96 protein-coding genes, 2 riboswitches and 1 other annotated feature (1 of these 99 running past the window's edge) are annotated in these 115,343 nt (G+C 39.9%); of the genes, 86 read left to right on the forward strand and 10 right to left on the reverse strand.

Going from position 1 to position 115,343, the window contains the following annotated elements; genetic code table 11:
• From BHF69_RS01735 to BHF69_RS01785, 11 genes are all read left to right on the forward strand, one after another.
• A partial coding sequence (locus tag BHF69_RS01735; RefSeq protein ID WP_143249453.1) for an RNA-guided endonuclease TnpB family protein occupies positions 1–665 on the forward strand: 665 nt, incomplete at its 5' end.
• Positions 666–851: 186 nt separating this feature from the next.
• Complete coding sequence (locus BHF69_RS01740; RefSeq protein ID WP_075669367.1) at positions 852–2,633, forward strand: ABC transporter ATP-binding protein; 1,782 nt, start codon at positions 852–854, stop codon at positions 2,631–2,633.
• 14 nt (positions 2,634–2,647) lie between these two features.
• Complete coding sequence (locus tag BHF69_RS01745; protein WP_075669368.1) at positions 2,648–3,085, forward strand: S24/S26 family peptidase; 438 nt, start codon at positions 2,648–2,650, stop codon at positions 3,083–3,085.
• A 112-nt stretch (positions 3,086–3,197) separates the two neighbouring features.
• Complete coding sequence (locus BHF69_RS01750) at positions 3,198–3,821, forward strand: stage V sporulation protein AA (protein WP_075669369.1); 624 nt, start codon at positions 3,198–3,200, stop codon at positions 3,819–3,821.
• 9 nt (positions 3,822–3,830) lie between these two features.
• A complete protein-coding gene (locus tag BHF69_RS01755; RefSeq protein WP_075669370.1) occupies positions 3,831–4,247 on the forward strand; it encodes a stage V sporulation protein AB in 417 nt (138 codons plus the stop codon).
• Between the two features lie 53 nt (positions 4,248–4,300).
• A complete protein-coding gene (spoVAC, locus tag BHF69_RS01760) occupies positions 4,301–4,765 on the forward strand; it encodes a stage V sporulation protein AC (protein ID WP_075669371.1) in 465 nt (154 codons plus the stop codon).
• A 153-nt stretch (positions 4,766–4,918) separates the two neighbouring features.
• Positions 4,919–5,818: an ROK family protein gene (locus BHF69_RS01765; RefSeq protein ID WP_075669372.1), complete on the forward strand. Its 900-nt coding sequence runs from the start codon at positions 4,919–4,921 to the stop codon at positions 5,816–5,818.
• A gap of 734 nt (positions 5,819–6,552) precedes the next feature.
• Positions 6,553–7,278, forward strand: a complete 726-nt coding sequence (locus BHF69_RS01770) for a DUF554 domain-containing protein (RefSeq protein ID WP_075669373.1) — start codon at positions 6,553–6,555, stop codon at positions 7,276–7,278.
• A 108-nt stretch (positions 7,279–7,386) separates the two neighbouring features.
• Positions 7,387–8,133, forward strand: a complete 747-nt coding sequence (locus BHF69_RS01775; protein ID WP_075669374.1) for a peptidylprolyl isomerase — start codon at positions 7,387–7,389, stop codon at positions 8,131–8,133.
• A gap of 133 nt (positions 8,134–8,266) precedes the next feature.
• Positions 8,267–8,908: a thiamine phosphate synthase gene (thiE, locus tag BHF69_RS01780; RefSeq protein ID WP_075669375.1), complete on the forward strand. Its 642-nt coding sequence runs from the start codon at positions 8,267–8,269 to the stop codon at positions 8,906–8,908.
• Positions 8,901–9,536 (forward strand): HAD family hydrolase, encoded by a 636-nt coding sequence (locus tag BHF69_RS01785; protein ID WP_075669376.1) that lies wholly within the window; start codon positions 8,901–8,903, stop codon positions 9,534–9,536. Before thiE ends, BHF69_RS01785 begins: the two co-directional genes overlap by 8 nt.
• Here the strand turns inward: BHF69_RS01785 and thiC are convergent.
• The gene (thiC, locus tag BHF69_RS01790; protein ID WP_075669377.1) at positions 9,517–10,824 is read right to left on the reverse strand and encodes a phosphomethylpyrimidine synthase ThiC; all 1,308 of its coding nucleotides are present in this window, start codon (positions 10,822–10,824) and stop codon (positions 9,517–9,519) included. The genes BHF69_RS01785 and thiC overlap by 20 nt on opposite strands.
• Positions 10,825–10,893: 69 nt before the next feature.
• Positions 10,894–10,996: riboswitch (TPP riboswitch) on the reverse strand.
• 102 nt (positions 10,997–11,098) lie between these two features.
• On the opposite strand from thiC, the gene spoVAD reads away from it, so the two are divergent.
• The gene (spoVAD, locus tag BHF69_RS01795; protein WP_075669830.1) at positions 11,099–12,112 is read left to right on the forward strand and encodes a stage V sporulation protein AD; all 1,014 of its coding nucleotides are present in this window, start codon (positions 11,099–11,101) and stop codon (positions 12,110–12,112) included.
• Entirely contained in the window at positions 12,112–12,468 is a 357-nt protein-coding gene (gene spoVAE, locus BHF69_RS01800) for a stage V sporulation protein AE (RefSeq protein WP_075669378.1), read from the forward strand. The genes spoVAD and spoVAE overlap by 1 nt, the downstream gene beginning before the upstream one ends.
• A gap of 94 nt (positions 12,469–12,562) precedes the next feature.
• Here spoVAE and BHF69_RS01805 read toward each other — a convergent pair whose 3' ends face one another.
• A complete protein-coding gene (locus BHF69_RS01805; protein WP_075669379.1) occupies positions 12,563–14,863 on the reverse strand; it encodes a transglycosylase domain-containing protein in 2,301 nt (766 codons plus the stop codon).
• A 163-nt stretch (positions 14,864–15,026) separates the two neighbouring features.
• Here BHF69_RS01805 and BHF69_RS01810 point away from each other — a divergent pair, with 163 nt between their 5' ends.
• From BHF69_RS01810 to BHF69_RS01825, 4 genes are all read left to right on the forward strand, one after another.
• Positions 15,027–15,314 carry a DUF6514 family protein gene (locus tag BHF69_RS01810; RefSeq protein WP_075669380.1) on the forward strand — a complete coding sequence of 96 codons (288 nt, stop codon included), beginning with the start codon at positions 15,027–15,029 and terminating at the stop codon, positions 15,312–15,314.
• A gap of 10 nt (positions 15,315–15,324) precedes the next feature.
• Entirely contained in the window at positions 15,325–15,975 is a 651-nt protein-coding gene (locus tag BHF69_RS01815) for a YigZ family protein (protein WP_075669381.1), read from the forward strand.
• A gap of 99 nt (positions 15,976–16,074) precedes the next feature.
• Complete coding sequence (locus tag BHF69_RS01820) at positions 16,075–17,013, forward strand: 1-phosphofructokinase family hexose kinase (protein ID WP_075669382.1); 939 nt, start codon at positions 16,075–16,077, stop codon at positions 17,011–17,013.
• 150 nt (positions 17,014–17,163) lie between these two features.
• Positions 17,164–18,084 carry an N-acetylmuramoyl-L-alanine amidase family protein gene (locus BHF69_RS01825; RefSeq protein ID WP_075669383.1) on the forward strand — a complete coding sequence of 307 codons (921 nt, stop codon included), beginning with the start codon at positions 17,164–17,166 and terminating at the stop codon, positions 18,082–18,084.
• A gap of 68 nt (positions 18,085–18,152) precedes the next feature.
• On the opposite strand, the gene BHF69_RS01830 is transcribed toward BHF69_RS01825, so the two are convergent.
• Positions 18,153–19,814, reverse strand: a complete 1,662-nt coding sequence (locus BHF69_RS01830; RefSeq protein WP_075669384.1) for a 2-isopropylmalate synthase — start codon at positions 19,812–19,814, stop codon at positions 18,153–18,155.
• Positions 19,815–19,916: 102 nt separating this feature from the next.
• Positions 19,917–20,172 (reverse strand) — a binding site (T-box leader).
• Positions 20,173–20,333: 161 nt separating this feature from the next.
• Between BHF69_RS01830 and BHF69_RS01835 the strand changes: the two genes are divergently transcribed.
• The 3 genes from BHF69_RS01835 to BHF69_RS01845 are packed head-to-tail and all read left to right on the forward strand — an operon-like array spanning position 20,334 to position 22,881.
• A complete protein-coding gene (locus tag BHF69_RS01835) occupies positions 20,334–21,917 on the forward strand; it encodes a ClC family H(+)/Cl(-) exchange transporter (RefSeq protein ID WP_075669385.1) in 1,584 nt (527 codons plus the stop codon).
• A gap of 34 nt (positions 21,918–21,951) precedes the next feature.
• On the forward strand, positions 21,952–22,323 hold the full coding sequence (locus BHF69_RS01840; RefSeq protein WP_143249454.1) for a hypothetical protein: 372 nt from the start codon (positions 21,952–21,954) through the stop codon (positions 22,321–22,323).
• Positions 22,324–22,377: 54 nt separating this feature from the next.
• On the forward strand, positions 22,378–22,881 hold the full coding sequence (locus BHF69_RS01845) for a hypothetical protein (protein WP_075669387.1): 504 nt from the start codon (positions 22,378–22,380) through the stop codon (positions 22,879–22,881).
• Between the two features lie 73 nt (positions 22,882–22,954).
• On the opposite strand, the gene BHF69_RS01850 is transcribed toward BHF69_RS01845, so the two are convergent.
• Positions 22,955–23,392, reverse strand: a complete 438-nt coding sequence (locus BHF69_RS01850; RefSeq protein WP_075669388.1) for a hypothetical protein — start codon at positions 23,390–23,392, stop codon at positions 22,955–22,957.
• A gap of 121 nt (positions 23,393–23,513) precedes the next feature.
• Here BHF69_RS01850 and addB point away from each other — a divergent pair, with 121 nt between their 5' ends.
• The 8 genes from addB to BHF69_RS01890 all read left to right on the forward strand — a co-directional run bounded on the left by addB (position 23,514) and on the right by BHF69_RS01890 (position 37,623).
• Positions 23,514–26,888 carry a helicase-exonuclease AddAB subunit AddB gene (addB, locus tag BHF69_RS01855; RefSeq protein ID WP_075669389.1) on the forward strand — a complete coding sequence of 1,125 codons (3,375 nt, stop codon included), beginning with the start codon at positions 23,514–23,516 and terminating at the stop codon, positions 26,886–26,888.
• A complete protein-coding gene (gene addA / locus BHF69_RS01860; RefSeq protein ID WP_075669390.1) occupies positions 26,872–30,549 on the forward strand; it encodes a helicase-exonuclease AddAB subunit AddA in 3,678 nt (1,225 codons plus the stop codon). The genes addB and addA overlap by 17 nt, the downstream gene beginning before the upstream one ends.
• Before the next feature lie 54 nt (positions 30,550–30,603).
• Complete coding sequence (locus BHF69_RS01865) at positions 30,604–30,783, forward strand: small, acid-soluble spore protein, alpha/beta type (protein WP_330393039.1); 180 nt, start codon at positions 30,604–30,606, stop codon at positions 30,781–30,783.
• A gap of 103 nt (positions 30,784–30,886) precedes the next feature.
• Positions 30,887–32,419, forward strand: a complete 1,533-nt coding sequence (cls, locus tag BHF69_RS01870; RefSeq protein WP_075669392.1) for a cardiolipin synthase — start codon at positions 30,887–30,889, stop codon at positions 32,417–32,419.
• Positions 32,420–32,484: 65 nt separating this feature from the next.
• Complete coding sequence (locus tag BHF69_RS01875; protein ID WP_075669393.1) at positions 32,485–33,270, forward strand: class I SAM-dependent DNA methyltransferase; 786 nt, start codon at positions 32,485–32,487, stop codon at positions 33,268–33,270.
• Complete coding sequence (gene hslO / locus BHF69_RS01880; RefSeq protein WP_075669394.1) at positions 33,251–34,129, forward strand: Hsp33 family molecular chaperone HslO; 879 nt, start codon at positions 33,251–33,253, stop codon at positions 34,127–34,129. Before BHF69_RS01875 ends, hslO begins: the two co-directional genes overlap by 20 nt.
• 564 nt (positions 34,130–34,693) lie before the next feature.
• Positions 34,694–35,974, forward strand: coding sequence for a group II intron reverse transcriptase/maturase (ltrA, locus tag BHF69_RS01885; RefSeq protein ID WP_158022538.1), 1,281 nt, complete (start codon positions 34,694–34,696; stop codon positions 35,972–35,974).
• A 248-nt stretch (positions 35,975–36,222) separates the two neighbouring features.
• On the forward strand, positions 36,223–37,623 hold the full coding sequence (locus BHF69_RS01890; RefSeq protein ID WP_075669396.1) for an alanine/glycine:cation symporter family protein: 1,401 nt from the start codon (positions 36,223–36,225) through the stop codon (positions 37,621–37,623).
• 139 nt (positions 37,624–37,762) lie between these two features.
• Here the strand turns inward: BHF69_RS01890 and BHF69_RS01895 are convergent, their stop codons facing one another.
• A complete protein-coding gene (locus tag BHF69_RS01895) occupies positions 37,763–38,365 on the reverse strand; it encodes a TetR/AcrR family transcriptional regulator (RefSeq protein ID WP_075669397.1) in 603 nt (200 codons plus the stop codon).
• A 126-nt stretch (positions 38,366–38,491) separates the two neighbouring features.
• On the opposite strand from BHF69_RS01895, the gene BHF69_RS01900 reads away from it, so the two are divergent.
• A complete protein-coding gene (locus BHF69_RS01900; protein ID WP_075669398.1) occupies positions 38,492–40,576 on the forward strand; it encodes an efflux RND transporter permease subunit in 2,085 nt (694 codons plus the stop codon).
• Entirely contained in the window at positions 40,566–42,335 is a 1,770-nt protein-coding gene (locus BHF69_RS01905; RefSeq protein WP_075669399.1) for a hypothetical protein, read from the forward strand. Before BHF69_RS01900 ends, BHF69_RS01905 begins: the two co-directional genes overlap by 11 nt.
• A gap of 181 nt (positions 42,336–42,516) precedes the next feature.
• Here the strand turns inward: BHF69_RS01905 and BHF69_RS13885 are convergent, their stop codons facing one another.
• The gene (locus tag BHF69_RS13885; protein ID WP_143249456.1) at positions 42,517–42,933 is read right to left on the reverse strand and encodes a hypothetical protein; all 417 of its coding nucleotides are present in this window, start codon (positions 42,931–42,933) and stop codon (positions 42,517–42,519) included.
• Between the two features lie 183 nt (positions 42,934–43,116).
• On the opposite strand from BHF69_RS13885, the gene BHF69_RS01915 reads away from it, so the two are divergent.
• A complete protein-coding gene (locus BHF69_RS01915; RefSeq protein ID WP_075669401.1) occupies positions 43,117–43,767 on the forward strand; it encodes a chloramphenicol acetyltransferase in 651 nt (216 codons plus the stop codon).
• Between the two features lie 148 nt (positions 43,768–43,915).
• On the opposite strand, the gene BHF69_RS01920 is transcribed toward BHF69_RS01915, so the two are convergent.
• Positions 43,916–44,236 carry a hypothetical protein gene (locus BHF69_RS01920; RefSeq protein ID WP_075669402.1) on the reverse strand — a complete coding sequence of 107 codons (321 nt, stop codon included), beginning with the start codon at positions 44,234–44,236 and terminating at the stop codon, positions 43,916–43,918.
• Positions 44,237–44,423: 187 nt separating this feature from the next.
• Between BHF69_RS01920 and BHF69_RS14095 the strand changes: the two genes are divergently transcribed.
• From BHF69_RS14095 to tnpA, 16 genes are all read left to right on the forward strand, one after another.
• Positions 44,424–44,759 (forward strand): helix-turn-helix domain-containing protein, encoded by a 336-nt coding sequence (locus BHF69_RS14095; RefSeq protein WP_075669403.1) that lies wholly within the window; start codon positions 44,424–44,426, stop codon positions 44,757–44,759.
• Between the two features lie 105 nt (positions 44,760–44,864).
• On the forward strand, positions 44,865–45,812 hold the full coding sequence (locus tag BHF69_RS01930) for a magnesium transporter CorA family protein (protein WP_075669404.1): 948 nt from the start codon (positions 44,865–44,867) through the stop codon (positions 45,810–45,812).
• 165 nt (positions 45,813–45,977) lie between these two features.
• A complete protein-coding gene (locus BHF69_RS01935; RefSeq protein ID WP_075669405.1) occupies positions 45,978–46,847 on the forward strand; it encodes a phosphate ABC transporter substrate-binding protein in 870 nt (289 codons plus the stop codon).
• A 31-nt stretch (positions 46,848–46,878) separates the two neighbouring features.
• Positions 46,879–47,763 (forward strand): phosphate ABC transporter permease subunit PstC, encoded by an 885-nt coding sequence (gene pstC, locus BHF69_RS01940; protein ID WP_075669406.1) that lies wholly within the window; start codon positions 46,879–46,881, stop codon positions 47,761–47,763.
• Positions 47,764–48,858, forward strand: a complete 1,095-nt coding sequence (gene pstA, locus BHF69_RS01945; RefSeq protein WP_075669407.1) for a phosphate ABC transporter permease PstA — start codon at positions 47,764–47,766, stop codon at positions 48,856–48,858.
• Between the two features lie 56 nt (positions 48,859–48,914).
• On the forward strand, positions 48,915–49,673 hold the full coding sequence (gene pstB, locus BHF69_RS01950; RefSeq protein WP_075669408.1) for a phosphate ABC transporter ATP-binding protein PstB: 759 nt from the start codon (positions 48,915–48,917) through the stop codon (positions 49,671–49,673).
• A gap of 19 nt (positions 49,674–49,692) precedes the next feature.
• Positions 49,693–50,343, forward strand: a complete 651-nt coding sequence (gene phoU / locus BHF69_RS01955; protein WP_075669409.1) for a phosphate signaling complex protein PhoU — start codon at positions 49,693–49,695, stop codon at positions 50,341–50,343.
• 30 nt (positions 50,344–50,373) lie between these two features.
• Complete coding sequence (locus BHF69_RS01960; RefSeq protein ID WP_075669410.1) at positions 50,374–51,075, forward strand: winged helix-turn-helix domain-containing protein; 702 nt, start codon at positions 50,374–50,376, stop codon at positions 51,073–51,075.
• 62 nt (positions 51,076–51,137) lie between these two features.
• Entirely contained in the window at positions 51,138–52,613 is a 1,476-nt protein-coding gene (locus tag BHF69_RS01965; protein ID WP_075669411.1) for a sensor histidine kinase, read from the forward strand.
• Positions 52,614–52,638: 25 nt separating this feature from the next.
• Positions 52,639–52,740: riboswitch (ZMP/ZTP riboswitch) on the forward strand.
• 33 nt (positions 52,741–52,773) lie between these two features.
• Positions 52,774–54,327 (forward strand): bifunctional phosphoribosylaminoimidazolecarboxamide formyltransferase/IMP cyclohydrolase, encoded by a 1,554-nt coding sequence (gene purH, locus BHF69_RS01970; RefSeq protein ID WP_075669412.1) that lies wholly within the window; start codon positions 52,774–52,776, stop codon positions 54,325–54,327.
• Between the two features lie 133 nt (positions 54,328–54,460).
• Positions 54,461–54,844: a hypothetical protein gene (locus BHF69_RS01975; RefSeq protein ID WP_075669413.1), complete on the forward strand. Its 384-nt coding sequence runs from the start codon at positions 54,461–54,463 to the stop codon at positions 54,842–54,844.
• 984 nt (positions 54,845–55,828) lie between these two features.
• Positions 55,829–58,732, forward strand: coding sequence for an insulinase family protein (locus tag BHF69_RS01980; RefSeq protein ID WP_075669414.1), 2,904 nt, complete (start codon positions 55,829–55,831; stop codon positions 58,730–58,732).
• 11 nt (positions 58,733–58,743) lie between these two features.
• Complete coding sequence (gene era, locus BHF69_RS01985; RefSeq protein ID WP_143249458.1) at positions 58,744–59,649, forward strand: GTPase Era; 906 nt, start codon at positions 58,744–58,746, stop codon at positions 59,647–59,649.
• 6 nt (positions 59,650–59,655) lie between these two features.
• Positions 59,656–60,396: a DNA repair protein RecO gene (gene recO, locus BHF69_RS01990; RefSeq protein WP_075669416.1), complete on the forward strand. Its 741-nt coding sequence runs from the start codon at positions 59,656–59,658 to the stop codon at positions 60,394–60,396.
• A gap of 67 nt (positions 60,397–60,463) precedes the next feature.
• The gene (locus tag BHF69_RS01995) at positions 60,464–61,852 is read left to right on the forward strand and encodes a glycine--tRNA ligase (protein ID WP_075669417.1); all 1,389 of its coding nucleotides are present in this window, start codon (positions 60,464–60,466) and stop codon (positions 61,850–61,852) included.
• Positions 61,853–62,088: 236 nt separating this feature from the next.
• Complete coding sequence (tnpA, locus tag BHF69_RS02000) at positions 62,089–62,559, forward strand: IS200/IS605 family transposase (protein WP_075669051.1); 471 nt, start codon at positions 62,089–62,091, stop codon at positions 62,557–62,559.
• A 296-nt stretch (positions 62,560–62,855) separates the two neighbouring features.
• On the opposite strand, the gene BHF69_RS14100 is transcribed toward tnpA, so the two are convergent.
• Positions 62,856–63,017 carry a hypothetical protein gene (locus tag BHF69_RS14100; protein WP_158022539.1) on the reverse strand — a complete coding sequence of 54 codons (162 nt, stop codon included), beginning with the start codon at positions 63,015–63,017 and terminating at the stop codon, positions 62,856–62,858.
• A 440-nt stretch (positions 63,018–63,457) separates the two neighbouring features.
• Here BHF69_RS14100 and BHF69_RS02010 point away from each other — a divergent pair, with 440 nt between their 5' ends.
• From BHF69_RS02010 to BHF69_RS02110, 22 genes are all read left to right on the forward strand, one after another.
• A complete protein-coding gene (locus tag BHF69_RS02010; protein ID WP_075669419.1) occupies positions 63,458–64,675 on the forward strand; it encodes an iron-containing alcohol dehydrogenase in 1,218 nt (405 codons plus the stop codon).
• Between the two features lie 367 nt (positions 64,676–65,042).
• Positions 65,043–65,930: a sulfide/dihydroorotate dehydrogenase-like FAD/NAD-binding protein gene (locus BHF69_RS02015; protein ID WP_075669420.1), complete on the forward strand. Its 888-nt coding sequence runs from the start codon at positions 65,043–65,045 to the stop codon at positions 65,928–65,930.
• Positions 65,930–67,318: an NADPH-dependent glutamate synthase gene (gltA, locus tag BHF69_RS02020; RefSeq protein ID WP_075669421.1), complete on the forward strand. Its 1,389-nt coding sequence runs from the start codon at positions 65,930–65,932 to the stop codon at positions 67,316–67,318. Before BHF69_RS02015 ends, gltA begins: the two co-directional genes overlap by 1 nt.
• 182 nt (positions 67,319–67,500) lie before the next feature.
• Positions 67,501–67,935 (forward strand): hypothetical protein, encoded by a 435-nt coding sequence (locus tag BHF69_RS02025; protein ID WP_075669422.1) that lies wholly within the window; start codon positions 67,501–67,503, stop codon positions 67,933–67,935.
• A 109-nt stretch (positions 67,936–68,044) separates the two neighbouring features.
• A complete protein-coding gene (locus BHF69_RS02030) occupies positions 68,045–69,307 on the forward strand; it encodes a dihydroorotase (protein WP_075669423.1) in 1,263 nt (420 codons plus the stop codon).
• A 66-nt stretch (positions 69,308–69,373) separates the two neighbouring features.
• A complete protein-coding gene (gene pyrF, locus BHF69_RS02035; protein ID WP_075669424.1) occupies positions 69,374–70,297 on the forward strand; it encodes an orotidine-5'-phosphate decarboxylase in 924 nt (307 codons plus the stop codon).
• Between the two features lie 29 nt (positions 70,298–70,326).
• Positions 70,327–71,091: a dihydroorotate dehydrogenase electron transfer subunit gene (locus tag BHF69_RS02040; protein WP_075669425.1), complete on the forward strand. Its 765-nt coding sequence runs from the start codon at positions 70,327–70,329 to the stop codon at positions 71,089–71,091.
• Entirely contained in the window at positions 71,091–71,993 is a 903-nt protein-coding gene (locus BHF69_RS02045) for a dihydroorotate dehydrogenase (RefSeq protein ID WP_075669426.1), read from the forward strand. The genes BHF69_RS02040 and BHF69_RS02045 overlap by 1 nt, the downstream gene beginning before the upstream one ends.
• Before the next feature lie 13 nt (positions 71,994–72,006).
• Positions 72,007–72,684, forward strand: a complete 678-nt coding sequence (gene pyrE, locus BHF69_RS02050; protein ID WP_075669427.1) for an orotate phosphoribosyltransferase — start codon at positions 72,007–72,009, stop codon at positions 72,682–72,684.
• Between the two features lie 28 nt (positions 72,685–72,712).
• Positions 72,713–72,865, forward strand: coding sequence for a hypothetical protein (locus BHF69_RS14235; protein ID WP_192846979.1), 153 nt, complete (start codon positions 72,713–72,715; stop codon positions 72,863–72,865).
• Positions 72,866–72,913: 48 nt separating this feature from the next.
• The gene (locus BHF69_RS02055) at positions 72,914–73,237 is read left to right on the forward strand and encodes a hypothetical protein (protein WP_075669428.1); all 324 of its coding nucleotides are present in this window, start codon (positions 72,914–72,916) and stop codon (positions 73,235–73,237) included.
• A gap of 10 nt (positions 73,238–73,247) precedes the next feature.
• Complete coding sequence (locus BHF69_RS02060; protein WP_083650954.1) at positions 73,248–75,335, forward strand: aminopeptidase; 2,088 nt, start codon at positions 73,248–73,250, stop codon at positions 75,333–75,335.
• Positions 75,336–75,399: 64 nt separating this feature from the next.
• Positions 75,400–75,903, forward strand: coding sequence for a 5-(carboxyamino)imidazole ribonucleotide mutase (gene purE / locus BHF69_RS02065; protein WP_075669429.1), 504 nt, complete (start codon positions 75,400–75,402; stop codon positions 75,901–75,903).
• Between the two features lie 58 nt (positions 75,904–75,961).
• Entirely contained in the window at positions 75,962–76,987 is a 1,026-nt protein-coding gene (purM, locus tag BHF69_RS02070; protein ID WP_075669430.1) for a phosphoribosylformylglycinamidine cyclo-ligase, read from the forward strand.
• Positions 76,981–77,604, forward strand: a complete 624-nt coding sequence (gene purN / locus BHF69_RS02075) for a phosphoribosylglycinamide formyltransferase (RefSeq protein ID WP_075669431.1) — start codon at positions 76,981–76,983, stop codon at positions 77,602–77,604. The genes purM and purN overlap by 7 nt, the downstream gene beginning before the upstream one ends.
• Positions 77,605–77,624: 20 nt before the next feature.
• Entirely contained in the window at positions 77,625–78,896 is a 1,272-nt protein-coding gene (gene purD, locus BHF69_RS02080; RefSeq protein ID WP_075669832.1) for a phosphoribosylamine--glycine ligase, read from the forward strand.
• Positions 78,897–79,138: 242 nt separating this feature from the next.
• Positions 79,139–80,392 carry a sugar-transfer associated ATP-grasp domain-containing protein gene (locus tag BHF69_RS02085; protein WP_075669432.1) on the forward strand — a complete coding sequence of 418 codons (1,254 nt, stop codon included), beginning with the start codon at positions 79,139–79,141 and terminating at the stop codon, positions 80,390–80,392.
• A 24-nt stretch (positions 80,393–80,416) separates the two neighbouring features.
• A complete protein-coding gene (locus BHF69_RS02090; protein WP_143249459.1) occupies positions 80,417–81,901 on the forward strand; it encodes a hypothetical protein in 1,485 nt (494 codons plus the stop codon).
• Between the two features lie 120 nt (positions 81,902–82,021).
• Positions 82,022–83,401, forward strand: coding sequence for a sodium/glutamate symporter (locus BHF69_RS02095; RefSeq protein ID WP_158022540.1), 1,380 nt, complete (start codon positions 82,022–82,024; stop codon positions 83,399–83,401).
• 191 nt (positions 83,402–83,592) lie between these two features.
• Positions 83,593–85,437 (forward strand): CapA family protein, encoded by a 1,845-nt coding sequence (locus tag BHF69_RS02100; RefSeq protein ID WP_075669434.1) that lies wholly within the window; start codon positions 83,593–83,595, stop codon positions 85,435–85,437.
• A gap of 23 nt (positions 85,438–85,460) precedes the next feature.
• Positions 85,461–87,092, forward strand: a complete 1,632-nt coding sequence (locus BHF69_RS02105) for a sugar-transfer associated ATP-grasp domain-containing protein (protein WP_075669435.1) — start codon at positions 85,461–85,463, stop codon at positions 87,090–87,092.
• Positions 87,093–87,309: 217 nt separating this feature from the next.
• Entirely contained in the window at positions 87,310–92,040 is a 4,731-nt protein-coding gene (locus tag BHF69_RS02110; protein WP_075669436.1) for a CapA family protein, read from the forward strand.
• Between the two features lie 97 nt (positions 92,041–92,137).
• On the opposite strand, the gene BHF69_RS02115 is transcribed toward BHF69_RS02110, so the two are convergent.
• The gene (locus tag BHF69_RS02115; RefSeq protein ID WP_083650959.1) at positions 92,138–92,899 is read right to left on the reverse strand and encodes an alpha/beta hydrolase; all 762 of its coding nucleotides are present in this window, start codon (positions 92,897–92,899) and stop codon (positions 92,138–92,140) included.
• A 201-nt stretch (positions 92,900–93,100) separates the two neighbouring features.
• Between BHF69_RS02115 and BHF69_RS02120 the strand changes: the two genes are divergently transcribed.
• From BHF69_RS02120 to BHF69_RS02140, 5 genes are all read left to right on the forward strand, one after another.
• Positions 93,101–93,487 carry a GntR family transcriptional regulator gene (locus BHF69_RS02120; RefSeq protein ID WP_075669437.1) on the forward strand — a complete coding sequence of 129 codons (387 nt, stop codon included), beginning with the start codon at positions 93,101–93,103 and terminating at the stop codon, positions 93,485–93,487.
• A 5-nt stretch (positions 93,488–93,492) separates the two neighbouring features.
• Positions 93,493–95,925 (forward strand): ATP-dependent Clp protease ATP-binding subunit, encoded by a 2,433-nt coding sequence (locus tag BHF69_RS02125; RefSeq protein WP_075669438.1) that lies wholly within the window; start codon positions 93,493–93,495, stop codon positions 95,923–95,925.
• A gap of 78 nt (positions 95,926–96,003) precedes the next feature.
• Positions 96,004–96,417 carry an endosialidase gene (locus BHF69_RS02130; protein WP_075669439.1) on the forward strand — a complete coding sequence of 138 codons (414 nt, stop codon included), beginning with the start codon at positions 96,004–96,006 and terminating at the stop codon, positions 96,415–96,417.
• Between the two features lie 9 nt (positions 96,418–96,426).
• Positions 96,427–97,782 carry a DNA repair protein RadA gene (radA, locus tag BHF69_RS02135; RefSeq protein WP_075669440.1) on the forward strand — a complete coding sequence of 452 codons (1,356 nt, stop codon included), beginning with the start codon at positions 96,427–96,429 and terminating at the stop codon, positions 97,780–97,782.
• Between the two features lie 116 nt (positions 97,783–97,898).
• Positions 97,899–99,563, forward strand: coding sequence for a glutamine--tRNA ligase/YqeY domain fusion protein (locus BHF69_RS02140; RefSeq protein ID WP_075669835.1), 1,665 nt, complete (start codon positions 97,899–97,901; stop codon positions 99,561–99,563).
• Between the two features lie 41 nt (positions 99,564–99,604).
• On the opposite strand, the gene BHF69_RS02145 is transcribed toward BHF69_RS02140, so the two are convergent.
• Complete coding sequence (locus BHF69_RS02145; protein WP_075669441.1) at positions 99,605–101,110, reverse strand: IS1182 family transposase; 1,506 nt, start codon at positions 101,108–101,110, stop codon at positions 99,605–99,607.
• Positions 101,111–101,255: 145 nt separating this feature from the next.
• On the opposite strand from BHF69_RS02145, the gene BHF69_RS02150 reads away from it, so the two are divergent.
• From BHF69_RS02150 to ligA, 12 genes are all read left to right on the forward strand, one after another.
• Positions 101,256–102,419: an aminotransferase class I/II-fold pyridoxal phosphate-dependent enzyme gene (locus BHF69_RS02150; protein ID WP_075669442.1), complete on the forward strand. Its 1,164-nt coding sequence runs from the start codon at positions 101,256–101,258 to the stop codon at positions 102,417–102,419.
• 216 nt (positions 102,420–102,635) lie between these two features.
• Positions 102,636–102,911 (forward strand): co-chaperone GroES, encoded by a 276-nt coding sequence (locus tag BHF69_RS02155; protein WP_075669443.1) that lies wholly within the window; start codon positions 102,636–102,638, stop codon positions 102,909–102,911.
• A 16-nt stretch (positions 102,912–102,927) separates the two neighbouring features.
• Positions 102,928–104,562 (forward strand): chaperonin GroEL, encoded by a 1,635-nt coding sequence (gene groL / locus BHF69_RS02160; protein WP_075669444.1) that lies wholly within the window; start codon positions 102,928–102,930, stop codon positions 104,560–104,562.
• A gap of 523 nt (positions 104,563–105,085) precedes the next feature.
• Positions 105,086–105,547: a transcriptional regulator GutM gene (locus BHF69_RS02165; protein WP_075669445.1), complete on the forward strand. Its 462-nt coding sequence runs from the start codon at positions 105,086–105,088 to the stop codon at positions 105,545–105,547.
• A gap of 15 nt (positions 105,548–105,562) precedes the next feature.
• Entirely contained in the window at positions 105,563–106,105 is a 543-nt protein-coding gene (gene srlA / locus BHF69_RS02170) for a PTS glucitol/sorbitol transporter subunit IIC (RefSeq protein WP_075669446.1), read from the forward strand.
• Between the two features lie 25 nt (positions 106,106–106,130).
• Complete coding sequence (srlE, locus tag BHF69_RS02175; protein WP_075669447.1) at positions 106,131–107,138, forward strand: PTS glucitol/sorbitol transporter subunit IIB; 1,008 nt, start codon at positions 106,131–106,133, stop codon at positions 107,136–107,138.
• Between the two features lie 131 nt (positions 107,139–107,269).
• Positions 107,270–107,632 (forward strand): PTS glucitol/sorbitol transporter subunit IIA, encoded by a 363-nt coding sequence (locus BHF69_RS02180; RefSeq protein ID WP_075669448.1) that lies wholly within the window; start codon positions 107,270–107,272, stop codon positions 107,630–107,632.
• Between the two features lie 73 nt (positions 107,633–107,705).
• Positions 107,706–108,356, forward strand: a complete 651-nt coding sequence (locus tag BHF69_RS02185; protein WP_075669449.1) for an HAD family hydrolase — start codon at positions 107,706–107,708, stop codon at positions 108,354–108,356.
• 103 nt (positions 108,357–108,459) lie between these two features.
• Positions 108,460–109,911, forward strand: coding sequence for an IMP dehydrogenase (gene guaB, locus BHF69_RS02190; RefSeq protein WP_075669450.1), 1,452 nt, complete (start codon positions 108,460–108,462; stop codon positions 109,909–109,911).
• A 191-nt stretch (positions 109,912–110,102) separates the two neighbouring features.
• Positions 110,103–113,948, forward strand: coding sequence for an efflux RND transporter permease subunit (locus BHF69_RS02195; RefSeq protein WP_075669451.1), 3,846 nt, complete (start codon positions 110,103–110,105; stop codon positions 113,946–113,948).
• A gap of 249 nt (positions 113,949–114,197) precedes the next feature.
• Positions 114,198–114,929, forward strand: a complete 732-nt coding sequence (locus BHF69_RS02200) for a pseudouridine synthase (RefSeq protein ID WP_075669452.1) — start codon at positions 114,198–114,200, stop codon at positions 114,927–114,929.
• Positions 114,913–115,343: the beginning of an NAD-dependent DNA ligase LigA gene (gene ligA, locus BHF69_RS02205; protein ID WP_075669453.1), read on the forward strand. Its footprint extends 1,522 nt past the window's final position; 431 of the gene's 1,953 nt are visible here — the first part of the coding sequence; it begins with the start codon at positions 114,913–114,915; the stop codon falls past the right edge of the window. The genes BHF69_RS02200 and ligA overlap by 17 nt, the downstream gene beginning before the upstream one ends.

Consider the following 115,343-nt stretch of genomic DNA (forward strand, 5'->3'; position numbering starts at 1 on the left):
AATCTGTGACAGTAAGTCAAACACCAAGCGGAAAATACTATGCAAGTGTTCTTTTTGAGTATGAAAATCAAGTACAGGAAAAGGAGATGCAAAGTTTTTTAGGTTTGGATTTTTCCATGCACGAATTATATCGTGACAGTAACGGTAATGAGCCTGCATATCCGAGGTATTATAGGAACGCAGAGAAAAAATTAGCGAGAGAACAACGCAGGCTTTCCAAAATGCAGAAAGCTTCTAACAATCGCAATAAGCAGAGAATTAAGGTGGCAAAACTCCACGAAAAGGTTTCCAATCAACGAAAAGACTTTCTGCATAAGCAATCAAGGCAGATAACCAATGCTTATGATTGTGTATGTGTAGAAGATTTGGATATGAAAGCAATGTCACGGTTGATGAATTTTGGAAAATCTGTTTCGGATAACGGTTGGGGAATGTTCACAACATTCTTGAAATACAAACTTGAGGAACAGGGTAAAAAGCTTGTGAAGGTGGATAGATTTTTTGCAAGCAGTCAGATTTGTTCTGCTTGTGGTTACAAGAATACTAAAACGAAAAATCTTGCTCTCAGAGAGTGGGATTGTCCGCAATGTGGAACACATCACGACAGAGATGTAAATGCTGCCATAAATATCAGAAACGAGGGAATGCGGTTGGTAATTGCATGACCTCAACTCAATATAACATAACCGTGGGACACACGGGGTTAGCTCGCTTATGCTTAGAACATTGGTGCTATCGAACGAGAACCAAACTCGCCGAGGTTAGGGAAGCCCCTACCTTTACAGGTGGGGGAGGATGTCACCTGTGTATAATAGAAATTATGTTTACAGAAAGATAGAAAGGATACCCATATGGAAGAAAATAATGATAAGAAGATTTCGTTCGAATCGTTGGAGATTTTGATTGGAAAGTGGAAGGATGGCACCTTTTCTGAGATCATCGACGATTGGAAGTGGATCTTCTCTTATAGTAAGAAATATAAAGGAGCCATTGTGTTCTATACGATCCTGGGGATTTTTAGTACCTCCATGGGACTGGTGGGAAGCGTGGCAAGTAAGTATATGATTGATATTATTACGGGCTATCAGACCAGTAAGCTGGGGATTATGATCGCGATTACTCTTGGAAGTGCAGTGTTTGGGCTGATTTTTTCCAATGTGATCAATCGTATTTCTACAAAGCTTAGTATTTATATCAATAATGACATTCAGGCGGATATTTTCGATAAGATCATCGATGCAGAATGGCTGGCCATTAATCGATACAGCAATGGAGATGTGTTAAATCGTTTTAACAGCGATGTGAATACGGTCAGCAGCAATGCCATCAGCTGGCTTCCGACCATCATCATCGCCATCTATAATTTTATTGCCACTTTTATCGTAATCTGGCATTATGATAAGATCATGTCACTGCTTGCATTTGCCAGTGCACCAGTGATGCTTCTCATGTCTAAGTTCCTCATAAAGAAGCAGAGGGAGTATGGACAGAAGGTAAAAGAGATGAGTAGTAATCTGATGACCTTTGAGGTGGAGACCTTTTATAACTTTGATACGATCAAGTCTTTTGGGATTTCTTCTCTATATAGTCGAAAGATGCGGGAGTGGCAGAGGAAGTTTAAGGATATCAGTTTGGAATATAATATGTTTACCATTAAGACGGGCATTTTCATGTCCATTCTTGGGATGATCGTTCAGTACAGTGCATTTGGCTATTGTCTGTTCCGTCTGTGGACCCATGATATCACCTATGGTACCATGACGCTATTTTTGCAGCAGAGGAGCAATCTATCTTCTGCCTTCAATAATGTGGTTTCCATCGTACCGTCCTTCTTAAATAGTTCGGTATCAGCACATCGTATTCGTGAACTGGTAGAACTTCCGAAGGAGGTACATATTCCAGAGAGCAACGAGCTGGATGATTATGCAGAGGATGGATTTACGGTACAGCTGAAAGATGTGAATTTCTCTTATGTGGAAGGCAAGCGGGTCATTACGGATTCTGCATTTTTGGCCCATCCGGGGGAAATCGTAGCTCTGGTGGGACCGTCTGGAGAAGGAAAGACGACGATGATTCGTCTGATCTTAGGTCTGATTCGCCCAGAAGAAGGCAGCTCCTGTATTTGTGCATCGAATGGTCGTGAGATTCCAATGAATGCAGATACCAGACACTTATTTGCCTATGTGCCGCAGGGAAATACGATTCTATCTGGAACCATTGCAGAGAATATGCGGATGGTGAAGGAGGATGCCACCGATGAAGAAATCATCGAGGCATTAAAGATTTCCTGTGCCTGGGATTTTGTTGGCAAGATGCCAGATACCATCAACAGTAAGATTGGAGAGCGAGGACGCGGATTTTCAGAAGGACAGGCGCAGAGAATCGCCATTGCAAGGGCAGTGCTCCGAGATGCACCGATACTGCTTCTAGATGAAGCTACTTCAGCATTGGATGTAACCACGGAACGGAAAGTGCTTCGCAATATTATTAAGCAGAAGCCGAACAAAACCTGTATTGTTACAACGCATAGGCCAAGTGTATTAAATATGTGCCAGAGAGTGTATCGAGTGATGGAAACTCATGTGACAGAATTAAGTGAAGAAGAATCTAGCCGGATGGCTATGGACTTTTAGAGTGGGGGAGTAGAATGAAGATAGTAGATACGGGAGAGTATGTGTCCATGCTTCGAGAGTTGACTGAGCAGGGGAAGGAAGTCAGTATGCTCATATCTGGAAGCAGCATGGTGCCATTTTTGATCCATAGAAGAGATTATATTTATTTTAAGAAGCCGAATCGCTCATTAAGAAGAGGAGACATGGTATTTTATCAGAGAGACAATGGGCAGTTTGTTATGCATCGCATATGGAAGAAAAAGTCAGATGGGTATTATATGATCGGGGATGCTCAGACAGAGATAGAAGGACCTTTAAGAGAGGATCAGATCTTTGCGTTGATTACTAAAGTGCAGCGAAAAGGAAAATGGATCGGTCCAGGAGATTTCTGGTGGAAATTTTTTGAGCATATCTGGCTGTGTATCATTCCTTTGCGAAGAGTCTTGATGTTTTTATATGGAAAAATCAAATAAAAAAGAGAAAATGTCATTTTGCAATCAGAAGCAAAGTGGCATTTTTTTGTTATGAAATCATAGGAAATGCACATACTAAAGCAAAGAAGAATGGAAATGGGGAGGAATGCATATGGTTGTTTATTTTAAAGGAGAGGAAAGTGCCTGCATCAATCACCGTGATCTGTTGATTGAAGACATTGGAAAGGTCTATTGCACCAGTCCAGAGATTGCTCATCAGGTGGAGAAGACGAAATTATTTCGTTTTCCAAAGGGGCAGAATGGGAAGGAAGTTTTCTCCATACTAAATCTTCTGGAGGAGATCAAGAAAATTGATAAGGAATTGGAAGTGGTCAATTTAGGTGAGATGGATTTTATCGTCTATTACAAAGAGGGTAGTCAGGAAAGCAAAGGGGTTCAGAAGTTAAAGATCGTATTTGTCTGTCTGGTGGCATTTTTTGGTGCGGCCATCTCTATCATGGCCTATAACAACGATGTAGGGTTGGAGAGGCTATTTGGCAAGGTTTATGAGTGGATGACCGGTATGGAGCAGAAGGGACCGGGAATACTGGAACTTAGTTATTCTATTGGACTTGCAGTTGGGATTATTGTATTTTTCAATCATGCTGCCAGAAAGAGGCTTTCCGATGATCCGACACCATTTGAGGTGCAGATGCGAATGTATGAGCGGGATGTCAATGACACGTTTATCATTGGAGCAGGCAGAAAGCAGCAGGAACATGACAATGAACAATAGGAGGAAAGGATGGAATATTTGAATTTGTTACTTCGCGGATTGATTGGAATCAGTGTTGGAGTGATCATTGCCGGAAGCTTTCTTGCATTTTTAAGTATGATTGGGATTATCCCAAGAATTGCAGCAGTGACAAAGACGATGGATCATGCGGTGATGTTCGAGGATGCTATTGTACTGGGGGCAGTGCTTGGTAATGTGATTTATCTCTATTCCATACAGATATCGCTTGGATGGATTGGGCTGGTCTTTTACGGATTCTTTGGAGGATTTTTTGTGGGATGTCTTGCAGCTGCTTTGGCAGAGGTGTTAAAGAGCGTTCCTATCTTCTCAAGAAGGATCAAGCTAAGGAAAGGGCAGCCCTATCTGGTGTATAGCATTGCGGCGGGCAAGCTGATGGGAAGTCTGTTTCAGTTTTTCTTATTGTAAACGAAGAAATAAGCAATGATTTGGCATTATGACGAATAGAAGGAGAATGAAAGATGAAGAAAGAACCGACCAAGCAGGAATATGCAGAATATGTAGAGCAGATTACACCCAAACACAACTGTATTTATAATTGCATCAAGGCGTTTGTGGTAGGAGGGCTTATCTGTACCCTTGGAGAACTCATCAAGCAGTTAGCTATGCAGATGTGGGGAATGTCGGAAGAAAATGCGCTGACCTGTGTGACATTACTCTTAGTTTTGTTTAGCGTCCTGCTAACTGGATGGAATGTTTTCGGAAAGATTGCGGACTTTGCAGGAGCAGGAACTCTGGTACCCATTACCGGATTTGCAAACTCTGTAGCATCACCGGCCATAGAATATCAGAAGGAAGGACAGGTTTTTGGAATTGGAGTGAAGATCTTTACCATTGCAGGACCAGTAATCTTGTATGGGGTATTTTCCAGTTGGGTACTGGGAGTAATCTATTGGATCGGTAAAGTAGTGGGAATAATTGGATAAAGATAACAAATCCCATCTGATTGCAGTCGGATGGGATTTGTGCGTCATTATGAAGGATTCTTCCGAACAGAGTGTGTAAAGAATTCAAATCGATCATATCGATGTCTGGCAAAAGAATATTCAAACTGGGTTCCGTCATCCAGATAAGCGACCATGAAGTATGCAGTAGGAATTGATGTTGGGGGAACCAATACGAGGGTTGCACTGATTAATGAGAAGTATGAATTAATGGAAAGAAAACAGTTTTCCACAGATGCAAGGAATCCAGAACAAACATTAGATCAGATCAAACAAGTCATAGATGAATTTGGATATAAGATCGAAGGAATTGGAATTTCCTGTCCAGGACCTTTGGATTTGTTAAAAGGAATTATTTTAACACCGCCCAATCTTCCAGGATGGCACTATTTTCATTTGACAGAGCAGCTGCAGGAGAAAACAGGAGTAAATGTATATTTAGAAAATGATGCGAATCTTGCGTGTCTGGCGGAGTCTGTATTAGGAGCAGGAAAAGAAAATGATTATGTGCAGTTTTTAACTATTTCCACTGGAATAGGGGCTGGATTCTGTATTCATGACCAGATTTATCGTGGATCAAAGGGATTTGCACAGGAAGTAGCCAATTCTATTTTATGGAAAAACGGTCCTTATCAAGGAGATTTGAAAAAGGGGTCTATTGAATCTATCGCAAGTGGAACTGCAATTACAAAACGTGCAAGAGAAATGGGGCTAGAGGTAGAACATGCAGGGGATGTCTTTGCAATGGCCAAGGAAGGCAATCAAGAGGCAGCTCAGATTATGGAGGATGCCTATGAATATCTATCCAGCTTTATTGGAATTTTATATGGAGTATTAGATCCGGAAATTTTTGTTCTTGGTGGAAGTGTTGCCTTAAAGATTCCAGGTTTTGTGGAAGAGATTATGAGAAGAGTGAAAGAAAAGGTCTATGAGTCTTTGAAAGAGAATATCAAGATTGTTCCGGCTGTTTTAGGGGAAGACTGCGGCTTGATCGGAGCAGCATGCCTGGTATTTCATTCTGTAAATACAATATAATCACAAAAAGAATCTTAAAACAATCAGCGAGGGTGCCCCAAAGTCATTTTATTAATGACTTTTGGGACACCCTCATTTGATGATAATGAGAGAACTACTCATTTAAAAGGTATCACGGTTCACATTTTTTGGAGAAAATCTATCACTTCCGGGTCACAGGCCCAATGGAGTAGATGGTTGATGATTCTGGGTCTCTGGGTCCCATGCCACTGTAAAGAAGTTGATATTCCCTTTTTTCATCAATGCTTGCCGAAGTTTTGTAAAACAATGTATTAGGAATGAAGATTGATGGCACCGGAGGAAACAAAAAGGAAACGTTTGAGTCAGGAGGATAAAAAGAAGTCTCATTCTTTTTTATTGTGTAGAAATTTAAGTCCGTCAGTATGAACTTACATTGTATTTTCCTAAAAGTATATCAAGACGTATAATAGGTAAAAATCCTTCTTGCTTTCAGACACGGTACAAAAAGTAGTTCCATTCATTTAGCAATTACTTGATTGGTAGGACCAATTAGGGAATTAAAAATAAAAATACCATTGGTAGGACCAATCTGAACTGTTGTATTTATTATATTTAATAATTAGGAAAAAGTCTACAGAAAAATAGCACAAAAATTGAAAATAAAGTTGTATAATTTGACTATAAAAAAAGAATTCATAGAAGTTATGAATGGATAGATGACTTATTTTATGATAAAATAAATCAAACACGAAAAGAAAGAGAGGGAGAAATATATGCCGATAGGTGTAATTGTAAATGGTTTATCTGTAGTTTTTGGAGGGATGATTGGAGGTATCCTGGGAAATAAGCTGTCAGACAGATTTAAAGCAGAGATTACGCTGGTGTTTGGTGTGTGTTCCATGGGAATGGGAATTAATTCTATTCCATTGATGGAAAATATGCCAGCTGTTATTTTTGCATTGATTATTGGGACAGCCATTGGGCTTTGGATCATGCTGGGACAGAAGATTGATCGTGCGGCCAGAGGAATGGAGCGGCTGGCATCCAAGTTCATCAAAAATAAGAGTACATTATCAGAAGAGGAGTTTATGTTGACACTGGTTACAATTATCGTATTATTTTGTGCCAGTGGAACTGGTATCTATGGGTGTCTGGATTCAGGAATGAGCGGTGATCATACGATATTGCTTTCCAAGTCCATTCTGGATTTTTTTACTGCTATGATTTTTGCATGTAATCTGGGATATGTAATTTCCTTAGTGGCAATCCCACAGATGGTACTCTTCCTGCTATTGTTCTTTGCGGCCAAGATGATCTATCCATTGACCACTCCGGAAATGATCAATGATTTTAAGGCATGTGGAGGATTTATTATGCTGGCAACCGGCTTTCGAATGATAAAGCTTAAGAATTTTCCGATTGCAGATATGTTGCCGGCAATGGTTTTGGTCATGCCATTTAGTTATATATGGAGTCATTGGATCATGGCGTGGTTATAAAAAGACTTGGCAAGAAGAAGCATACATAATATAATGGAAACATGCACGACGTTTTGGAGGAGTATTCCTGCGAAGCGGACTTGAAAGAAGAAGGAGATAATAATAACTATGAGCAAAGAGATTATGGCAGTTGTTGCCGGACATGAAATTACCAGAGATGAGTTTAATGAATTTGTACAGAGAATGCCTCAGCAACAGCAGGCATATGCGTCAAATCCACAATTTCAGGGACAGATTCTTCAGCAGCTGATCGATATGTATTTATTCCAGAAAAAAGCAGAAGAAGATAAATTAGAAGAGACAGAAGAATTTAAACAGGTATTAGAATCTGTAAAGGCGGATCTATTAAGCCGTATGGCTATGACCAAGGTGATTCAGGCAGTTACGGTATCTGAAGAAGAGAAAAAAGCTTTTTATGAAGAGAACAAAGCGCAGTTTGGTCAGCAGGCAACTGCCAGTGCAAAGCATATTCTGACGGACACAGAAGAAGAATGCTTAAAGGCAGCAGCCCAGATCGAAGCTGGCGAAAAGACCTTTGAAGAAGCTGCAAAAGAATATTCTACCTGTCCATCCAAAGCCCAGGGCGGAGATCTTGGTACATTTGGAAAGGGACAGATGGTAAAGGAATTTGAAGATGCTGTATTTAACGGTGAGTTGAATAAGGTATTGGGTCCGGTAAAGACTCAGTTTGGATATCATCTGATCAAAGTGTCTGATGTAACAGAGGCTAAGACAGCAGCCTATGAAGAGGTAAAAGATCAGGTAGAAGGAATGGCACTTCAGAAAAAGCAGCAGGAAGAATTCGAAGCAGTTGCAACTGAATTGGCGAACAAATATGGCGTAGAGAAGAAATAATCATAGGTGTTCATAACAGAGAAGAAGAGGTGAAGTCCATAGGATGCAGCTTCTTCTTTTGCTTTATTATATGAAATTATCTGAATTTCTTATATAAGAAAGACCCTCTGGGGTTCATGAATGGGAGGTAACAATGAAAGTAGAAAAAGAAAGTATGACATTATATGCAGTGACAGATCGTCATTGGCTGCGGGGAATGAAGCTAGCGGATCAGGTAGAGGATATCTGTAAAGCCGGAATTACTTTCCTGCAGCTTCGGGAAAAGGAATTTACCCATGAAGAAATGGTAGCAGAGGCAAAGGAAATAAAGAAAATCGCAGAGAAATATCAGGTTCCTTTTGTGATCAATGATGACATCTATGCGGCCAAGGAAATCGATGCGGACGGTGTCCATATCGGGCAGAGCGACATGGCATATGAGCAGGCCAGAGCAATTTTGGGAAAGGAGAAAATTATTGGTGTTTCTGCAGGCAATTTAGAAGAAGCATTGGCAGCGCAGGAAGCAGGAGCAGATTATATCGGTGTAGGAGCAGTTTTCCATACGGATACCAAATCAGATACAAGAGCGGTTACCCATGAACAGCTTAAGGAAATTTGTGATCATATGACCATTCCGGTAGTGGCCATCGGAGGCATTGGTGAGGATAACGCACTGCAGTTAAAAGGAACAGGGATTGATGGCATTGCGGTTATTTCTGCAATTTTTGCAAGTGATGATCCAGGAGCAGCAGCTTCCCGACTGAAAAAGCTGGCAGAGGGAATCACCAATGAATGAGAAGAAGTTAGTCATCTTTGATATGGATGGTACGTTATTGGATTCTATGCCATACTGGGAGCATTTGGGTAGAAATTATCTATTACAGAAGGGAATCGATGCCCCACCACAGTTGGAGGAGACGATAGAGACTATGACACTGAACGAGTCTGCAGAGTATTTTCGAGAGGTGTTTGGGCTTACCCTTTCCAGAGAAGAGATTATACGGGAAATAGGAAATCTTATGGATATGGCGTACCGTTTTGAGATTCCGGCCAAACGGGGAATGAAGAAATTGGTAAGGGAAGCAAAGGAGAAAGGCATGCAGGTGGTGGTCCTGACTACGTCCGATCAGAAGCTTGCGAAAGTTGCTTTGAAGCGGACCGGACTGCTTTCTTATTTTGATGCAGTTTATACAGCGAATCAGTTTCATATGGGAAAAAATGGACCGGAGATTTATGAAAGGGTTTGTCAGCTGCATCACTGTGCGCCGGAGAAAACAGTGGTGTATGAGGATGCACTGTATGCAATAAAGGCAGCCAGAGAAGCTGGCTGCCATGTGATTGCAGTTTATGATCCATCGATGGAATCTGTCTGGGATCAAATCCGGTCCTTGTCAGAGGAACAGATTATTCATCATAAATGCTGACGATTTCTCCATCTAAGATACGATTCATATTTTTAACGGCACAGAAGTTACCGCACATGGAGCAGGTATCCTCTTTTTCTGGTTTTGCAGATGCGCGGTAAGCACGTGCTTTTTCCGGATCGATGGCAAGATCGAACATAGCTTCCCAATCCAGCTTTTTCCGTGCGATGCTCATCTTGGTATCCCAGTCGCGGGCACCAGGAAGTCCTTTAGCGATATCTGCTGCATGGGCAGCAATTCTGGTTGCGATAATACCCTCTTTTACGTCATTTAAGTCTGGCAGGCGCAGGTGTTCTGCAGGAGTTACATAACATAAGAAGGAAGCTCCGTAGGTTGCTGCAATAGCACCGCCAATGGCAGAAGTGATATGGTCATATCCAGGAGCAATATCGGTAACCAAAGGTCCTAATACATAGAATGGGGCACCTTTGCAGATGGTTTGCTGGATTCTCATATTTGCCTCGATCTGGTCTAATGGCATATGACCAGGACCTTCGATCATAACCTGAACATCCTTTTCCCATGCTCTCTTGGTCAGTTCTCCTAATGTGATCAATTCTTCAATCTGGGAAATATCAGAAGCATCGTCCAGACATCCAGGACGGCAGGCATCCCCCAGGCTCATGGTTACGTCATATTTTCTGCAAATATCTAATACCCAGTCATAATGTTCATAGAATGGGTTTTCTTTTCCTGTCATTTCCATCCATGCGAAGATAATAGAACCACCGCGGGAGACGATATTGGTCAGTCGTTTCATGTTCTTAAAACGTTTTGCAGTGTTTTTATTGATACCACAATGGATGGTCATAAAATCGACGCCATCTTTGGCATGCATCTCTACGATAGAAAGCCATTCTTCTGTTGTGATTTCTTTTAATGGTTTATGGTAGTAAACCACAGCATCGTAAATAGGAACCGTTCCGATGATCGCAGGACATTCGGATGTCAGCTTCTGACGGAAAAGCTGTGTCTTACCGAAAGAGCTTAAATCCATGATGGATTCTGCGCCCATGGCAACAGCATTATTTACTTTTTCTAATTCCATGTCCAGATCCACACAGTCACGGGAAGTGCCTAAGTTTACATTGATCTTGGTGCGAAGAGAAAAACCAACTCCGTTTGGATCCAGACTCTTATGTAACTTATTGGCAGGGATGACAACTTGTCCTTTGGCTACCAGGTCCATTAGCTTCTGTGGATCCATGTGTTCTTTTTCAGCTACGATTTTCATTTCTTTGGTTAAGATGCCTTTTCTTGCGGCATCCATCTGAGTGGAATATTCCATAAAAAAACCTCCTTAAATCATAATATAAAGAGGGGATAGAGAGTATTGACTTGATTGTAGAATTTATAATAAAAAGGTATTATATCTCCCTACGCCGGCATTATCCGTATCAGGTCATGGGTCGGATCAAATCCCTCTCAGCCGTCCTTGGACAGCTCCCCAGATAAATAACTAAGATGATTATAAAAAATTGTAGTATTTTTGTCAAGAAATAAGAATAGTTTTCCTTCAAACTGCACAAACTATTCCCAGTACGAGGAAAGGGGAAATGCAGATGGGAGAATTTCTTGGCAGACAAAGTGTTCAGTTTGACAATCCACCCTATTTGCTGGCAGCTTCTTCTATCGTGGGAAAGAAGGAGAGCGAAGGTCCATTGGGAAGTCTGTTTGATGAGATTATCGAGGATCCAATGGCGGGACAGGATAATTGGGAGGAAGGAGAAAGTGAATTTGTAAGAAGAGCCATTCAGCTGGCAATTACAAAGGCAGGACTTAAGAATTCTGATATTCGATATCTGTTTGCAGGAGATTTGCTGGGACAGCTGATCGCTACTTCGTTTGGAGTGAAGGATTTTGAAATCCCATTGTTTGGAATCTATGGGGCCTGCTCCAGTGCGGGAGAAGGTATTTCGCTGGCCGCTATGATGGTGGCAGCAGGGTATGCCGATCATGCAGTGGCCGCCTCCTCCAGTCATTTTGGAAGCGCAGAGAAGCAGTTTCGGTTTCCTTTAGAATATGGAAATCAGCGTCCGCTCTCTTCCACCTGGACGGTAACAGGAAGTGGAGCTTTTGTGGTTTCCACGAGAAAGAGCCAGATAAAGATTGGAGGAATCACCACTGGAAAGATTGTGGATTATGGTATTAAGGATTCTATGAATATGGGTGCAGCCATGGCACCGGCAGCGGCCCAGGTGATCTATCAGCATTTGCAGGATTTTAAAAGAAATCCGGAGGATTATGACAAGATTATTACGGGAGATCTGGGAACGATCGGTCAGGAGATTCTCATCCGTCTGCTGAAAGAAAATGGCTATGATATTTCAAAACAGCATATGGACTGCGGGATTGAAATCTATTCGTCGGAGGATCAAGATACCAATGCGGGAGGATCTGGTTGTGCCTGCAGTGCTGTTACCTTATCTTCTCTGGTTGTGCCTAAAATATGCAATGGTCAGTGGAAAAGAGTACTGTTTGTTCCGACAGGGGCACTTTTATCAACGGTAAGCTTTAATGAAGGACAGAGCGTACCAGGAATTGCCCATGGCGTTTTATTGGAAAGGAGCATATGATGGAATATTGGAAGGCATTTTTCGTAGGTGGAATCATATGTGTCATTGTACAGATTTTCATGGAAAAGACCAAGCTTATGCCGGGGAGAATCATGGTATTACTTGTAATTGCAGGTGCAGTGTTAGGAGCACTTGGTATTTATGAAAGGCTGGAAAGCTTTGGTGGATGCGGTGCGACAGTGCCGTTGTCTGGTTTTGGTTATAATCTGTGGAAGGGAATCAAGGAAGCTGTGGATCAGGATGGATTTTTGGGGCTTTTTCGTGGAGGACTGAAAGCAGCTGCAGTAGGAACCTCAGCGGCACTTATTTTTTCGTATCTTGCCTCTTTGATTTTCCAGCCAAAGATGAAGGAATAATATGTCCTATATTCAAGTAATTTGGTTTTTACCGGATTGCTTTTTATATAGATACAAAAAGAAGGAGCTGCCTAATCAGCTCCTTCTTTTATATTTAATCCTGTGTCTCTTTTTGTGAATGTGAATGGAAGGTACAGCGACGGTCAGTCATATATCTTTTTGGAAGTATATATCTGGAATCGGCTGTTTCCTGATCAATATCGGGAAGAACAAGATAGATCTTTCTGATATAGTCCTCTTTTGGACAATCATTACTGATGAGCATACCAGATTTTTTACATATCGTAACTTCAACATGTGTGTTACAGGTAGTGGTAGGAACGGTATCAGTGGTAAAATATTCGGTTCTTGTACGGTCTCCACGTGGGTCCTGATCACAAATAGATGATACAGCCAGCTTTCCAGATTCCTGACATATAGTAGCAGTTACCAGATTTGATGGCTTGGAGAAGGAAGACGAAGTACTATTAGGATCCATTTCCTTCATAATCTTTGTCCAGATTTGCTTTTCTGTGTCATTGGATTCAAAGGAATGCTGATCTGCATATCCCAGCCATAAAGTCCCCGTCATATTTGGAGTATATCCAGTGCACCAATAGTCGGTTTTCTCCTGATTGCTGCCGGAAATCTGGATCAGATTGGAGAAATCCGGGTTGGTAGAGGCATCACTTAACGCATCGGTAATCAAAAATGCAGTGGATGGATGGATCGTCTTCTTGGAACAGGATTCCTGTTCGATCAAAATCTGGTTATTTTTATCGCAAACTCGGGTATACATAATCGGATCAGAGGTATAGCCGGAATTACCTAAGGTGCTGACTGCCTGGGTTACTTCTAAATTGGTTACGCCGTTGATCAGACTTCCAGAGCAGATGGATTGCTGGACATCGGTAATGGTATTGCCGTTGGAATCCAGTGTGGATTCCGTTAAATGCTGAAAACCAAGGTTCGTCAGGTACTGGTAAGAAACAGGAGCTGTGACATCTGTCTGTGCTCTGGCTGCAATAATATTCATTTCGTTGGACATCGCTTCCCGGATGGTGGTAATGCCATCATAGATGCCATCTTTGGATTCAACTTCCTTTTTATTGTCCAGATATTGGTAAGGAGAGTCATCATAGGTGGATGCCAGGGTCAAAGTACCAGTATCCAGTCCGGGAAGATAAGTAGCAAGCACATGAAAAAGTGTACCAGGCTGCCTTGTATCCTCTGTTGGCTGATTGATCAGGAAGTTCTTCTGATTGCGTCCACCGATCATGACCTGAACCTGACCAGTGGATTGTTCGATTAGAGTAAAGCTGGATTGGGCATCCTTAGCTTCACCCGAATAATAACTACTGTTGTTTAAAATAGTTTCGGCTTTAGCCTGCAGTGCTGTATTCTGGGTAGTATAGATGTGCAGATTACCAGAAATCAGCAGTGTATAAAACTTAGTAGCATTTATATTATATTTTTCTTTTAAATCGCTAAAAAGATTCTCCAAAGCTGCTTCAGAAAAAGAGGATAGGGAAGAAAGCTTTGTTTTTGAAGCGGAAAGTTCACTGTAAGAATCCTCTTTTAATGCTGCTCTCATATTTTTTTCAGTAATATAGCCTTGTTCTTCCATGCTTTCCAATATCAGAAGACGGCGGGATTTGTTCTGATCCATATGAGTCAATGGATCGTATTCATAAGGATCTGAAATCATAGCAGTCAGAATGGTACATTCGGACAAAGTAAGCTCCGAAACATCTTTGTTAAAATAGGCTTTGGAAGCAGCATTCACACCGATGATGCCGTTGGAAAAGCTTATGGTATTCAGATAGTATTCCAGTATCTGGGGCTTGGATGCATTTTTTTCCAGAGAGATGGATTTAAAATGCAGGCGCAGACCATATTCCAGGCGGCTGAAGAAGTTGTTGTTGGTCTGAAAATCCGGATCCAGATTTTCAATCAGCTGTTCGGTGATCAGACTGCTGTTTCCGTAGATGTTTTCTTTTGTGAATCCATCCAGGATACTATTGATTATGCTATAGCCATCAATTCCATCATGAGAATAGAATTCCGGATCTTCAATGGCAATGATTGCATTCTGCAGATCTTGTGGAATTCTGTTCAATGAAGTGTATTCCTGTTGGAAATACGAGTTGTCCATAGAAAGAATCTGTTCTCCTTGATTATCGTATAGGATGGAGAGAGATTCTGGTATCTTTAGGGATTCAATAGTTACAGGCGGTGTATCATGGTAAAGAGCCTGCATAAATCCAAGTGTAAGACCACAGAAGGCTAAAAAAATGGCAAGAAAGCCAATCAAAACTGTCTTAAATAGAAAAAGATAGACTTTTCCTTTTCTGCGCATCGTGTAAAACGTAAGTGCTTTTTTCTTTTTGGACACTGATTTTTCATTAAAGTTCATATGCGTCCTCCTTAAATGGTAACGAAAAATTCTGTTCGTTGATAATTATAACAAACACATGGGAATTAGTAAATAAAAAGGCTTTTAAGAAAAAAATGAATATGTTATAATATGTTTATATTTACAAAATTCGACAAAAATAGGGCGTAAGGGGGAGGTAAAGGTGAAAAAACTGTATTTGATTGGAAGTAAAGAATTCCAATCTAGAAATCAACAGGATTTTATTGTATATTATTATATGCATATGAATGAAGAAGAAGGAATCTATGGGATACGACTGGAGCAGAGGTTTATAAAGAACTTCAGAGAGATTGAATATGCAGAAGAAAAAGGAGTGACGGAGTCACGAGAAGTGGCAGAAGCACTGGCCAGATATTTGATCGACTATGAAGTGATGCCGGTGGCATTGCCAGAGACGATTGATGGATTCTTCGATGGAACAGAGGAATAAGGTGAAGAGAATGTTAGAGACATATCGTACAATTTATTGCGATGGAACGGATGAGATCGTGGAGAAGAAGTCCAGATTTATTGCGCATATTGGGTTGGCAGAGACAGAGGAGGAGGCACTTGCCTTCGTGGAACGGATAAAAAAGAGGTATTGGGATGCCAGACATAACTGTTATGCTTTTCGTATAGGGACGGATCGTGTTTTGGAACGCTGCAGCGACGATGGAGAACCAAGTGGAACTGCCGGAAAGCCAATGCTGGAGGTATTAGTAGGGCAAGGACTGTATAACACAGTGGCTGTAGTGACCAGATATTTTGGTGGAACTCTTTTGGGAACCGGGGGACTGGTAAGAGCTTATACAAAAAGCACGCAGGCAGGGATTGATGCCAGCGTGGTTGTAGAGAAAAAGCTGGGACATATGCTGGAAGTGGTCTGTGATTATTCCTTCTTGGGAAAGGTGCAGTACATTGCAGCAACACAGAAGATCCACATTGCAGATGTGCAATATACAGATTGTGTGACAGCAGTGCTCATGGTACCTTCTGATCAGCGGGAATCCTTAAAGAAGAAGCTGGTAGAAGCCTCCAATGGAGCAGCAAAGCTGACAGAAGGAGACGAGGTATATTATGGTATCGTAGATGGAGAACTGGTGACTTTTTAATCCAGAAATGTCGCTGATAGAAATTGAATAATCATTTTTGGTATGATATAATGAAGAAACAGTAAGTAAGGACAGAACAATAGCAAAGGGGTAAAGACTATGATTGTTACAGTAACACTTAATCCATCTATGGATAAAACAGGAAATTTAGCGAACTATGAACATGGAGAAACCAATCATATTACAGATGTCATCCGTGATGCAGCAGGTAATGGAATCATTGCTTCTAAGACGATCAAGGCTTTGGGAAGAAAAGATTCCGTGGCAACAGGATTTTTAGGTGGTATCAATGGAGAAAGAATCAGCCTGATCTTAGATAGTATGGCAATTCCAAATGACTTTGTAAAGATTGCCGGGGATACCAGAACCAACTTAAAGGTAGTAGAAGACAATGGATTTGTAACAGAGTTTAATGAACCAGGACCGATCGTTAATGAGTCTGAGATTCAGACATTGACAAATAAGATTTTAGGATATGCCGGTGAAGATACGATATTTGTATTCTCAGGAAGCATTCCAAGAAACTGCCCAGACACTATTTATGCGGACCTGATTACAAAAGTAAAAGAAAAGGGATCTAAAGTCGTATTGGATGTTCATGGAGACTTATTAAAGACAAGTATTTCTGCACAGCCAGATATTATCAAACCGAATAAAAAAGAGATTGAAGATTATTACGATATGGAATTTAGCGTAAGCGAAGAAGGTCTGATCGAGATGGGCAAACGTATCGTAAATGAACAGGGAGTTGGTATGGTAGCGATTTCCCGCGGTGCTATGGGAGCTATCTTTATCACAAAGGAAAAGAGTTATATATGCAGAGCTCTGAAAATCGAAGAAAGACATTCTACAGTAGGAGCTGGTGCAGCTATGGATGCAGCATTTGCACTTGGCTTACAGAATCACTGCTCTTTAGAGGACATGATTAAACTGGCTATGGCAATTTCAGCAGGATCTGTTACAACACAGGGAACCAAGCCTGCATCTAAGGATGTTGTAGATGAATTAATGAAGCAAGTAGAGTTGACTGAAATTTAAGATCGCAAGTATACTCAGTCATACTTTCTGACTGAAAAAAGGCTGGCGCGGCATAAGAGTTGCGGCAGTCTTTTTCAAATGCACGCCTGTAGTGCACCTTTCATTCTTAAATAATAATAAGAGAGTTAAATTTGCTAGAAGGAAAATGAAATGAAACAAAGAATCATATATATGCAGATGTGTTTTTTGCTCTGTCTGATGCTCATTCATCCGGTATCGGCCGGTCAGAAGCTGGTGATCGAATTAGATCCTGGGCATGGAGGCTACGATGGAGGAGCGACAGCAGAATGGTTTGGAGATACGGTTTATGAGAAAAAACTGAATCTGGCTATCGCAAAATACCTGAAAGAAGAGCTGGAAAGTTATGAAGGGGTAGAAGTAAAGATGACACGTACAGACGATACATATGTGTCTTTAGATGCTCGTACAGATAAGGTAGAAAAGGATGAAGCAGATGTGATGATCAGTCTTCATAATAATGCTTCTGGAGCAATTTCTGATTATGACAATGGATGTACAGTATTGACCTCTCATGGCCGATATAAAGAGAAACTGGCTCAAGAGGGAATGAAATTGGGAAGCCAGATTTTAGAAGAACTGTCCTCTGTAGGACCTGAGAATCAGGGGATTTTGCAGCGAACATCGGAAACAGGTACCACTTATAAGAATGGAGAACTGGCAGACTATTATCATATTATCAAAAAGGGAGTAGAAGGGGATTATACAGCCATTATTGTTGAACATGCCTTTGTGGACCATGGGGTGGATTATAAACAATATCTAAGGACAGATGGAGCTCTTAAGAGGCTTGCGGTGGCAGATGCCAAGGGAATTGCCAGATATTATGGACTCCATAAAAAAGGAGAAAGTGCCATGGAGCCTTTGGTCAATGTGAAAGAAAAGATTACATTGGTGAGTAATTCCAATAGAACAGGGAGTCAGATTAGCTATGAGACCTTCTATAAGACCGAATCCGACGCTGATACGGAAGGTGGATATTCCGGTGAGCAGGAGAAGGGAATCTTCTCTACTTTAAAATCGTTATGGAAGAGATTTCTTGGCGGAAATTAAAAAAGCTGCTGATTGAAAGAAATTTTCAATCAGTAGCTTTTTCATTACATAAGAAATTCTTTTGGGGATTATGCTAATGCACGGTTTACTGCACTGAACAATGCGAGAGCAGAAGCATCGATGATATCGGAATGAACTCCTGCACCCCAAAAGATTCTTCCATCAGGAAGCTGAAGCTGTACATAAGCACATGCCTTTGAATTGGATCCTACAGTCAGGGAGTGTTCTTTATAGTCTAAGATCTTATAATCTAAGACATTATGGCGTTTTAATGCGTTGCTGATCGCATCCAGACGACCATTTCCTTTGCCATGATATACCTTCATAATACCTTCACGACCTAAGGTCAGTTCGGTTTCAATTCCACCATTTTTCTGAGCAAAATGAACTTCCACCAATTTAATCGTTGTTGCAATATTTACATATTTCTCAGTAAAGATAGAAAGAATTTCTTTTGGAAGAAGTTCTTTATGCTGGTGATCAGAAATTCCTTTTACGGTATATCCAACGTCCTCACGCATTTTGGATGGGATGCGATAACCGAAGTTTTCTTCCAGAATATAAGCAACCCCACCTTTACCAGACTGGCTGTTGATACGGATGACATCTCCTTCGTATTCACGGCCAATATCGTGTGGGTCAATGGCAAGATATGGAACGTTCCAATGATTTGGATCTTTTGATTCTCTCCACTTCATACCTTTTGCAATAGCATCCTGATGAGAACCGGAAAATGCTGCAAATACCAGTTTTCCAGCGTAAGGAGCTCTTTCATATACATGCATTCTTGTCAGGCGTTCATAAGCTTCTGTGATTTCAGGAAGGTTTTCGAAATTTAATTTAGGATCGACTCCATGAGCGTACATATTCAAAGCCAATGTAACGATATCGACGTTACCAGTACGTTCTCCGTTTCCAAATAAAGTACCTTCTACACGGTCAGCACCAGCTAAAACAGCCAGTTCCGTATCTGCAACACCACATCCTCGGTCATTGTGAGGATGAACGGAAAGGATGACATTCTCACGATTATGCATATGCTTGCTCATGTATTCAATCTGGCAGGCGTATACATGGGACATGGAATGCTGTACAGTAACGGGAAGGTTGATGATTACTTTCCAGTCAGGACGAGGCTGCCAGATATCGATGACAGCGTTACATACTTCCAATGCATATTCCATTTCTGTTCCGGTAAAGCTTTCTGGAGAGTATTCAAATAAAAAGTTTCCATTGGTTTCTTCTGCTAATTCTTTTAATAAAATTGCTCCGTCTTTTGCAATCTGTAAGATTTCTTCTTTTGATTTTTTAAATACCTGTTCTCTTTGTGCAACAGAAGTAGAGTTGTATACATGAACAACTGCTTTTTTGCATCCTTCCAAAGCAGCAAAGGTCTTGCGGATAATGTGCTCTCTTGCCTGAGTCAATACCTGAATGGTTACATCGTCTGGTATTAAGTTTTGTTCGATCAATGCGCGTAAGAAATCATATTCTGTTTCAGAGGCAGCAGGGAATCCTACTTCGATTTCTTTAAATCCAACCTGTACTAAATATTTAAAAAATTCAATTTTTTCATCCAAGCTCATTGGAATGATCAAAGCCTGGTTACCATCTCGTAAGTCAACGCTACACCATGTTGGAGGTTGCGTAATATATTCCTTTTTCACCCAATCATAACAATCTTCTGGTGGCATAAAATAAGCTCTTTCATATTTTGCTGCATTTTTCATTTCTTCAATTCCTTTCTAAAAATCTTACACGGAGTTTTTTTATTTTATATAGAAAATTCAGGGAATTTCTTATGCAATAAAAAAACCTTCGTCTCTATATAAATAAGAGACGAAGGATAAAATATCTTCCGTGGTACCACTCTAATTCACACATAAATCATATGTATGCACTCTTCTCGATACGAACTGTAAAGTTTTATATCTCTCTGTCAGATAACGGTCAGCATCCGGCTCCACCTACTATTAGTTCAGCGAGCTACTCAAAGGCGAGTTCAAATTTCTCTCATAACTGCTTCACACCGACCAGCAGCTCTCTGGGTAATCAAAAAATTCTACTATTCCTTATCAACGTATTTGGTTTATATGTAATGTCACTTTATCACAAATTGTATTTTGTGTCAACCATTTATCTGCTGGAACAGTATTTTGGCATATTTTTTTGCACTGCCATTGTGAGAGTGGCAATTTTGTTATAAAATAAAATAGAATATTTCTACAATAGGAAAAAGAGAAGAAGAGGTGAAAAAATTGAAAAATGCATTGCAGATTGTCCAGGAGAGAAAGTGGCTTCCGATTACGATGATCTTTAATGGAATTCTGGTAGGAGTTGCATCGGCAGCAGTAACGGTATTTTATCGCTTTATGTTAAAGCATGCGGAAAATATTCTATTTAATGTGATTGGTTTTACAAAAGGAAACATCGCATATATGATACTATGGGGCGTATGTTTGATGATACTTGCTTTTTTTGTATCGAAGCTGGTAGCCTGGGAAGGTATGTGCTCTGGAAGTGGAATCCCACAGGTACAGGGAGAGCTAAAGGGATATTTTGATGTTAATTGGTGGAAGCTTTTAGTATCGAAAATAGTAGGAGGAACACTTTGTATCATTGGGGGACTTTCTCTTGGAAGAGAGGGACCATCGGTTCAGCTTGGTGCCATGGCTGGAAAGGGTCTGGCAAAGCTGACGAAACAGAATAAGACAAAGGAAAGGTATATGATTACCTGCGGAGCAGGGGCAGGCCTTGCGGCAGCGTTTAATGCACCCATTGCGGGAGTTGTCTTTGCACTGGAAGAGATTCAGAAGAATTTTAATACTTCTATGCTTGTGTGTATTCTGGCGGGTTGTGTAACGTCAGATTTTTTATCCAAGAACGCATTCGGTTTAAGTCCGGTGTTTCGCTTTCATGTTCCAGATGTGATTCCATTAAGATATTATGGATATCTGGTGATTCTCGGGGTGATTCTTGGATTGTTGGGTGTACTTTATAGCACATTGTTATTAAAGGGACAGGATTGTTATGGAGCCTTGCATAAGATCAGACCAGAGATAAGGATGATGATTCCATTTTTATGTGCAGGTGTATTGGCCTATGTGCTGCCTCAGGTGCTTGGAGGCGGTCATGCTATGATCGAACTGGTTACGGAAGAATGTCCGGCAATCAGCGTACTGCTTCTTTTATTGATCGTAAAGAGCCTGTTCTCTTCTATTAGCTTTGGATCCAGTGCACCAGGAGGGATCTTTTTTCCACTGTTGATCGCAGGTGCTTATGTAGGAGCTATATTTGGCAGCTTTGTCTGTGAGAATTTTGCGATTACGCCAGTTTATATTTCCAGCTTTATTATTTTGGGAATGGCGGGATTCTTTACCTCCATTGTACGGGCACCAATTACTGGAATTATCCTGATCGCTGAGATGACGGGTGGATTTGAGCATCTGCTGCCATTGGCAGTAGTCAGCATCACTTCTTATATGATCGCACATATTTCTGGAGTGGCACCTATTTATGAGAGTCTGCTTGGAAGGAATATTGCCAAGCAGAAAAAGGAGAATGATGAGGAAGGAGAAGGAACGGTGGTTCTGACCTTTATCGTTGGAAGTCAGTCAATGGCATGTGATGAGGTTGTGTCTGATCTGCCGTGGCCAGAACACAGCATTATTGCAGGAATTCGAAGAGGAAAGAATCAGTTTGTAGCAAAAGGAGATACGAGAATACGAAGTGGTGATATGCTTTTGGTTCTTGCAGAAAAGGAATATCTTCAGATGATCGTGGATGCATATCAGATTATCAGTGGTGAGGTAGAGGTGGAAGCACCTCTGTAAATAAACAGGAAAATGAAAAATGGGAGGGAGCCGTATGTTTTTTCGGAAAAGAGAAAAAAGCCAACAACAAAAGGAAAAGGAAGACCGGGTTATGTGGATTCATGAGCATGCTTCTTATATGTCTTATGTGGATGAAGTACATGTAGGAAACAAGGAAATCTACATAGAAGGTCCTCATGTAAAGGGCATCGAGAGACCAGAGGAGGAAGTTCTTCTTTTGGATTGTAATGGAGAAGAGATAGGGAGGCTTCTGATTAAGAGCTGGGAAACAAAAAAGCAGGGAACCTTTTTGGGAAGTGTGAATACAGGAGAATATCTGATGATGACAGGAGACTTGATCAGTGGGGAGCGATTAGAGCTCTATCGGGCTTCTATGGTCGTAAATTACGATATTTTTTCATCATAATTTTTAATTTTTCGGAAATACTAGCATTGTAATTAATAAAAAAGGAGATGCAGTATGAAAAAGTTAAAAAAATGGCTGCTTTGCTTTGGTATGATTCTGTCTATGACAATGATCGCAGCAGGCTGCGGCAATATGGACGGTAATCGTACAGCAGATGAGAGTGGCACACAGAACACCAATTCCAGCAACAATACAGGGAATAACCTGGCGGATGACGTAGAAGACGGTATTGAAGATGGGGTGAATGATGTGGGAGAAGGCGTAGATGACCTGACAGGGGATGCTGATAACAGAAGTTATGATTACGGAGACTACGACGATGCACATGATTACCTCATGAACCGTTTGAATGCTGATAATAGCAATCGAAAATACGAAGTCCGAAAGAAAGAGCGTTCTACAACAGAATATAAGGATGGTCAGAAAGGCTATCATTATGAAATCTATGACATGACTGATGGCGGAAATGGGAAAAAATATGGTGATTTCTATGTAGATCAGGATACGGGAAAGATTTATCGGAAGAATGCAAATACCAATAAGATAGAAGAATATTAGCAAAAAGAAATTGAAGGAAGCAGTGATGAGATTACTTACTTCCTTCGATTTTTTTTGAATAGGAAATTTCTTTTTATGGTTCTGCCTTTTTTAATGCATTTTTAATAGCCTGCTTTAGGATGGTGTTGGTGTATTGACTATCATCTTCAAAGGTCAGCTCATCAATGGAGGAAATAGAGGAGAGCTGTTCATTAATAGAAGCGACGGATGGTTCGATGAGAGGATACATGGTTTTGATGGAATCATCCAATTGCTCTAAACTGACAGATTTGATTTTTTTGCTGTCCACGGTGACCTGAACATCCAGCGTATTGTCACCCAGCTGGATGGTGGAGGTATAGACTCCAGGTATGTAATTCATGGTTTCCTCTGCATCCATATTTGTTTTCTTTTCTTTTGGCAAGAACATAAAAATCAGAAGAAGAATCAAAAGGATTCCCAGCAGCAGGAAAATTCCGGTATAGATCAACTCTTTTGCTTTAAAAACAACAACTTTTGTATTAGAACTCATATTATCCTCCTAATGTTTTCTAATAGAATATATGCAGGAAAAATATTTTTAGAACTGCAAAACTATGCTAGAATACTAAAATAAGAGAATGATTATTTTAAGATTAGAAAAGGAAATGAATATGTCTTTACAATTTATTATAGGAAGAAGTGGCAGTGGAAAGACCCATTATATGTATGAAAATCTGATGAAAGCGTCCACGGAGCATGAGGAACAGGAATTCTTCTTCATTGTTCCAGAGCAGTATACCCTGCAGACACAAAAGGATGTAGTAGAAAAGCATCCTTGTCATGGGACGATGAATATTGATATTGTCAGCTTTCCACGTCTTGCTTACCGTATCTTTGAGGAATTGTCATATTTTCCGGAGGCTGTGCTGGAGGATATGGGAAAGAGGATGGTTCTTAGAAAGATTTTGGAAGAACAAAAGGGAGAGCTTAAGATTTTTGGCAGCAGTATTAGGAAGCAGGGATTCATTGAAAACATGAAATCCATTGTTTCGGAGTTCTATCAATATCAGGTTCACCCAGAGGAGCTAAAGAAGGTTCAGGAGAAGGAAACAGGAAATCTAAACTATAAATTGCAGGATTTGATTTTGATCAGAGAGGAATTTCAGAAATTTTTAGAAGGAAAGGGAATTGTGGCAGAACAGCTGTTGGAAGTACTGGCATCAAAGATTTCAGAATCGGAAAAAATCAGGGACAGTATCATTTATATCGATGGATTTACTGGGTTTACACCGATTCAAAATCAGCTGATCGGGGTTCTTCTTACCTTAGCAAAGAAGGTGGTGATTTCCATTACGGCAGATAGCTGGATGGAGGATCGGCGCTTTGTCAAAGAATACGAATTATTCTCCATTTCTTCCCATGCGATTTATAAGATCAAAGAAATGGCCAGGGAAAAGGGCATTGAAATTCTGCCTACCATCCGTATGACGGAAGAAAAAAGGCATCTGGGGGAAGAGAAGGAGGATTTAAAGGCACTGGAAGCAGGGATTTTTCGTTATCCGGTCAAAGCATACGATGGAAAAGTAAAGAATGTAACGTTATTTGCAGGAAGAGACAGACTTTTGGAAGTTCGGACCATATGTGAGCAGATTGCCTGGTATGTAAGAAAGAAAGGATACCGATATCGGGATATTGGAGTGATCGTGGGAGATATGGAGGGTTATAGCTCCCATTTTGAGCAGTGTTTTTTAGAACTTAAGATTCCGTTTTTCATGGACCATAAAAAAAGCATCCTGAACAATCCATGTGTAGAGACCATTCGGGGAATCTTTCAGATTGGGGAAGAGAATTTTTCGTATGAAAGCGTCTTTCGCTATTTGAAAGCGGGGATGAGTGGTCTTAGTTTTGCACAGGTGGATCATCTGGAAAATTACGTGTTGGCACGGGGGATCAAAAACAAAAGACGATGGATGGAGCCATTTGTAACCCCGCTAAAGGGTCAGACAGAAGAAAGCCTGCGGTTTTTGAATGAAAGCAGGGAGCTTTTCTTAGAAGAAGTACAGGATTTTTATCGGGCGTGCAAGAAAAAGAACCGTACAGTGCAAGATCATATGATTGCATTATATGGATTTTTAAGAAAGCTGAAAGTGGAAGAAAAGATGGAAGTCATGGCAGATGGATTTGCGGCAGAAGAAAATTATACGATGGAGCGAACCTATCGACAGATTTATCCTTATGTCATAGAGCTTATGGATAAAATGGTAGAGATTCTTGGTGAAGAAGTCATGACGGTGAAAGAAGTCAAGAATATTTTAGAAACCGGATTGGAGGAAATGACAGTTGGGGTAATTCCTCCAAGTATGGATCAGGTAGTAGTAGGAGATCTTACCAGAACCCGATTAAATGAAGTAAAGGTGTTGTTTTTTGCAGGAATGAACGAGGGCAGTATTCCGAAGCCGGTAGATGGCAATGGAATATTAAATGATTATGAGAGGGAGAAGCTGGCCGAAGATGGAATTACTCTGGCAGAGACCATGATACAGGCAGCATATACGGAGCAGTTCTATCTGTATCTGGCTGTTTCCAAGCCGACAAAGCATCTGTATCTTTCTTATGCCACGGTTTCTGATGATGGAGCTTCGCTGCGACCATCCTATTTTATTCAGAGAATTGAGAAGGTGCTTCCCAATCTTACGCTAACGGAGTTGCATCCGCAGGGGTATTATACCAGAGATTATGAAAAGCATACTTTTATTGCAGGTCTTAGGGAAGAAATTGCAGGAAAGGATGGGGGAGCATGGAAGGAAATCGGAAATGTGTTGATGGATACAGAGGATATTCTTCCTTATCTGGATGCAGGATGCTATGACAATCAGGAGGAGAACCTGTCCAAAGAGGCAGCGAAGGCAGTATATGGGGAAATTCTGCAAAACAGCGTCAGCAGACTGGAACAGTTTGAAGCATGCGCATATGCCCATTTCTTAAGGTATGGCCTTTTGTTAGAGCCAAGACAGGAATTTAAGATCAAGCCGGTGGATCTGGGAAATGTCTTTCATCGTTCTCTGGAGCTGGTTTCGAAAAGGATTCAGGTTACGTATGAAGACTGGAAAGAGATTGATGAAAAGGAGCAGGAGATTCTGACCAATGATGCAGTAGAAAAAGCAGTGCTAGAATGGAACGAAGAGCTGTTAAACAGCAGCCATCGAAATCAGTATGTGATCGAGATCATTAGAAGAATGACCAGAAGAACTGTGTGGGCCTTGGTAAAACATCTGGAAAACAGTGATTTTAAACCATATGCATTTGAGATTTCTTTTTCATCATATGAGAATTTAAATGCTGCAAAATTGTCATTAGAGGATGGCGTAAAGATGCACCTGCGGGGAAAGATTGATCGAGTGGACCGTTTTGAGGATGAAGATGGTATTTATCTAAAGGTGATCGATTATAAATCCGGATATGCGAAATTTGACCTGACCAATCTCTATTATGGCCTTCAGATGCAGCTGGTATTGTATATGAATGCAGTCTTGGAGATTGAGGAGAAGAAGGCCAATGGAAAACCGGTAATTCCCGCTGGAATGTTTTACTATTCGTTAAAAGATCCATTGATTGACTGGGAAAAGGATCAAGATGTGGAGGAACAGATCTTGCGAAAGCTGCAAATGGATGGTTATGTCAATGGTGATCATCACATTATAGAGCATATGGAGCGAGATCTTCCGGCAAAATGCAGATCCATTCCGGTAACCAGGACGAAAAGTGGGTATAGTGCTTATTCCAAGATCATGGATACGGAAAGCTTTCAAAATATTCAAAAATTTACAATGGATAAAATCAAAGAAGCCGGAAATGAGATGATGGAAGGGAAGATTTCCATTGCACCGTATCGAAGAAAGAAGGAAACAGCGTGCGATTTTTGTGAGTTTCGGGAGATTTGTCATTTTGATGAACGAGTGGATCAGTATCGTGATCTGGAAGAAAAGCAGGCAAAGGAATTGCTGGCTATGTGGAAAGGAGAGGATCAGGATGGCATGGACAAGTGAACAGCAAAGAGTCATTGACAGTAGAAATAAAAATCTTCTCGTATCTGCAGCGGCAGGTTCAGGGAAAACAGCGGTGATGGTAGAGAGGATCATTCAGGTGATCTCGGATGAAAATCATCCGGTGGATATTGACCGACTTTTGGTTGTAACATTTACCAATGCGGCAGCGTCAGAAATGAAAGAGAGGATTATGAATGCACTGGAGAAAAGGATAGAAGAGAACCCTGGCAGTGCTCATTTAGTAAGACAGATGGCCAGAATTCAGAAGGCGCAGATTACGACGATACACAGCTTTTGTTTGAATCTGATTCGGGAACACTTTATGGAGATAGATCTAGATCCCGGATTTCGGATTGGTGAAGAAGGAGAAATCAGTCTGTTAGAACAGGAGGCACTGGCACAGGTGCTGGAAGAGGCCTATGAAGAGAAGGCAGAGGATTTTCGCCTTTTTCTGGAAAGCTACGCCACCGGAAAATCAGATAAAAAGATAGAAGAATTTATCTTAAAGGCTTATACCTTTGCAAGGAGTGGAAAGAATCCAAGACAATGGCTTTGCCAGGCTGGGGAGGCATTTGAATGTCAGGAAGGAAAGGTGTTTGAGCAGAAATGGGCCCAGTATCTTCTGGAAGAGATTTCCTATGATGTAGAAGAAATCCTGACCCGTTATGAAAGACTGATGGAGTATGCCCAGTCGCCAGGAATTCCAGATGGACACCGAAAGTCAGTCCTGGAAGAGTGGGGGAGAGTAAAGCTGTTTGGCAAAGAGAAAAGTTTTGCCAACTATATAGAGGCAGCGAACAATTGGAAGAAGACAGCCATACGGGGGCGCGGGAAGAAAGAGCATAGCAAGGATGAAATAAAGCGCTTGATGGATCTTCGAAAGGAAACCCATGAGATTATTGAGAAGGTCATTGCTAAGAAGCTTCCGCCAGATGAAAAAACAATAATCAGGGAAATGGAATGGTGCAGGAAGCCTATGCGTGCATTTGTAAATCTGGTACTTCGATTTATGGATGTAATGGAGGAGAAGAAACGAGAGAAAAATCTGGTGGATTTTTCCGATTTAGAGCAATATGCATTGGCAATTTTAACAGATGGGACATCCAAAGAGGGCATTTCCCTTCCATCCAAAACAGCCACAGAGAAGAAGGAATTTTATCAGGAAATCTATGTAGATGAATACCAGGATACGAATGAGATTCAGGAGGAAATCATAAGACTGGTATCCGGTGAGGACATAGGAAAACATAATCTGTTCACCGTAGGTGATTTAAAACAGAGTATCTATGGATTCCGTCAGGCTAAGCCAGAACTTTTTATTCGTCGTTACTATCATTATGAGAAAGAGGCAGGAGAACATGAGCTGATTGAATTGAAGAACAATTTTCGAAGCAGAAAAGAAGTATTAAATGTCACCAATTACCTGTTTCGGAATTTGATGATCCAGCAGCTAGGTGGCATTGCCTATGATGAAAAGGTTTCCCTGTTCCCGGCGATGGAATTTCCGGAAGGAGAGAAGATGGATGCAGCGACGGAACTGTTATTGCTGCCATTGGATGAAGGAGAGCTTTCTATGACGGATGTGGCAGCAGAGGCAGCAGCCATTGGATATCGTATACGGGGCATGATAGACGGCCCAAATCCCCAGATGGTTACCTGTCAGAATCCAGATGGGACCAAAGGTCTTAGAAAGGCTGAATACCGTGATATTGTAATTTTGCTTCGGACAGTCAGCGGATGGGGAGAGGTCTTTCAGGAGCAGTTAGATCGAATGGGCATTCCGGCGTTTTGTGAGAGTAAAAAAGGCTCTTTTACCTCTATAGAGGTGCAGACCATTATGAGTGTTTTAAAGGTGTTAGATAATGCAAGACAGGATATTCCCTTTACTTCTTTCTTACGGGCACCATTTGTAGGCATGACGGGAGAAGAGATGGTCTGGATGATGAAGGAGATAGGAGGAAATGAGGAAGAAAAGAGAGCAGTTGCGGATTATTTTTATGAATATCTGGAGCATGGAAGCGATGAAGCGATCTTAAAAAAATTAAAGAGGGCACAGCGTTGGCTGGAAGAATTCCGTAGAAAAAAGACATATCTTACGATTCAGGATCTGATCTGGGAAATTCTCATGGAGACCGGATATTATCATTATATTGGTGCTATGCCTGCTGGAGAACGCAGGCAGGCGAATATGCGTATGCTGATGGAAAAGGCCAGAGCTTATGAATCCGGTAGTTATAAAGGATTGTTTTGTTTTGTCCGATATATGGAACAGCTAAAGGAATATGATATTGACTATGGGGAAGCCAATATTCAGGGAGAACATGAGAATCTGGTACGTATCATGAGCATTCATAAGAGTAAGGGGCTTGAATATCCAATCGTATTTTTAGGAGGGCTGTCTAAGAAATTTAATATGATGGATGCGAGAAATACTATTTTGATGCATAGTGAGTATTATCTTGGTCCAGATGTGGTACGATTGGATACGAGAGAGAAGCGGCCTTCTCCGCAGAAAAAGATGATCGCAGCCAAAATGCAGGAGGAAATGCTGGGAGAAGAGCTTAGAATTCTTTATGTGGCAATGACGAGGGCAAAGGATAAGCTGGTCATGACGGGAATCACCCGGAAGCTGTCAGATCGCTTGAAAAATTGTCTTCGTGAGAATAGACAGGGTCCGTGCAGCTATTATCAGATCAAAAATGCCAGTTGCTATATGGACTGGATACTGATGGCATTGATCGCCCATCCGGCCATGGAGAAAGTGATAAAAAGTTATTATCCGAATGAGCAATATGTGTTAAAACAGGCGGATCAGGAAGAGCTAAAGGTGAAGATCCTCTCTCCAGAGTATTTGATCGAAGAAGAATTGATGGCCTATGGAAAGGCTGGGCAACAAAAAGCCTTGCTGTATGAAGCGATTGTTCATAAAGCAGATCGGGAAAAGGTTCAATCTGTGAAAGAGGAGCTATCCTGGCGGTATGCATATGAGAAAGAGGCAGGAGCCAAGATAAAATATTCTGTATCAGAAATCAAACAGCAAAGCCAGCTGGTGTCACAGGAAGAGTACCAGACACCGGCGGTGGAAGAAAAAGAACCATTGGTGCCGGATTTTCTGAAGGAAGAGAAGAAAGTGACGCCGACGTCCAGAGGAACAGCCGTACATAAATGTATGGAGCTTTTGGATTTTACCAGAGATTATACGAAGGAATCTCTCGATGAGGAAATCAAAGGCTGGATTCAAGAAGGAAAAATTGAGGAGCGTTATTATCGTGCCATTCCTCAGAGGCAGATTCTATGGTTCCTTCGTTCTAGAATCGGAAAACGTGCCTCTCGTGCGGCCAAAAGGAATCAGATTTTTAAAGAAAGGCAGTTTGTTATGGGCCTGCCATTAGAGGAGATGGAAACAGAACTGGAAAGCGGGGAACTGGCAGTGATTCAGGGAATCATGGATCTTTATTTTGTGGAAGATGGAGAGCTTGTGCTTGTAGATTATAAGACAGACCGGGTAAAGCGGGGACAGGAAAGTGTTTTGACGGAACATTATAAAAGTCAGATGGAGACTTATCAAAAGGCTCTGGAGCAGATGACTGGACAGCGGGTAAAGGAGGTGTATCTTTCCTCCTTTACCTTAAATAAAAATATTTTGTTGTTGCCAGAATAAAATTTTTCTATCTGCTCATACTGTAATTATCAGCTGATGAAAGGAGAAAGGCAGATGCCGAAAAATACAAAGTCTCCTACAGAAGATGAAAAGCTAAAATATGAAATTGCAGAAGAATTGGGGCTGGCCGATAAAGTACAGAAGGAAGGATGGAAGTCCTTGTCAGCAAAAGAGACAGGCCGCATTGGTGGTTTAATGACCAAGAGAAAAAGAGAAATGAAAAATACAAAATAAAAGGTACCGTCGGAAAATCCGGCGGTATTTTTTTATTTTTTTTGTGTTATAGTTTATAAAACTGTGATAGAATAGTAGAATTAAAGGAAAACAGGTGATAAAGATGAAAAAATTAGCAAAATTTTTATTTAGCAGATTGGTAGTCGGAATTCTTGTACTGTTTCTTCAGATTTACTGGTTTGTCGCAATTGTATTTCAGATTGGTGAGCATAATGATCTTCTGTCTTTTATTCTTAAGACGTTTAGCATTGTGGTAGTAATCTATATTATTAATAAGGATGATAATCCAGCCTATAAGCTGGCATGGGTGATTCCTATATTGACCGTTCCAATCCTTGGCGGGATTATGTATTTGTATCTGGGGAATAAGAAGCCATCGAGAAGGCTTCGGAAAGTTCTGGATCAGGAATTTAGAGACACTGCCTTTTTATTGATGCAGAAGAAAGAGATTTATGATGAAGTGGAAGCACAAGACCCGGTTGTGGCAGGACAGAGTGAGTATATTTCCCAATATGCAGGATTTCCGGCACATAAGCATACACAGACGAAATATTTTTCCAGTGGAGAGGAATGCTATGAGGCGGTTTTAGAGGAGCTGAGAAAAGCAGAGCATTACATTTTCATGGAATATTTTATTGTAAAAGAAGGCAGCATGATGGATGAAATGCTGGACATTCTTAAGGAGAAGGCTGCCAATGGAGTAGATGTTCGATTTATGTATGATGATGTAGGCTGTATCTCTGTTCTGGATGCTGACTTTTATAAAAAGATGGAATCTTATGGTATTTCCTGCATGAGGTTTAATACCTTTGTACCAGTGATTTCTACAGCCTGGAATAACCGTGACCATCGAAAGATCATGGTCATCGATGGGCATACAGCATTTACCGGAGGCTTTAATCTGGCAGATGAATACATCAACCGTGAAGAACGATTTGGATACTGGAAGGACAGCGGTATTATGATCAAGGGGGATGCCGTATGGAACTTAACGGTCATGTTTCTTCAGGTATGGAATCCACTTCGGAAGCAAAAGGAAGATTATAAACAATATCGTCCAAAGAGGTATATGGAAGAGCGTCCGGAGAATGATGGATACGTTCAGCCATATTCGGATACACCTCTGGATTCCGAGACAGTGGGAGAAAATATATATTTGAACATTATTTCTAGTGCGGTAAAATATTTATACATCACAACTCCATATTTGATCATTGATAATGAACTTAGTACAGCTCTCTGTCTGGCGGCAAAACGAGGGGTAGATGTGCGTATCATTACGCCGGGCATTCCAGATAAGAAACTGGTGTTTCTCGTATCACAGTCTTATTATCATAAGCTGGTGGATGCAGGAATTAAGATTTATGAATATACCCCTGGTTTTATTCATGCAAAAAACGTAGTTTGTGATGACAAGATTGCTACAGTGGGAACCGTTAATTGGGATTATCGAAGTCTGTATCTTCATTTTGAATGCGGGGTATTTTTATATAATACAAGTAGCATTCAGGATATTTATGATGACTTTATGAAGACAGTGGAGGTCAGCAGGCAGGTTACGAGAGAGGATTGCATGAAGCCATTGCCGGCACTTATGACACAGAGTATTCTCCGGGTATTTTCACCATTATTGTAACTTACTGGGAGATGTCCCCAGCCTTTATGTGAATAGGCGGTCAATTTGGATCAGGGAGGGAAAAGATGGCTAGTTATGAAAGTTTTGCCAGAGTATATGATGATTTTATGGATAATATCCCATACGATGAATGGGCTGGATATGTGATATCCTTGTTAAAGGAAAAAGGAATTGAGGAAGGCCTTTTGCTGGATTTAGGATGTGGTACCGGGAATATTACACAGCGTCTGGCAAAATCCGGGTATGATATGATCGGCGTGGATAATTCTGCGGAAATGCTGGAAATTGCGCAGGAGAAAAACATAGAAGAAGAAAGTCAGATTCTATATCTGTTGCAGGATATGCGAGAATTTGAGCTGTATGGTACGGTAAGAGCTGTTATCAGTATTTGTGATAGTATGAATTACATAATTGAATATGAGGACTTGACAGAAGTCTTTCGATTAGTTAATAATTATCTGGACCCGGAAGGGTATTTTATCTTTGATATGAATACTTTATATAAGTATGAAACAATACTTGCAGACAATACGATCGCAGAAGATCGGGAAACAATGAGTTTTATTTGGGATAACTATTTCTACGAGGAAGAAAGAATCAATGAGTATAATCTGAATTTATTTCTTCAGGAAGAAGATGGAAGATACCGGAAATTTACTGAGACTCATTATCAGAAGGCGTATACCATAGATGAAGTAAAACAGGCAATCACTGATGGAGGCATGGAATGCATTGCTATCTACGATGCATTTACCAGAGAAGCACCAAGGAAAGATAGCCAGCGGGTATATGTTATTGCAAGAGAAAAAGGAAAGGTGGAGCGAATTCGCGATGGAAGATTACATTATTAGAGGTACGGCTGCAGATAACCAGATTCGTTTTTTTGCAGCATATACAAAGGAAGTAGTAGAAACAGCACGAAAAGCCCATAATACAAGTCCGGTTGCAACAGCAGCACTGGGACGTCTGCTGACAGCAGGAGCAATGATGGGAAGCATGTGTAAGAATGACAGTGATTTGTTAACTTTAAAGATTCAATGTCAGGGACCGATTGGAGGTCTTATGGTAACGGCAGATTCTCATGCCAATGTAAAAGGATATGTGAATCATCCAGAGGTGATGTTACCGATTCGTCCGGATGGAAAGCTGGATGTGGGGGGAGCCTTGGACTTAGGTGTATTAAGCGTTATTAAGGATATTGGATTAAAAGATCCATATGTTGGACAGACGCATTTGGTATCCGGAGAGATTGCAGAGGATCTTACTTATTATTTTGCCAGCAGTGAACAGGTACCTTCTTCTGTAGCCCTAGGGGTGTTGATGGAGAAGAATAATACAGTAAAACATGCAGGCGGATTTATCATACAGCTGATGCCATTTGCAGAGGAAGAAGTAATCGCAGGTCTGGAACAAAAGATTGCCCAATTTACTTCTGTTACTTCAGAATTGGAGCAGGGCAAGACGCCGGAGATGATGATGGAGGATCTGTTGGGAGACTTCGGAGTGACCATTTATGATAAGATTCCAACCCAATTTCATTGTAACTGCAGCAAGGAAAGAGTTGCAAAAGCTGTCATTAGCGTAGGAGAAAAGGAATTAAAAGAGATGATTAGAGAAGGAAAATCCATCGAGGTCAACTGTCATTTCTGTAATACCAACTATGAATTTACAGTAGAAGAGCTGAAAGCAATGCTAAAAAAAGCAAAATAATCTGAATAAAGTGTTTCGAAAGAAGCGATGGTAGGAAGAAAGGAATGGTACGATTTCTTCCTTTACACCATCGCTTCTTTTTGTTTGCGCGCCATGGGCGCGCTCTAACGGGTGAAAGTCCCGAACACGCCTAGGCAACGAGGAAGTGTATAGCCGAACAGCAAGGGTGTCCATCGTGAGGTGGAATCTGAAGGAAGCTGTAAGCAAACTCTTGGTCCGACGGACAGAAATCACATATAAGGCTCGGAAATACGGATAAGTCTGCAAAAGGAGATGAAGTCCAAAAGTTGCTGGAAGTACGAGTAAATGTGGCGGATAGATGAGAGGAAAGAGCGTGCACCTTAAGCGTGGAGGTCTCACAGAGGTATCATTAGCCTAGTAACAACGAACTGTGAGAAGTCAGCCGAGCCCATAGTAGTGAAGAAGTCTCTGTAATGGGGATGGAGTGAAGGGGCGAACAATCAATCAGTTTGAGTATGTCTCGTATTGCAGAAATGACAACATCTGCCGTAACCAATCGGGTAAAAGATGGTCAAATCAAGCGAGACGGAAAGGAAAGAACGCATGGACACAAGTAATCTAATGGAGCAGATATTATCTAGTGATAATCTCAACAGAGCATATCTGCAAGTCGTACGAAACAAAGGTGCAGAGGGAGTGGACGGAATGAAGTACACAGGACTCAAGGAACATCTTGCAAAGAACGGCGAAATCATCAAGGAACAGTTGAGGACAAGAAAATACAAACCTCAACCAGTACGAAGAGTGGAGATACCAAAGCCTGATGGTGGTGTCAGAAACCTAGGAGTACCAACGGTAACAGACAGATTTGTACAACAAGCCATTGCACAGGTACTAACACCAATCTATGAGGAACAATTCCATGACCACAGTTATGGATTCAGACCGAATAGGTGTGCACAACAAGCAATCCTAACAGCACTTGATATGATGAATGATGGTAATGATTGGATTGTAGACATTGACTTGGAAAAGTTCTTTGACACAGTAAATCATGACAAGCTGATGACCTTAATTGGAAGAACAATCAAGGATGGAGATGTCATCTCCATTGTGAGAAAGTATCTTGTCAGTGGAATTATGATTGATGATGAGTATGAAGACTCTGTAATAGGAACACCGCAAGGAGGAAATCTTTCTCCGCTACTAGCGAATATCATGCTCAATGAACTTGACAAAGAAATGGAAAAGCGAGGGCTCAATTTCGTGAGATATGCGGATGACTGTATCATCATGGTTGGGAGTGAAATGTCTGCAAATCGAGTAATGAGAAATATCTCTCGATTCATTGAGGAGAAACTAGGGCTTAAGGTCAACATGACAAAGAGTAAAGTGGATAAACCGCAAGGACTCAAATACCTTGGATTTGGATTCTATTTTGATTCAAGAGCACACCAATACAAGGCGAAGCCACATGCAAAATCAGTTGAGAAGTTCAAGAAGAGGATGAAGGAACTCACCTGTCGTAGCTGGGGTGTAAGCAACAGCTACAAAGTGGAGAAACTCAATCAACTTATCAGAGGATGGGTTAACTACTTCAAGATAGGGAGTATGAAACATCTGTGCAGAGAAATGGATAAACATATCCGATTCAGACTTCGTATGTGTATATGGAAACAATGGAAAACACCACAAAACAGGGCAAAGAATTTAATGAAACTAGGCGTGCCCCAATGGGCAGCAAAGCGAACATCCTACGCTAAAGGGTTCGCAAGAGTATGTCGAGGTTCAGATGTATGCCAAGCTATAAGCAATAAGAGACTAACCTCATTCGGATTAGTCTCAATGTTAGATTACTACACCGAAAGGTGTGTTACTTGTTAAGTTGATTGAACCGCCGTGTACCGAACGGTACGCACGGTGGTGTGAGAGGTCGGAATTTCTCAATCAAGAGAAATTCCTCCTACTCGATTTAAATTTTGTTATAAAAAAAATCCCCTCTTGTCGAATAAAGAAGAATGTGGTAAACTGGACATTGTCCGTGAAGAAAAGACAAATGTATGCGGATAGAATCACATATTAAATTTCATATATAGAGATATTGAAAGAGAAGAAGAGAAGGAGAACAAGCAATGTTAAAGCAAGCAAATGATTTTATTATATGGCTGGATAATGCAGTCTGGGGAGTACCGTTGATCGTATTGATCCTATCTGTTGGAATTTTTCTGACGATTCGTTTAAGACTTCTTCAAGTAAAGCATCTTCCAAAAGCATTAAAGTATATGTTCAAAAACGAGGATGACGGAAATGGAGAGGTAACCAGCTTCGGAGCACTCTGTACAGCATTATCTGCAACCATTGGTACCGGTAATATGGTAGGTGTTGCGACTGCTTTGGTGACAGGAGGAGCAGGAGCTTTATTCTGGATGATAGTCGCAGCATTCTTTGGAATGGCAACGAAATATGCAGAAGGACTTCTTGCAATTAAGTACCGCGTGATCAAAGAGGATGGTCATGTTCTCGGAGGACCGTTCTATTATATTGAAAACGGAATGGGGATCAAATGGCGTTGGCTGGCAAAGGTATTTGCGTTCTTTGGAGCATGTGTGGGGCTTTTTGGAATCGGTACCTTTACTCAGGTCAATGGAATTGCTTCTGCAGTAAGAGATTTCTTTGATCCAAATTCTGTTCATGTTGTAAGTGTTATGGGAAGAGAATATTCCTGGGCCATTATCATCACTGGAATCATCCTGACAATCTGTGTCGGAGCCGTTGTCATTGGTGGATTAAAGAGGATTTCTTCTGTAGCACAGATTGTGGTTCCATTTATGGCAGTTACCTATATTGTGATCGCAGTTGCCGTGATCGTTCTGAATTTTCATCATATTCCGGCAGCAATTATGGAAATTATACAAAGTGCCTTTGGACTTAGAGCAGCAGCAGGTGGTGTGTTAGGAGCAATGATCGTCGCTATGCAAAAGGGTATTGCGCGAGGCATTTTTTCCAATGAAGCAGGACTGGGTAGTGCTCCAATCGCAGCGGCAGCAGCGCAGACAAATGAATGTGTCAGACAGGGACTTGTTACGATGACGGGAACATTTATCGATACCATTGTAATTTGTACAATGACCGGACTTTGCATCGTATTGACCGGTTCTCATACAATCGGATTAGAAGGAGTGGCGGTTACAACTCATGCTTTCCAAGCAGGCTTGCCAATTCCTCCGCAGATTTCTGCATTTTTAGTTATGATGTGTCTGGTATTCTTTGCCTTTACAACCATCTTAGGATGGGATTATTATGGAGAAAAATGTCTGGAATACTTAATGAACGGAAACTTAAAAGTAGTAAAAGCCTATCGCTGGTTATATATTCTGGCAGTTTTCATCGGACCATTTATGACAGTGGAAGCTGTTTGGACCATTGCTGATATTTTCAATGCGCTGATGGCATTGCCAAACCTGATTGCCATTTTGTTCCTGAATAAAGTAATCGTATCAGAAACAAAGGCTTATTTTGCAAAGTTAAGATAAATGTAAGCATATAAAAATATAATAATAGAAAAAGCAGATTTTCAATTCTATCATAAATTAGATAGAACAGGAAAGCTGCTTTTTTTGTTCTATAGGAGGCTTTGTTTCTATTAGAACAAAAACCCTCCATAAGTCATGATCATTCCAGCATCTGGCTATGGATGATCTGACGGACGCATTGGTAGAGATAAGGCTTGTATTCTGAAAGACTAATGGGTTCCTCATATAAGATAATACTATGGCAGGTAGATCCCACCAGTTCGATCAGCATAAAAAGAAGAATTTCTGGATTTTTAAATTCATGTGGAGAATCTTCGATCATGCGTTCATAGACGGAATAAAAGTCCAAGGTCTGATCTGTGTCAGAGTGAATCAGAGCGGATTTAAAAATGCCCCAGCTAAGATTCTTGGAAATAAAAGTAGTCATCTTAGGATTCTGGCTCAACGATTCCAGTACATGATCAATGATGAAGATGATTTTATCTTCAAATATAGTAATCTTGGTCTTTTTAAGAGCATCATCGGCCTTTTGAAACAAATAGCTAGACTGAACAGCAATCAGCTGATCGCGAAGATCGTATTTATCTTTAAAATATAAGTAAAAGGTGCCTTTTGCTAATCCGGCTTTTCGTACAATGTTGGATATGGAAGTATCGTGAAAGCCCTTGCTGGTAAAAAGCTCCAGTGCCGCATCAAATAATTTTCTTTTTTTTTCTCTTTTTTTTTCTTCAATTTTCCCCATATAAGCACCTCTTGTCGTTTTTTGTAGTGTATCACAAACAAAAAATAATTGCAATTAAATATTGACTGATGGTCATTTCTGTGCTATAACCATAGTTGAAAATATGACTGGTGGTCATTTTAAGGAGTGATAAGAGTGAAAATAGGACATTTTATAGCGAAGCATAAGAAGCTGATTGCTGCAATCTGCCTTTTGCTCCTGATTCCCTCTGTCTTTGGATATGTGGATACTCGAATCAATTATGATGTGTTAAGCTATTTGCCGGATTCTTTGGAAACGGTCAGTGGGCAGGACATTATGGTGGATGAATTCGGAATGGGTGCATTTTCCATGGTCATTGTGGAAGGGATGGAGCCAAAGGAGGTGGTCAGCCTGAAAGAAGAGATGTTGAAGGTAGACCATGTGGAAGATATAGTATGGTATGACAACTTTGTGGATATTTCGGTACCCATGGAGATGATTCCCGATGATCTGCGAGAAGCTTTTAATAAGGGGGATGCTACTATGATGGTAGTGTTGTTTGATGATACGACATCCTCTGATGATACCATGGAAGCAGTCAGTCAGCTGCGTAAGGTGGTATCCAAAGATTGCTTTATCAGCGGCATGTCAGGAATTGTAACGGATATTAAAAATCTGGCATTGCAAGAGATGCCGATTTATGTTGTGATTGCCGCAACATTATCCCTGCTTGTATTGATGGGTACGATGGAATCTTTTGTAGTACCATTCTTATTTTTATTTAGCATTGGTGCTGCAATTCTTTATAATCTGGGCAGCAATATCTTCTTGGGTGAAATTTCTTATATTACCCAAGCATTGACAGCGGTCCTTCAGCTTGGAGTGACGATGGACTATTCCATCTTCCTGTTAAATAGTTACGAAGAGAATAAGAAAATCTATGGAGCGGATAAAGAAGAGGCCATGGCACATGCGATCAGCAAGACATTTACGTCTGTGCTGGGAAGTTCTGTAACAACAGTGGCTGGCTTTCTTGCACTGATGTTTATGACTTTTGCTTTGGGCAGAGATATTGGAATTGTAATGTCCAAGGGTGTGATCATTGGGGTGATCTGCTGTGTTACATTGCTTCCATCGCTGATTTTGATTTTTGATAAATGGATTGAACGGACCAGTCACAAACCATTGATTCCTGATTTATCAAAAATATCTGCTTTTTTAACGAAACATTATCGGATTTTTATTCTTTTATTTATTTGTATTCTTCCAGTTGCATATTATGGAAATAAGCATGTAGAGGTATATTATAATTTGGACCAGTCTCTGCCGAAGGACCTGGATAGTTCCAAGGCCAATGCAAAGCTGGATCATAGCTTTCATATGAACAACATCTATATTGCAATGCTGGATAAAAATTTATCCGCAAAGGATAAAAGCAGTATGATGGATGATATTGATCAGGTAGATGGCATTAAGACGGCATTGGGCATTCCATCAATTGTGGGTGCGGCTATTCCGGATGACATGCTTCCAGAACAGGCGACAGAAATGCTGCGAAGTGATAAGCATGAGCTGATTTTCATCTGTTCTGATTATAAATCAGCGACAGATCAGGTAAATCATCAGATTCAGGAAATCGGCAGAATTGTAAAATCCTATGATAAAGATGCGATCATTATTGGAGAAGCACCGTTGATGAAGGATCTTGCCGATGTTACCAACGTAGATCTTGCCAATGTAAATATGGTTTCTATACTGGCAATTTTCATCATTATCATGCTGGTATTTAAATCCATATCCCTGCCGGTTATATTAGTTTCTGTGATTGAGTTTGCCATCTTTATTAATATGGCCATTCCATATTATTCTGGCATAGAGCTGCCTTTTGTGGCCAGTATCGTCATAGGAACGATTCAGCTCGGAGCGACCGTTGATTATGCAATTTTAATGACGACTAGATATCAAAATGAACGGCTGGCAGGAGTGGGCAAGAAGGAGGCAATTATGATCGCTCATAATACTTCCATGAAATCTGTTTTGACCAGTGGACTAAGTTTATTTGCTGCTACCTTTGGTGTGGCATGCTATTCAAGAATTGATATGATTGGATCAATCTGTACGTTACTGGCGCGAGGAGCTGTTATCAGTACTATTGTAGTGCTGACGGTACTCCCGGCATTGTTTACTGTATTTGACCCATTAATCTGTAAGACAACATTAGCATTCAGGAGGAAGAACAATGAAGTATAAGAAAGTAATGGCAGGAGTCATGGCTGCTGTATTCACATTTTCCATGACATCTCCCGTTTGGGCAGGTCAGGAAGCAGATGGTGTTGTAAAATCAGAAACCGTTTATGTGAAAGCCGATAAGACAGGAAAGGTAAAAGAAACTATTGTCAGTGACTGGCTTCAAAATATCGGTGACAAGAAAACCATTGAGGATACTTCTACCTTAAATCAGATTAAGAATGTAAAAGGTGAAGAAACTTTTACAAGGGGGAACAAGGGAGCTGTTAACTGGAAAGCAAACGGAAATGATATCTATTATCAGGGTACAACAGATGAAGAAATTCCAATTAAGCTTACTGCATCATACTGGCTAGATGATAAGAAGATAAAGCCGGAGAAATTAAAAGGAAAAAGCGGTCAACTGAAAATCAAGATCATAACAGAAAACACGGAGGATACACCATTTACGGTATTATCCATGATGACCATTCCATCTGATCAGTGTAAAAATGTATCCGTTACCAATGGAAAGGTAATTGCAGATGGAAAGAATGAAATCATTGCTGGCATTACCATGCCGGGATTGGCCAAACAGTTAGACATTGACCAGTTTGATAATAAAGATTTAAGCTCTGTTACAATTAAATGTGAAATTCAGGATTTTGAACCGGTGTCTATCTATAGTGTAGCTATGAACGGACTGTTGAATGATATTGATTTCAATGATACCGATGAATTGACGGATATGCTGGATACATTAAAAAATTCTTCTAAGCAGTTGGTGAAAGGTGGAAAACAGGTTTCTTCTGGAATGAACAGTCTGTCTGCCAAAGCCAAAGAATATACGGATGGAGTGCAAAAATATATTGATGGAGTAAATACCTATAAGAATGGTGTTGCTAAAGTATCCAGTGGACTGAATCAGCTGGCTTCTGGAAGCATGGATCTGGTTAGTGGCTCTGATAGTGTTGCATCTGGAGCTAAAACGATAGATAACAGTATGGCAGAGCTTGCATCCAGTATGGCACAGCTACAAAGCGGCGCTGGTCAGGTTTCCTCTGGGATTGCCACTCTGGATTCTCAACTTGCCCAGGCACAGGCCTCTCTGGCGGAAAAAGCAAGTGAATTAGAGACAAAGAAAAGTCAGGTAGAAAGCTTGATTCAGACACAGACAGCATTAATGAATGCAACAGAAGATGAACAGACCAAACAGGTACTGCAGTCTTCCATCGAAACAGAGCAGGCATTATTATCTGAATTATCTTCCAGTTCCCAGACGATATCATCTACCCTGTCTACCATTCGAAGCTATACGGGTGAAAATGGCTCTTTGCGAAATGGAGCAGCACAGGTTGCTGCAGGCATGAATACTGCGACAGCCGGAGCTAAGAAGATCAAACAGGGAACAAAGACATTGGCAGCTGGTGCAGAAGCAGTATCCAACGGAGCAGGAAGCTTAAGTTCAGGACTGCAAACGGCAAAAAATGGTACAGATCAGCTCAGCAAAGCCAATGGGACATTGGAAAAGGGTGGAAAGAAGCTTTCCTCTGCTAGTGGACAGTTGAATAGTGGTATCGCCAAATTACAAAATGGCAGTGATCAGTTGACGCAAGGCTTGATGAAGTTTGATAAGGAAGGCATTTCTAAGGGAGCAGATACGGTAGGAGATCTGTTCGATAAGTTAGACAGTGTCATTGATCAGGATGCAGAATATAACAACTTCTCAGGAATATCGAAAGGAATGGATGGAGAAGTGAAGTTTATTATTGAATTACAATAAAGGGACAGAAGGACTGCTGCTTATGGGGAAAACCTGTGGGTAGCAGTTTTTTGATATAAAAAATACGGGTTTTGTGGACTAAATGAAGAAGAAAATTTCTCCTCCTGCGCCTAGGATGCCAGAACGTAAGAACAACCAAAGCTGTCTGGATTTACCCCGAGCCAAACCCTAATCCGCTCCGCTAGTCGGGCTTGGCATGGCACAAGACGAACTGCCTTCCTTTTTTCCATAACAGTTGGAAAGGTAAGTAAACTTCCCTACCAACTGTCCTATGGAAAACAGTCATCTTCGATGCCTGAAGCAGTTCTGGTGATAGAATCCAGCCAACAGGTTGTTCTAACATTCCGCATATGTCGCTTTCGGAGAAGTTTTCTTCTTTTCCATGTTCCGTTTCTCCATATGAATATGGGAGAAGCCAATACACTACAAAGAACGAAACCATTCCGGTAAAGCAATCTGCGAAGGAGCTTACATGTTTTCTCAGGCAGAAAATCTTTGGCAAAAGCGATGCTTTTGGTCGTCCATAAGGACAAATGGCTGGAAGCTTGCTTACATAGCCATTTGTCCCTGGACGAGGGATAAGATTTTCGTCTGTCATGGTGTAGAAAAAAGGAAAACATGTATCAGATTTGGAAGCTCCGTAGCCTGATTGCTGACCGGAATGATTTCGTTCTCACACATTATCCCATAGTCAAAGAAACCCGCATTTATTTTACAAATATATTGTGAAAAATTAGGATAAAAGCTATAATGAAAAAACAGACTGGAACGAGGTGAAATTATGTTTACAAGAATCAACCAGGAGCAATGGGAAAGAAAAGAGCATTATGAATATTATACAAAAGTGCTTCCTTGCAGCTATAGTGTTACGGTGCAGTTGGATGTTACAATGCTTAAGAAACGGGTAGAACAGTATGGAGATCGGTTTTATCCGGTATTTGTGTACTGTGTATCCAGAGCGATTAATGGAAGAAAAGAGTTTCGCATGGGAACGGACGGGGATGGAAATCCAGGATATTGGGATGTGGTACATCCTAATTTTACGATTTTTCATAAGGACGATCATACCTTTTCTGATGTCTGGACCTACTATACAGATTCTTTTTTAGAGTTTTATGATGGAATGACTAAGGTGATGGAAACATACAAGGATGTAAAAGGAATCAAAGCCAGAGATGGACAGCCTCAAAACTTTTATTGTATCTCATGTGTACCATGGATGTCCTTTACCGGATATCAGACTTATGTTGCAGGTAACAGAGTAGCGTTATTTCCAATTATTACCTATGGAAAGTATGAGGAAAGAGATGGAAAGTGGCAGATGCCGGTGACGTTGACCATTAGCCATGCGGCAGCCGATGGATATCATAGCAGTCAGCTTTTTTTAGAAATTCAGCAGATTATCGATCAGGATTATCGGTGTTTAAAATAGATGGTTTTGTGTTAGATTTCCTTTCACAAGAGTAGGATGATATACTTTTTATAGTTCAGAAAACAAATAGATTAGTTTGATTATCTTTCTACAATAAAAGGAACCAAAAAAATGGAGTTAAATCAACTCCATTTTTTTATAGTCCCTTTTATGCATTCTCAACTTCGTCATCATCATCTAAATCTTCTGGATCTTCCAAATCTTTAGAATCTTCTTTTTCAGTATCATCTGTAATATTAATGCTTACATATTCACGGTCGGACTTATCTTCGAAAACTTCATTGTCATCAAAATCATCCATATCCTCATCGTCGAAATCATCAAAATCATCGTCACTCGCAAACTTTTCTTTAACGGAGGATAAGATGTCTGCAACAGAATCCTTAAACAAGTACAAAGCACCGCCGATAGAAGCAAGGATAGCGATCAGCTTTATAAGTTTAGAGATTACACAGCTTTTCTTTTTCACTTCATTCACCTTCTTTATTTCATACTTTTATAGATATTGTAATCCATTTACTTCAAAATTGCAATTTATATTTTTCCCATTTGAGAGAAGAAATATATATCAAAAAACTATATATATAGTACATCACACTTTAAATATAGTACCACTAAAATGGGTGAAAGTTAAAATAAGAAGCAGAGGTGATGGAATGAATCGGGTGAAAAGTCTTCGGCTGGAAAAAGGAATTACACAACAGAGATTATCCATGGATATTCATGTTTCTCAGCAATATATCAGTAAGGTTGAAAATGGCGACTCTGCGTTGACGGAAGACATTATCATACGGCTGGCAAAATATTTTCATGTATCATTAGCCTATTTGCTGGGAATTTCAGATGATAGATTTAGTGAGATCATAAAAGAAAATGAAGATCCAGGAGTACGGGAATGGTTGGAATATTATTACCGTTTGAATAAGGAAAATCAGAATACAGTTACCGTATTGAGCAAATATTTGATCGAAGTACAGAATAAGAAGGATTGACCTTTAGACTTTACAGACGCCAATCGCTACGTTATAATGGACATGACGTGCCGCGATGGGCGTTTTTATATTTGGATGGAATTATTCTGAAAAGGAGGGGATATCATGATCAAAATCTTTAAAACGTATGAAGAAACAGGAATTACGGAGCAGATCGATACGATAGAACGTGAATCCTGGGTTGCCATGACAGCACCCTCTGCAACGGAAATTTTAAAAATATCCAAGGAATTTAATATAGAAATAGACGATCTAAAAGCACCTTTGGATGAGGAAGAACGTTCTCGTTTGGAGAAGGAAGATAATTATACCATGATTTTGGTGGATATTCCCGTGATTGAGCGAAGAAATGAGAAGGATTGGTATGAGACGATTCCACTGGGTATCTTTATTACAGAGAAGGTGATCTTTACCATATGTTTAAAGGAAACACGCATTTTAAAACAGTTTATGGATGGTCTGGTGCCAGATTTCTGTACATATAAGAAGACTCGGTTTGTATATCAGATTCTTTATAACAATGCAGCTCTGTATCTGCATTACCTGCGTGTGATTGACAAGAAAAGTGAGGAAATTGAAAAAATCCTTTTAGAAGATTCTAAGAATCAGGATTTGATTCAGTTATATGAGCTGGATAAATGTCTCGTTTACTTTACGACCTCATTGAAGTCCAACGAGCTCGTAATGGAAAAAATGTTAAAGACAAACAGTATCCGTCATTATGCAGAGGATGAAGATCTTTTGGAGGATGTTATCATTGAGAATAAGCAGGCCATGGAGATGACGCATATTTATCATAATATTTTAAGAAGTATGATGTCCTTGTTTAGCTCCATCATTGATAATAATCTAAACCAGATCATGAAGCTTCTGGCTGCAGTTACCATTGTGGTCGAGCTGCCAACCTTGATATCTGCATTTTATGGAATGAATGTAAGTCCGATCAGTATGCCATTTTCCACTAGCCCATGGGCATTTGGACTGATTGCTGTCTTTTCCTTTGTAGTATGTATGGTTGCAGTGTATATTCTGAAAAAGAAGGATTTATGGTAGAATCATATTTTCTTTACAAGCGGTTAACAAAACTTAACAATAGAGATATATTAGTTTAACAAAGAAAGGCTATATTTACTTTTGTAATTAACACAGACAAAGGTGAAGATAGCTTTTTTCTTTGTCTGTCAATCAAACATGAAAAATGTTAATGGAGGAAGAAAAATGAGAATTAAGAAATTATTAGCAACAGCAGCTTTAGCAGCAATGACATTTTCTTTAGTAGCTTGTGGTGGCAGCAATGACAAAAGCGCTGATACATCTAGCAGCGATAAAGGAACGATTACTATTACAGGATCTACTTCTGTAGAACCAATCGTAAATGCAATGAAAACAGAATATGAAGCATTACATCCAGATGTTAAGATTCAGTATACAGGAAATGGATCTTCTGCAGGAATTCAGGATACCATCAAAGGTGTAAACAATATTGGAGCATCTTCTCGTGAATTAACAGATGAAGAAAAAGCAGAAAATTTAAAAGAAACCGTATTTGCTTATGATGGAATTGCAGTAGCAGTTAATCCAGCAAATGATGTAAAAAATATTACATTAGAACAGCTTCAGAAAATCTATTCTGGAGAAATTACAAACTGGAAAGAACTTGGCGGAAAAGATGCAGAAATTTATGTAGTATCCAGAGAAGAAAGCTCAGGAACAAGAAGTGCATTTGAAGAATTGATCAAGTTAGAAGAAACAGATGGCTTAACAAGTTCTGCAGCAGTATCTGAAGGAAATGGACCAGTACAGTTAGCAGTAGCAAAGAATGAAAATGCAATTGGATATGTATCTTTCGCTTACATTGATGATACAGTAAAACAGTTAACTGTTGAAGGTGTAGAAGGAACTGTAGAAAATGTTAAAAACAGCACATACCCACTGTCTAGACCATTCTTATTTGTAGTAAAAGATGGTGCTGATAACAAAACAGCTGATGAATTCTTAAAGTTTGCAGTATCTGAAGATGGACAGAAATGTGTAACAGATAACAACGGAATCACAGTAGCAGAAGAAGAAGCAGCACAGAGCAAATAATTACTGACGGATCAGTTAAAGGAGAAAACGTATGGAACGCAACAAAGTAAGAGATACCATAGAGCGTATCGTTGAAACAATCTTTTTGCTGAGTGCTTTGGTTGGCGTAGTTTCTGTTATTGCAATTATCGTATTCGTATTCTATAAAGGACTTCACCCATTTTTCGGAGAACAGGCATATCCGTTCTTAGACTTTATTACCGGAACAAAATGGGCTCCAGGGGAAGGAACCTATGGAATCTTACATATGATCGTTGCATCCATTGTTGCAACATGCGGAGCAATTGTTGTAGGAGTCCCAATTGGACTCCTAACAGCAGTGTTCTTATCAGAAATTGCAGACGAAAGACTGGTGAAGATTATCAGACCTGCTGTAGAGCTTCTGGCAGGAATTCCTTCTGTACTGTATGGGGTGTTTGGTGTAGGTGTTATTGTACCGGCAATCTTAAAAATAACTCCTCAGGTACAGGGACAATCCATTCTGGCAGTTATGATCGTATTGACGATTATGATTCTGCCAACCATTATTACATTATCAGAAACAGCATTGCGTGCCGTTCCAGATCGTTATAGAGAGGCTTCCCTTGGGCTGGGAGCTTCCCCTATTCAAACGATCTTTTGTGCTACAATTCCAGCTGCCAAGTCAGGAATTTTATCTGCAGCTGTATTAGGAGTGGGACGTGCGATTGGAGAGACCATGGCGGTTATGCTAGTAGCGGGAAATCCAGAATCAGGAATGCTTTCTTCTATCTGGGACCAGATTCGTCCGTTAACGACCAATATTGCCATTGAAATGGGATATGCATCCGGTCAGCAACAGGAAATGCTATTTGCAACAGGTGTTGTCCTGTTTATTTTCATTATGATTGTAAATCTGATTATGATTACAATTACAAAGAAAGCGGGGAACGAGTAAATGAGAAAAAATCAGAAAATCAAAGACGGTATTTTAAGTAGCTGCATTTACGCATCCGCCGCATTTACCGTATGTATTTTGGTATTTATCATCGGATTTATTTTTGTAAAGGGGATTCCTAAAATCAATGGTCATTTTTTAACAGCCGCTTATGATGATGAAACTGCATATGTGATCGCAGAAACAATTCCGGAAGAAAATCGGGCATCTGATAAGAATCTGTTATCTGAAATCGGTGTGTACTATGATCTGGAGGACGATGGAGTCAGCATGAAGGTTACTGATTTTACAGCAGATTCAACAGCAAAGGATGTAACGAATATGAATGGGGAAGGGGAAAAGATCTCAAAAGGAGATCTGATCACCAGCATAGAACCAAATGATGCCAATCATGTTAGGATCAAGGTGACCAAAGTAGGAGGTGGGATTATGCCAATGATGGTATCTACACTGTTTTTGGTTGTGTTGTCCCTTTTGATTGCAGCACCAGTTGGAATCTTATCTGCCATTTATTTGAATGAATATGCAAAACCGGGAAGATTATTAACGATCATCCGATTTGCTATACAGAATTTATCTGGAATTCCTTCTATCATTTATGGATTATTTGGAGCATTGGTGTTTGTGCAGATGTTAGGAATGCAATATTCCATTCTGGCAGGAGCCTTAACCATATCTATTATTTTACTTCCAACGATGATTTCTACGACAGAGGAAAGCTTGAAAGCGATTCCAAAGGGAATCAGAGAATCTTCTTTGGGACTGGGAGCGACAAAGCTTCAGACTACTTTGAGGGTGGTGGTACCAAATGCATTGCCTGGAATCTTAGTAGCAGTCATTTTAAGTATTGGAAGAATTGTAGGAGAATCAGCAGCATTATTGTTAACAGCTGGTACAGTAGCAGCAATTCCGAATGCTTTGACTGGAGAGGGAGCAGCAGCGGCTACGCTGACCATTAAAGCATATACCATTTTGAAGGAAACCGGAGATGTATCCACCTCATGTGGAATTGGAGTAGTCTTAATTGTATTGATTATTTTATTGAATCTGGCTTCTAAAGCAGTGACTGCTCGTTTTATGAAGAAGCAGGGGTAGTATGATAGAACAAGAATGGCGGAAAAGGACAAAAACCGCCATAGCAGGAGAGAATTATGGAACATAAAAATAAATTTACAGTCAGAGATCTGGACTTGTATTATGGTGATTTTCAGGCATTGAAGAAAATCAATATGGATATTAAAGAAAAAGAAATTACTGCGTTTATTGGACCATCTGGTTGTGGAAAATCTACATTCTTAAAAACCATTAACCGTATGAATGATCTGGTAGATGGAGTGAGAATCGATGGACAGATTTGTATGGATGGCATTGATATTTATAGTGACATTGATGTGGTAGCATTGAGAAAGAGGGTTGGAATGGTCTTTCAGCAGCCAAATCCATTTCCAATGTCCATTTATGATAATGTAGCATATGGACCAAGAATTCATGGAATTAAGAAAAAATCCCAATTGGATGAAATTGTGGAAACCAGTCTTCGCCAGGCAGCTATCTGGGATGAGACGAAGGATCGATTAAAGAAAAGTGCACTGGGAGTTTCTGGTGGTCAGCAGCAGAGAATCTGTATTGCACGTGCGCTGGCGGTAAAACCAGAAGTAATTTTGATGGATGAACCTACTTCAGCACTGGACCCAATCTCTACCTTAAAAATTGAGGATCTGGCAGTAGAGCTTAAGAAAGATTATACGATTATTATGGTTACCCATAATATGCAGCAGGCAAGCCGTATTTCTGATAATACCGCTTTCTTCCTGGTAGGAGAGGTAATCGAATATGGTAAGACGATGGATATTTTCCAGAATCCAAAGAATCAGAAGACGGAAGACTATATTACCGGACGTTTTGGTTGATGCATAAAGGAGTAGTAACATGACAAGAATTAATTTTATTTATGAATTAGAACAGCTGAATAAGCATTTTATCGTATTGGGAAGACTACTGGAGCAGTCCTTTGATATGACAGTAAAAGCAGCAGATCTGTTGGATAAAGACGTGGCAAGAGAGGTCATTGAGAAAGATGATCAGTTCGATGAAATGGAACGGAGAATTACAGCAGACTGTATCCAGCTTATCGTAAAGCAGCAGCCTATTGCGAAAGATGTAAGAAATGTAGTGACAGTGATGAGAGCTGGCAAGGAAATTGAAAAGATGGCAGACCATTGTGAAAGTATTTGCCGGTATATCATTATGCTGTGTGAAGAAAAAGTCATTGAGACTCCGGAAACACTGCAAAAAATGATTGACTTAACGAAAAAAATGGTGTTAGATGTAATAGAAAACTTTATTACAAAAGACATGCAGGAAAATAAAAAAATTATAGAACAAGATGAAGTAATCGAGGAGTATTTCTCCACACTTCGAAGTGAATTGGTTGAAAGGATGCAGAAACATCCAGAAGAAATTGCCCAGTCTGTTGATTATCTAATGATTGCAAGATCAGTGAACAGAATGGCGGCACATGCGATCAATATTGCGAAATGGATTAAATATATGGTAACAGGAGAATTAGCTTCCCATTAGCCTCATCGTATCGGGAGAGGAGAACAATTCATGAGTGAAAAAGCGACTGTATTAGCAGTTGATGATGAAGTGCATATTCTGGAACTGATTGAGTATAATCTTTGTCAGAACGGATTTCATGCCTTGACGGCGGAAAGTGGAGAAGAAGCACTGAAAATTATCAAGGATAAAAAAGTAGATATGGTGTTGCTTGATTTGATGATGGAAGGAATGGATGGATTAGAGGTATTAAAGCACATCCGTCAGGAGGAAGATACGAAGGATCTCCCAGTCATCATTCTTACTGCAAAAGGGGAAGAAATTAATAAGGTTCTGGGTTTAGAGTTAGGTGCAGATGATTATATGTCCAAGCCTTTTGGAGTTCATGAATTGATTGCAAGAATAAAAGCTGTTCTTCGAAGAACAACGCGAAAGGGACAGGCAGAGACAGACAATCAGAAAATCAAGGTGGAAGATATGACCATTGACAGACGGACAAGAGAAGTGACCATTGGTGACCAGGTGATACATCTTCCGCTAAAGGAATTTGAACTGCTTTATTTACTGGCTAAGAACAGAGGTCAAGTATTTTCAAGAGATCAGCTTCTGGATACCATCTGGGGGTATGATTATTATGGAGAAACGAGGACAGTTGATGTACATATTCGGAATCTGCGTAAAAAAATAGAAATTGATGATACAAAACCAGATTATATCAAGACAGTGCGTGGAGTTGGATATAAATTTAACTAGTTATCGCAAATAAAAATTGAAGTTTCTGTAACAATGACTGACAATACATATTAGGAGAAGCTATGAGAAAACAATTGTGTTATTCTTATTTAGCTGTAATTATTTTGGCAATACTCGGCACGAGTGTTGCCTTTTGTTCCCTTGGATACAGCTATTTAAAAGAAGAAAATTATAATCGATTTACAGAAGAGGTTCGTCTGCTGGCAGGAGAACTGAAAGAAAAAGATATGGCAGAGCAAGAAAGTCTGAATCGCTTTGTGGAGGGAGCATCCAAGCGTATAGATGCCAGAATCAGTATTATCAATGGCCAAGGCTATGTGATTGCGGATTCAGAGTCGAAAACGGCGGAGAATCACAAGCATCGAAAGGAAGTCAGGGAGGCTATGCAGGGAAAGGTAGGAAAAGATGTAAGAGGATCTGCAACCACGGGAATCTCTTATTATTATACGGCATTGAAAACAACCATTAATGGAGTGGACTATATTGTAAGAATTGCCATGCCTCAAAAAAATGTTAATCAATTGATTTACAATCTTGCTGTGTCTATTGTGACGATTTCTGTGATCTGCTTAGCCATTGCCATGCTTTTAGCATATTATTTTGTGCGAAAAATTACAGAGCCAGTTTATGATATTTCAGAAAAAGCAGAATTAATTGCAGGCGGCGATTATAAGATTCATATTCGTCCTACAGGAACAGGACATATCTATCGTTTGTCAAGGGCGCTGGATCATATGGTGGAGAGTCTTAGGGAGAACCAAAAGACTTTAGAAAAGCAGAATCAGGAACTAAGGGAACTGGAAGAATTACGTGCCAGATTCGTATCCAATGTTACACATGAACTGAAGACACCACTTACTTCCATACGGGGATTTGTAGACACGTTGAAGGAAGGGGCTATTCATGATCCCAATGTATCCATGCGTTTTTTAGATATTATTGATATTGAAGCAGAGCGTTTGTCCAGATTGATCAGTGATGTATTATCTTTATCTGAAATTGAACAGAGAAAAGGAGGAGAGATTGTCTACTGCAATGTTGCTCAGGTAGTTGGAGACGTTGATGAAATTCTTCAAATGAAAATGAAGAAAAAGAAGAAGGAATTGAAAAAAAGCGGGAAAAAGGGCAGTGATGTAAAGCTGTTTGTAGATCTGGGAAAAGATATTCCAGATTATCCATGTGATGAGTCACATATGAAAGAGGTTCTGATCAATCTTGTGGACAATGCATTGAAATATACATTGGAGGGTTCCGTTACGCTTCGGGTGTTTGAATGGAATCATATTTTGCATATTCAGGTTAAGGATACAGGAATTGGAATTGCCAAGGAGCATCTTCCACGATTATTTGAGAGGTTTTATCGGGTAGACAAGGGAAGATCCAGAAAACAGGGGGGAACAGGACTTGGACTTTCTATCGTAAAACAGATTGTGGATTTGTATGGAGGGACCATTAAGGTGGACAGTAATCTCGGATATGGAACCACCTTCCGCATTTATTTCCCATATGACCAGGAGAAAAAAAGTCTTGAAAAATAGAAGATGATAGTGTATCTTAAAAAATATAGGATTATGTGACTGGCGGATAGACAGAGGAGACTTTGTCTGAGTAGAAAAACTACAGGGAGCATAAGCCTGATGAACGCCGACCGCCTGGGCAAGCCGCATATAAGTCTAAAGCATTGTAAAGGAGAAATTTATGAGAGCATTAATTAGTGTATCCGACAAAACAGGCATTGTTGATGTTGCAAAACAATTAGTGGAATTAGGAGTAGAGATTATTTCCACAGGAGGAACTTATAAGAAATTAAAGGAAGAAGGCGTTCCTGCAATCGAAATTTCTGAAATTACTGGTTTTCCAGAATGTTTGGATGGACGTGTAAAGACATTGCATCCAAAAGTGCATGCTGGTCTTCTTGCCATGAGAAGCAATGAAGAACATATGAAGCAATTAAAGGAATTAGAAGTAGATACCATTGATTTTGTATTTGTAAATCTTTATCCATTTAAAGAAACAATCTTAAAAGATGGAGTAACACGAGCAGAGGCAGTGGAGAACATCGATATCGGTGGACCAACGATGCTTCGTTCAGCTGCTAAAAACTATCAGGATGTTACGGTAGTCGTAGATCCTGCTGATTATGAAACAGTTTTAACAGAATTAAAGGAAGAAGGCGAAGTAAGCTTAGATACAAAGTTTTACTTAATGCATAAAGTATTCATGCATACTTCTAACTATGATACGATGATTGCAGCATATTTGAAAAAAGAAAGAGGAGATGATTCTCTTCCAGAGACATTGACACTGACTTATGAAAAGGTTCAGGATATGCGTTATGGTGAAAATCCTCATCAGAAAGCAGCATTTTATCGTGAAATCGGTAAGAAAGCAGGTTCCTTAGTAGATGCTGTTCAGTTAAACGGAAAAGAATTATCATTTAATAATATTAATGATACCAATGGAGCTTTGGAATTATTAAAAGAATTTACAGAGCCAACGGTTGTTGCATGTAAGCATGGTAATCCATGTGGCGTGGGCAGTGCAGACAACATTATGGATGCATGGACAAAAGCGTTTGAAGCAGATAAGACATCTATCTTTGGTGGAATTGTTGTGATGAATCGCCCGGTTACGTTAGAATTGGCAACAGAACTTAAGAAGATTTTCTTAGAAGTAATTGTAGCACCAGAGTATGACCCAGAAGGATTGGCTTTATTACAGCAGAAGAAAAATGTCCGTGTATTACAGTTAGCGGATATCTCCGTACCACAGCCAGCAGGTTCTTTAGATCTTAAAAAGGTAAATGGCGGATTGATCGTACAGACTATCGACAGTGAACTTCTTCATGAAGAAGATTTGAAAGTAGTAACAGAAGTTCAGCCAACAAAAGAACAGATGGAAGATATGTTGTTTGCATGGAAGGTTGTGAAATTTACGAAATCCAATGGTATTGCAGTAGCTAAGAATAAACAGTCTGTAGGGATTGGACCTGGACAGGTAAATCGTATCTGGGCTACAAAACAGTGCTTTGAGCATGCAGAAGAATTAATTGGACCGGATGCAACAAAAGGGGCGGTATTAGCTTCTGATGCATTCTTCCCATTTGATGATTGCGTGGAAGCAGCACATCAGGCTGGAATTACAGCAATCATTCAGCCAGGAGGATCTGTAAGAGATCAGGATTCCATCGATAAATGTAATGAGTATGGAATTACCATGGTGTTTACAGGAATGAGACATTTTAAACACTAAGTATAACAAATAATGATAGCAGCAATGGAGTTGTTTCTATATAGGGACAGCTCCATTTTTTATTACATTAAAAAATTCCTCGAATTCCTTATGTAATAAAAACCCTATAAATATCAATCAGGAAGGTGAGAATATGAAGGAAAAATTAAATATGTATACGGTTTGTATGGCAGGATGGATCATGGGAGTGATGGTAACCATTTATTGTATTTACAAAAATATGGGTAATGTGGGAGTAGTTAATTTGATACTGGCAGGAGTTGTATTCTGGATGACCATGATGTTATTTATTCAAGATGTGGCAAAGCCTGTATCAGAGCGTAGATTTTGTAAAGGAATGGAAGGAACAGTGTGGAAAGACTATATTCTTTGTCTGCTTGCGGATGTCTGTATTGTATTGGGATTTTTAGGATATTTGGCAACAGCTAATTATTTATTTCTGGCGGTGATTTTTCTATTAATACTGATTCGTGGAATGAAAAGAACCTCATTTTTTCATGAGACAGTAAAAAGATGAGAGAAATAGAAATGGTTGCAAAAATATTTTTATCTAAAAAATACGGGTTTCTTTGACTACGGGATAATATGTGAGAACGAAATCATTCCGGTCAGCAATCAGGCTACGGAGCTTCCAAATCTGATACATGTTTTCTCTTGTTCCACACCAGGACAGACGAAAATCTTATCTCTCGTCCAGGGACAAATGGCTATGTAAGCAAGCTTCCAGCCATTTGTCCTTATGGACGGGCAAAAGCATCGCTTTTGCCAAAGATTTTCTGCCTGAGAAAACATGTAAGCTCCTTCGCAGATTGCTTTACCGGAATGGTTTCATTCTTTGTAGTATATTGGCTTCTCCCATATTCGTGTGGAGAAACGGAGTGTGGCAAAGAAGAAAACTTTTTCATAGACCATATCCCCGTTTTCCCAACTTATATAGATGCAAGAAAATACAAAAAAAGAACGGAAATGTTCCAGCAAGGCAATATTTGGAGGAGCTTTTTACTATCACTTACATGATTTGCTCTTTGTCAGAAAATTTTTGCAGAAAGCAACGCTTTCTGCCGCCCATCAGAGCAAATGGGGAGAAGCTTGCTTAAGAACCATTTGCGGATGGGCGGCATATAAGATTTTCGTCTGGTTCCTACCACGAGAACGCTAAAAGCGAAGCGGCTGTGGCGAGTGGCAAAAGTGCAAAGCATGTTAGTGATTGTTAAGCTCTGGAAACCTGATTGCCGGCTGGAATCATTTCGTTCTCATCACTTGCATCTGTATTCCAGAAAACCCTTATTTAATGGATTCCAAATATTTATAAAAAACGCAGGAGCTGTGTTAAATGAAGTTATTTCACTTCATTTAGCATAGTTCTTTATTTTTACATAAATTTACATAAAATAGGGAAAAACAAGGCTACTTGTCTTTTCTACCTTCTTTGTGTTAGAATGTTTTCCAAGAGAAAAGAGAAATAATAATCATATAGATTTTAATGAAACGAGGGAAATCGATGAATCAAGCATATGAATTAAAGAAAAAAGAATTTTTAGAAGAGTTGAATGGGGTTGGATATATCTTAGAGCATAAAAAGACAAAGGCCAGAGTTGTAGTCGTTTCGAATGAAGATGAGAATAAAGTATTTCAGATTGGATTCCGTACACCTCCAACGGATGATACAGGAGTCCCTCATATTTTGGAGCATTCTGTTTTGTGTGGATCTAAAAAATTTCCTTTAAAGGATCCCTTTGTCGAATTAGTAAAAGGGTCTTTGAATACATTTTTAAATGCGATGACTTATTCAGATAAGACAGTATATCCAATTGCCAGCTGCAATGACAAGGATTTTCATAATTTGATGCATGTTTATCTGGATGCAGTATTCTATCCGAATATTTATGAAAATGAAAAGATCATGCAGCAGGAAGGATGGCATTATTCTATTGAGAATCCAGAGGATGACATCGTCTATAATGGGGTTGTTTATAATGAAATGAAGGGAGTATTTTCTTCCCCAGAGCAACAGCTGATGAGAGTGATCCAGAAATCTCTGTTGCCAGATACTCCATATGGATTTGAGTCCGGTGGGGATCCAGAATATATTCCAGATTTGACGCAAGAAGCATTTCTTAAGTTCCATAAAACCTATTATCATCCATCCAACAGCTATATCTATTTATATGGAAATATGGATGTAGAAGAGAACTTAGCCTTTATAGATGAAGAATATTTATCTAAGTTTGACTATCTGTATGTGGATTCTGAGATTGGTGATCAGAAAGCATTCGAATCAACCAGACGAGTGGAAGAGGAATATTCTATATCAGAAAATGAGGAAACAGAGAACAAGACATATCTTGCATATAATGCTATTATTGGTAATAGTTTGGATAAAGAATTATATTTGGCTTTCCAGATTTTGGATTATGTTTTGCTTGGAGCACCGGGAGCACCGGTAAAAGAAGCGTTGATTAAAAAGGGAATTGGCGTAGATGTATTTAGTTCCTATGATAATGGAATCAAACAGCCAGTATATTCTATTGTGGCACAAAATGCGAATCCAGAACAAGAAAAGGAATTTATTGAAACTATAGAAACTGCATTAAAAGTGGCGGTGGAAAATGGAATTGACCGCCGTGCGTTAGAAGCAGCTCTGACAAACTATGAATTTAAATACAAAGAAGGGAACTTTGGAAGATTTCCAAAAGGACTCATCTATGGGTTGAACATGTATGACAGCTGGCTTTATGATGATGACAAACCATTTATTCACGTTAAGACCAATGAGACATTTGCAATTTTAAGAGAAAAGCTGGATACGGATTATTTTGAAAATCTGGTTTCTAAGTATTTGCTTTCTAATACTCATAAAACGATTGTAGTCTTAAAACCAGAAAAAGGACTCAATGCAAAATTAGAGAGCGAGACAAAAGAAAAGCTGGCGGCATTTAAGGCAGCCTTATCTGACAAAGAAGTAGAACAATTGGTTGAAATGACAAAGGCGTTGAAGAAATATCAGGAAGAGCCGACCAAAAAAGAAGATTTAGAAAAGATTCCTTTATTATCTATTGATGATATTGGAAAAGAAGGGAAAAAGCTTTATAACACGGAACTTGAGCTGGCAGGAGTCAAAGCAGTGCATCATCCGATTTTTACCAATGGAATTTCCTATATTACCTTGTCGTTTGATGTAACAAACCTCCCGGTAAGATTAATGCCATATGCTTCTATGCTGACTGGCATCTTCCGTTATGTGAATACAGAGCATTATACTTATAATGAATTATCCAATGAGATCAATATCAGCACAGGAGGCATTGGATGTAACTATCATGTAATGCCAAAGGCTGATGAGAAAAGAACGCTGATTGCGATGTGGGATGTAAAGACAAAATGCTTTTATGATAAGATCAGTGATGCATTCCGACTGATCCAAGAAATCATGTTTACTTCTGATCTGGAGGACCGAGTGCGTTTAAAGGAAATTATTGCTAAGATTCATACCCAGTTGAAAATGGGATTTTCTTCAGCGGGACATAAAACGGCTGCAGGGAGAGCATTGTCTTATGTGTCAGAGGGATGCCTTTATAAGGAAGTAATAGAAGGAATTACTTTCTTTGAATTTTTGGATGATTTATATAAAAACTTTGAAGAAAAAGCAGAAGAATTGATCGCCGGATTAAAAGAAGCCAGAGAGGCTATCTTTACGAAAGAAAATCTGATGATCAGTATTACCGATGATCAGGATACCAAAGAGGTATTTGAAAAAGAGATAGAAGCATTTGTTCAGCGATTGTATCCGACAAAAGAAATGAAATATGATCCATTGACCGTAAAGGTGTTAAATGAAGGATTTGCGACAGCCAGCAAGGTACAGTACGTTGCAACTGCAGGTAACTTTATTGACGCAGGATATCAGTATCATGGAGCACTGAAAGTACTTCAGGTTATGTTCTCCTATGATTATTTGTGGGAAAACATCCGTGTAAAAGGTGGGGCTTATGGATGCATGTGCAGCTTTGCCAGAAATGGAGATGGATATTTTGTATCTTATCGAGATCCAAAATTAATGGAGACCTATGATATTTATAAAAAGGCAAAGGATTATGTTGCATCTTTTGATGCAGATGATCGTACTATGACAAAATATATCATTGGGGCTATCAGTAACATGGATGTGCCAATGGAACCATCTGCGAAAGGAGAATTTAGCTTTGGTGCTTATCTGGCTGGAGTAACGGAAGAGATGCTTCAGAAGGAGAGAGAGCAAGTGCTGTCCTGTACACAGGAGACGATTCGCAGCTTAGAGCCGATTGTGGAAGCTGTGGCAAATCAAGGTCTGATCTGTGCCATCGGAAATGAGGATAAGATGAAAGAGGCAAAGGAAAGCTTCTATGAAGTAAAACACGTATTTTAATAGAAAGGATTATTATGCAGGAATTTAAATCAGGATTTGTAACATTAATCGGGCGCCCTAACGTTGGAAAATCTACATTGATGAATCATTTGATCGGACAGAAGATTGCGATTACATCCAGTAAGCCACAGACTACGAGAAATCGAATTCAGACAGTATTCACAGACGAAAGAGGACAGATCATCTTTCTGGATACGCCGGGAATCAATCGTGCGAAAAATAAACTGGGAGATTATATGTTAAGCGTTGCCCAGCGTACGCTAAATGAAGTGGATGTGGTGTTGTGGCTGGTAGAACCGACTACTTTTATTGGAAAAGGTGAGGAATATATCATCGAACAGCTCAAAAAAGTTAAGACACCGATTATTTTGATCATTAATAAGATTGACACGGTAGAAGAACAGGATGTGTTTGAAGCGATTAAAAAATATAAAGATGTGATCGAATTTGCCGAAATTATTCCGGTTTCCGCTTTGAAAGATAAAAATACAGATGATGTTATTACGACTATTTTCAAGTATTTAGAGCCAGGTCCAAAATATTATGATGAAGATACAGTTACTGATCAGCCGGAACGACAGATTGTGGCGGAATTGATTCGTGAAAAGGCATTACGGCTTCTGGATAAAGAAATTCCTCATGGAATAGCTGTAGTCATCGATTCTATGAAAACGAGAAGAAGAAAAGATATTGTCGATATTGAAGCTACGATTATCTGTGAAAAAGCTTCTCATAAAGGAATTATTATCGGAAAGCAGGGGGCCATGCTAAAGAAGATTGGAAGTCAGGCACGTCGTGAGATGGAAAATCTTTTAGGGATGAAGGTCAATCTTCAGATTTGGGTGAAGGTGAAGAAGGACTGGAGAGATAGTGATTTCTTATTAAAAAATTATGGATATAACAAAAAGGAAGTGTAGTCATATATGGGACAGGAAATTACGGTAACAGGAATGATTCTGTCAGCCGGACCTGTTGGAGAATATGACAAACGGATTGTGATGCTTACAAAGGAGAGGGGCAGGATTTCCAGCTTTGTCAGAGGAGCAAGAAAGGCCAATAGTCCCTTTGTGGCCGTCTGTCAGCCGTTTACTTTTGGAACATTTACGCTGTATGAAGGTAGAAACTCCTTTAATCTAATGAATGCAAAGGTAGAAAATTATTTTGATACGATCAAGCAGGATTTGGAATTGATCTATTATGGAAGCTATTTTTGTGAATTTGCCTCTTATCTAACAAGAGAAAATAATGATGAAATGGACATATTAAAGCTCTTATATCAGACTTTACGGGCATTAGAGAAGGGAACGATTCCTTTACCACTGATTCGAAGCATTTATGAAATCAAGGTATTGGCCTTCTATGGATATGGGATGGAAAGCTTTGCCTGTATTCGGTGTGGAAGCAGAGAAAATTTAACCTGCTTTCACAGTCGGGCTGGAGGGGTATTGTGCAGTGAGTGTGGAAAAAAAGAAAAAAGTATCCTCCTTTTGGAATCAACCCTGTATACGATTCAGTATATCATAAGCAGCACAGTGGAAAAATTATATACGTTTCATGTTTCTCCACAGGTTTTATGTCAGCTTAGGGAGATTTGCAGGGACTATATGGCTGCTTATGTGGACTATTCCTTTAAATCATTAGAATTTATTGATAGAAAGTATTGAAAAAATATGAAAATGTAGGTACAATAAAACAGATTATACATGAAAACAACAATGCGAGGTAATGAAAATGGAAAAAACAATGGATAAAATCGTAGCGTTAGCAAAATCCAGAGGTTTTGTATATCCAGGTTCTGAAATTTATGGAGGACTGGCAAATACATGGGATTATGGTAACCTTGGCGTGGAATTAAAGAATAATGTAAAGAAAGCATGGTGGAAAAAGTTTATTCAGGAAAGCCCATACAATGTAGGGGTTGACTGTGCAATCTTAATGAATCCTCAGACATGGGTTGCTTCTGGACATTTAGGAGGATTCTCCGATCCACTGATGGATTGCAAGAGCTGTCATGAAAGATTTCGTGCAGATAAATTAATTGAAGATTTTGCACAGGAACATGGAGAAGAATTGGAATCTTCTGTGGATGGATGGACACAGGAACAGATGAAAGCATATATTGATGAACATAATATTAACTGTCCTTCCTGTGGAAAGCACGATTTTACAGATATCCGTCAGTTCAACCTGATGTTTAAGACTTTCCAGGGTGTAACAGAAGATGCGAAGAATACTGTTTATTTAAGACCAGAAACAGCTCAGGGGATTTTTGTAAACTTTAAGAATGTCCAGAGAACATCCCGTAAGAAAATCCCATTTGGAATCGGACAGATCGGTAAATCTTTCCGTAATGAAATTACACCTGGTAACTTTACTTTCCGTACACGTGAATTTGAACAGATGGAATTAGAATTCTTCTGTGCACCAGATACAGATTTAGAATGGTTTGAATACTGGAGAAGCTTCTGTATTAACTGGTTAAAAGATCTGGGAATCAAGGATGACGAGATGCGTCTGCGTGATCATGACAAAGAAGAGTTATCTTTCTACTCTAAAGCAACCACTGACATTGAATTCTTATTCCCATTTGGATGGGGTGAATTATGGGGAATTGCAGACAGAACAGATTATGATTTAACACAGCACCAGAATACATCCAAAGAAGACCTGACATACTTTGATGATGAAAAGAAAGAAAAATATATTCCATACGTAATTGAACCATCTCTCGGTGCTGACCGTGTGACATTGGCTTTCTTATGCTCTGCATATGATGAAGAAGAGATCAAACCTGGGGATGTTCGTACGGTAATGCATTTCCATCCGGCAATCGCACCAGTGAAGATTGGAGTATTGCCATTATCTAAGAAATTAAATGAAGGTGCTACCGCAATCTATCAGGAATTAAGCAAGTACTATAACTGTGAATACGATGACAGAGGAAATATTGGAAAACGTTATCGAAGACAGGATGAAATTGGAACTCCATTCTGTATCACATATGACTTTGATTCTGTAGAAGACGGTGCAGTAACTGTTCGTGATCGTGATACTATGGAACAGGAAAGAATCAAAATTGCAGACTTAAAAGCATATTTTGATGAAAAATTAGCATATTAATAAGAATGATTTGACATTCAGAAAGATTGCTGTCGCACTGAACGAAGTTTTCATTGTTAGGCTTTAAGCCTGTTCATCATTGTGGAGTTTCTCAGGCAGAGAAACGAAACTTTGAGGAACAAAGAAACCACCGGCTCAGCCGGTGAGTCAGCATTGCTTCAGCTTACAGTAAAAAACCTCCAATGATATAATTATGTTGGTTCGCCAACCACATAAAATCAAAGGAGGTTATCCAAATGGATATTAGTAGTTTATCACATACAAAATGGAATTGTAAGTATCATATTGTTTTTGCACCAAAATATAGAAGAAAAGTGGCATACGGAAAGTTAAAACAAGATATAGCTAATATTCTGAGTATGCTATGCAAAAGAAAAGGTGTAGAAATAGTGGAGGCAGAAATCTGTCCAGATCATGTACATATGCTGGTGAGGATTCCGCCAAGTATAAGTGTTTCAAGTTTTGTAGGGTATTTAAAGGGAAAAAGTACACTCATGATATTCGAACGACATGCAAATTTAAAGTATAAATATGGAAATAGACATTTCTGGTGTCGAGGATATTATGTAGATACTGTAGGGAAGAATGCAAAGAAAATACAAGAGTATATTCAAAATCAGTTAAAAGAGGATTTAGAATATGATCAAATGACACTAAAAGAGTATATTGACCCGTTTACGGGTGAGCCAGTAAAAGCAAATAAATAAAATGAGCCCTTTAGGGCTCCATAGGTAAATGATGTTGCAGTTGGCGAACCATTCGATGAGTCTTTAGACTCTAGTGCCGGTAATTTGCCCTTATAGGGCAAGTACAAACCACCGGCTGAGCCGGTGGTTGTGATTTGGTGCGGCAGTTTTTTAATGTCTTTTGTTTTGATAGGATAAATGCGGGTTTTGTGGACTAAATGAAGAAGAAAATTTCTCCTCCTGCGCCTAGGATGCCAGAACGTAAGAACAACCAAAGCTGTCTGGATTTACCCCGAGCCAAACCCTAATCCGCTCCGCTAGTCGGGCTTGGCATGGCACAAGACGAACTGCCTTCCTTTTTTCCATAACAGTTGGAAAGGTAAGTAAACTTCCCTACCAACTGTCCTATGGAAAACAGTCATCTTCGATGCCTGAAGCAGTTCTGGTGATAGAATCCAGCCAACAGGTTGTTCTAACATTCCGCATATGTCGCTTTCGGAGGAGTTTTCTTCTTTTCCATGTTCCGTTTCTCCATATGAATATAGGAAAAACATGTATCAGGTTTGGAAGCTCCGCAGCCTGATTGCTGACCGGAATGATTTCGTTCTCACACATTATCCCATAGTCAAAGAAACCCGTATTTTACATACCAAATTCTCCGGTTCTGAGCTATATGCTGTGTGAAGATACGTAGAGCATCGACCCGAAATAAATGATAAATAATAATAATATGAAAATAATCAAAAAAAAATAAAAATAAATCGAGAAAAAAATAGTATAGTTGCCTAAAATTAATAAAAAAAAATTAGAATATTTGCATAAATGAAGGAATAAGTATTGAAAGTAAATGAAAAAATGATATAATGAAATTGTCAAGAAAATATCAATGCAGTACGAGAATGTTAAGGAGGAATTTGCAATGGCAAGATTTACATTACCTCGTGACCTTTATCACGGCAAAGGGGCTTTAGAAGCATTAAAAACATTTAAGGGTAAGAAGGCAATTATTTGTGTAGGCGGCGGTTCTATGAAACGTTTCGGATTTTTGGATCGAGCTGTCAGCTATTTGGAAGAGGCTGGTATGGAGGTTCGGTTATTCGAAGGGATTGAACCAGATCCATCTGTAGAGACAGTTATGAAGGGTGCAGCAGCGATGCAGGAATTTGAGCCAGATTGGATTGTGGCAATGGGAGGAGGTTCTCCAATTGATGCTGCGAAAGCAATGTGGATTAAATATGAATATCCAGATATTACATTTGAAGAAATGTGCAAGGTATTCGGTATTCCGGCATTAAGACAGAAGGCTAATTTCTGTGCAATATCTTCCACATCTGGAACAGCTACAGAAGTAACTGCATTCTCAATTATTACGGATTATGAAAAAGGGATCAAATATCCGATTGCGGATTTTGAAATTACACCTGATGTGGCCATCGTAGATCCAGAACTTGCAGAAACAATGCCTAAAAAATTAGTTGCGCATACAGGTATGGATGCGATCACACATGCAATTGAGGCTTATGTTTCCACAGCAAACTGTGATTTTACAGATCCTTTGGCATTGCATGCATGTAAGATGATCAAGAGAGATCTGGTTGCATCTTATAATGGAGATATGGAGGCGAGAGATAATATGCACAATGCTCAGTGCTTAGCTGGTATGGCATTCTCCAATGCTTTATTGGGAATTGTGCACTCTATGGCACATAAAACAGGTGCTGTATTTGCTGATTATGGTGCACATATCATCCATGGAGCAGCCAATGCAATGTATCTTCCAAAGGTAATTGCATTTAACGCAAAAGATGAAACGGCAAAAATCCGTTATGGTGAAATTGCCGATTTCATGGAGTTAGGCGGAGAAACATTAGATGAAAAAGTGGATGCTTTGATTGCTTATTTACGTGGAATGAATGATGATTTAAATATTCCTCACTGTATTAAGAATTATGGAGCAGATAGTTATCCAACGGAAACGGGATTTGTGCCAGAAGAAGTATTCTTAGAAAGACTTCCAGAAATTGCTGCCAATGCATTGCTGGATGCGTGTACAGGTTCTAATCCTCGTCAGCCAAGTCAGGAAGAGATGGAAAAGCTGCTGAAATGCTGTTATTATGATACAGAAGTTGATTTTTAATCGTTTATTGATGCGATAACAAAGACTTTTTATAGCATGGGACCATAGACTATGTTTGCATGAGTGGTTCCATGCTATCATTATGATGGAAATTATTTTTGTCAAGCATGGCATAATGATAAAAGATTAACCAAAGATTTGTTAAAATAATACGCAAATCTATTGTATTTCTATTTGTACATTTGGTTATATGCTTTAGATATAGAGAAATATGTTAAGGAAAAGATACAATTGCACAGAATTTATCAGAAGTATTGTTATTAAGTTGTCAGAATATTCAGTTGATTTATAAAAAAGGAATTGCTATAATATTACTACCTGATATGAAAAATGTGGGAATGAGAATAAAATACTAGGAGGGAACAAAATGTACAAAATTTTAAAAGCCGAAAAATTGGCTGCGAACATTTATCTTATGGATGTAAAAGCTCCCCGTGTTGCAGAATACTGCCAGCCAGGACAGTTTGTCATCGTTAAGATGGATGAAAAAGGAGAAAGAATTCCACTTACTATCTGTGATTATGACAGAGAAGCAGGAACGATCACGATCGTATTCCAGCCAGTAGGTGCATCCACAACAAAGATGACATCATTAAAAGCAGGAGATTCTTTCCGTGACTTTACAGGACCACTTGGATGTCCATCTGAGTTAGTGGAAGAGGATCTAGAAACTTTAAAACAGAAGAAAATCTTATTCGTTGGCGGTGGTGTAGGAGCAGCTCCTGTTTATCCACAGGTAAAATGGATGAAGGAACACGGCATTGATGTAGATGTTATTATCGGAGCAAAGACAAAAGATTTATTAATTTTAGAAGAAGAGATGGAAGCAGCTGCCGGCAATTATTATCCATGTACAGATGATGGTTCTTATGGACATGCAGGTATGGTTACAAGCAAGATTGAACAGCTGGTAGAAGAAGGAAATCATTATGATGTCTGTGTTGCTATTGGCCCAATGATCATGATGAAGTTTGCCTGTCTTACAACAAAGAAACTGGGAATTCCTACAATTGTCAGCATGAACCCAATTATGGTAGACGGTACTGGTATGTGTGGTGCATGTCGTGTTCGTGTAGGGGATGAGATCAAATTTGCCTGCGTAGATGGACCAGAATTCGATGGACATTTAGTTGACTTTGATCAGGCGATGAAGAGACAGCAGATGTACAAGACTCAGGAAGGCAGAGCAATGTTGAAATTACAGGAGGGCGACACTCACCATGGTGGATGTGGTCATTGCGGAGGTGACAACTAATGGCAGATATGATGAAAAGAGTTCCAGTAAGAGAGCAGGATCCAAAAGTAAGAGCAACTAACTTTGAAGAAGTATGCTATGGTTATAATCAGGAAGAAGCAGTAACAGAAGCTGCACGTTGTTTAAATTGTAAGAATGCAAAATGCATTCAGGGATGTCCGGTATCCATCAACATTCCCGGATTTATTTCTAAAGTGAAAGATGGCGATATTGAAGGCGCTTATGAAGTAATCGGAGAATCTTCTGCACTTCCAGCAATCTGCGGACGTGTATGTCCACAGGAGTCTCAGTGTGAAAGCAAATGTATCCGTGGAATCAAGGGAGATGCTATCTCCATTGGTAAGCTGGAACGATTTGTTGCAGATTATGCATTGGAAAATGATATCAAACCAAAAAAAGCAGAAGAAACAAATGGAAAGAAAGTAGCTGTGATCGGTTCTGGACCATCTGGTCTTACCTGTGCCGGTGACCTTGCTAAATTAGGTTATGAAGTAACCGTATTTGAAGCGCTTCATGAATTGGGCGGCGTATTGGTATATGGTATTCCAGAATTCCGTCTTCCAAAACAGAAAGTGGTAAAGAAAGAGATCGAAAAAGTAAAAGAATTAGGTGTTAAATTTGAAACCAATGTAGTAATCGGAAAATCCATTACGATCGATCAGTTAATGGAAGAAGAAGATTTCCAGGCAGTGTTCATCGGTTCTGGAGCAGGACTTCCAATGTTTATGGGAATTCCAGGCGAAACAGCCAATGGTGTATTCTCTGCCAATGAATACTTAACAAGAAGCAACCTGATGAAGGCGTTTGATGATTCTTACGATACACCAATCGTGGCTGGAAAGAAAGTAGCTGTTGTCGGTGGTGGTAATGTAGCAATGGATGCTGCAAGAACTGCACTTCGTCTTGGTGCAGAAGTACATATTGTATACAGACGTAGTGAAGCAGAGCTTCCTGCCAGAGCAGAAGAAGTACATCATGCAAAAGAAGAAGGAATCATCTTTGATCTTCTTACTAATCCAAAAGAAATCCTTGTGGATGAAGATGGATGGGTAAAAGGAATGAAGGTGATCAAGATGGAACTTGGTGAACCAGATGCATCTGGTAGAAGACGTCCGGTAGAGATTGAAGGGTCTGAATATGAAATCGAATTAGATACGGTCATCATGTCACTTGGAACTTCTCCAAACCCATTGATCGCATCTACAACAAAAGGGTTGGAAACGAACAGAAGAAAATGTATCGTAGCAGACGAAGAAAATGGACAGACATCCAAAGCAGCAGTATTTGCTGGTGGTGATGCGGTTACCGGAGCAGCAACTGTTATTCTTGCGATGGGAGCAGGAAAAGCAGGGGCAAAAGGTATCCACGAATTGTTATCTCAGAAGTAATATAAGTATGTCTTAAAATGACAAAAAGAAGCATTGCAAAGCGCAGTGCTTCTTTTTGTACTAAAAATGAAAGCAAGAAGGAAAATTGGATATAATATTATAAATTTTTAAGGATTTTTAAATGGAATCGTTAAATATTTCAGTTATAATAGGAGTATCAAAGGATTGCGGAGGGAAACAGCATGAGAAAAATGAAATATTTCAATAAGAAGGCCATTGTTGCATTGGGAATCTGCTGCGGACTTGCAGGTTATGTATTTATGAATCATCGAAGTGAGGCATCTGCTGCAGATGCAGATACGAATATTGGTGGAATGGATATTGGATATCATCAATGTGAAAATAATATGGAAGAGATCTTAGACGAGGATGTTAGCGAGACTATTTCCATTCAGGTAATCGATTTACAGGAAAAAGGAGAAACTTATCAGGTCAGCGATGCTGTAGAACTGGAGAATGGATATTATCATCATATTGAAAAAGAAGGAGGACACAGCGTGGTTGCTGGTATCAGTGTGGATGATAAGAATTATGTAGTGACTATGGATTCTGATAAAATGATTAGTGACGAAGAAGTAAAGGAAGCAATTGAGGAGCTTCAGGAAAAATTAGCATAAGACTTTTAAAAGAAGCATCTTTTTCATAGAAGGTGCTTCTTTTTTCGTATTTATAATGTTATACTAAATGAGATTAAACATGTAAGAAGATCATGCTAGGAGGAAATCTATGATTTTAATTAAGAATGGAAGGGTTATGGACCCGAAGACTGGATTTGATCAGATTGGGGATGTCGTATTAAACGATGGAAAGATCTGGTCCGTAGGAGAAAAGACACAGGGAGAATTTGAGCAAGTGATCGATGCAAAAGGTTGTATTGTTGCTCCTGGTCTGATCGATGTCCATGTCCATTTTCGTGATCCTGGATTTACTTATAAAGAGGATATGATAACCGGAAGCCAGGCAGCGGCAGCAGGAGGCTTTACCACCGTTGTATGTATGGCTAACACAAATCCAGTTGTGGACAACGTGGATACTTTGAAAGAGATTTTGGAACGGGCGAAGGCAATGCCCATTCGTGTGCTGCAGGCCAGTGCAGTATCTAAAGGATTAAAAGGAAAAGAACTGGTGGATTTTCGGTCCATGAAGGAAGCAGGAGCCGCAGGTTTTACCGATGATGGCATTCCTCTAATGGATGCCGGAATGTTAAAAAAGGCAATGGAGATGGCAAAGGAGTGTGATCTGCCAATCAGCCTGCATGAAGAAGATCCGGCTTTTATCGATGCACCAGGCGTTAACCAGGGAGAAGTGTCTAAGAAGCTTGGATATGGAGGTGCGTCTGCGCTGGCAGAGGATGTTATGGTCGCAAGAGACGTGATGATTGCTATGGAGACAGGAGCAGCAGTAGATATCCAACATATCAGTTCTGGAAATTCTGTGGATCTGGTACGATTTGCAAGAGCACATGGGGCAGATGTAGCAGCGGAAGCTTCTCCGCATCATTTTTCTCTGACAGAAGAAGCAGTACTTGAGCATGGCACATTGGCGCGTATGAATCCGCCGCTTCGTACAGAATGGGATCGTCAGAAGATCATAGAGGGATTGAAAGACGGGACCATTGCCATGATTGCTACGGATCATGCACCTCATTCAAAAGAAGAGAAGGAGAGAGTGCTTTCCAAGGCACCAAGTGGAATCATTGGACTTGAAACTGCTTTGGCACTGGGAATTACCAATCTGGTGAAGGAAGGACATCTGACCATGATGGAATTGTTAGAGAAGATGACCATCAATCCTGCCAGGTTTTATCATCTGGAGCAGGGAAGCATTGAAGTTTCAAAACCAGCGGATCTGGTTATTTTCTGTCCGGATGAAAGCTATGTGGTAGATGGTTTTTGTTCGAAAGCTTCCAATTCTCCATTTATTGGGGCAGAACTTTATGGAAAGATTAAATACACCATCTGTGATGGGAAGGTAGTATTTGAGAATTGATCATAGATATGGTAAAATTTTTAAGAAAAGTAACATGGCCAGGTGTCATGAAAAAAGGAGATTCCTATGATAAATAAATTAGTAAGTAAGATTCAGAAATTAGAAGCGCCAATCGTAGTAGGATTGGACCCAATGTTAAATTATGTACCGGAGCATGTACAGAAGAAGGCATATGCAGAATATGGGGAAACCTTAAAGGGAGCAGGAGAAGCAATTTTTGCATACAACAAAGCGATTATTGATGCAACCCATGATCTGATTCCGGCAGTAAAGCCACAGATTGCCATGTATGAGCAGTTTGGGATCGAAGGGCTTATTGCATTCCAGAAGACATGCGAATATGCAAAGAGTAAGGATCTGGTCATTATTGGAGATATTAAGAGAGGGGATATCGGTTCCACCTCTGCAGCTTATGCAGTTGGCCATGTAGGACAGGTGTCCGTTGGAGTCAATAAATATCGTGGATTTGATGAGGACTTTGTAACTGTGAATCCATACCTTGGAAGTGATGGGGTGCAGCCATTTATCGACGTATGTAAGGAAGAGAACAAAGGAATCTTTGTATTGGTAAAGACCTCTAATCCATCCAGTGGAGAATTCCAGGATCAGCTGATCGATGGAACTCCATTGTATGAAAAGGTCGCAGAAAAGGTTGCTCAATGGGGAGAATCTCATATGGGAGATACTTACAGTTATGTAGGAGCCGTAGTAGGAGCTACTTATCCTAAGATGGGTGAGGTTTTAAGAAAAGTAATGCCAAAGGCATATATCTTAGTTCCTGGATATGGTGCTCAGGGAGGAAAAGCAAAGGATTTGGCTCCATTCTTTAATGAAGATGGATTAGGTGCGATCGTAAACTCTTCTCGTGGAATCATTGCGGCCTATAAGCAGGAAAAATATGCTTCTTTTGGTGCGGAAGGATTTGCTGATGCATCTCGTCAGGCCGTTCTGGATATGAAGGAAGATTTAAAGCAAGCCTGGATGAAATAGTTGCAGAAAAAGACGATAAGGAGAGCACGATGGGAATTAGTAAGATTACAGCTGAAGTTGCAGTACAGAAGCCTATTGCAGCCGGCATTTATGATATGACATTAAAGGTTGGAGAGATGGCGAAGGAAGCCAGACCGGGACAGTTTGTTTCTGTTTACAGCAATGATGGAAGCAAGCTTCTTCCAAGACCGATCAGTATTTGTGGAATTGATGCGGAAAAGGGAGAATTAAGAATTGTATACCGGATAGCAGGAGAAGGAACGAAGGAATTCTCAGGATATGTATCAGGAACGAAGGTGGAAGTGATGGGACCTTTGGGCAATGGATATACCATAAAAGATAAGAAGGCCATTGTGATTGGTGGAGGAATTGGAATTCCGCCAATGCTCGAGTTATCCAAGCAGTTAAATTGCGAAAAAGCAATGGTACTTGGTTACCGCGATGAGACCTTTTTAAAAGAAGAATTTGAAGCACTGGGAGATGTCTATGTATCCAGCGATCTTGGAACGGCAGGTATAAAGGGAACCGTACTGGATGCCATTAAGGAATATGGAGTAGAAGGGGATATTATCTACGCATGTGGACCGATGCCAATGCTTCGTGCTATTAAAGCATATGCAGAAGAAAAGGGCATTGAGGCGCAGATTTCACTGGAAGAGAGAATGGCATGCGGTGTTGGTGCATGTTTGGGTTGCGTCTGCAAATCCAAAGAAAAGGATGAACATACCCATGTGCATAATAAGCGAATCTGTAAAGATGGTCCGGTATTTGATGCAAGGGAGGTAGAAATCTAATGAACTTATCAGTAAATATTGCAGGAGTTACATGGAAAAATCCAGTTACCGTTGCATCCGGTACCTTTGGATCAGGAGCAGAGTATAGTGAATTTGTGGATTTAAGTAAGTTGGGTGCTGTTACTACCAAAGGGGTTGCTAATATTCCATGGGAAGGAAATCCAACGCCGAGAGTGGCAGAGACCTATGGTGGTATGCTCAATGCTATTGGACTTCAAAATCCTGGAATTGATGTATTTGTAAAAAGGGATATTCCGTATTTAAAATCACAAAATGCAACCATTGTAGTCAATGTATGTGGAAAAACAACAGAAGATTATGTGGAAGTAGTGGAACGTTTGGGAGACGAGCCGGTAGATATGCTGGAGATCAATGTGTCCTGCCCGAATGTAAAAGAAGGCGGAATTGCATTCGGACAGAATCCAGATGCATTATACGATATTACGAGAGCGGTAAAAGCAAAGGCAAAGCAGCCGATTATCATGAAATTGAGCCCAAATGTCACAGATATTACCGAGATGGCAAGAGCGGCAGAGGCAGCAGGAGCGGATGCCGTGTCTTTGATCAACACATTGACCGGTATGAAGATCGATGTGGAGCGTCAGGCGTTTGTCCTTGCCAATAAGACTGGTGGACTTTCCGGACCTGCCATTAAGCCGGTAGCGGTTCGTATGGTATATCAGGTAGCCAATGCAGTGAAGATTCCGATCATCGGCATGGGTGGAATCCGTACAGCAGCAGATGCCCTGGAATTTATCCTGGCTGGTGCTACTGCAGTTTCCGTGGGAACCTGTAACTTTGTAAATCCTCAGACTACTATGGAAGTCATTGCGGGAATTGAGGATTATATGAAGCGCCATAAAGTAGAAGATATTAATGATCTGATTGGAATTGTAAAATAAAAGGAGAAAGACAATGGAACAGTATAAGAAAGAGTTTATTGAATTTATGATCGATTGTAACGTATTAAAATTTGGTGATTTTGTAACAAAAAGTGGCAGAAATACACCATTTTTCGTAAATACCGGCTTCTATCGTACAGGAGCACAGTTAAAGAAATTGGGCGAGTATTACGCAACTGCTATTCATAATAAATTTGGTTTGGATTTCGATGTATTATTTGGACCTGCTTATAAGGGAATTCCATTAAGCGTAGCAGCAACTATGGCAATTTCTGATATGTATGAGAAAGATGTCCGTTACTGTGCCAACCGTAAAGAGGTAAAAGACCATGGTGATAAGGGAATCTTACTGGGAAGTCCGATTGAAGATGGAGATAAAGTGATCATTATTGAAGATGTAACAACTGCAGGAACATCTATTAAAGAAACACTTCCGATCGTAAAGGCACAGGGCGATGTAGATGTGTTAGGTCTGGTAGTATCTGTAGACCGTATGGAACGTGGACAGGGAGAAAAGAGTGCTTTAGATGAAATTCATGAAACATATGGATTGGAGACCACAGCAATCGTTACCATGGCAGAAGTAGTAGAACATCTGTATAATAAGCCTTATAAAGGAAAAGTTATTATTGATGATACATTAAAAGCAGCAATTGATGCATATTATGAAAAATATGGAGTAGCAAAATAGACATCCAGAACAAAGAACAGGAGGAGCCATGAACGAAAAATTATACAAGAAATTAGGACGTGCAGGCGGCTTTGGCATTGCAATCGGTATTATTGAGATTGTAGTAGGAATTATTTTAGGCACTCTTACGATTATTCAGGGAGCAAAATTATTAAAAGCAAAAGTAGATATTATGTTTTAGAGAAGAAACAGGCGATTTTCGTCTGTTTCTCATTATTTAGGAGGCAATATGAGAAAGAGTTTTTTAGATGAAAAGTATCGTCCTACCGGAGAAAGTATTTTAAAAGAATCAAAGCTTTCCATGGCATGCGGAGTTTTGGGATTGGCTGTATTTGCAGCTTTGGTATGGATTTCTTTTAAGCAGCAGGGAAACGGTGGTAGTTATCTTGGATTTTTCGGATGGATGCTCATATTAGCGGCAATCGTAGGGGAATACTATGCTTATGTGGGACTGTGTCAACCGGGAGGCAAGATGAGTGCAAAAATAGCCGGACTGGCAGTCAACAGTATGTTAATACTGATCTTAATAGTGATATTTATCATGGGAATTTAGGAGGACATTCATGGATTATCATGAAACATTCAAAGAAGAAAATGAACAGATGAAAGAGCGATATGAACTGACCTTGCAGCGTATCGCCGAAATGAATCAGGAGGAGACGGTAGCAGAGCCTTATCGGTCCTATTTTCGAACCATGGCCGGTTTTCTGCTGAAAATGAACGACTTATATCGTATAGTTGCTGCAGGAGAGATGAAAAACTGGACATTGGAAAAATGCAGCAGATTTAATGAAGAATTGTATTGGGATATTTTACAAGAGCACTACGACAAAAGCTATGGAAATCCGTCTTATGCAGTGTCAGTGCTAGGTGAAACTTTCGGTAAGATCTTAAGCTTTCTGTACACGGAGCTTCGAGGTGAGATTGTCTTCGCCTACGAACAGCGTTTGTTTGATATGACCATTGTGAATGAGTTATTTATCGAAATCTATAACCTGTTTGAGCAGGAAAAGGTTACTTATCGGAAGGTAAAAGAAGCGGTTTACTGGTATGTCAGCGATTACAGCGATGTGATGATGATGTATCGGACGAGGGAACAGTTAGATACAGATCTTAATTTTGCTACAAGCATTATTATGGATTCAGATCTTAGTGATCTTCGTTATTTGTATCAGTATGGAGAATATATATCTGAAAATGAACGGAAGACGGCAGAGTTTTTAAATACATTTTCTCAAGAAGAGATAGACGCAATTGCAGCTGTTTACACGGAGGGCTATCGAGAAGGATTTGCGGCAAATGGGATGGATATCAGTAAGAAAAAACTGGTAAATATTCGGTATTCTATAGGATTTGAAAGAATTATTCGGTCTGCCATTGGTCAGTTTGCTGCCATGGGTCTGGAGCCGGTAATTTATCGCAGCGCCGTTCATAGCATTAATAAACGTCAGATGATCAAAATCGGTTATGTATCCACCAGCCCTAATAAACAGTATGAATTCGATCACAGATGTGATGGTGCCATTTATCTGGATAAATCCTTTGTTACAAGAAAGCTTGAGAATTTAAGAGCAGCCTACGAGGAATATAAGGCGGAGGCAGAAGTATTTGGTGGACCAGCCTGCATGGAAATCTTTGGAGAGACACCATTTGAGCCAGTCAACAAGCAGGAAGTCTATACCTATAGTGAGGCGCAGGAGCAGTTGGAGGTACAGTACCGTAGTCAATCCAATCAGATTGTCAATGAGTATATTCGTCCAGAGGAAAGAAGCTTTACAATCATTGCTTATCCAATGCCGGAAATTGGTGATCAATATGAAGAAATCTTCCGGGAAATCATAAAAGTGAATACACTGGATAAGGATTTGTATCGGGAGATTCAGCAAAAGCTGATCGATGCCCTGGATCAGGCCAAGGAGGTATGGGTACAGGGAAAAGGAGCCAATCAGACAGATATCCGTGTGCAGATGCAGGAAAGAAAGAATCCAGATAGGGAGACTAATTTCGAAAATTGTCTGGCAGATGTGAATATTCCGGTAGGGGAAGTTTTTACCTCACCAAGATTGTCTGGTACCAATGGGATTTTACATGTCAGCGAAGTATATTTAAATGAATTAAAATATAAAGATCTTGCCATAACCTTTGAAGATGGAATGATTAAGGACTATACCTGCAAAAATTTTGAAACAGAAGAAGAAAATAAGAAATATATCAAAGAGAATGTTCTTTATAACCAAGAGACGCTGCCAATTGGAGAGTTTGCCATTGGAACGAATACGACAGCGTATGTTATGGCACATCGATATGATATTGTCTATAAGCTTCCGATTCTGATCGTAGAGAAGATGGGACCACATTTTGCGGTGGGAGATACATGCTACAGCTATTGTGAGGAGACAAGGGTATATAATCCTGATGGCAAAGAAATCGTAGCTAAGGACAACGAATGTTCCATTCTAAGAAAAGAGGATATAAAAAAGGCTTATTTTCATTGTCATACAGACATTACCATTCCATATGAGGAAATTGGAAGTATTACAGCCATTGGAAAGGACGGCAGCAGTACAGTTATTATCCAGAATGGAAGGTTTGTTTTACCGGGAACGGAGGCTTTGAATCAACCTTTCCTTGACGAAATGGAAAAGAATTAGTAGAATGATTGAGAAATAGTTTGTATTATCGATATGATTTAATAGAAGAAAAGGAGAATTAGCAATGGCAAAAGTTGGTATTGTGATGGGAAGCGATTCTGATATGCCTATCATGAGTCAGGCAGCAGCAGTTTTAGAGCAGTTTGGAATTGATTTTGAAATGACCATTATTTCTGCACACAGAGAACCAGATATCTTTTTTGAATGGGCAAAGGGGGCAGAAGAAAGAGGAATTAAGGTAATTATTGCAGGAGCAGGAAAGGCAGCACACCTGCCAGGTATGTGTGCCGCATTATTTAAAATGCCTGTGATCGGAATTCCAATGAAAACATCTGATTTAGGAGGAGTTGATTCTCTTTATTCTATCGTGCAGATGCCTTCTGGAGTACCGGTTGCAACGGTTGCGATCAATGGTGGAAAGAATGCCGGAATTCTTGCAGCACAGATTCTTGCTACTTCTGATGACGAATTATTGGCAAAGATCAAGGATTACGCTAATGATATGAAGGAAGAAGTGGTAAAAAAAGCAGAAAAACTAGATCAGGTAGGATACAAAGAATATCGTTAATGATTGCTGCACATAAATAGATTGTTGTTTTAACTCAGATAATTAGGAGGATTTATACATGGATTACAAAAAAGCCGGAGTTGATATTGAAGCAGGGTACAGATCAGTAGAATTAATGAAGAAGCACGTACAGGCTACTATGCGTCCAGAGGTTTTAGGAAATATCGGTGGATTTGCAGGTGCATTTGATCTTGCAGGTATCAAAGAGATGGAAGAACCTGTATTATTATCAGGTACCGATGGTTGTGGTACAAAAGTAAAACTGGCATTTATTATGGATAAGCATGATACCATTGGTATTGATGCTGTTGCAATGTGTGTCAATGATATCGCCTGCTCAGGTGGAGAACCTTTATTCTTCCTGGACTATATTGCATGTGGCAAAAATTATCCAGAAAAGATTGCTTCCATCGTAAGCGGTGTGGCACAGGGGTGTTTACAGTCTGATGCGGCACTGGTAGGTGGTGAGACAGCAGAACATCCAGGATTAATGCCAGAGGATGAATATGATCTGGCTGGATTTGCAGTTGGTGTGGTAGACCGTAAAGACATGATCACAGGAGAAAACATAAAAGACGGAGATATCATTGTCGGAATCGCTTCTAGTGGGGTACATAGCAATGGATTCTCCCTTGTAAGAAAAGTATTTGAGATGACAGAAGAATCTTTAAATACCTATTACGATGAATTAGGAAAGACATTAGGAGAAGCTTTATTAGAACCTACAAGAATCTATGTAAAGGGATTAAAGGCAGTAAAAAATGCAGGCGTTACAGTAAAAGGATGCAGCCATATTACTGGTGGTGGATTCTATGAGAATATTCCAAGAATGCTTCCAGAAGGTGTACATGCGGTAGTACATAAAGATTCTTATGAAGTGCCTGCAATCTTTCAATTATTAGCAAAAGAAGGAAATATTGCAGAGGAAATGATGTACAATACTTATAATATGGGAATCGGTATGATGGTGGTTGTAGATCCTGCAGATGTTGAGAAAACGATTAAAGCATTTGAATCAACAGGAGACAAAGCCTGTGTTGTTGGTGAAATCAAAGCAGGAGAAAAAGGAGTTACATTATGCTAAGACTGGCAGTTTTAGTTTCTGGAGGTGGAACTAATCTTCAGGCTATCATGGATGCCATTGACAATGGAGCCATTACCAATGCAGAAATTGATGTGGTCATCAGCAATAATAAGAATGCATTTGCTCTGGAACGTGCTGCGAAGCATGGGATTGAAGCAAAGGCCATCTCTCCAAAGGATTTTGAGACAAGAGATGCTTTTAATGAAGCGTTATATGAAGAACTGGTTTCTAGAAAGATCGACCTGATCGTATTGGCAGGGTGTTTGGTAGTCATTCCTGAGAAAATCATCAATGCTTTTGAAAATCGTATCATAAATATTCATCCATCTCTGATTCCATCTTTTTGTGGAACTGGCTATTATGGGCTGAAGGTGCATGAAAAGGCATTGGAGAGAGGTGTCAAGGTATCCGGGGCAACGGTACACTTTGTAGATGCTGGGACGGATACTGGACCGATCATCGATCAAAAGGCAGTTTATATTGAAGAGGACGATACACCTGAGGTTCTGCAGAAGAGAATTATGGAACAGGCAGAATGGGTGATCATGCCAAAGGCCATCGATGATATAGCCAATGGAAGAATTACAGTTGTAGATGGAAAAGTCGTAAAGAAATGATTTTGAGAAAGGAAAAGCATATGAAAGTATTAATTGTCGGAAGCGGCGGAAGAGAACATGCCATTGCATGGGCCGTTGCCAAAAGTCCAAAGGTAGATAAGATTTATTGTGCACCTGGAAATGCAGGTATTTCTGAATACGCAGAATGTGTAGAAATCGGTGCAATGGAATTTGATAAGCTGGCACAATTTGCAAAGGAAAAGGAAATCGACCTGACTGTGATCGGAATGGATGATCCATTAGTAGGTGGTGTGGTCGATGTATTTGAAAAAGAAGGTTTAAGAGTATTTGGACCAAGAGCCAATGCAGCGATTATTGAAGGCTCTAAGGCATTTTCCAAAGACTTAATGAAGAAATATCACATTCCAACAGCTGCTTATGAGAATTTTACTTCTCCAGAGGAAGCATTGGCATATTTAGAAACTGCTAAGATGCCAATCGTATTGAAGGCAGATGGACTGGCACTTGGAAAAGGTGTATTGATCTGCAATACGTTAGAAGAGGCAAAAGAAGGAGTAAAGACATTAATGTTAGATAAGCAGTTTGGTACTGCTGGAGATACCATCGTTATTGAAGAATTTATGACAGGACGTGAGGTGTCTGTATTGGCATTTTGCGATGGAAAGACCGTAAAATGCATGACTTCTGCACAGGATCATAAGCGTGCCAAAGATGGCGATCAGGGCTTAAATACTGGTGGTATGGGAACATTTTCTCCAAGTCCATTCTATACAAAGGAAGTAGAAGAATTTTGTGAAACATACGTATATCAGCCAACCATCGATGCCATGGCAGCAGAAGGACGCCCATTTACTGGTGTATTATTTACCGGACTGATGTTAACAGAAGATGGACCAAAGGTATTAGAATACAATGCTCGTTTTGGGGATCCAGAAGCACAGGTAGTGCTTCCAAGAATGAAGAACGATATTGTAGAAGTATTTGAAGCTTGTATTGATGGACGATTGGATGAGATTGATCTGGAATTCGAAGATAATGCAGCAGTGTGTGTTGTATTAGCATCTGATGGTTATCCAGAAAAATACGACAAGGGATTTGAGATTACAGGAATTGAAGATGTAAATGCGAAAGAAGGATATCATGTCTTCCATGCAGGAACCAAGTTCAGCGATGGTAAATTGGTCACCAACGGAGGACGTGTTCTTGGCGTAACAGCAAAGGGAAAGGATTTAGTTGAGGCAAGAGCCAATGCATATGCAGCGACAGAATTGGTTTCTTTTGCAAATAAATATAAGAGAAATGATATTGGAAAGGCCATTGACGAGGCTTAGAAATGAAAAATACGGATTGATCAAAAGAGTTGTTGTAGGAAAAGTTTTTCTTTTCCAACAGCAGCTCTTTTTGTGGTGTATGCTTCATTTTGTTCGTCTGCTTGTATGTGAAAGTTTTGTGAAAATATTACGGAGTAGTAAAAAATAATTTACACAAATCATATTAAATGTTACAATTGTATTAATAATCTTAAGTGTCATTTAGAAAAATAAAAATAACAGTTAAGGAATGGAGATAGAAGATGAGAGTAACCAGGAACATACACAAGAGAATCAATAGGTACATTGAATGTAAGGAAATTACGGAAAGAGAGCGTGAGTTTGATAAGAGAGTCGCAAATCTGGCCAGAAAGGATCAAAAATTTTCCAAAAAAGATGATATCGAATTGACGGAGGAGCAAAAGAAGGAGATTGATGCTTTCTGGAAGAAATATGAATTCGCATATGTACCTAACTATGATACGTTTCAGATTTACATGAATCGAACAGGAACGTTTGACCCAAGGTATCTGCCGCATGGACTGCGGAGTCAGTACCTGGAACATTATATGACGGATCCATCATACCGTACTGCTTTTCAGAATAAGGCATATCTGGCTAAGATTTATGACAATATCAAACAGCCGGTTACTGTGGTGAGAAAGATTGAGGGGATTTATTATGATGCAAATTATAATTGGATATCCTTAAATACTGCTTTGAAGATTTGTTTGCAACGATTGAAAACAACAGAAATTGTCATCAAACCAAGTGGAAGATCCGGAGGTGCCGGAGTTGTATTTTTATCAGAGGCCAACGAGGAAAGATTGCGAGAAGAATTTAAGAAAATTCCCAAGCTTATGATGGTTCAGGAGGCGTTAAAGCAGCATCCGTTTATGAATAGATTAAATCCAAGCACAGTCAATACTGTACGAGTGACTACTTATTTGCGAAAAAGACAGGTAGTATTGCTAGCGGCTGTAGTAAAGGTTGGAAGTCAGGGTGTGAGAGTAGATAACTATAAGCATGGAGGATGTATTCTTGGAATTTGTAAGAATGGGCAATCGCTGCCATATGCATTGAATGTGAAGATGGAAAAGGTTACCTCACTGCCATCTGGCGTAGATGTATCAGAGACAATTCAGATTCCGTCTTTTGATAAGGTTGTAGAGCTTGCAAAGGAGGCACATCTGCAGACACCGAAGATGAAGTTGATTTCCTGGGATATTGCAATTGGCGAGGATGGAGAGCCAGTATTGATCGAAGCCAATTATGGAGGAGCTATCTGGATGCATCAGCTGGTCACAGGTCCTTTATTTGGAGACTTGACGGAAGAAGTCCTGGATATGTATCTCCTGAAAAAGTTTTATCGTATCAGAGCGAATATGGATTATACCTATAAAGAATATGCAGATCATGTGGAGATCATAGAATGTACCGGACTTAGAAAACATGAAGAAATTCCAGAATATATCCATGATAAGCCAGTTACAAAGGTCCGGAGCAAAAGAAAATAGAAAAAGGCGGAAGAATAAAAGAGAATGAAGAATAGGAATCGTTACAGCATGCTGCTGCAGGAACTGATGGCAGAGGCGGGAATTAAGAATCTGACATTATCAGAGGTACTTCAATATGATGTGTCATATATTAGTAAATGGGTGACCGGGCGGCTTTTGCCATCGGAAAAAAGCATTGATCAGATAACAAGGGCTATATCAGCATGCGTGGTGAAAGGGTTATCAGAAGAGAAAAAAGAAAAGATGCTGATGTTAAATGAGTCGGCAGACGAAGAGGAATTGCAGGATAAGCTTTATGAGAAGCTATTGCAGGCATATTATGAGAGTAAGGGAGAAGAATTAAAAAAATCAGGAAAGAACGGAAAACAGATTTTGAAGATGCATATGCCTATGAGAAGATTGATCGAAGATGTGAGATTTTTTCATGATGACAGGAAGGGAAGCATCAAGATTGCAGCAGTGATCGATTTGTTTTCTTTAGACAGGGAAAGCAGGCTCCTTTTTGCAGGCATTGAGAAAGGGCATTTTCTGATGGAAGAGAAGTATCCCAATGTAGAGTTTACCATGATTTTTAACGCCAATCCTGTAGTTAGGCAGGAAAAAGCAGATAGTGTGTATGATTCTATTTTTCTGATTCATATGCTGACCAGCTTTTCGCATGTGAATTTTGGACTGTATGATCAGCTGTCTGCGTATGGAAAGTTTCTTTTTGCGGCAAAAGACCGTTTTTGTTTGAGCGGCATGCTGCAGGAAGATGATAGGGAGTGCTTAGCAGTTCAGTGGAATGAAGATCTGGAAGCCGTCAATGAATTATATCAAAGAATTACCATGTTTTGCTGCCAGGAAACACTGGCGTTTCGTAAATCATCCATCTGGGAAATGCTGCTGAACCATGAATATATGCAGCTGATGATATCAACGGATATAAAATGGTTGTTGGGACATATTACTGAGCTGTTGCTGCCAGATGAATTATTTAGTCAGCTTGTGGAACAGCTGCCAGAAGAATGGCATGGGAAGAAGGAAGAACTGGAGCGAGTTCACAATTTTTCCAGTCATATTTTACAAACTGGTCCCATTCAGATTATGATTTATGAATCTGCATTTACAGATTTTGTCATTTCGGGAGAGCTGGATTTTTATAATCACAAAGTTTTGTTGACAGTGGAGCAAAGATTAATGGTTCTGGAATATTATCTGATGATTTTCCAGGGTGAGAAAAAAGTAAGTATTAAGTTGATTGAGGGCGGATTTAGTACGGATTTCCAATACATTACCAATCCTTGTATGTTCTTATCGTCGTCCATCTGCTATCTGAGATTGGAGAATGGATGTTACAATGATAATATTTTAGTTTTGAATGATAAGCAGATCCGGGATATGTTTGGAAAATTTTATCATACAATATGGAACCATCGTCAGGACATGGTATTGGAATCAGAAGAAGAGGTCTGTAGTAGAATTAGGCAGTATATACAGTCAGCTCGTCTATTGGCGGATGTGAAATAGAATGAATGAAAATGTTGCCAGTGAATTCATATTTTTCATTCTTAATCTGTTTTATAATGGAGAAGATTTATTTAAGAAATAACTTTAAAATCTAAAATAAGAAATCATATGGAGGGAAAAATGAATACAACGATGATTGCACTGGCTATGGCCAGTATTATGATAATAGTCGGCTTGTTTTTAAGAGCAAACGTAAAGCCATTAAGAAAAATGCTGGTACCTACTTGCGTTATCGCAGGAGTCTTAGGGTTGATTTTTATGAACCTGGTAGCTCCCAATATTCATATGGGTGGTGTAAATGTAAAAGTATATACGGATATTGTAAATGTATTATTTACGATTTCCTTCATTGCCATTGGTCTTACATCCAATGAAGAAAATACAAAGAAAAAAGAAAGTGGGATGGTGCGTGGAGCAGTCGGCATGGGTATCATCTGGAGTTTTTTATATGGATTAACAGCCATTATTGGTGTGTTGTTGATCGGGGTCATCGGAAAGCCTTTTGGTATGGATGCGATGTATGGAATTTTGATCCCATTTGGATTTTGCCAGGGACCAGGGCAGGCAGCTACTTATGGAACTATCTTCTCTGATATGTATGGCTACCAGAATGCAGATATGGTGGCGATCAGTTTTGCGGTCATTGGATTTATCTTTGCATTTTTAATTGGAGTGCCCCTTGCAAAGTATGGAATGAAAAAGGGGTATACAAAGTATAAAACAGAGATCAACGAGACGGTGGAACGTGGAATCTTATATGAAACGGAACAGAAGGAATCTATGGGAACGATAACTACCCATAGTGCTAATATTGAATCTTTGTCAGTACATCTAGCAGTCATTTGCATTAGTTATCTTTTAGGACTTGGTATGGCATCAGTGGTAGCACGGATTCCAGCAATCGGAGAAACGTTTGCTGCAATGACCTTTTTATGGGGGATGATAGCGGCTAGTATAATCAAGGCGATAATGAAAAAGCTGGGTGTCTATTATCTGATCAGCAGTCCATTGATGAGTAAGGTAACGGGATTTACTTCAGATTATCTGGTAGTATGTGCTTTTATGGCAGTGCAGATCAGCACGATTGGAAGCTGGTTGATTCCGATTATGATCGAATGCATCGTTTGTGCATTGGTGACCTTTGCCATCAGTTATTATTTTGGTTCCAGACTGGGAAGTGATCATGACTTTGAAAGAGTATTGGGAATTTATGGAACTTGCACGGGAACCGTTCCAAGTGGAGTGGCTTTGGTCCGTATGGTGGATTCTCAGTTGAGAACTCAAACGACTATGGAGCTTGGAATGATGAATGTGGCGATGATGGCAAATTCTCCTGTATTGATCTTAATGACACTAGTTGGACTTGGTACGATTACGATGCCAGTGGCATTAGGCGGCATAGCAATTTCATTGATCGTATATTTAATCTTACTAAAGGTTACCGGTTCCTGGAAAAAAACAGGGTTTTCATTAAAGAAAGATTATATTGCAGAAAATTAATAAAATATAACTTCATGGAAGATTGTCTGGATAGATTTGGTATTTATCAGGGCAATCTTCTTTTTTATTGCATAGATTGAGTTTCTAAATCTAAAAGTTTAGTTAAGGAAAAGTTCATCTTGTTAAGGCATACAGTTCTTTTCAAAAAGTTTATACTTGGTATAAATAAGGGAAATTTTAGGAGGGGGAATATGGAGAAATTTGATATTGAAAAATATGAATATAAAGCTCCAAGTTATCGATTGCGTAAGAACAGGCCTCTTTTTTGGATAGATGAAAAGAAATATGCCAGAGAAAGTAGATATGATATAGCAGATGGTATATGGAAGTCCAGACAGGGAGCGAAAGATGAGATTTCCATATTGTTGTCAGGAGATTTGCTTTGTCAGGAGAATTTGATAGAGGGTTATCGAAAAAAAGAAGGCGGATATGATTTTAAGATGTGCTTTGATTATATCAGACCATTGCTTTGTGCGGCAGATTTTACGGCTGGTAATCTGGAAACGCCGATCTCTCATACGGCACCTTATCGTGGAGAGATTTTGACTCACGAAGGACCATTTTATTGTAATGCGCCCATTGAGTATTTAGATGCCTTAAAGTATGCTGGATTTGATATGCTGACCACTGCCAACAACCATACCATCGATGCAGGAGTAAGAGGGTTGTATGAAACGATTGAAAATACAAGAAAGTTTCATTTTATCCAGACAGGAACCTTTATAGAAGAAGGGGATAAGTTTGTTCTCGTAGATATATGTGGATTCAAAATTGGTTTTACTGCCTTCTCGCTTACCTATAATTCTATGCAGGCCAATATGAAGAAATCTGGAAAGAATATATTATTGAATACCTATCGAAGACAGGCAGCAGAGCAGATCTATAAAAAGATGAAAGAGCAAGGGGCAGAATATACCATATGCTTTCCTCATTGGGGAAAAGAATATACGGATAAACTGTCGAAAAAGCAAATGAATATGGCTGATGAACTGACAGAAATTGGTTATGATCTGATCGCAGGTTCACACTCTCATGTCGTACAGAAATTTGAGTATCGCAATGGAACACCAGTTATTTATTCCATGGGAAATCTCCTGACGCATATGAATTTGAGAAAGTCAAGCATGGATACCCAGTATCCGGTAATCTGTCGATTGAATCTAAAGAGGATGGATGGAAGGGTCACATCCGAAATTGCATTTATTCCATGTAGGATTTTCAAAGATATACAGGGAATCCCATTTACGGTTGTACCAATGAACGATCAGTTGCCATTGAATGACGAGATACAGCGAAGGATGAAGCCAGTTGAGGGAAAAGTCAAGGAACTTTTGCAAAATCAAGAGGCGATATTTGATCTGGATTATCCATTGAAAAAAGAAGCACTTAAGCTTCTAAAACAACAGGAAGAGCGAAAAGATAAGAGGATTCAGGAATTATGCTCCAAAGAATCAAAGGAGCAGAAAGCTTCTTCGCAGAAAAGCTTTTTCATGCAGAAATGGAATGAAATTAAATATCGGAACTGTATTTCTACCTATCGGGGAATGTTTCGGAAATATAAAGATGCAATGAAGCTGGTTTCTTTGCGTGCGGAGACAGAAGTCGTAAAAATCGATGGAATGGTTGGAGATATTCCACTGACTCATATCTATAATGATCAGCATAGCAATGACATTACCAGAATTATTTACATCAGCGGACAGATTACATACTTGGGACCAAAGGCATTTAAAAATTTCCATACACTAGAAAGCGTCCGTTTATTCAAAGGATTAGAGCGGATTGGAAGAAGAACATTCGAAAATTGCGAAAGGATGACAGGTGTGATTCTTCCGAAATCATTGACATACATTGGAAGCTATGCCTTTTGTAATTGTAAAAGACTGCAAAGCATAAAAATTCCGAAAAGCGTGGAGAAGATTGGAAGATGTGCATTTCATGGATGTGAAGAACTGACGATTTATTGTGAGAAGGATTCTTATGCAGATTCTTATGCCAGAAAATATCATATTGCAGTTCGTCATATGCCAATATAAGAAGATAGAAACAGGTGGAGAATATGAAAAAGGGTATAAAGAAAAAAATTCGAAAGTTATTTGATAAAAATAAAAAGGTGGACAATCGACCGAAAAGCGTAAAAAACAAAGAAGTGAAGATACGAAAGGAACAGCCGGCAGCAAAAGAAATTATAATAGATCCAAATCGTTACGTCCCACCCAAAGGGGTTCAGAAATTACAGGAGTTGATTGGAAAAAAGAAAGAATTTGCACGTAAAGTAGCCTTTCAGCATAATAAGCGTCTGATACCAATGCTAAGGGATGAGGATAAGGAGTTGACTGCTGAGCAGATTGATGATATTTACAGATTTTGGGATGAAAAAACGAATGGGTTGTACCGACCAGATGTTGGATGGCATCAGTTCTACTATGCAAGAACAGGAATCGAGGACCCAAGATTTATTGATAACTGCTTTCATTATTATTTTTATGTCGATATCTTTAATGATACCAAATATACCTCATATAAGGATAAAAACTACTTGTCTAAGCTTTTTCCGGAGGTTCATCAGGCAAAAACCATTGCAATGAACATATGTGGTTATTATTATGACGCCAATTATGAGATGATTGACCAGGAGGCATTTATCCAGTTGTGTGCAGAGTACCCAGGAGAGATGGTCATCAAGCCGTCCAGGGGAACATCAGGAGGCGTCGGCGTGGAGTTTTTGCATGCCAATATTACAAGAGAAGAAGTGGAGCAGGCATTGAAGCCATATCATAAAAACTTTATTGTACAGCAGGCGATTAAACAACACCCGGATCTGGCTGCAATTTCTCCAAAATCCATCAATACCATTCGTTTGATGACATACCTGGTAAATGGAACAGTCAGGCCGTTATCTGCCGTGCTTCGAATGGGAATTGGAGAGGCAAGGGTAGATAATTTATCCTTTGGCGGAATTGCCTGTGGAATCGATGCATCTGGACGTTGTACGAAATATGCCATTGATAAAATGGGAAATATGTATGAAAAGCATCCAAGTGGCTGTGTATTCTTAGGAACCAAGATACCATCTTATGATAAAGTGTTAAAAATGGCAGATACGATGCATAAAAAGCTTCCGATGTTTGGAACCATTGCCTGGGACATTACCGTAGATGAGCAGGGAGAACCAGTATTGATTGAATTTAACACCTGGTATGCACAACTTGCTCTTCATCAGGTTAGTAATGGACCAATTTTTGGGGATTCCTTCGATGAGATTGTGGATATGATCATGAAAAAAGCATTTGTCGTAGTGGATCAGGATCCATTTGAATTGAAAGTATATAAGGATTATGCAAGAATCCAGGAAATCAAATGCAAGAAGGGAAGTAGCAGAAAAGTGGTCATTCCGGATATAATTGCTGAAAGACCGGTAATCTCAGTGGAAGCAAAGGCGGCACAAAAGCAAAAAAATCTAAAGGAAGTTTTTATTGGAGAAAATGTTACTCATATTAGAAAAAGGGCATTTGCTAATTGCAGCATGCTGGAAAAAGTATTTATTGGAGTCAAGACATCTTCCATTGCACCGGATGCATTTGTTGGATGTAAGAAGCTGACGATTTGCGGTGAGAAAGATTCCTACGCGCATCTGTATGCAATAGAACATGAGATTCCTTTTGAAGTCAAGGATTCTATGGTTGATTAAGAAAACAATAACGTTATATAGAGTGGACTGAATTTACAATTATGTAGATTTGGTCCATTTTTTTCATTTTTTAGGAGGAAGATATAGAAAGAAATGGTTAAAATTGTATTTATTGTTGTTAAATTCATATTTTTAGATGAAAGTTTGAAATCAATATGATATGATAATCCAAATGAGAAATATTATAGGTAAAGTTTAAAGCGAGGAGAAAAGGCAGATGGTAAAAAAGGCGTCAAAGAAGGCATATCATTTGGTGAAGGAAGTGCTTAAGAAGCAAAAGGAGAATGAGTCTGTTGCAACCCCTAAAAAGCAAATGTTTGGTGACTTTGAATATTGTCAGGTGAAAAGACGAATCAAATTGATTTCTTATCACGGAAAAGAAAAAGAACTGGCCGTTCCGGAAAGCATCGATCATAAAAAGGTAACAATGATTGGAAAAGGTGCTTTTAAAGGAAATAAGTATTTGGAAAAAGTCATTCTTCCAGAAAGCATAAAAACGCTGGGAGCAGAAGCCTTTGCGGATTGTAAAGAGCTTCAGTATGTATATCTTCCAGTGGATTTGGAAGTAATCAATGCTCATTGCTTTTTGAATTGTACAAAATTAGAGGAAATCCAGATTCCATATGAAATCCGGAAAATCTGTCGGGGAGCATTTCAGAATTGCGAGAAGCTGTCCGTGATGAAAAGTTATGTAAAATCCGGCATCAGTTCGGTCAGAGAAGTCAGAAAAGATATCATAGACTATGAGCTTCCAATACAGTTGGAATTCATTGGAGAAGAAGCATTTTCAGGATGTAAAAGTCTAAAAGCAATTTCCATTCCCTACGCAGTGACTAGTATTGGAAAGCGTACATTTTATGAATGTCAGGCATTGGAGAATGTCACATTTCATAATCTGCTTACTAAAATCGGGGAAGAAGCATTGGCGGGGTGCTGCTCCTTAAAGAAGGTTCGCATTTCTGAATCGGTTACATCAATCGGAACGGATGTATTTAAAGGAACGGATATTCAGGTGATTGGAGAAGAAGGCTCCCCTATTTATCAATATGCAGTGGAGCAAGGAATAAAGGTTAAGGCATTACCGAAGAAGATGAAAGCATTGTCTTCTATGATGCAGCCGACCAGAGATGGAGAGGAGTATCGGTGCTTTTATACAAAAGAAGAGTTGGAGTCCATTGAGGAGAAATGTGAATTAAGACCAGCAGTTTCCTATACGGTTCAAAGAAAGACAGGGAAAGAAGTAGTTTATGATTCCCGGTATACGTTGGAGCATGGAATTTATAAAAAGAAAAAGCAGAGACAAAAAGATCATGCACTGATTTATATGACGGGAGATCTGATGTGTAAGCAAAAGCATCAAAATTACGCCAATCGGGATGGTGTGTATGATTTTCGTGATGCATTTCAATATGTGAAGGAGATTCTAAAGGACGGAGATTTTGTGATTGGCAATATGGAATCTATGGTTTCTCCGTCCCTTCCATATACATGTGAGGAGATGTATATCAATGGACGTCCGTATTTAAATGCACCGGAAGAATTCTTGCATGCGGTAAAGGAAGCCGGATTTGATGCAGTGGTCAATGCGCAGAATCATGTTTATGATGCCGGAACCAGAGGAATCCTTGAGACACTGGAGGTGTTGAACCGTAATCAGCTGATGCATACAGGTGCGTTTGCAGGAAAGGAAGATAAAAGATTTTTATCCGTAGACATCAATGGCATTCGCATTGCAGTGGTGGCATATTTTGATGGTGCCAGACAGCTTATGAAGAAAGCCAACTTTACAGAATACGGCAAAGACACCCTGGTAAACATATACGATAGAGAAAAGGTAAAGCAGGATATTCGTATGGCGAAAGAAGAAGGGGCAGAATTTATCATTGCTTATTGTCATTGGGGAAGAGAATATACCAACGAGCTGACGAGAAGACAGATCAATTTTGCAAAAGAGGTGGCGGATGCAGGAGCTGATTATATTATGGGTGCACATTCTCACTGTCTGCAGCCATATCAGGTTATAGTTGCGGAGGATGGAAGACAGGTACCAACGCTGTATTCTGCAGGAAACTTCTTATCCGAAATTGCCATTAGTCCTCAGATTACAAGAGATACTCTGATAGCCTCTTTGGAATTGGAGCGTAACGATGAGGGAAAAGTGGTCATCAAAAAAGAGGGGTATTATCCATGTAGAATTTTAAGAGACGAGAAGGTAAGAGGAGAATTTGTCATTGTACCAACCAATATGGAATGGAAGGGAACAAAGAGAAATCAGGCTCTTGAAGAGGCGGAAAGACGCATTGATCAGGCTGTGGGTGTTCAGTATGCTAAGCTGGCAAAGCGAAAAGGAATAGAAAAAGAACAGTGGATAAGATCCGAAAAAGATCCATTTACCATAAAAGAACCGTTGTTGATCAGAGTAGAAGAAGAGAAAGAGCAGACAGGGACCAGATATGTATATAATGAAAAAAGTCGTTGTTACGAAGAAGAAAATGATCTGGAAACAAAGGAAGCGGTGTTGGTATGCGCTGGTCAGATTCCATACGATACGGGTCTTGGAAATCATGCCAGATTTGGAAGTGTTTATAACTTCCGTCCGTATTTTGAGTTGATGAAGAAGTGTTTTGAAAAAGCAGACTTTTCTATTGGAAATCTGACCACAATGATCTGTGAAGACTATCTGACCACAGACAAACTGGATAGTGAATATAGCCGCAATCCATATTATACCAATGGAAGAAAAGAGTATCTGGATGCGTTAAAATACGCAGGATTTGATTGTCTGGCCATGGCACATCCTAATAATCTGGATACCGGTGTCAATGGCTTGTATAAGACGATAAATAATATCGAAAAATCAGGAATGTTATCCGTAGGTATTGGAGAGCGAAAGAATAAAATCTTTCGTGTGAACGGTATTTTAGTCGGTGTACTGTCTTATACGCTGGACTGTTTTGGTTGGTACCGATATATTAGTGGAGAAGGAGCAGACTGCTTGCTCAATCTTTATTCAGAGGAAAGAGCCAAGCGTGATATTGCGGAATTAAAGAATGAAGGAGCAGATTTTGTACTTGTATATGTAAATTGTGGCTCTGAAAAAGAAAAGATTGCATTGAAGGGACGAAAAGAAGTAGCCATGGAGATTGCAGACAACGGTGCCGATTATATTATCTGTACCATTCCAAACAGAGTTTCTAAGTATTATCGTTATCAGACCAAAGATGGAAGAAGTGTTCCGATTGCCACATCTATTGGAACTCTGGTATCTGGAAAAGCCAGTGAGGAAGAGAATTTATCCGTACTTTTAAAAATTGTATTATATAAGAAACCAGATGGCAAGATTGATCTGCAGGATAAGTATATTCCAATAAAACAATTTGATATGCTGGAAGAATTGCCATTGCCTGCTGTTCCTGCCTTATCCTGTTATTATAAAAGATACGATGTGAAAAAGTTCCCAAGAGTAAAGAAGAGGCTGGGAGAAAGCCTGGGGAATCAGATTACGGTTTCTGATGAGCGTGTGGTGCGATTAAAGACAAAGAACCGCCCACAGCTGACCTATCAGGAGGTGTATGACCTTTTGGGAGCAGAACCATCGAGAAGTGATTGTGAACGTATCAAGCTGGAGAAAAAGGCGCCAATGATCGCAGCAAGAAGAGATGAGCTGACAGAAGGATGTGTAGCTATTCTGGTCAACCATTATGGCTACAAAAAGGCAGAGTATCAGATTACCATGAAAGATGCCATAAAAGCGAAGGCAGCGTTGGTTATTTCTCAAAAGCCATGTAAGGAGATTCCGACCATTCTTGTTCCAAACTGTAAGACTGCATGTAAGAAATTATATCGGGCGATTAAGGCAAAATACAATCCAATTACGGTTACTGTGACAGGAACTGCGGGAAAGACGACCACAAAGGAATTGATGAGCTGTGTCTTTGATACTCATTACAAAACTTTGCATGTGGAAGGAAATAACAATACCTTCTATACCGTAGGAACAACGGTACAGAAATTAAGAAAAGAAGATGAAGCCTATATTCAGGAAGCACATGGCGGCTCTAAATACTCCGCACGTAATATTTCTAATGTGATTCAGCCGGATATTGCGATCATTACGAATATTGGCGAAGGCCATCTGATGGATATGGGAACTATAGAGAATGTTATCCAGGGGAAATTAGAGATTGTTTCTGGGTTGAAGGACACAGGTGTGCTGGTGGTCAATGACGATAATCAGTATTTAAAAGATCTGGAATTACCTGGAGTACGAATTCTTCGTTATAGTACCCACAATCAAAAATGTGATTATTATGCTCAGAACATAGAAAGTGCAGGAGAGGATATAAAATTCCAGATTGTCTGCAAAGAAGGATGCTTTGATGCGGTTTTACACCTTCAGGGAACCCATAATGTGGAGAATGCGCTTGGTGTATTTGCCTGTGCTATGGAAGCGGGAATTCCTCCGTATAAGATTATTGCGGGGCTGACACATTATATTCCAGAGGCGGATAAGCAAAATCTTATGGAATATCAGGGATATCACATGTTAGTGGATACTTATAGTGCAACACCTCTGTCTGTTGAGGCGGCAGTAAAGACTCTGAGCATGTTTCCAAGAGAAGACGGCAGTCGAAAGATTGCTGTTCTGGGAGATATTCCAGCACTGGGAGATGCATCAGAAGAGAAGCACAAGGAAGTTGGAAAACGAATTGCCCAATATGACTTTGATCTGATGCTTTGTATCGGAAGCGAAGCCAAGTATTTTGCACTGGCTGCAATAAAAGAAGGAAAGAAGGCGTATTACTACGAAGAGGACAGGGAAGCGTTTAATCGGAAGCTGACAGAAAGTATTCGGCCAGGAGATCTTATCCTGTTTAAGAGTGGTACAAGAAGCCATCTGAAAGAAGAAACCATCTATCCATTATTTGGAATAATTGATAAAAAATAAGAAAGAAAAAGAAGGAGAAAATCTCTCCTTCTGCACTCAAGATATCAGAATGTAAGAACAGCCAAAGATGTATGGGTGTTCTTACATTCGGTTTGAGTTAATCTAAATCCTCTAAAAAGTATTCAAAAAATACAGGAACCTGTCTTTCCCAGCTGGCTTCGGTATGGGTACCATCTTCAATGATGCGGAACCATACGGGAATCTCTTTTTTCTTCAATTCGTATTCTACATCCAGAAGATGATATAATAGTGTCGGATTCTTTTTCAGTTCTTCACTTCCAATGTCCATATAGACGGAAGTCTCAGGAAGGACATTAGCATCTCGAATCATTTTCAATAATTTTCTCGTACCGAGCCAAACGCTTGGAGAAAGGCATGCGGCTTTGGAGAAAATATCAGAATATTCCACGGCGGAAAATAATGACATCAAACCTCCCATGGAGCTGCCGGCGATAAAAGTATGAAAGCGATCCGGCTTTGTTGGATAATGGGAATCAATGTATGGTTTTAATTCTGTTACCAGCCAATCCATATAGATGCCTCCGTTTCCCTTTAATTCTCCAAATTCAGAACGGGCACGATAAGGACTATATTCATCCAGACGTCCAGTTCCCTGATGATTGCATTCAACACCTACTACGATAACAGGAACCTGATGATCTTCCAGATACTCTTTTAATCCCCATGATTTTCCATAGGTTGCGTGTTCATCAAAAAATAGATTGTGTCCGTCGAACATATAGACGACCGGATAGGTTCGTTCAGGATGTTCTTTGATTTCATCTGGAACACTGATGTACAGGTTTCGAGGGGTGCTTTTGGTTAATATATCAATAGTAATTTCTTCGACGATTATCATAATTAGTCGCTCCTTTCTGCCAGCATCGTCATGTTATCCACATTTTAAGTGGCAAAAAGGTCTTTGTCAAGTCTGAGCAGCGATAGGAAAGGGAAAAGTGTTGTGAAAACTTCTTTTTTGTGCTATTCTTTGTATAACAGGAGGAACAAAAAGCGGACTAAAATAGAAAGAAGAACATACTATAAGGAAGAGGGAAGCATCATGATCATTGAAATAGATTTTAATAGCGATGAAGCAATCTATATCCAACTTCGGAATCAGATTGTGATGGGAATTGCAACAGAGCAGCTGCATGCGGGAGAATCCCTTCCATCCGTCAGACAGCTGGCCAATCATCTTGGCGTGAATATGCATACGGTCAATAAGGCCTATGGAATGCTGAAGCAGGAGGGATATTTGACGCTTGACCGGAGAAAAGGCGCTGTGATCAGCGTTCAGACGAAGGAAAAGCATCAGGAGGTTGAAGCGATGAATATGGAACTGCGCATGACGATTGCCCAGGCCATTTGTAAGGATATATCCCGGGAGGAGATGTATCATATTATTAATCAGTTATATGATGAAATTATGCAGAATCAGGAGGAATAAAAGGAATGGGTTTACCATTTACAGTGACAGCAGAGTGTGCCTTAGAGCATGCCAAGCTTGCGGTAGAAGAATTAGGACATGAATATGTAGGGACAGAACACCTTTTACTGGGACTGATCTGGGCCAGAGAAGGAGTGGCGGCGAATGTACTTCTTCGTCATGGCGTTACCGAGGAAAAGGTGATTACATTGCTCCACAGAGAGGATATGTTTGCTGGGGAAAACGCAAAGCCAGGGACAGAATTTACGCCAAGAATGGTATATATTTTGGAACAGAGCGAGCAGCTTGCCAAGCAATATGGATTTCAGGTAATCGGTACCGAACATATCCTGTGCAGCTTGATAAAGGATGTTGAATGTATGGCAGCACAGATCTTAAAGGAACTGGATGCGGATTCCAATAAAATCTTTTTAGATTGTCTTTTGGCAGCCGGATTGGATATGAATGCGGCCAAGGCAGAGCTGCAGGGGAAAAATCAGGGAAACAGGCAGCAGACATCCATTTTGGCTCAGTATAGTACGGATCTGACTTTGATGGCAGAGGAAGGAAAGTTAGATCCGGTAATTGGAAGAAAAAAGGAGATGGAGCGCCTCATCCAGATTTTAAGTCGGAGAACAAAGAATAATCCATGCTTTACCGGGGATCCAGGAGTAGGGAAAACAGCAGTGGTGGAAGGATTTGCCCAGCTTCTTGCAGATCAGAGTGTTCCGGAGCATTTGAAAGGAAAGCGTCTGGTCAGTTTGGATCTGTCAGGTGTGGTAGCAGGATCCAAATATCGTGGAGAGTTTGAGGAACGTATCAAACGCATCATTCAGGAGGTTAAAATGTCCGGTGATGTGATTTTATTCATTGATGAAATTCATACCATAATCGGAGCAGGAGGGGCAGAAGGTGCCATTGATGCATCGAATATTCTAAAGCCATCTCTGGCAAGAGGAGAGATCCAGCTGATTGGAGCTACGACAAGAGCGGAGTATACCAAATACATTGAAAAAGATGCTGCACTGGAGAGAAGATTCCAGCCGATTGAGGTAGCAGAACCGACGACAGAGGAGAGCATTGAGATTCTAAATGGACTAAAGGGACGCTTTGAGCAGCATCACCATGTGGTTATTCCGGAGAAAACGGTAGAGGCAGCAGTCAAGCTTTCCAAACGGTATGTTCATGATCGTTGTCTCCCGGATAAGGCCATTGATCTGATTGACGAAGCCGGATCCAGAAAGACGATGGATCTGCACAAGAAGCCGGAGAAGCTGCTTGCCATGGAAGAACAGCTCCAGAAGATGGCAAGGGAATTTGAGCAGAATCTGATGGATGGAAAAATTGCAGAAGCAGGTCAAAAGAAGCAGGAATTTGAACAGCTTCGTGAGGGCTATCATAAAAAGCTGGAACAATGGGAGAAAAGGGGAGCAAACATCCAAAAGACGGTAACGGAAGATGATATTGCAGAAGTTGTAACTATGTGGACCAATATCCCAGTACAGCAGCTAAAATCCAGTGAGATGAAGCGGTTGCGTGATATGGAGAGATTACTGCATAGGAGGGTCGTTGGACAGGATGAGGCGGTAGAAGCCGTGGCAAAGGCAGTGAAACGAAATCGGATCGGGTTAAAGGCACCAAATCGTCCAATTGGTTCTTTCTTATTCCTGGGGCCTACCGGGGTAGGAAAAACAGAGTTATCCAAGGCTCTCGCAGAGGCCGTATTTGGCAGTGAAGAAGAAATCATCCGGGTAGATATGTCAGAATATATGGAAAAGCACAGTGTATCCAAATTGATCGGCTCTCCTCCAGGATATGTAGGATTTGAGGAAGGCGGACAATTAAGTGAAAAGGTGCGTCGAAAACCATATGCGGTCATTTTATTTGATGAGATTGAAAAAGCTCATCCAGATGTATTTAATATCCTGCTTCAGGTATTGGATGATGGACATATTACCGATTCTCAGGGAAGAAAGGTTGATTTTAAAAATACCATCATTATTATGACTTCCAATGCAGGAGCTAATCGTATTGTTGCGCCAAAATTACTTGGATTTGGAAGTGCCAGTGATGCGGATAAGAATCATCAGCAGATGAAGACCGCCGTGATGCAGGAAGTGCGTCAGATGTTCAAGCCGGAATTTTTAAACCGAATTGATGAGATTATCGTATTCCGCTCTCTGAACAAAAAAGAAGTGCGGGAGATCGCACGGCTGATGATGCAGGAATTTGTCGATCGTGCCAAGAAGAATCTGGAATTAGAAGTAAAAGTCTCCAGATATGTCTATGACTATCTTGTGGAGAAAGGATTTGATGAAAAATATGGCGCGAGACCGATTAGAAGGGTGATTCAGACGGATATTGAAGATGTACTTGCGGATGAAATTTTAAATGGAACGATCCAAAGAGGCAGTACGATCACTCTGCGTAAGAAAGACAAGAAACTTATTTTTTCCTAAAAGCCACTCTAGCCTTAGAAGAAAAAATAAGTTATAATACTCATAACATACATGCTTGATAATTAGGAGGAGAAAGACATGGCAGTAGTAAAAGATTTAATTACCGTTGAGAATGACAGCACATTAAGTTTTGGAGATTATTCTTTAACTGCAAAGACAAAAAAAGATAATTTTCAGTTTGAAGGAGATTTATATAAAATAAAAACTTATAAGACGATTACAAAATTAGAAAAGAATGGCATGATGATCTATGAATCTGTGCCAGGAACAACGGTACATAATTTTTCTGTGACCGATGCCGTGATGTCATTTTCAGTCGAGGGACCAGAAGATGCTCAGATTACATTAGAATTAGAACCTGAGATGGAATATAAAGTATTTGTGGATGATACCAATGTGGGAAGAATGAAGACCAATCTTGGTGGAAAGTTAAATATCAGCATTGAGATGAATCTAAATCAGGTGGTCAATGTAAAAGTAGTAAAATTATAGGAGGGTCTTATGGCAAAGGTAAAGACGGTTTATTTTTGCCAGGAGTGCGGATATGAGTCTGCAAAGTGGATGGGACAGTGTCCCGCCTGCAAGACTTGGAATACATTTGTAGAAGAACGGTTAGAAACTACTCAAAAGGGAGGGGCTAAGGCGAAGAAAGCATTAGCCTCTCCTATGAACATTATAGAGGTTTCTACAAAGGAAGAGGAGCGGATTCCGACTGGCATTCAGGAGCTGGACAGGGTACTGGGTGGCGGAATTGTAAGGGGTTCTCTGTCTTTGGTAGGCGGAGATCCTGGTATCGGGAAATCCACACTGCTTCTGCAGGTGTGCCGCAATCTGGCAAATTCCAAACGAAAGGTTTTGTATATATCTGGGGAAGAGTCTATGCATCAGATTAAGATGCGGGCGTCCAGAATCGGCACATTTAATGGAGAATTGCTGCTTCTTTGTGAAACGGATATGGATACTATAGCCGATGGTATCATAAAGGCAAAACCGGAATTTTTGGTCGTGGATTCCATCCAGACCATGTACTCCGAAGCGGTTTCCTCTGCGGCAGGAAGCGTATCCCAGGTAAGGGAAGTAACATCCAGACTGATGCGCATTGCCAAAGAGCATAATATTGCTATTTTTATTGTAGGGCATGTGACCAAAGAAGGGGTGGTAGCAGGACCCCGAACTTTGGAGCATATGGTGGATACGGTGCTTTATTTTGAAGGAGAACGACAGGCTGTCTACCGTATTTTAAGAAGTGTGAAGAATCGATTTGGCTCTACCAATGAAATTGGAGTTTTTGAGATGCATCAAAATGGGCTGATGGAGGTGGAAAATCCATCCCAGATCATGTTAAATGGGAGACCGGTAGATGCGCCAGGATCTGTAGTTGTCTGTTCCATTGAGGGAACCAGACCGGTGCTGATCGAAATTCAGGCACTGGTATCACCTACCAGCTTTCAGATACCGAGAAGAACAGCAGTGGGAATTGATTATAACAGGGTCAATTTATTAATGGCAGTTTTGGAAAAGCGGGTAGGTATGCAGCTGGGAGGATGCGATGCCTATGTAAATCTGGCAGGAGGCATGCGGCTGGGAGAACCAGCCATCGATCTGGGTATCATTATGGCCATTGCTTCCAGTTATAAGAATCAGCCACTTCCAGAAGATGCGATCATCTTTGGAGAAGTAGGGCTGGTAGGCGAAATCCGAGGAGTATCACAGGCGGAGCAAAGAATCATTGAGGCAGAGAAAATGGGATTTCATACGTGTATATTGCCAAAAGCGAATGTGGAGACTATGCGTGTTCAGACGAAGATGCGTCTGATCGGAGTCTCCAATGTACGGGAAGCACTGGATCAGATCTGAGCCAGCAGTGAATAGCAAGGCAGATGTGCCCCTTGAATTCAGAAAATGTTTATGATATGATTAGTTATCAATGCCAGAATAGAGCAGCAGGAAAAAGAAAAACTTTGGGAGGAACTATGATGGAAGAAACCATTTCAAAAAACTTTATAGAGCAGATTATCGATAAAGATATTGCAGAAGGAAAGTGTGCAAAGGTAGTGACACGTTTTCCACCAGAACCAAACGGATATCTTCATATCGGACATGCCAAATCTATTTTATTAAACTACGGATTGGCAAAAAAATATAATGGAAAGTTCAATTTACGATTCGATGATACAAACCCTACAAAGGAAAAGACAGAATTTGTGCATTCTATTTTAGAAGATGTGGAATGGCTGGGTGCTGACTATGGTGACGAATATTTTTATGCATCTGATTATTTTGATCAGATGTATGAATATGCAGTAAAGCTGATCAAAAAGGGAAAAGCCTATGTATGTGATCTGACACCAGAGGAGATCAGAGAGTACCGTGGAACCTTAACAGAGCCAGGAAAAAACAGTCCATACAGAGAACGTTCTGTTGAAGAGAACTTGAGTTTATTTGAAGCAATGAAGAATGGAGAATTCCCAGATGGAAGTAAGGTTCTTCGTGCCAAGATCGATATGGCTTCTGGGAATATCAATATGAGAGATCCGATCATCTATCGTATTGCGCGCATGCATCACCATAATACCGGAGATAAATGGTGCATCTATCCAATGTATGATTTTGCACATCCGATCGAGGATGCCTTAGAGGGCGTGACACATTCTATCTGTACTCTGGAATTTGAAGATCATCGTCCATTATATGACTGGGTTGTTCAGGAATGTGAATTCGAAAACCCTCCAAAACAGATTGAATTTGCGAAATTATATTTAACGAATGTCATTACCGGAAAGCGTTATATCAAAAAGCTGGTAGAAGAAGGAATTGTAGATGGATGGGATGATCCTCGTCTGGTATCTTTAAGCGCCTTAAAGCGCCGTGGATTTACACCAAGTGCGATCAAAACATTTATGGAGCAGGTAGGGGTATCCAAGAGTCAGAGTTCTGTCGATTATGCTATGCTGGAACATTTTTTAAGAGATGATCTTAAGATGACAAGACCGCGTATGTATGCAGTAACAGATCCGATCAAATTGATCATTACCAACTATCCAGAAGATCAGGTAGAGTATCTGACGGTGACCAATAATATGGAAAATCCAGACATGGGCACAAGACAGATGCCGTTTAGCCGCGAGCTGTATATTGAGCGTGATGATTTTATGATCGAGCCTCCAAAGAAGTACTTCCGTCTCTATCCTGGTAACGAAGTACGTTTGATGAACGCTTACTTCGTAAAATGTCACGATTATAAGACAGATGAAGCGGGCAATGTAATAGAAGTGTACTGTACCTATGATCCAGAGACAAAGAGTGGTTCTGGGTTTACTGGACGCAAGGTAAAAGGAACCATTCATTGGGTATCTGCAGCACAGGCTGTAGAAGCAGAGGTGCGTCTGTATGAAAATATCGTCGATGAAGAAAAAGGTGTATACAATGAAGATGGAAGTCTGAATTTAAATCCAAATTCACTGACAGTATTGCCTCGTTGTTATGTGGAACCAGCCTTAAAGGATGCAAAGCCTTTGGACAGCTTCCAGTTTGTACGAAATGGATATTTTAACGTGGATTCCAAGGATTCTACAGAGGATCATCTGGTATTTAATCGTATCGTATCCTTAAAAAGCTCTTATAAACCAAAAAAATAAAAGATCAAGAATTTACATGCCCTGTCATAAGACAGGGCATGTCAGACTGTAGACAAAGCTGGTGCTGGAGATAATCTCCAGCACCACTTTTCTATTAAAAATAACTTTTCTTTTATTTCTCGCAAAATAGTATAGGCAGTTGAGAATCTTCGTCCTCTTTGTGCCAGTATCCTGGCTAGCTTTTTCAGATTCATACACGCAAAAGTAAGCCCCGCCTTCATTTCCATCCGGGCTTTCCCTATGCTTTGTGTATATCGGAATCCGTGTTGTTCCTTGGCTGTTCCAAATATCCTTTCGATTGTTTCTTTCCTTAACTCATAAATCTGTTTGTTGCCAAGTGTATGCCGGATATCCTCCGCTTTCTCCATATATCCTTCCCACACATGACGGGTGACCACTTTTATATGTTCTTTACTTTCCGTACATCTGTGAAGATTTGGACAGCTGGCACATGTTTTTCCGCAGCTCCTGTACTCTCTGTAACCTTCCCTGTTTGTTGTATGATATGACAATATATGGTCTTCCGGGCATATGTAGCAGTCATAATACTCATCATAAACATACTCATATTTTCGGAAATAACCTTCCTTTGTCATAGGCCTTTTATATGGGAACAGAGGCTTGATACCATCTTCCATCAATTCACAGGCAATCGCTGGTGTACGGTAACCAGCGTCTGCTATGATCATATCTGGTGAATACATTTTTATCTTATCATATAATGTTTTGAATGTCCGGCTGTCATGTTCGTTTCCGGGATGGATGCTGTATCCAAGAATCCAGCCGTGTTTGTCACAAGCGGTTTCCACTGCATAAGCAAAAACATGTTTATGCTCACCTTTACGGAACCATCCGCTTTCCGGATCCGTGGTACTGCATTTCTGTGTTTTAACACCTTCCGGGATTTCCTCTTCTTTTGTCATATCGCCGTTTCCGCCGCTGGATGGAGGATCGTTTCTATCTTTTTCTTTTAAAGGCTTTTTTCCATGTGCTTCACGATCTCTGGTGATTTCTTTCTGCAGTTCCTCTTCATACCAGAGAGCCTGCTCATGTGCAATTTTTTTACGCATTTTTTTACTGTTTGCACATGCTTTCACATGAGTAGAATCTACAAAGATATGTTCCGTGTCCACCAGTTTAAATTTCATACAATCTTCCAATATCTTTGCAAAAATCTGTTCAAAAAGATCGGTATCTTTAAAACGACGCGTGTAGTTTTTCCCAAAAGTTGAAAAATGAGGAACCGGATCCAGCATGTCCAATCCGAGAAACCATCTGTAAGCAACGTTTACTTCTATCTCTTTGATGGTCTGCCTCATACTTTTAATTCCATAAAGATATTGAATGAAGGGGATCTTGATCAGCATGACAGGGTCCATGCTTGGCCTTCCGTTATCGGGGCAGTATTTTTCTTCAACAAGATCATATATAAAAGTCCAGTCAATGGCTTTATCAATTAAACGCAGCATATGGTTTTGGGGAACCATGTCATCCATACAGAACATTATCATCTGTTCCCTTTTTTTATCTGAATTTTTTGTCATCATAAAAAAACACCGCCCTTCTGATATTTCTATTATACCAGAAAAACGGCCATAAATGTAGAAAAGCCCGGCTTTTGCCGGGGCTTTGTCTACAGTCTGACATGCCCTGTCATAAGACAGGGCATGTCATATGTAAGGAGGAAATGAATTGAAACAGGCACAATGGCTTTCTCATTTTGAAACAGGGATTTTTGCAGCGTTAGATCAAAAGAGGGATGAATGGATCGCATCCGGAAAGAAGGTATATAATCTGTCTATTGGAACACCGGACTTTCAGCCGGCACCGCATATTATGGAAGCGATGACGGAAGCATGCAAAAAGCCGGAAAACTATGTATATGCCCTAAAAGATATGAATGAGACTCTAACGGCGGTAAAGGATTATTATAAAAAGCGTTTTGGAGTAGAAGTGACAACAGATGAGATTACATCGGTTCATGGTTCTCAAGAGGGAATCGGTCATATTGGCATGGCCTTGACCAGTCCTGGTGATTATGCGATTCTTCCAAATCCGGGATATCCAATCTTTGAAGCAGGAGCCTATCTTGGTGGTGCACAGTTGTATTTTTATCCACTGAAGAAGGAAAATGGATTCTTACCTGTTTTTGAGGAAATTCCAGAGGAAATTGCCAGAAAGACAAAGTTTATGATCCTTTCTTATCCATACAATCCGGTATGTGCGGTGGCCAACGATGAAGTATATGAAAAGGCCATTGCTTTTGCGAAGAAATATGACATCATTATCATTCATGATAATGCATATTCTGATATTATCTATGATGGCAAAAAAGGAAAATCATTCTTATCCTATGAAGGAGCAAAGGAAGTGGGAATTGAGTTTTTTTCTCTATCAAAGTCTTTTAATGTAACAGGACTGCGGATTTCTTTCGCTGTAGGCAATCGGGAAATTATTGATGCCATTAAGCTACTTCGTTCTCAAATTGATTTTGGTATGCCGATTCCAATTCAGAAGGCTGCAGTAGCTGCACTTACTGGTCCTCTTGATATGGTAAAGGAGCAATGCGCGGAATATCAGGCGAGAAGAGATGCTCTTTGTGGTGGTTTGCGAAAGATCGGATGGAATGTGCCGGATAGTCAGGGAACGATGTTTGTCTGGGCACCAATTCCAGAAAAGTTCCATTCATCAGAAGAGTTTTGCATCAGGCTGATGGAAGAGACGGGAGTCATCTGTACGCCAGGATATGCGTTTGGCTCTCTGGGAGAAGGCTATGTTCGATTTGCATTGGTGATGCCGCCAGAGAAACTTCGAGAGGTAGTACGGATCATCGATGAAAGTGGTATCCTGAAATAAAGTACATTCGCATGAAAAAGAAGAAAAGATGAGAAAAAAAGCGTATAGAAGAGAATAGAGAAGAATGTATTAGATTTTAAAAAGAATTTAAAGGTTATAAAAGTTGCGTTCTCTGGATAAATTAACTAATATAAGGATAGTTGTTAGCACTCAATGAAAAAGAGTGCTAATACTTAGAGAGGAAACCACTTATTTATATAAAAGGAGGCAATCAATATGAAATTAGTACCATTAGGTGACAGAGTTGTATTAAAACAGTTAGAAGCAGAAACAACTACAAAATCAGGAATTGTATTAGCAAGTTCTACACAGGAAAAACCACAGGAAGCAGAAGTAATTGCAGTAGGCCCTGGTACAGAAGAAGTAAAGATGGAAGTATCTGTTGGACAGAAAGTCATCTATTCTAAATATGCAGGAACACAGGTGAAATTCGACGGAGTAGAATACATCGTAATTAAACAGAATGATATCTTAGCAATTGTAGAAGCATAAATTGGAGGTTATCGACATGGCAAAAGAAATTAAGTATGGAATTGAAGCAAGAAAAGCATTAGAAGCAGGTGTAAATCAGTTAGCAGATACAGTCAGAGTTACTTTAGGACCAAAAGGACGTAACGTTGTATTGGCAAGAGCATTTGGTACTCCATTAATTACCAACGATGGTGTTACGATCGCAAAAGACATCGAATTAGAAGACGCTTTCGAAAACATGGGAGCTCAGATCGTAAAAGAAGTTGCAACTAAGACAAACGATGTTGCAGGGGATGGTACTACAACAGCAACAGTACTGGCACAGGCTATGGTAAATGAAGGTATGAAAAACCTCGCTGCCGGCGCAAATCCAATTATCTTAAGAAAAGGTATGAAGAAGGCAACAGATGCAGCAGTAGAAGCAATCAAAGACATGAGCAGTGTTGTAACTGGAAATGAACAGATTGCCAAGGTTGCAGCAATTTCTGCAGGAGATGAAGAAGTTGGACAGTTAGTTGCAGATGCTATGGACAAAGTTTCCAACGATGGCGTTATTACAATTGAAGAATCTAAGACAATGAAGACAGAATTAGATTTAGTAGAAGGTATGCAGTTCGACCGTGGATATTTATCTGCTTACTTCTGTACAGATATGGAAAAGATGATCTGTGAAATGGAAGATCCATATATCTTAATTACAGATAAGAAAATCTCTGTTATTCAGGACATCTTACCAATTCTGGAACAGATTGTTCAGTCTGGTAAGAAATTATTGATCATTGCTGATGATGTAGAAGGAGAAGCATTAACCACATTGATCGTAAATAAACTTCGTGGTACTTTCTCTGTAGCTGCGATCAAAGCTCCTGGATATGGTGACAGAAGAAAAGCAATGTTAGAGGATATTGCAATCTTAACAGGTGGTACTGTAATTTCTGATGAAGCAGGAATGGACTTAAAAGAAGTAACCATTGATATGTTAGGAACAGCAAAATCTATTAAGATCGAAAAAGAATCTACAGTCATCGTAGATGGTGCCGGCGATAAAGACGCAATTGCTGCACGTGTACAGCAGATTAAAGCTCAGATTGAAGAAACAACTTCTGAGTTTGACAAAGAAAAATTACAGGAAAGATTAGCAAAATTATCTGGTGGAGTTGCTGTCATCCGTGTCGGTGCTGCAACAGAAACAGAAATGAAAGAAAGCAAATTACGTCTGGAAGATGCTCTTGCAGCTACAAAAGCAGCAGTAGAAGAAGGAATCATCTCTGGTGGTGGCTCTGCTTATATTCATGCAACGAAGAAAGTAGCAGCATTGGCAGAAGGCTTAGAAGGTGACGAAAAGACAGGTGCTGGAATCATCTTAAAAGCTTTGGAAGCTCCATTATTCCATATTGCAGCAAATGCTGGATTAGAAGGAGCGGTTATTATTAATAAAGTAAAAGAATCTGAAGTGGGAACTGGATTTGATGCTTTAAATGGTGAATACGTAGATATGGTGGCAGCTGGTATCATTGACCCTGCTAAGGTTACAAGAAGTGCATTACAGAATGCAACATCTGTAGCATCTACATTATTAACAACAGAATCTGTAGTAGCTGATATTAAAGAAGAAGCTGCAGCAGCACCAGGTGGAATGCAGATGGCACCAGGTGGAATGGGAATGATGTAAATTCCATTGAAGAAATAAAATTGATCTAGAATCATAAGTCAAAGATCACTTTGAAGGGGCTGTGGAAAATGGAAATGAAATGATTTCATTTCCAGAGCACGGCTCCTTTGTTTTTGGGTCAATTGTTTTTTAGAAATAAAATTTTTCTGAGTGTACAAAAGCATCAAAGCTACACAACGATAAGTGAAATTGTCTGAAAAAACTGAAAATATGTATAAATTAGCCGGGAAAAAATGATTTTTCAGACGATTTTCTTAAATCTTTATAGCATTTGTAAAAAAAATATAAACTTTTTGGGTTGCTTTTTGTACAAAAATGTAGTATTATAAACAAAGAGAAAAGAAGTAGGGAGTTCAAAATGCAGATGTATGCAGAGAAGTCCCGTTTTTTTTGACAGAGGATGTAACACATCATAAAAACGGTATTATTTGAATGGAAGCATTTGACTGTGAGACTAACCAACTCATAGCCGTTTGGCAGGTTTGATGCAGACATTCGATAATATATATTAGGAGGAAAAAAGATGACAACTTATTTGCTGATTCTGATTATGTTTGCAGTCGCTTTCATTCTTCAGATTTTCCTAACCGGCTTTCAGATGAAGGGATTCAATTTGAATTATGCCCGTCTTCATCGCATGGGACGAGTGGCCATCGGAAGAAGCAGAGGAGGATTCAATGCAGGTGCCATCGCCATGTTTGCAGTAGACAAGAGAGGGAACATCTTAACCGGATGTTACCTGAAAGGAATTACGATTTTTGCCAAATGGAAAAATATCGATGATTTCAACGGCAGATATGTGGGCGGCCTGACGAAAGAGGATTGCGAGAAGTTATCACCACCAGCAAGAAAAGCCATTTTGAATGCCTCTGAGAACTATGTCACCATTATGAGCGGTGGTGAGGTAGTGAACCCGCCAAGCCTGTTTGGAAGAATTACAGGGTTTATAACGGGTAAAAACAGGAGAAAGAAAGCTCACAAGTAGAAAGGAGACGTTTTTATGGATTTTGTAGTTAAGTATGCTCAGGCGTTCATCAATTTATTTGATCTTGGTGGACAGACATTTGTAGGTTGGGTAACAGGTATTGTACCTCGTGTTTTAATGATTTTGGTAGCAATGAATGCGATCATCGCAATCATTGGACAGGAAAAAGTTAATAACTTTGCTAAATTCTGTGCAAAATCTAAATTTTTAGCATATTGTGTATTACCTTTTATCACTACATTCGTAATGTGTAACCCTGCATCTATGTCTATGGGTAAATTCTTACCAGACAGAATGAAAGTTGCTTATTTTGATTCAACATGTTTCTTCTGCCATACAAGTAATGGTTTCTTCAACCATATCAATGCTGGAGAATTATTCGTATACTTAGGAATTGCACAGGGAGTTATGGCATTAGGCTTAGACCCAACACCATTAGCAATCCGTTACTTATTAATCGGTATTCCTCTTAATTTCATGTCTGGATGTTTAACACATTTCACAACTGGAATTGTTATGAAACAGCAGGGTATTGAATTAAGTACAGAATTAGATTAATTGAATAAGTAAGGAGGATATTATAATGGCAGAATATAATGCAATTAAAATCGTAAAAGGTGCTGGCGGATTTGGTGGTCCATTAGTAGTAAAACCAGAAGAAGGCAAAGACAAATTAGTATATATCTGTGCAGGTGCAGAACCAGATATCGTACCTCACATCTGTAAGTTAACAGGAGCTACTCCAGTTAACGGATTTAAAACATCTGTTCCAGATTCTGAAATCTTCTTAGTAATCATCGACTGCGGTGGTACATTACGTTGTGGTATTTATCCACAGAAGAGAATTCCTACAATCAACGTTAACCCTGTAGGACAGTCTGGACCATTAGCAAAATATATTGTAGAAGACATCTATTGTTCAGGAGTTGGTGTGAATGAGATCACATTAGCTGAAGAAGGTGCAGAACCAATTGCAGCTGCAGCTCCAGAAGCAAAGGAAGAAAAAGAATATACATACAGCACAGATAAAAAAGTATCTGAAACAATGGCTGAATCAGGAAAAACCAATATTCTTCAGAAATTTGGTATGGGATGTGGTAAAGTTATTGCTACATTCAACCAGGCAGCTAGACAGGCTATGCAGACTGTATTAAATACAATCTTACCATTCATGGCATTCGTAGCTTTATTATCTGGTATTATCAATGGATCTGGATTTGGTAATGCATTTGCAACGATCTTAAAACCATTAGCAGGATCTATGCCAGGTTTAGTATTACTTGGATTTATCTGTTCTATTCCAGTACTGTCCTGTATGTTAGGACCTGGTGCTGTAATCGCTCAGATCATCGGTGTGTTAATTGGTAACGAAATTGCAAAAGGTAACATTGAACCTCAGTTAGCTTTACCAGCATTATTCGCAATCAACACACAGTGTGGATGTGACTTCATTCCTGTAGGTTTAGGTCTTGCTGAAGCAAAACCAGAAGTAGTAGAAGTTGGTGTACCTGCGATGTTATACGGACGTCTGCTCGGTGGTGTACCTCGAGTTCTGGTTGCTTGTGTATGTTCCATCGGATTATACAAATAAGATAAGAATTTATATATAATTTTCAACAAACTTAAGCTAGACATTTATGTCTAGCTTAAGTTATACTTAAGGGGTAGGGAAAAATCCAAAGATAATTTCCCGCGCACAAGATAAAAGAAGGGAAGATAGTTATGGGCAGAATTTATGAAAATAAAGTAACAGATTTAGGAAATCAGGTAGAGGCATTTATGGATGAAGGGATGTTCATTCTTTTTGGAGAGAATGCTCCAGATACATTAAAGGAATTTTGTTATACCATGAGTGTAAATCCAGTGAATGGAACTCTTTCATCAGGGCAGAAGCTGATTATTGATGATGTTTCTTATGAAATTACAGCAGTGGGGAGTCTGGCCCAGAAGAATCTTGAAGCTTTGGGACATTTAACCATTGTATTTAATGAAGCAACAGAAGCTGGTCTTCCTGGAAGTATTTGTGTGGAAGCAAAACCAGTTCCAACATTAGTCGTTGGAAGTGAGATCATAATTGAAGAGTAAGGTATATTTATATATGGAAGAATTGTTTGTAAGACAATTCTTCTTTTGCTATTTACAGATATAAGGAGAATTTATGATAAAAGCAGTGATATTCGATATGGATGGACTGATGTTCGATACAGAACGACTGGCAGTGCCTACATGGCAGAGGATTTCCAGAGAACTGGGGTATGAGATGCCTGCTGAATTTGTGATCAACATGTTTGGGAGGAGCGTATCTGCTATTTCTGCTGATATTAAGAAGACGTTTGGAGAGGAATTCGACACAGAGCTTGGTTGGAAGCTTCGGAAACAATATGTGACAGAGTGGATTGATAAACACGGTGTTCCATTGAAGCCAGGATTAAAAGAATTGTTGAAATATATCAGACAAAAGGGATTAAAAACGGCCATTGCTACTTCTACGGATTTGCATCTGGTGGAACATTATTTGAATCTTTCTGGGCTAACAGATTATTATGATGGAATTGTGACAGGTCAGATGGTGGCACAGGGAAAGCCAGCACCGGATATTTATCAGAAGGCTGCTCGGGTCATAAGCGTGAATCCAAAGGATTGTTTGGCTTTGGAAGATGCACCTGCTGGAATTCGATCAGCAAAGGCTGCAGGAATGCAGGTAATCATGGTGCCGGATATGGTAGAACCTACGAAAGAGCTTAAAAATATTATGACAAAAGAATGTCAGAGCCTGCATGAAGTGATTTCTTTTATCGAAGAAACGTAACAAAAAAGTAGGATTTTTGTCGTTGACAAGCGAATCCCTTTTTGTTATAGTAAATAACAATACACATAAACAGTTGAAATTGATGAAAGTGAGGTAAACCCCAATGGGAAAAATTATTGGTGAAGGAATTACATTTGATGACGTATTATTAGTTCCAGCGTATTCTGAAATAATTCCTAATGACGTAAAGTTACAGACAAGATTGACAAGAAAAATTAAATTAAATGTACCATTAATGAGTGCCTGTATGGATACCGTAACAGAACATAGAATGGCAATTGCCATGGCAAGACAGGGTGGAATCGGAATTATCCATAAGAGTATGTCAATTGAACAGCAGGCAGAAGAAGTCGATAAAGTAAAACGTTCTGAGAATGGAGTTATTACAGATCCGTTCTCTTTATCACCAAATCATACCATTCAGGATGCCGATGATTTGATGGCAAAATTCAGAATTTCAGGTGTACCTATTACTGAAAATGGAAAATTAGTTGGTATTATTACAAACCGTGACTTAAAGTTTGAGACAGATTTTTCACAGCCAATTAAGAATTCTATGACATCTAAGAATCTGATCACTGCAAAGGAAGGGATTACTTTAGAGGATGCAAAAGCGATCTTAGCAAAAGCTCGTGTAGAAAAGCTTCCGATTGTAGATGATGATTTTAACTTAAAAGGATTGATTACAATTAAGGATATTGAAAAGCAGATTAAATATCCAAATGCTGCAAAGGATGCACAGGGAAGACTTCTTTGTGGTGCCGGCGTAGGTGCTACCCCGGATATTTTAAAACGTATTGATGCATTGGTTGCAGCAAATGTAGACGTTGTTGTTGTTGACTCTGCTCATGGACATTCTGCTAACATTATCCGTACCGTTAAGATGATCAAGGAAAAATATCCTGATCTTCAGGTTATTGCAGGGAATGTGGCAACTGCCGCTGCTACAGAAGCATTGATTCAGGCAGGTGTAGATGCTGTTAAGATTGGTATCGGACCTGGTTCTATCTGTACAACCCGTGTAGTTGCAGGTATTGGTGTACCTCAGATTTCAGCTGTTATGAACGCATATGAAGTTGCTAAAAAATATGATGTGCCAATTATTGCGGATGGAGGAATTAAATTCTCCGGTGACGTTACAAAGGCAATCGCTGCTGGTGCCAGCGTATGTATGCTGGGAAGTATGCTTGCAGGTTGTGATGAAAGCCCTGGAGATTTTGAATTATATCAGGGAAGAAAATATAAAGTATATCGTGGAATGGGATCTATCGCAGCTATGGAACATGGAAGTGGGGATCGTTACTTCCAGGCAAATGCGAAGAAGTTAGTTCCAGAAGGCGTAGAAGGCCGTGTAGCATACAAAGGAAGCGTAGAAGATACTATCTTCCAGCTGATCGGAGGACTTCGTTCTGGTATGGGATATTGCGGAACTGCTACCATTCCTGAACTTCAGGAAAGAGGAGAATTCGTTAAGATTTCTGCTGCATCCTTAAAGGAAAGCCACCCACATGATATTCAGATTACAAAAGAAGCTCCAAACTATAGTATTGGATAATCAATTTGAAGAATAATCGGAAAGCCTCATGATAAGTATTATCATGGGGCTTTTTATGTAATAAAAAACCGTCCAGGATGGATATGAGATGCTTGATTCTAAATTTGAAATATGATACATTATAAGTTAAAGCGAGTGGAAATGGTCAGTGTATAGAGACCAAAGGATATCAGGAGTACAAGGAGAAAGAAATGATAGAAAAATTTAGTGTTCGAAAACCATTTACTATCATAGTAGCGGTTATATTAGTGTTGATACTGGGAATTGTTTCTTTTACAAAGATGCAGACGGATCTTCTTCCAAATATGAATCTACCGTATGTGATGGTTATGACAACATACGGAGGTGCGGCACCGGAAGCTGTAGAAGAGACAGTCACAAAGACGGTAGAGCAGAGTCTGGCCAGTGTCAGTGGATTGAAAAATATGACTTCCCAGTCCAGTGAGAATCTATCCATTGTTGCGTTGGAATTTGAGGGTGATACCAATATGGATTCAGCAACCATTGATATCAGAGAGAACCTGGATATGATCTCAGACCAGTTTCCGGACGAAGTTGGTAATCCGACAATCATGAAGATCAGCATGGATATGATGCCAGTATTGGTTACGGCCATTGATTCAGATAAAATGGAAGCAGGGGAGCTCTCTCAATATGTAGAAAAGACATTAAAGCCATCATTGGAATCTGTAAATGGAGTGGCTTCCGTATCAACAGCAGGGTTATTGGATGAAAATATCAATGTTATTATTAATGAAGAAAAGATTTCAAAATTGAATAACAAAATTCAAAAAGCCATTAATGGTGAATTTGATGAAGCAGATGCTAAATTAGATGAAGCAGAAAGTAAAGTAGAGGAAGCAAAGAACAAACTGGATTCTCAGCGGACATCTGCCAATCAGCAGCTGGCAAAAGCCAAAAAGGCATTAAATGATGCCCAGTTAAGTGCGACGGAAAAGGAAATTCAAATTACTAGCTCAAAGCTGACGCTGCAATCTAAGATTGAGGAAGCAAAGGCACAGAAAAAGCAGCTGGAAGCTACAATTTCAAAATTAAAGAAGCAGCTGGAAAAGCTGGTAGACGCAGGAATGGGAGATTCTGATGAAGCAAAGGCTTTAAAGACGGAAATCGCCGGTTATCAGAGTACGGTAAAGACATTAAATAACACCATCAAAAGTTTGAATAAGCAGGTATCCAATCTAAGTAGTGCCTTAAAGCAGATCAAGAGTGGGCAAAAGACGATTACTTCCAAGATCCAGACCTTGGATCAGCAGTCTCTGGATACAACGGGCAAGCTAAACAGCGCAGAGATTTCTCTTTCATCTAGTAGCAGCAAGATAGAATCACAGAGGGAGCAGCTGGATCAGGCAAGAGAAGAAGCACTGGCAGCGGCTAATATGTCAAAAACAATAACGGTTGACACGGTAAAAAGTCTGCTGCAGGCACAGAATTTTGAAATGCCTGCCGGATATATTACAGAGGATAACGTACAGTATCTGGTTCGCGTGGGGGATAAAGTAACCAGCCAGAAAGAGTTGGAGGACATGGTCCTGCTGGATGTGGGAGTGGATGGAATCAATCCAATTCGTCTGCGTGATGTGGCAGATGTGGCAGTGGTTAACAATGCAGCTGATACATACTGTAAAGTAAATGAGAATGACGGGATTCTTCTGTCCATCCAGAAGCAATCTACCTATTCTGCTGCTCAGGTATCCGATTCGATTACAAAGAAATTGGATCAATTAAAGTCCGCGAAGAAAGGTCTGCATTATACGAATTTAATGGATCAGGGAATTTATATTGATATGATCGTGGATTCTGTACTGCATAATCTGATTTATGGTGCAATTCTGGCGATGATCATCTTATTCCTGTTTTTGAAAGATATCAGACCAACACTGGTGATTTCTTTCTCCATACCGATCAGTGTAATATTTGCACTGGTACTGATGTATTTTACCGGAATTACGTTGAATATTATATCTCTATCAGGACTGGCTCTTGGAGTCGGTATGCTGGTCGATAACTCTATCGTAGTAATTGAGAATATTTATCGACTGAGAAAAGATGGTATGGATGTAAAGGAAGCGGCAGTAGAAGGTGCCAGAGGTGTAGGAGGAGCCATTACAGCTTCTACCTTAACGACAATATCTGTATTTTTGCCAATTGTATTTACGACGGGGCTTACGAGAGAGCTGTTTACCGACATGGCATTGACCATTGGATTTTCACTGACGGCCAGCTTGATTGTTGCGGTTACTGTTGTACCGATGATGGCATCAGGGGTACTTAGCAAAGTATCATCAAAGGAAAATCGTCTGATCGACCGTGTAAAAGAAGTTTATATAAAGGGAATGGATAAGCTCTTAGGCAAGCGTGTGATCGTGCTTGTCGTAACAGCAGCGTTATTTGCAGGAAGTGTCTGGGGAATCTCCAAGAAAGGATTTTCTTTGTTCCCAGATATGGAAAGTACACAGATGAGTATGACTTTGACAATGCCGGAGGGTTCCAGTCAGGAAGAAATGGTGGATATGTCCAATGCTGTAATTTCCAAAGTACTGGAAATCAAAGATGTTGAGAAGATTGGAAGCATGCAGAATAGCGGTACAGGCATGATGTCTGCAGGAGGCAGTTCCACTGGAGAAAAATCTGTGACTATGTATGTAATGTTAAAAGAAGATAAGCAATTGACCAATAAGCAGATTCAAAAGAAGATTGAAGAGAAAACAAAAGATTTTGGCTGTGAGCTGGATATCAGTGGAAGCAATATGGATATGGGAGCAGTTGCTGGAACTGGCATTTCGGTTAGCGTGAAGGGAACGGACATGGATGAGCTAAGAGAAATCGCTGACCAGGTAGCAGAAGTAATTACGAAGACGAAAGGAAGCACAGAGGTTTCCAATGGACAGGAAGAGACCACGGATGAGGTTCATATTGTAGTAGATAAGAAAAAAGCGGTACAAAATGGTCTGACCGTTGCTCAGGTTTATCAGGCAATTTCTGCTGAACTGGCAGAAGGAACTACAGCAACTACAGTGACTCAGGGAGAAGATACTTACGATGTGATCGTGGAGAAGAATTCTTCTTATGCTGCATCGAGAGAGAAATTGAAGAAGATGAAGATTTCTGCAACCTTTGCAGGAGAAGAAAAAGAAGTACCATTGACATCGATTGCTTCCGTTCAGGCTTCTGATAGTCTCTCCAGTATTTCCAGAGAAAATCAGACACGATATATTAACGTAACGGCAGGGGTAAAGGATGGATATAATCCTACCTTATTAAGTGATAAGATTGAAAAGAAACTGGATAAGATAGATCTTCCAAAAGGTTATAGTCTGGAGATGGGGGGAGAAGCAGAATCCGTATACGAGATGATGAAACAGCTGGCGCTAATGTTGGTGCTTGCCATTGCATTTATGTATTTGATCATGGTTGCACAGTTCCAGTCTCTACTGTCACCATTTATTATCCTATTTACCATACCATTGGCATTTACAGGAGGATTAATCGGTCTGTTGATAGCAGGTATGGACTTAAGTGTGATTGCAATGATTGGTTTTGTAATGCTTTCTGGTATTATTGTAAACAATGGGATTGTTTTGGTGGATACGATCAATCAGTTGAGGGAAGCAGGATATGAAAAGGATGATGCCATTGTTACAGCAGGTGCCATGCGTATTCGTCCGATTTTTATGACAGCATTGACAACGATTCTTGGATTATCCACAATGGCAGTCGGCGTAGGCATGGGTTCCGAGATGTCACAGCCTATGGCAGTTGTAACTATTGGCGGATTGATTTACGGTACGTTGCTGACCTTGCTTGTGATTCCATGTATTTATAGCCTGATGATGAGGGAAAAAGATTCTGATGGACGTCACAGAAGAGAAGGAGAAATAAAATCCAGGTGGAATATAAAAGAACGTTTCGATTTTGGAGGCTGGAAAGAACGATTGAATAATTTAAAATCCAAGAAACATCAATCAGAGACGGAAGATTCATCAAATGCAAAAACATCGTCTGAACCAGAAGAGTAAGAAAGGAACACTTTGTCTGTATGTGAATAAATGTGCAGATAAAACACCGGCACATATTTTCTTATAGAAGATGAAAAAGAAGCATGTTATAATAAGCATATCGGTAGGATAGATAGTTGACTACGATAAGTGGTAGAAGGATGAGCAGGAAGAGTGTTGTGTTTGATCGGTCACAGCACTCTTTTTGTGTGATTGCATTTCTGGTTGTGATTCGCTATAATGATATTAAATTTAATCTGGGGGATGCATATGAAGAAAAAATTTACCTTTGAGACAATTCGATTAAATAAATATATGAGTGATGCAGGCATTTGTTCTAGAAGGCAGGCGGATATTTTTATTCAAGATGGTCTGGTTACGGTAGATGGTAAGGTTGCTGTACCAGGAATGAAGGTGACGAAGAATCAGGATGTGCGGTTTCAGGGCAAGCCAGTAGAGTTGATCGAAGAACTGGAACTGATCGCATTCAATAAGCCGCGGGGAATTGTTTGTACAGCACAGAAGCGGGAAAAGGATAATATCATTGATTTTATCAACTACCATACGAAGATTTATCCTATCGGAAGATTGGATAAGGATTCAGAGGGCCTGATTCTTTTAACCAATGATGGAGAGATTTCCAACCGCATCCAGAAGGCCAGATATTATCATGAAAAGGAATATATTGTGACTGTCGATAAGCCGGTTACGATTGAATTTTTATACGGTATGCGGAATGGCGTGCCGATTTTGAATACGGTTACGCGAAAATGTAGAGTGAGGAAGCTGAGTAAAAATCAATTTTCGATTATATTGACGCAGGGATTGAATCGCCAGATCAGGCGAATGTGTGAATATTTCGGATATCGTGTACTGAATTTAAAACGTGTACGTATTATGGATATTGAATTGGGCAAATTAAAGACAGGTACGTATCGAAAATTAACGAAGAATGAGATTAATAAATTGAAAAAGGAGCTTTTCAATGAGCCAGATAACTAGAATGAAAGAGTTGATTCGTCAGCTAAACGAAGCTGGCAAAGCTTATTATCAGGAAAATAGAGAGATTATGAGCAACTACGAGTATGATCAGAAGTATGATGAATTGGTGGCCCTCGAAAAGGAGACCAATACGGTATTTGCCAATAGTCCTACGATTCATGTTGGGTATGAATTACTGACAGAACTGGAGAAAGAACCTCATGAATCACCAATGCTCTCTCTGGATAAGACAAAGGATGTGAGAGCACTTGCTGACTGGCTGGATGATCAGGATGGAATTCTGTCCTGGAAGCTGGATGGACTGACGATTGTCTTGACCTATGAAGGTGGAAGCTTAGTAAAAGCAGTTACCAGAGGAAATGGACAGGTGGGTGAGGTCATAACGAACAATGCGAGGACATTTCAAAATCTGCC

This window comes from Anaerostipes sp. 992a, from assembly GCF_001940245.1.
Lineage (GTDB): Bacteria > Bacillota > Clostridia > Lachnospirales > Lachnospiraceae > Fimousia.

Excerpts from the sequence above, each read along its gene's own strand:
- BHF69_RS01740 (WP_075669367.1), top strand. The coding sequence starts at position 852 with ATGGAAGAAAATAATGATAAGAAGATTTCGTTCGAATCGTTGGAGATT.
- BHF69_RS01745 (WP_075669368.1), top strand. The coding sequence starts at position 2,648 with ATGAAGATAGTAGATACGGGAGAGTATGTGTCCATGCTTCGAGAGTTG.
- BHF69_RS01750 (WP_075669369.1), top strand. The coding sequence starts at position 3,198 with ATGGTTGTTTATTTTAAAGGAGAGGAAAGTGCCTGCATCAATCACCGT.
- BHF69_RS01755 (WP_075669370.1), top strand. The coding sequence starts at position 3,831 with ATGGAATATTTGAATTTGTTACTTCGCGGATTGATTGGAATCAGTGTT.
- spoVAC (WP_075669371.1), top strand. The coding sequence starts at position 4,301 with ATGAAGAAAGAACCGACCAAGCAGGAATATGCAGAATATGTAGAGCAG.
- BHF69_RS01765 (WP_075669372.1), top strand. The coding sequence starts at position 4,919 with ATGAAGTATGCAGTAGGAATTGATGTTGGGGGAACCAATACGAGGGTT.
- BHF69_RS01770 (WP_075669373.1), top strand. The coding sequence starts at position 6,553 with ATGCCGATAGGTGTAATTGTAAATGGTTTATCTGTAGTTTTTGGAGGG.
- BHF69_RS01775 (WP_075669374.1), top strand. The coding sequence starts at position 7,387 with ATGAGCAAAGAGATTATGGCAGTTGTTGCCGGACATGAAATTACCAGA.
- thiE (WP_075669375.1), top strand. The coding sequence starts at position 8,267 with ATGAAAGTAGAAAAAGAAAGTATGACATTATATGCAGTGACAGATCGT.
- BHF69_RS01785 (WP_075669376.1), top strand. The coding sequence starts at position 8,901 with ATGAATGAGAAGAAGTTAGTCATCTTTGATATGGATGGTACGTTATTG.
- thiC (WP_075669377.1), bottom strand. The coding sequence starts at position 10,824 with ATGGAATATTCCACTCAGATGGATGCCGCAAGAAAAGGCATCTTAACC.
- spoVAD (WP_075669830.1), top strand. The coding sequence starts at position 11,099 with ATGGGAGAATTTCTTGGCAGACAAAGTGTTCAGTTTGACAATCCACCC.
- spoVAE (WP_075669378.1), top strand. The coding sequence starts at position 12,112 with ATGGAATATTGGAAGGCATTTTTCGTAGGTGGAATCATATGTGTCATT.
- BHF69_RS01805 (WP_075669379.1), bottom strand. The coding sequence starts at position 14,863 with ATGAACTTTAATGAAAAATCAGTGTCCAAAAAGAAAAAAGCACTTACG.
- BHF69_RS01815 (WP_075669381.1), top strand. The coding sequence starts at position 15,325 with ATGTTAGAGACATATCGTACAATTTATTGCGATGGAACGGATGAGATC.
- BHF69_RS01820 (WP_075669382.1), top strand. The coding sequence starts at position 16,075 with ATGATTGTTACAGTAACACTTAATCCATCTATGGATAAAACAGGAAAT.
- BHF69_RS01825 (WP_075669383.1), top strand. The coding sequence starts at position 17,164 with ATGAAACAAAGAATCATATATATGCAGATGTGTTTTTTGCTCTGTCTG.
- BHF69_RS01830 (WP_075669384.1), bottom strand. The coding sequence starts at position 19,814 with ATGAAAAATGCAGCAAAATATGAAAGAGCTTATTTTATGCCACCAGAA.
- BHF69_RS01840 (WP_143249454.1), top strand. The coding sequence starts at position 21,952 with ATGTTTTTTCGGAAAAGAGAAAAAAGCCAACAACAAAAGGAAAAGGAA.
- BHF69_RS01845 (WP_075669387.1), top strand. The coding sequence starts at position 22,378 with ATGAAAAAGTTAAAAAAATGGCTGCTTTGCTTTGGTATGATTCTGTCT.
- BHF69_RS01850 (WP_075669388.1), bottom strand. The coding sequence starts at position 23,392 with ATGAGTTCTAATACAAAAGTTGTTGTTTTTAAAGCAAAAGAGTTGATC.
- addB (WP_075669389.1), top strand. The coding sequence starts at position 23,514 with ATGTCTTTACAATTTATTATAGGAAGAAGTGGCAGTGGAAAGACCCAT.
- addA (WP_075669390.1), top strand. The coding sequence starts at position 26,872 with ATGGCATGGACAAGTGAACAGCAAAGAGTCATTGACAGTAGAAATAAA.
- BHF69_RS01865 (WP_330393039.1), top strand. The coding sequence starts at position 30,604 with ATGCCGAAAAATACAAAGTCTCCTACAGAAGATGAAAAGCTAAAATAT.
- cls (WP_075669392.1), top strand. The coding sequence starts at position 30,887 with ATGAAAAAATTAGCAAAATTTTTATTTAGCAGATTGGTAGTCGGAATT.
- BHF69_RS01875 (WP_075669393.1), top strand. The coding sequence starts at position 32,485 with ATGGCTAGTTATGAAAGTTTTGCCAGAGTATATGATGATTTTATGGAT.
- hslO (WP_075669394.1), top strand. The coding sequence starts at position 33,251 with ATGGAAGATTACATTATTAGAGGTACGGCTGCAGATAACCAGATTCGT.
- ltrA (WP_158022538.1), top strand. The coding sequence starts at position 34,694 with ATGGACACAAGTAATCTAATGGAGCAGATATTATCTAGTGATAATCTC.
- BHF69_RS01890 (WP_075669396.1), top strand. The coding sequence starts at position 36,223 with ATGTTAAAGCAAGCAAATGATTTTATTATATGGCTGGATAATGCAGTC.
- BHF69_RS01895 (WP_075669397.1), bottom strand. The coding sequence starts at position 38,365 with ATGGGGAAAATTGAAGAAAAAAAAAGAGAAAAAAAAAGAAAATTATTT.
- BHF69_RS01905 (WP_075669399.1), top strand. The coding sequence starts at position 40,566 with ATGAAGTATAAGAAAGTAATGGCAGGAGTCATGGCTGCTGTATTCACA.
- BHF69_RS13885 (WP_143249456.1), bottom strand. The coding sequence starts at position 42,933 with ATGACAGACGAAAATCTTATCCCTCGTCCAGGGACAAATGGCTATGTA.
- BHF69_RS01915 (WP_075669401.1), top strand. The coding sequence starts at position 43,117 with ATGTTTACAAGAATCAACCAGGAGCAATGGGAAAGAAAAGAGCATTAT.
- BHF69_RS14095 (WP_075669403.1), top strand. The coding sequence starts at position 44,424 with ATGAATCGGGTGAAAAGTCTTCGGCTGGAAAAAGGAATTACACAACAG.
- BHF69_RS01930 (WP_075669404.1), top strand. The coding sequence starts at position 44,865 with ATGATCAAAATCTTTAAAACGTATGAAGAAACAGGAATTACGGAGCAG.
- BHF69_RS01935 (WP_075669405.1), top strand. The coding sequence starts at position 45,978 with ATGAGAATTAAGAAATTATTAGCAACAGCAGCTTTAGCAGCAATGACA.
- pstC (WP_075669406.1), top strand. The coding sequence starts at position 46,879 with ATGGAACGCAACAAAGTAAGAGATACCATAGAGCGTATCGTTGAAACA.
- pstA (WP_075669407.1), top strand. The coding sequence starts at position 47,764 with ATGAGAAAAAATCAGAAAATCAAAGACGGTATTTTAAGTAGCTGCATT.
- pstB (WP_075669408.1), top strand. The coding sequence starts at position 48,915 with ATGGAACATAAAAATAAATTTACAGTCAGAGATCTGGACTTGTATTAT.
- phoU (WP_075669409.1), top strand. The coding sequence starts at position 49,693 with ATGACAAGAATTAATTTTATTTATGAATTAGAACAGCTGAATAAGCAT.
- BHF69_RS01960 (WP_075669410.1), top strand. The coding sequence starts at position 50,374 with ATGAGTGAAAAAGCGACTGTATTAGCAGTTGATGATGAAGTGCATATT.
- BHF69_RS01965 (WP_075669411.1), top strand. The coding sequence starts at position 51,138 with ATGAGAAAACAATTGTGTTATTCTTATTTAGCTGTAATTATTTTGGCA.
- purH (WP_075669412.1), top strand. The coding sequence starts at position 52,774 with ATGAGAGCATTAATTAGTGTATCCGACAAAACAGGCATTGTTGATGTT.
- BHF69_RS01975 (WP_075669413.1), top strand. The coding sequence starts at position 54,461 with ATGAAGGAAAAATTAAATATGTATACGGTTTGTATGGCAGGATGGATC.
- BHF69_RS01980 (WP_075669414.1), top strand. The coding sequence starts at position 55,829 with ATGAATCAAGCATATGAATTAAAGAAAAAAGAATTTTTAGAAGAGTTG.
- recO (WP_075669416.1), top strand. The coding sequence starts at position 59,656 with ATGGGACAGGAAATTACGGTAACAGGAATGATTCTGTCAGCCGGACCT.
- BHF69_RS01995 (WP_075669417.1), top strand. The coding sequence starts at position 60,464 with ATGGAAAAAACAATGGATAAAATCGTAGCGTTAGCAAAATCCAGAGGT.
- tnpA (WP_075669051.1), top strand. The coding sequence starts at position 62,089 with ATGGATATTAGTAGTTTATCACATACAAAATGGAATTGTAAGTATCAT.
- BHF69_RS14100 (WP_158022539.1), bottom strand. The coding sequence starts at position 63,017 with ATGTTAGAACAACCTGTTGGCTGGATTCTATCACCAGAACTGCTTCAG.
- BHF69_RS02010 (WP_075669419.1), top strand. The coding sequence starts at position 63,458 with ATGGCAAGATTTACATTACCTCGTGACCTTTATCACGGCAAAGGGGCT.
- BHF69_RS02015 (WP_075669420.1), top strand. The coding sequence starts at position 65,043 with ATGTACAAAATTTTAAAAGCCGAAAAATTGGCTGCGAACATTTATCTT.
- gltA (WP_075669421.1), top strand. The coding sequence starts at position 65,930 with ATGGCAGATATGATGAAAAGAGTTCCAGTAAGAGAGCAGGATCCAAAA.
- BHF69_RS02025 (WP_075669422.1), top strand. The coding sequence starts at position 67,501 with ATGAGAAAAATGAAATATTTCAATAAGAAGGCCATTGTTGCATTGGGA.
- BHF69_RS02030 (WP_075669423.1), top strand. The coding sequence starts at position 68,045 with ATGATTTTAATTAAGAATGGAAGGGTTATGGACCCGAAGACTGGATTT.
- pyrF (WP_075669424.1), top strand. The coding sequence starts at position 69,374 with ATGATAAATAAATTAGTAAGTAAGATTCAGAAATTAGAAGCGCCAATC.
- BHF69_RS02040 (WP_075669425.1), top strand. The coding sequence starts at position 70,327 with ATGGGAATTAGTAAGATTACAGCTGAAGTTGCAGTACAGAAGCCTATT.
- BHF69_RS02045 (WP_075669426.1), top strand. The coding sequence starts at position 71,091 with ATGAACTTATCAGTAAATATTGCAGGAGTTACATGGAAAAATCCAGTT.
- pyrE (WP_075669427.1), top strand. The coding sequence starts at position 72,007 with ATGGAACAGTATAAGAAAGAGTTTATTGAATTTATGATCGATTGTAAC.
- BHF69_RS14235 (WP_192846979.1), top strand. The coding sequence starts at position 72,713 with ATGAACGAAAAATTATACAAGAAATTAGGACGTGCAGGCGGCTTTGGC.
- BHF69_RS02055 (WP_075669428.1), top strand. The coding sequence starts at position 72,914 with ATGAGAAAGAGTTTTTTAGATGAAAAGTATCGTCCTACCGGAGAAAGT.
- BHF69_RS02060 (WP_083650954.1), top strand. The coding sequence starts at position 73,248 with ATGGATTATCATGAAACATTCAAAGAAGAAAATGAACAGATGAAAGAG.
- purE (WP_075669429.1), top strand. The coding sequence starts at position 75,400 with ATGGCAAAAGTTGGTATTGTGATGGGAAGCGATTCTGATATGCCTATC.
- purM (WP_075669430.1), top strand. The coding sequence starts at position 75,962 with ATGGATTACAAAAAAGCCGGAGTTGATATTGAAGCAGGGTACAGATCA.
- purN (WP_075669431.1), top strand. The coding sequence starts at position 76,981 with ATGCTAAGACTGGCAGTTTTAGTTTCTGGAGGTGGAACTAATCTTCAG.
- purD (WP_075669832.1), top strand. The coding sequence starts at position 77,625 with ATGAAAGTATTAATTGTCGGAAGCGGCGGAAGAGAACATGCCATTGCA.
- BHF69_RS02085 (WP_075669432.1), top strand. The coding sequence starts at position 79,139 with ATGAGAGTAACCAGGAACATACACAAGAGAATCAATAGGTACATTGAA.
- BHF69_RS02090 (WP_143249459.1), top strand. The coding sequence starts at position 80,417 with ATGAAGAATAGGAATCGTTACAGCATGCTGCTGCAGGAACTGATGGCA.
- BHF69_RS02095 (WP_158022540.1), top strand. The coding sequence starts at position 82,022 with ATGAATACAACGATGATTGCACTGGCTATGGCCAGTATTATGATAATA.
- BHF69_RS02100 (WP_075669434.1), top strand. The coding sequence starts at position 83,593 with ATGGAGAAATTTGATATTGAAAAATATGAATATAAAGCTCCAAGTTAT.
- BHF69_RS02105 (WP_075669435.1), top strand. The coding sequence starts at position 85,461 with ATGAAAAAGGGTATAAAGAAAAAAATTCGAAAGTTATTTGATAAAAAT.
- BHF69_RS02110 (WP_075669436.1), top strand. The coding sequence starts at position 87,310 with ATGGTAAAAAAGGCGTCAAAGAAGGCATATCATTTGGTGAAGGAAGTG.
- BHF69_RS02115 (WP_083650959.1), bottom strand. The coding sequence starts at position 92,899 with ATGATAATCGTCGAAGAAATTACTATTGATATATTAACCAAAAGCACC.
- BHF69_RS02120 (WP_075669437.1), top strand. The coding sequence starts at position 93,101 with ATGATCATTGAAATAGATTTTAATAGCGATGAAGCAATCTATATCCAA.
- BHF69_RS02125 (WP_075669438.1), top strand. The coding sequence starts at position 93,493 with ATGGGTTTACCATTTACAGTGACAGCAGAGTGTGCCTTAGAGCATGCC.
- BHF69_RS02130 (WP_075669439.1), top strand. The coding sequence starts at position 96,004 with ATGGCAGTAGTAAAAGATTTAATTACCGTTGAGAATGACAGCACATTA.
- radA (WP_075669440.1), top strand. The coding sequence starts at position 96,427 with ATGGCAAAGGTAAAGACGGTTTATTTTTGCCAGGAGTGCGGATATGAG.
- BHF69_RS02140 (WP_075669835.1), top strand. The coding sequence starts at position 97,899 with ATGATGGAAGAAACCATTTCAAAAAACTTTATAGAGCAGATTATCGAT.
- BHF69_RS02145 (WP_075669441.1), bottom strand. The coding sequence starts at position 101,110 with ATGATGACAAAAAATTCAGATAAAAAAAGGGAACAGATGATAATGTTC.
- BHF69_RS02155 (WP_075669443.1), top strand. The coding sequence starts at position 102,636 with ATGAAATTAGTACCATTAGGTGACAGAGTTGTATTAAAACAGTTAGAA.
- groL (WP_075669444.1), top strand. The coding sequence starts at position 102,928 with ATGGCAAAAGAAATTAAGTATGGAATTGAAGCAAGAAAAGCATTAGAA.
- BHF69_RS02165 (WP_075669445.1), top strand. The coding sequence starts at position 105,086 with ATGACAACTTATTTGCTGATTCTGATTATGTTTGCAGTCGCTTTCATT.
- srlA (WP_075669446.1), top strand. The coding sequence starts at position 105,563 with ATGGATTTTGTAGTTAAGTATGCTCAGGCGTTCATCAATTTATTTGAT.
- srlE (WP_075669447.1), top strand. The coding sequence starts at position 106,131 with ATGGCAGAATATAATGCAATTAAAATCGTAAAAGGTGCTGGCGGATTT.
- BHF69_RS02180 (WP_075669448.1), top strand. The coding sequence starts at position 107,270 with ATGGGCAGAATTTATGAAAATAAAGTAACAGATTTAGGAAATCAGGTA.
- BHF69_RS02185 (WP_075669449.1), top strand. The coding sequence starts at position 107,706 with ATGATAAAAGCAGTGATATTCGATATGGATGGACTGATGTTCGATACA.
- guaB (WP_075669450.1), top strand. The coding sequence starts at position 108,460 with ATGGGAAAAATTATTGGTGAAGGAATTACATTTGATGACGTATTATTA.
- BHF69_RS02195 (WP_075669451.1), top strand. The coding sequence starts at position 110,103 with ATGATAGAAAAATTTAGTGTTCGAAAACCATTTACTATCATAGTAGCG.
- BHF69_RS02200 (WP_075669452.1), top strand. The coding sequence starts at position 114,198 with ATGAAGAAAAAATTTACCTTTGAGACAATTCGATTAAATAAATATATG.